The organism is Flavobacterium nackdongense, assembly GCF_004355225.1.
Classification (GTDB): Bacteria; Bacteroidota; Bacteroidia; order Flavobacteriales; family Flavobacteriaceae; genus Flavobacterium; species Flavobacterium nackdongense.
The window spans coordinates 4,034,731-4,150,073 of sequence record NZ_CP037933.1 but is presented as its reverse complement, the minus strand read 5'-3'; the positions used below and the strand labels follow the sequence as shown (position 1 = coordinate 4,150,073).

Sequence of the window (115,343 nt, the reverse complement as noted above, 5' to 3'; positions counted from 1 at the left end):
GGGAACTGGTTTACCAGATAAAATATTATCTGAACTTGAAGTGATTACAAGCGGAATCACATAAGTCGTTACAGTAGCTAAAGGATCAGCAAAAAAAGCGTCTGTTAACTGCACTTTTACTGTACCCGAAAAGCTTCCTGCTGGAATAATAATTTCGTTGGAAGCTAATGTATAGTAATTACTAGGCATTAACACGACTGCTTTTGCAGTTGTACCTGAGCCTATAAAAGCATTTTTAACTAAATCAGGAGCTACAGCAATACTAACTTTTCTGTTGGCTCTGTTTTCTCGAAGACCACCGATAGCAACACCGATGTTAAATGATTTTTGTAAATCTATTGAATTATCAACCCTGCTGTCTTCCAATAAAGAAATGGTTCGCACCGGATACTGAATTGGAAAGTAAACTGCCTGTGTATCGAAATCTTCAAAAACATTTTCACCGCTTTCGCAACTGAAAGCTAAAAATGCGAGAGTCAACATATAAATGAATTTAATTTTCATAATTTATTGTTTTAATTTATTTTTAATACTACCACCCTTTATTTTGAATTATACTATATTTTTGAGTTTCAGCTAAAGGGATAGGACCATATAATTGGAAATCTTGATAGTTACGCACACTCGCAGAAAAAGGAGTATATGTAGTTTGGTCGTTAGAAATTCTCATTCCTTTAAGGTCTTCTTTGATCGTATTTGTAAGTCCCCAACGACGTAAATCCCAAAATCTAAAACCTTCAAAACATAATTCAATTCTTCTTTCATTTCTGATTAAAGTACGCATAGCATCGGTAGAGGTTATAGTCGTTACATAAGCTGTTGAAATACCTGAACGCGTTCTAATGGCGTTGATAACGGCCCTTGGAGTAAATCCGTTTACATTATAATCAGGTCCACCCACCTCATTTGCTGCTTCAGCAAAATTCAACAATGCTTCTGTGTATCTAGAATAGGTATAAAAACGGTCTGAGCCTGATACAACTCCTGCAGGATTTAATTTTGCAAGTGGGTTCAAGAATTTTTTCAAATAATACCCAGTCACGGTAGATGAAACTGTATTATTCAATCCATCAATTCCAGAATTCTCATAGGTTTTAATAGTTGCTCCAGAGAAACTTTGATTATTGAAAATAATATATTTTGTCAATCTAGGATCTCTATTGGCATAAGGATTCGTAGGGATAAAACTTGGATTACCCTGAATTGGTTTTCCATCGGCCATACCAAAAGCTTCAACAAGATTCTGAGAAGGATTTGTTTTTCCTCTACCGAATAATGAAGGTGGAAAATTATCGGCCTCCCAAGTAGATTTATTTAAAACTCGGGATGAGGACCAAAAAATTTCTTTAGAAGCAAAATTATTATAAAATTCACCATCAGTTGCTGCTAAAACTAAACCACCATTAGACACTATAACTTTTGATGCATAATCTGCAGCAGCAGCCCAAGTGGACGCGCCAGATGCACTATAAGAAGGGCTTGCCGCATAAAGTGCCACCGTCGATTTGATTGTCATAGCAGCCAAACCACTAATTCTATTTAAATTTCTAGACCCAATAACTGGATCAGTGCCTTCCCAACGAAGTGGCAAACCTGCAATAGCTGCGTCGCAATCTGCTAAAATGAAATCTACACACTCCTTGAAAGTATTTCTAGGCAAAAATTGAAAATCTGTTGGTTTTATCACGCGATCCACAATTGGGAAACCTAATAAAACACCATCAGTTCCTACACCGGCGTGATTTTGCAATAATTGAAAACACCACCAAGCTCTTAATCCGCGGGCTTCAGCAATAATTCTCTTTTTATAATTTTCATTTTTTACTGCATCAGATGGAAACCAAACTACTTTATCTGCATTTTCTAACAATGTATTTAAGTATAAGTTCATTTCATACCCTTTTGTCCAAGCACTAATTGGATTCTGAGCCGCAGTCCATCCTCCTTTGTTCATTAAATTTATGCTTGAATTTGGGTCATTTACCTGAGCATCATCTGATACAACATCCAAATTAAAGGTGTAATTTGTTGGCAAATTTGTATACGCCTTTAATACCCAACCTTCGGCAAAAACTGGATTACCTACAACATCCTCTTGCGTTAGCCTGTTTTCGGATTCAGGCTCTAAAAAATTGTCGCAAGAAATTACAAACAAACTCAGAATTGTAACTGCTGTAATAAATATTTTATTAATATTTTTCATAGTTATACTTTTTTAAAAAGATGAGATTAAACCGATTGACATTCCTTTTGTAATAGGACTTGAGCCTACTCCAAAACGTAAATCATCATTCTCATTATTGATTACAATTAAATTATTTCCTTTTACAAAAAATTTAATATTGTTAAAGAATGCTTTCTCTTTTCCAACTAGGTTATAAGAGATTTGCATAGTAGGAATTGTAAAATAATCACTGCTATACAACCAAAAAGTTGAACTTCTATAGTTATTATTATTATTGGTAGAAGACAAACGTGGCATTGAGGCATTTACATTTTTATTATCCGGACCATAAGCATCTAATACTTTTTCTGAATATTTTGCATCACCTGAAATCCAAAAATAAGAACTGTTTCTATATCTATCTTGTCCGTCCTGTCCAAGACCAAGAACATAAAAGTCGAATTTTTTGTAGGAAACATTGAAATCAAAACTATACTGTACACTAGGTCTACTATTTCCAATTATTTTTTGATCGTTTACGTCAATTACTCCATCTTTATTGATATCGACATACTTGATATCACCAGGTTGCACTGATCCAAAAGTAACTGAAGGTAATCCCGTCACTAAAGTTCCATCAGTATTGAAATCAGATTCTCCGTACAATCCATCTGCTTGCAATCCAAATAGTGCTCCACTATTTCTTCCTGTACGCAATCTAGTTTGAGCATTTGGACCATAATTAGGTTCATCAACCTTATCAACTGTACCAACAGCAAAAACAGAATATAAACCAGCAGCTATTTTAACATCTTTGCTTAGTGCTTTTGTATATTTTACAGTATACTCAATTCCACTATCTATAAATGAATTGTTGTTGGCGGAATATTTATACCCTAATACATCTGGAGTTGCATTAGTCAAAACAGTAACGATATCATAGCCTTTTGAATAAAAATAACTAGCATCGGCATACAAAGATTTATTAAAAAATGAACCTTCAAAACCAAAATTAAATTCCAATCTTTTTTGCCAATCAATAGGAGCAGCAATGTTATTGATGTTCAGCTCTCTGTTGCTAACAGTTCCGTTATTGTAATTAAAATTATTACCTGTGCTATAAGAAGACTCATACAAGAACACATTATCCCAATTATCGTTTTGAAGTAAACCCACAGAACCTCTTAATTTAAGGAAATCGGTTTTGTTTTTCTTAAAAAAACTTTCGTTACTAATAATCCAACCTAAACCTCCCGTAGGAGCAAAAGCAAAATTATCCCCTTGATTTAGTTTTTTTGAACCTATATAGACTCCGGAGAAATCTACTACGTATTTGTTTTTAAACATATAGTTGGCACGCAATCCATAGTTCAAACTTCGAAGTGTTTGAAAAGCATTAGGTATTTGTTCTTCAGTAAGATAGGTCAATGCTGTTGCTTTAATAGAATGTTCTCCAAAAGTTCTATCGTAATCTAAGGTACCATAAAACCCAAGTCGACGGCTAAAGTAAGCCTCATCGGTACTTACACTCTTTTCGTTTGAAGGTACGTCGGCACCAATTTTTGTTACCGAAACGATACCAGTTACAGGGTCTGTAAAAGGCTGATAGACTGCATAAGATTTATTTTGAGTCTCAACAGAAGTGTTCAAAAAGTCAAAAGTTACATTTCCTTTTACTGACAAACCTTTGGTTATAGCACTCAAATCCCAATCTAGACCAGAATTAACTTGAAAATATCTATCGGTTGCTGTTTTATTTCCTCTATTGGTTAAATCTCCATAAATATTTCTAGTAAACTCTTTTGTACCTCCCAGAAGATATTTTCCGTCCACTAAATAGGCTCCTTGATAGGAAGCAGGATTTGTAATATCAGCTATTGGGATTAAAAGTGGGAATGAGTTTGGTAAATTGGTTTGCGCTTTCGTCCAAAAATCACTAGAAATACTGTAATTATTATCGTCTGTTGCCCCTAAATTATTAATATCAAACACATTTGGTGATTTATATTGATTTACAACACCAACAACATCTAAGTTCATCTTTAATTTAGACGACAATTTATAATTCGAATTAGCTCGAATGTTGTACCGATTTGTTTCTTCTGTGGTTCCTTTGTTCAACCAACCTTCATTGTTCGAGAAACCTCCTGTTAAAAAGTACTGCGCTTGTTTATTGCCTCCTGAAGCTTCAATATTAACATCTAAATAACTCACATCATCTTTTACAAATTCATCACTATAGTAATCTACATCTGGATTAAAAATAGGATTAATTCCGCTTCTTGTATCGGATATCTGTTGATCAGTGTATTTGACAGGTCGTTTATCATTTAACAAAGCTTGATTGTAATAGGTCATATAGTCAGCCGCTCCTAAATAATTAGGTTTTGCCACTGCTTTTTGAACTCCATAATCGGCTCTCACTGTTAAATTCTTTTTGCCAATGGCGCCACGTTTAGTTGTTATCAAAATTACACCTTTATCAGCAGCTGACCCATATAAAACTCTTGAGACCGGATCTTTCAAAATTGTTACATCTTCGATTTCAGTTAAGTTGATGTAATCGGCTGATCTTGGCACTCCGTCGATAATATAAACGGCATTACCTAATCCTAAGACATTAGATCCTCCAAAGACTCCTCCTACTTTTCCACTAACCGCACTATTTAGTCCAATTCTTTGGTCTTTGCTGAAATGCTCTTCGATATTCAAATTACTAACAGAGCCCACTATTCTACCTTTTTCTAATTGTCCAAAAGGTAAATTTATTTTATCTTTTTCTTCGAAAAACACTTCAGAGAGTTTCATTTTAACATCTATTCCAGTTTCTGCATCAGTAATAGCAATTTGTTGAGAATTGTATTTATCTAAAGCCACTGTGATGCTTTTGGAATCCTTTACAGAAATTTCAAATTCACCTTTTTGATTGGAATAGGTCTTTTCATCATTACCAGCTGAAACCAATGCACCCGCTAAAGGCGCATTTTTTTCATCCGTAATCTTACCCTTTAATACGGTACTGTTTCCTTCTTGAGCATTCGTTGAAAGTATTACAAAAAATACAAAGAATAAAAACAGTTTATAATTTAACTTTTTTATCATCATTTTAGTTTATTCGGTTACTATTTATATTTATATTTATAATTACCATCCTGGATTTTGTGGGAAAGCACTGTATGATTGAGTCAAGTCATTTGGAAATGGCATCCAATAATTTCTGTCTAGAAAAATAAATGGTTGTATGGCTACTCTACTAAAATTAGTATAGTTTTTGTCAAAACTCATTCTGTACAATGTGGCATCTGGCTTGATTTTCCATCTTCTCATATCGTACCATCTGTGACCTTCAAAACAAAGCTCCACATCTCTTTCGTATCTTACCAAAGCATTGAAGTCGTTATTATAAACTCCTAAATTAGTAACTTGAATATGTCCTGCTCTAGCTCTAACTTTATTTATGGCAGCCAAAGCGGTCATAGAATAGTTGGAAGAGGTAGCATTGAAATCTTTAGAAGTATTATAAACAGCTTCTGCATACATTAAATAGACATCAGCTAATCTCAATAATGGAGTTGCCAATCGTAAAGTACCCCAGCCGTTATCTTTTCTGTTAGCTCCCAAAGGCCAAAATTTATGTACCACATAAGGGCTTGCTTGATTTCCATCAGCTTGTGTTCTTCCTATAGGACTGCCTTGATCCCAAAGTTGCAATCTGGTATCAGGGTGAATTCCAGCCATATCACCATCCACATATATATTTTTTCTAAATCGTGGGTCTCTTCCATTCCATCGCTTAGTGTTGTCATAGTCATACCCTCCTTCGGCAATAGTCCCTGGTTTGTATTTTGTCCCATCGGCCATTTCAAAAATATCAACAAAGTTTTGAGTAGGCGCTTCACAATTAGCATTACCTCCAAAAAGAGCATTGTCTGGCAAATACAATCTTCCAAGAAAAGTGTTTATCTCTCCTGAGCCACTATCTCTTCTGATTTTTTGAAAAATTGTTTCAGAGCTATAAGGAATCAGACCGTCCGTTTTGGCAAACATATCTTTGTATTTATCAAAAGGAACTAAGCTGTAAACTCCTTTATCGGCAATTTTCAATACTTCAGCGGCTGCTTCAGCGGCACGTTTCATATATTCTGGATCAATTGTAGCCGATTTTCTAGAAAACTCATTCATTAATGGACTTCCCGCAAATAGTAAAGCTTTTGCCATTATTGCATAAGCAGTACCTTTTGTAATTCTACCATTATTAACATTATCCCATTTTTCAGGAAGTAAATCGGCAGCAATTTTCAGATCTTCTACAATATACTCTGTACAAGCTTGATAATCGAATTTGCCTTTGTATTCGTAAAAACGTGGCAATCTTAGATCATCACCAGATGGATCCAAAACTGTATTGATGTAAGGAAACGATCCATAAGCACTTAATATCTCAAAATGAAAATAAGCTCTAAAAAAATGCGCCTGACCTTTGATTACGTCCTTTTCGGCTTGGGTTGCGTTTTGCAACAAATCGAAGTTTTCAATAGCGATATTAGCGGTTCTAATTCCTTTTAATGAGGAACCCCAAATTCCTTCGTTAGATCCGAAAAACTTAAAGTTAGACCGTTGGTATGAAGTTAAACCAACATAATCGCCCTGAGCCGCAACAACAGCTGTACTAAAACTTATCTTTGATATCGTTTCGCCTGTTAAATTATGGCCTACCACAATAGAGGATAAATTTCTATCTACCAGATTTAAATACAACTGATCCTCAAAACCTTGAAATTTAAGATAGGTGTCAAATACATCCTTCTCAGTTAAATTAGCTTCTGGTGGAACATCTAAATAATCCTCACAACTTGATCCTAGCAAAGTGATGAATAATACGGATAAAAATAATTTAAATTTATTTTTCATTGTTTCAATTTTTAAATTAAAATGTAGCTGAAAGTCCAACATTGACTTGTTTAGTTACGGGATAGTTTCTGATGTCATAATCTTGTCCTTCAATATCCACTGGTAAATCTGACCATAAAATAAGGTTGTTACCATTTACAAAAAATCGTAGTGCTGATAATCCCATTTTTTTAATAAACGCGCTCGGCAAGGTATAGCCAAATTCAGCCGTTTTCAAACGGAAATTAGCACCATCTCTTTCATTGTAACTGGCATTCGTAGAAGTTCTACCGCCATAATTCAAAGCTCTGAATGTTGGATTTTCATTTCCATATTCAGGCAACCAAGTGTTATCTAATTGGTCTTGATAGATCACTGGCGCATTAAAAGAAAATTCATCTAAACCTACGGTTTGCGTCACATTATATTGCCCGAAGAAATTCAGACTTAAACTAAAGCCTTTGTAGTCTCCTCCTAAGGCAAAACCATAAGTACTTTGTGGTCTGCTTGGATATCCATACGCAACCGCATCCTTAAAATCAATAAATCCATCAGCATTATAGTCGATAATTCTGTAATCACCTGGTAATAATTGCGTATTGTTTAAACCTACGACACCGGTATAAATCTGATCCCAACTGTTTATAATTCCAGAGGCTAAACTACTTCTGGTTTGGTCAATTTGAAAACCAGCTGCTTTTTGGTATTCCGGCTTCAACTCTGGGTCTTCTTTTTGAACAATTTCATCTTTCACGAAAGTGAAATTAAAAGAAGCCCAATAATTGAATTTGTTAATGTTATTGCGATAATTGGCCACAAACTCATACCCATTACTTTTGGTAATCCCAATATTTGCCGCAGGCGCTGAAGCTCCAAAATACACAGGAACTTGCCTTTGATTAGCTGTTATCAGAATATCGTCACGATCTTCTTTAAATAAATCCAAACTCATTGAAAATTTATCATCAAAAAAAGCAAATTCAAATCCAAGGTTTTGTTTACGAGCTGTTTCCCAATGTAAATCTGGATTTCCAATCAAACCTTGTTGATAAATTTGTGGTCCATTGTATAGAGCACCATCTCCAAATGCGGCGTTTTGCGTCGCTCCTCCATTTGTATTTAGAACTCCCCCAACTGAATAAGAGGTGAAATAAGGCCATTGACCAATACCATTTGCATTATCATTCCCTACGATACCATCAGAATATCGTATTTTGAAATTGTTAATGAATTTTTTTGCATCGGCAAAAAACGGTTCATTTGAGATAGTCCATCCCAAACCTATAGAAGGAAAGAAATCAAATTTGTATCCTTCACCAAATTTTTCACTACCGTTGTAAGCACCATTGATCTCAATATTATAACGTTTATCATAGGCATAAGTAACCCTACCAGCCCAATCCTCGCGTTTTGATGGCCAACCGTTTACTGCATAATTTCTTACTTCATCTCTACTAAATAAGGCTAAACCTGAAACATCATGTTTACCAAATTTTCGAGCATAATTCAAATTGATTCTATACAACAAGTGATTTCTAACTGATCTTGCAGCACTTCCATCGGTTCTTTCTTTTTCATAAACCAAAGGAGACTCGATATACTCAAATCCGTGTGTAGAGCTAGTAAAATCACCTGGATAAAAATAGGTAGTGAAATTTTTGATATCTTTATTAGGATCTGTAGAAGTATAATAATCTGGTCTCACGTATTTCATAATGGTACCATTGTCAAAAATTCCAGCCCCTTGGGTACTGTAATAATTGTCATAAGCTAATTCACCTGTAATTTTCAACCCTTTTGTCAGAGCATCAAGATTTTGCTCTAATTTAAAACTTGAATTAATTTCACCACGATTTTGAATATCTATACCAGCAGTATTTAGTGCCACAAGCTCGTTTTGTCCAAATCTTTCGTATTCTATTCCCTGACCATAGATACCGTCTTCATATTGTAATACTGGCGTGGTCCATGGTTTTGCATAGATACCATACCAAAAATTAAATACAGGAGCCCCTGACCTTTGTTGTGATCCGTAATACCCATTTAAATTAACTTCTAATTTTGTAGTTTTTGTCAGTGTAAAATCTAAGTTGGTTCTAAAATTAAAACGATCATATTTAAAATCTGGATCATAACCTTGTCCAATATCATCCGTTTTCAAAATATCGCCATCAGTTACATATCCCAAAGATCCAAAGTATTTTACAAAATCATTACCTCCCGAAACACTTGCGGTAATCTTTGAAGTAATAGCATAATCCTCTAACATGGTTTCAGTCCAATCTCTGTTTGGATAGGCATCAGGATACTGACCATTGATGTAGTACTCTAATTCTTGATCTGATTTAAAACCTGCCCAAGCTGTAGGTACAACAGATAATCCGTTGATAATAGCATAATTTTTAGCTTTAGAAGCTGCATAGGCTTCTAAAGTCCGAGGAACTCTTGAAATTGACTTAAAGGAAACATTCGCATCGACCTTAAATTGAGCATCACTCTTTGTTCCTCTTTTTGTTGTAATCAAGATAACCCCATTACCCCCTTTAACCCCGAAAATAGAGGTAGCCGATGCATCTTTCAAAACCGTTATGGTTTTTACATCATTTGGCTCTAAATCATTGAAGGTTCTTTCGACACCATCTACTAAAATTAATGGAGCAGCATTATTCCAAGTTCCTTTTCCTCGAATTAATATCTGAGAATCTTGGTAATTCCCATCAATAGCTCCTCCTGGGATACCTGTACTACTTAAAACGGTAACACCAGCAATGGATCCGCTTAAGGCATCCGTCATATTGGTTAAATTTCCTCTTTTAGTTAATTCACTTCCGCTTAATTGCCCAATTGCACCTACTACTGTTTCTTTCTTTTGAACTCCATACCCCACAACAACCACTTCGCTTAGCGAAGCTACATTGTTCTTCATAGATATATTTAAAGTTTTGCCATTTACTTTAACTTTTTGAGTCATATAGCCCACATAACTAAATATTAATACATCATTTACATTGGCTTTAATTTTATAACCTCCGTCAAAATCGGTAATGGCACCATTTTTTGTTCCTTCAACCAATAAAGACACTCCCGGCAAAGGCATTCCTAATTCATCTACTATTTTTCCGCTAACCGTATTGGTTTGTCCATAAAAAATAGAATACATAAATAACAACATCAGTGTTGCAATAAACTTTTTATATTTAAGGAAAATAAAATATTCTTTTTGTTTACTCATCTTTAATTAAATTTATTTTGTTTATACAAAATTTGATTAATAGTTTTTGTTTTGTTTGGTAGTTTTTTAATTTCATTTTTTCTTCATAAAATTTTGGTTGGTTAATATTAATAAATTAGTTAGTTTAATGTTATAAGATTTTAAAAAATATTGTTTTTAATTTTTTTTAATAGATGCAAGATTGGCTTCCTTAATTACTATTTGATTCACTCATTATCAAAGACACCTATCGATTCAACAATACAATTCAAAATTCATAATTATATCTTAAAACCCTTTTCCTTTTCATACATTCTTTTAGCGAAATCGTTTTATATAAATGAAAGTGCTAAATCGACAAAAAAAAGAAAACCTTCAATTATTTAATTATCAAATAATTACAATAAAATACGATAGTACGGGGACTCAAATGAAACTGTTAAATTGACAATAAAAAAATTAACAAATGTTCATTTGAAAACTTAAATTTTTATAAACTTCAAAACCTCTTTTACCCCCTTCACCTTTATAAGATAAGTGCCCGATTCTAAACTTGAAATATTCAAATGAACAGTATTGTTTAGCATTCTATTTTGGGTTTTCTGAACCAACGCCCCATTTAGATTGTAGACCTCAATAGTTTCGCTTTCAGAAAATGGATTTATATTCTCGCTAAATTTCAAACTTAATACCTCAGTAGCTGGATTTGGATAGAGCACAACTTTTGGATTCACTAAATTTTCAACAGTAGATAAAGAGGTTGCTTTCAAAAGTAATTTACTCTCTCTCGAATTTAATTGAACTGCAGTCACGACTTGATTGCTGTTTTCTGGATCGAGATAAACTTCTGTCGTGCTTCCAGTGATATCTGAAATTAAAACAGTTTGAGTCATATTGGAACTAAAAGGATTAACAAGTACCAATCCTTTGCTAAACTTTCTTGCGTACAAATTTTGAGAACCTACTCGATAATTTGTGAAGTTGGTATAAGTATTGGTTTGTGTTGGAACACCAATATCATAGGTGAAAAATGGTTCAACAGTAACATCTATATTCCCAGAGACATCAACAGTCATAGGCGAAATTCCCATTCTGGACGAAATCTTATTTTGACTATTAACATGTACGCTCAATAAGTAAGAGGCGTATGAGTATTTATTAAAATCATAACGTTGCTGATTTGTTAAATCATAAGCAAACCATTGGTTTTTGAAACCTGCATTAATAGTCATCGGCTGATTAGGCAACTCTCGTTGTGCTAACAAAGCAATTGCTTTACAGTTATTAATCCAAGTGTTTCCCATATACCACTCCAAGAAGCGACCATTATTGTATTTACTAAGAACTCTAAATATATCTGTTGTAGATACGGGATTACCATCATTATCAATTGCTCCCGAATCATCACTCATGTGGCCCCAACTATTTTCATGGCAAAAACCATCTAAACCTCGAGGATGTTCCGTTGTTTTTTCCATTATATACCCTCTGCTGCTTGTGGTGTAACTTTGATCATAAAGCACATTGTTGCCATATATTACGGGATAATAACCCAAACGGGCATAGAAACCGTTATAGATATCCTTCATAGCGTCTTTAGTTTTCAAATTAATATCTATTGAACTAAAAACCTGCTCTTTATCATGATTCCAAAGGGTGTAAGTCCCACCAACCATGCTTTTGGCATCTAATAACCCCACAAGAATATCAATCCAAATACCGTCTTGATTATACAAAAGCGCATTATCAATTGCACTTTTTTTCATTCTATTTAAACGAGGACCGAAAACGGGGTCGAAATAAGATAAATTACTATTATTCCCTCCTTCAACTGGAATTGTAGTATATAATGGTGCAGTTACTGTTGCGTTAACTGCGTGATCTACTGCTGTAGTTCCTGCTAAACCTCTCTCAACAGTTACCGTTATAGGATAAATAGTTTTGCTAGATACAAAAGTAAGTTTCATTAATTCACCGCCAATACGTATCCAAGTTGTGAAATTATTGGCTTCGCTTGCCACTAACCCCTTTCCTTTATTATCAGAAGGGGCATTGATTACTATAGAAGTTGTTGCTGCTGATATTGCAGTATTCAATGTACCAACTCTGTAGTACAAAAGATTCATTTCTTGATTGGTTAGACTTGAAGCCTTTTGGCTCCAGCCACCTTGATAATTGATCACCTGAAATTTATCATCAATCGCTTTCAGCGTATTTACATTTAAACTTGAATTTTTAATACCCGAAACATCACCCCCGCCAATGATATAATCAAAATTGTTGACAATTTTTTGATTCATTGTTGGAGTAAAATTCAATCCACTATTCCAAAAGTGCCCATATATAGGATAAGGTGTTACATTATCTCCATATTGAGATATTCGAGTTTGAACATCTTTTACTTCGACCAAATCAGACAATGTTACTGGCACGGTAGCAGTACTTGCTATTACTGCTAGTATTGCAGTCTTTATTTGATAATAATCTTTCTGAACCGTATAAGTGTAATTAGTACCTACCGAAAGTACCGCTTTAACTTGTCCTGTGGCATCAGTATAAAGAGGAGCTGGGAAACCCTCAATTGCAACTGTAGCTCCTGTAATAGGATTCCCTGAAGTATTCTGAATCAAAAAAGTCACTTCTTTGGTATTGGAATCTTGCTGAAAGGAAACAGTATTGAGTTCTAATTTTGCAGTTGCGCCTTTGGTACCAATACAAATATAAATCGCAGTGGCACCGGCAGGAATAGTGACACTATATTTATAGCTAATACTACCATTGGATTCTGTAGTGCCTGTAGCAGTATCCAATTGAGTCCATAAACCACTATTGTTATTACAAAAATCACGTAAATTCGTTGCTCCAATTGTAAACATTGGTATACTCAGTGGAGTCCCTTTTTCGATAGCAAAACCAAAACCTGTAGTTTGTTTTAAGACTAAACTTTTGAAATTCATTGTACATTGGTAAGGTAAGCCTGGAGTGATATTCGTGATCTTTTGATAAAGCACTCCATTTTCACCTGCTATAGTAGCATAGCTATCACCACCGCTAGCAGTTAAAGTTGTGCCTGAAGTGTATTGCCAATTGTCTAAACTGCCCCCATTAGTTTCAAAATCATTATTTAGAACAAGATTCTGAGCTGAGATAGTACAGTAAATAAAAAAAATAATAACTTTTAATAAGAGGAGTGTTTTTTTCATAATTTACAAGAATTTATCATTCAAATATCCAATTCTTGCAAAGAAATCGTTTTCTTTTTTAGTCCTTTTTTTAGCGCAATTGTTTTATATTTTCGCTTTTTGAAGAAAAACAGACTAAAAAAAGTAAATATTTACATTAAATAAAAAAATAAAAAAAAGGCCCTATAATAGAGCCTTTTAATCATATTATAGATTAATATTATTTTGAAACTGCTGCATTTGATCGTCTCAACAACTCATTATGAATATTTGTTGAATACAACTTAAATTGATTTTCATTTTTTTGTTCCATCTCCAATAAATTGGTTCCATTACTAGTTATATCTTTCAAACCAACTCCCCAATCTCCTAATAAAACCCAATACGTTGCAGCATCTGAATGATCTACTGAATTATGGGCAAATTTTCCTTCGGCAAATATTTTTCCTAGATTACTTTTTTTAAATTGATCAAAATATTCCACCCCTTTTGGACTTCCAGAAACAATGCCGTGTTGACCAATCGCTCCACATTCATAATAGGTAATAAAACCGTTTAATGCTTTTTCTTTTAAATACTCACAGGCAGCTCGATCTTCATTACAATTAGCAACTTTCCAAGGCTGTTCGATTGATCCTTGATGTAAAGGTGAGTTGGTCCAGTGGGCTATAAATCGAATTTTATTTAAAATATCCTTTTTATTATTTGCCAAACAATAATTGACTAATATCGCAGGTTCAGTTAGCGATCCCCAGCACAACACATTAATAATTTCGTTACTTTTTTCAGCTTCTTTCAACAATAATTCAACTGTATTGTAATTTTTAAGACTATTATAATTTTTGGTTGGATCGTACTTTTCAGCAGATACTTTTATACAAGATTGTACAAAATCAATCGTACTTGGAAAACCGCCAATATTCTTATTCAAATGAATAACATCTTTCTTATACGCTTCTCCAAAAAAAGCATTCGCCCAATCAGCTTGATTTCCTGAAGTTTTGTGTTCGCTCCTGTGAGTACTCGCAATTACTATCCCTTTCGTATCAAACATATTGGCCATAAGTAAATAACCCGCCATTGCAGATACATCATCAGGATCATTTACGGTTCCGTGATCTTTTCCCTTCAAAGTGTTATCAGACATGTCAGAGTAGATCCAAACTTTTGGCTTTTGGGCTTGCATAAGAGAAGTCATAAAAACCAACACTAATACTATTTTTTTCATCATTAATTACTTAAATATTTTTTATCTTTTTGAGCGCAATCATCACTTGTTAAAATAATCAAGAAAATTATACATTTCTTTATTCCCTTTTTGTAATGACTAGTTTTTTACTGTTATAAGAACCTCAAAGTTTTTCTGAGCCTCAGGCAAATAGAGCTTCCATAAACCGTTACCTAGGTAATCGATTTTTTGGGCCACGGAGCAGCTTATCGGAGATGGGTTATAAACCACCAGTTCACCTGATTCTATCATCACAATTTTCAATTTTTTATTAGAGTATTCTATCGATTTAATAGCATTTGCTGATAAATATTTATTTGAGTTTCCAATAACTGACCAACCCTTTTTTATAGGTGATAATTGAATCAGTTTATCTGAAAAACCGATTAAGTCAAACTTGTATTCGTTTTCTAATTTTCCTCCTTTTTGCTCGTACCAATCGTAGTAGACTAATCCTTCTTTAGGTGCTTTCCAAGATTCAGCTTTAGGTTGAATAAATTCGCCAGCTGCTTCGTAATCTTTTGTCGTAAAAGCGCTTGTTACATTTCCTGTTGGTGAGGGATGCATCAGATTGTAAGCTACGAATGCAGCAGCGCCATGCTGTAAGGGTGCTACTACACGATATGCCTGCGGACTTGTTAAAGCCGACAACATCACTGATTCAGGTAATGGAATGGCTGGAGCTAAGGGGCGTAACAATTCTCCATCGGAATAACATAATGGCAATACTAACTTGTCTTGAAAATCGACTGGGGCATCAGACAGATAAATTGGTGCACCAGACATGGCTTTACTTACCGCCATCATTCGTCCGCAAAACTTGTCGCTTGAGTGGAACATATCGTGATCAGGCCAAACGGCTTGTCCCATCCAAAGTGTGTTTTGATAAGACTGTAAAAGGTGTGATTTTGCTTTTGCTTCATTATTCAATAAATAGTCAACACTAACTCTCGAAGTAGCACTGTATTTGGTATTCATCAGACTTAATAAATCAAGGCAAAAACAATTCATTAGCCCATCTGAAAGTTCTAATGCAGCACATTCAAGCGATTGTGCATGTTGCGATACGATTTCTACTGGATTAGACATGCCTTGGTAAAAGGCCAATTGTCGGTTCTGGTTATCAATTTTCACAAAATCGAAGCCCTCCTTTTTAGCCGAACCAATTAATGTATTATAAAACATTTTAGAGGAAACCGAATCTCCTTTAGGCATCAGAACATCTAAGCCCCCATTTTTACTAATTTTCACCATATAAGGATCTAATTCCCGTACTTCATGTTCTGGGTGAAATCCTTGCCAGTGAGCATTCATAGTGTGCCATATTCCTGTCCATTTAATTTTAGATGTTTTTGCCTCCATCATAGGTTTAAAGCCTTGTGGAAAAGTCTCTGGATTGGCTTTAAACGAGAGCAAGCGGCTACTATTCATACCTTCTGCAGATTTATAAGTATGTTCGTGCCCATTATCAATCAACACCCAACGAATGGGCAATGGGCTTTTTTCAATTTTTTGCATGGCATCTACCATCAGGTCGCTTGTAACTTTAGTGCGGTATTGTTCCCAACTACACCATCCAAGGTATTTGAATATTTCGGGATATTCTTTTTCGTGACGCATAGCTGTACGACCCTTAAGCGCTTTGGTGTTGATAGCGTTTTTCCACGCCTGTTGAAATACTTCGTACACATTTGCGCCACGAGCATATGTAATCAGGGGGATATCACCTGAAACAGTGTCTACACCAAACGTCGCCAAATCGATACTTAATTTTCCGTCGTCAGCAATCACAAGGTACGACATAGCCTTAGGACTGGCAACGCCTTGTAACAACAAGTATTCGTTGTTTTTAAGCTTAAACAATGCAAGTAAACCATTACGAGACGGGTCTCCACCCGCTTTAGAATCTGGTTTGAAATCTTGACTCACAATGGTTTTTAAATCCTTGGCTGCCCAAGAGAAAACACGGTTCATTCCGTCCAATATTTTATCGCGTCCGATAGTACTAATATACACAACCGATTCGTACTCCGGTAGAATTACAGTATACGTGTTTAGCACACCCTTGTTCGGTGTTGCCGAAAATCCGTTTAAAATTTCAATACTGTTTTGTGATATTGAACTGGCGTCAAAAATGTTGTTTTTTATTTTAGTTTGATTTGTTTGGCTGTGACAGTCAATACTACAAGCCATCAATAGCAATATGAGTATTGTTTTAAAGGTAATTTGCATATTTATAAGTTAATTTTTTTTATTAAATAAATACTTCATTAACCCGTTGGGTGTAATTAGTTTTTGGTGATAATTTTTCGTCACTTCGAGTGATTTTCGACAGAAAATTGTATCGAGACCAGAAAAATTATCATTAAAAACGGTTCTCGATACATTTTTTGTTCCGTTTCTCTACACAAAAAATCGAACTGACGTACTGAAATAATTACACCCAACGGGTTTCATTAATAAAATAAAGTCTAGTTTTCAGCAGCTTTAGATCGACGTAATAATTCATCGTGAATTTTTTTTGAGAATTGCGAGAACCGCTCTTCATTTTTCTTTTCTACTTCAGGAGAATTGTTGCTATTACTAACTATTTCCTTCAAACTAACGCCATAATTCCCTAATAAAACCCAATAAGTTGCAGCATCAGAATGATCTACAGCATCTTGAACAAACTTGCCTTCTGCAAATATTTTTCCGAGGTTACTTTTTTTAAATTGATTATAATAATCCACCCCTTTCGGACTACCTGATACGATGCCATGCTGCCCAATAGCTCCACACTCAAAATAGGTTATGTCACCTTTTAACGCCTGTGCTTTTAAAAATTCGCAGGCCGCCCTATCTTCATTACAATTAGCCACTTTTGCTGGATCTTCTGGAGTTCCTTGATGCAAAGAAGAGTTAGTCCAATGTGCTATAAAACGTAATTTTTTCAGTAAATCGAATCTTTTGTTCTCTATACAGTAATTTACCAAAATGGCTGGCTCTGTTAAAGACCCCCAACACAACACATTGATAATTTCATTACTCTTTTCAACTTCATCCTTCAACAAGGCAACAGTTTTGTAATTTTCAAGCGATTTGTACGCTGTGTTTGAATTGTATTTTTCGGCAGACTCCTTGATACAGGATTGTATAAACTCAATATTCTTAGGATAACCTCCTATATTTATATTCAAATTAAGAACATCCTTTTTGTATGCTTTGCCAAAAAAATCATTGGCCCAATCCGCTTGATTTCCGGAGTTTTTATGTTCCGATCTATGAGTACTTGTTACAACAATCCCTTTAGTATCAAACATATTAGCCATTAGTAAATATCCTGCCATTGCGGATATATCATCAGGATCGTTTACTGTTTTCATGTGATTTTTCCCTGGAATGGTATTATCAGACATATCAGTATAAATCCAAACTTTTGGTTTTTGCGCTACAACACTTGCATTTATGAATAAAAGTCCTAAAAAAAATGCTTTTATTGTGTTATTCATTTTCTTTGTCTACATTTTTATATTCAAACCAATCAAAACTAGCAATACTCTTTGTCTTTTCTCCATTACTTGTGGCATACATCCCTACATAAGGACCGCTAAAACCTCCAGCAACCTCATCCGAAACAATACTTAAATCCTGAATACCCCCAATTGTTTTATAGTTGCTTTCAGATGTTCCGTAACTAAAAGTGGAACGAATATTATCTCCCTCGATTTTTAGAAATACTTCTTTCCCTTTGAAAGGTACTCTAGCCATTTCTTGCCTTTTTCCTTTTTTAGTTGCAAACAAGACCAAATCATTTTTCTCCTTTACTAGCTGAATATGGTTGGTGCTATTGCGATACACAGCTATTCCTGCTTGCTCTTTTGCATTTTTAGCTTCAAATTCAAGATGTGTCGAAGCTTCAAATTTGTGATGTTGGATTCGGCGGACAATCAAAGAAGGATTGACCAAACTATCCATTATTTCAGGTCTCAAATTCATCTTTAAAGCACCTTTTTCGATAGCATACCATTTTGTGTACGGAGTTCTCAAAAAATTCCATTCTAAAGCTAAATCTTTGGAGTCAAACTCATCTCTAGCAGCCACTTTTTTGAATGGAGTCCAAGGTAAATTAGGTCTTTTTTGTTCCATTAATAAATGGCCAACTCCAGGATTGAAAACCGGAATAGGATAACCTTCTTCATTTTCAAATTTTACAGGTGTCAAAAAAGTTTCTCTTGCCAATAACGAAAAGTTTTCTTTCTTTCTTTTTCCTAACATCACCGACCACCATTCATTATTTTGTGTTTGTATTAAATCAGCATGTCCAACAGAATGAACCGGGAAATCTTGTCCTAATTGTCGGTGAGACATTACAGGATTAGAGTGATACGGAATATAAGGTCCCCAAACAGAATCACTGTGATGTAGGGTTACTGAATGATGAAATCCCGTACCTCCTTCAGCTACTAATAACAAATATTTACCATCTTTTTTATAAAGATGTGGTCCTTCAGTCCAACGCGCATTTTTAGCGTAACCGTGTGTTAATTGTTTTTTGGGGCCAATTAATTTCCCTTGTTTTGTGTCTAACTCTTGGATCCAAGCCCCATTTTTATCTGGCCAATCATTTACACCTGAAATATTGCCATGACCTGTGTAATAGCATTTTCCGTCCTCGTCCCAAAAAAGAGAGGGATCAATACCGTTTGAATTCAACCAAACTGGATTTGACCAAGGTCCTGCAGGATTTGTAGCAGTAACATAAAAATTCCCCTCGCAATTGACACAAGTGGTAATCAAATAAAACACTCCATCATGATGGCGAATAGTAACAGCATAAATTCCCCTTGAATCCTTTAAGCCTTTGGGTAACGGAACCTGTTCTGGTCTTGTAATTCCATAGCCAATTAACTCCCAATTCACCAAATCCTTGCTGTGGTGAATTGGCATACCTGGAAACCATTCAAAACTTGAATTGACCATATAATAATCATCTCCTACCCTGCATATTGAGGGATCGGGATAAAACCCGCTAAGCACAGGGTTTTTATAAGTTTCTGGACTACTGTTTTGACCAAAAGTAACTGCTACAATCAAGCAAAATAAATAAGTACACGTCTTTTTCATTATTTTTATTTTAATTTAATTTTTATTTTTTTAATTCTCGTATTTCAATATCCTTATACCATATTTTGTTTTGTGAATTCATATGCCCTTGTAAAGCAATAAATCCTTTTTCACCAACACAGTGGCTTTTGTGTGCTTTATCGTTCAATATGCCTGTACCGTCATAATCTGAAATAATGACATTATTTACAATGGTAATAATTCTCATTCCTTTACAAATAATCGTTAAATCATTCCATCCAAGCCCCTCGTCTTCAAAATAATTAATTACTTTTTTGGGTTCAACATCTGTTACTGCTATTTTCCAATCTTTTGAAACTGGATTGATCCAATGCTTGTATTCTCGGGTTTCATTGTATATCCAGCCCGTTTTCCAAGGATCATTAGGGTTGATATCCACTTGTGGCCCATCCATCCAACCCTCAATCGTAATTCCATTAATATCAACTTTTGCATTTTCATCAAAACGGCTACGAATTTGAACACCGCTATTTCCTTTATTTTCTCTTGAAGTTTTAAATTTTAAACGCAATTCAAAATCATCGTATTCGACTTTATTTTGCAACCAAAAATGATTGTGTTCGCTACTCGACAAAGAGTTAAATAAAATGGCTCCATTATCAACCGACCAAAATGACTTTTCTTTATCTTTCTCTGATTTTTTAACCTCCCAACCGTCTAAATTTTCACCATTAAAAAGTGAAATCCAATTGGTATTTACAGAAAAAGTTTCCATCGAATTTAAGTTTGCGCCCCCTTTGGTAGGGCTTCCAGCAGCAGTGTATATTTTACCATTATATACTACTGCACCTCCACTGTGTCTGCCTATATTTAATGGGGCTAATTGCGACCATTTATAAGTAACTAAATCAAGACATTGAGTGGTATTATAAGCCTGTTTTAATGCGCCTTCACCACCAAAATAGAGAATCTTATCCTGAAAATAAACCAATCCCCCTGCAGCGGTAGGATAAGGTAATTCTTCTTTCATTGTATGCCATTGCTTCTCTTTAAAATTATAAACATCGACAAAAGGCATGGTCTGCTCAAAGAAAGCCCCAAAGTTTTCAGGGTAATGGAAACTAGTATTCCTACCTCCTATGCAATACAATTTATCTGCAACTACAATTGTGGAAAAATGATCACGAATATGAGGTGCTTTCGTAAGTATTTCCCACTGTCCGGTAATTAAATTATAACTATCAAAATTATTATTGGTTCCACTGGTATGACCATAATCAATACCACAAACAAGATACAATTTATCTTCATAAATCACTGCTCCCGAACCACCCCTTCTTCTGTTTTCGGGGATTTCTGGACCTTTTTCCCATTGGTCTTTTTCTGGATAATACAGCCAAATATTCTCTAAAGGTACTTCTTTTGGATATTTCCCAGTCATAGCTATAACATAAATAGCATCTTTATAAACTACTGCCTGAAAATGATGCATTTCCAATGGTGGCTTTGCATTTTCTTTCCAAGTATTTGCTTTTGGATCAAAAACATTTATGGAATTCATCCCTCTACCTCCAATTAAATAGAACTTGCCTTTATATTCAACCATAGAACTTTCGTGTCGAGCTATTACATCGCCTTTGGTATCGACTGTTGTCCACCTAAAATCTTTTAAATCTGCAGTTTGCGCACTACAAAAAAACAAAGCTTCGAAAAGGAAACACAATACAAAAAATATTATTTTATTCATTTTTAATTATTTTATTCTAAAAATTATTTCTTAGCATTTTTCATTTCATTTTCCTTTACAAAATCCCAAATAACAATGCCATGTCCTACTCCAGTTGTTTCGCCAATGACCGAATATTGAAAGGCCATAAACCTACCATCGTCACTTACAACAGGATTAGTTGCTTTGTAAACAAGGCCTTCATTGAAATAAGTAATTCGTTCCATTTTTGCAGAACCATCCAATGCTAATTTGTAAATATCAATATAATCCCAAGTGGTTCGACCCTTGTCCCTTTTCGGGTGATGACGGGTACTTTCAACCAAAATATGTTTTCCATCGGGAAAAATACCTTCTGGTTCATCGTAGCGATCGGGTCGTTGCGAGTAATTGATAATCTTCTTTGTTTTCAAATTAATCCCCATCACTTCGGCTTCATATTCAATAGCTGGGAAATGAGCATTAAAAATCAATTCATCGTCATAAGGTGGTCTGAAATTCTGGGTTTCTAAGCGCCAATTTGCAATCTCTTTTGGTAAGTCCTTAGAACGCACCAAAGTATCTATTTGTTTCAGCTTAGGGATCCCATTGTCATACACAATATCCGACATATAAATATCATCGACAGTCCAAGCAATTTTCAATTGTTCTCTAGATACTGCTGGTCCTTCTTTGCAAAACACCCCCAATGGAGTTGGCGGTCCAGACAAATCACGTTTTAACACCCATAATTCTGCCTGTTCAGGACTACGGCTTTTGCCTGGATTTGCAGCATCGAAAGTTTTAGAACCCGACAACAATATATCTCCATTCGATAAATACAAAGCGCGAACAAATCCTTCGTGAAAAAAGTGATGTGTCAACGGGGTGAGTATGCCCGTGGCAACTTCAACTTCAAACACGTCACCATACATTTTCTCTAAAAAAATGATTTTTTTTCCATCTAAAGACCAATCACATCGTTCGCCAAAAGTTGTAATTTTCTTCACAAATGAGGGCATCGTATCCAAAGGTGATTTAGCAAGTATTGTATTCTGAGCACTGCCAGTTACAAAGCTTAATAGCAGAAAAATAGATGTTAAAACTTTTATCGATGCTTTCACTTGTTTATTTTAAATGGTAGTAGCTCAACACTTATATCAGTAAATCAATACTAATAAAAGAAAAATCAATTGTCTCACCGAAAATAAGTTATTTGTAGATTTTTGATTAGCTCAAACAAACATAAAAATTGTTATTTCATTTTTAAAAATAAAAAAAAGCAAATATTAAATGACTACAAATCCAGACAACAAGAACAATCTATTGATTATCAAGTCAATTACACATATTCTTTAGATAATAAATAAATTAGAACTACGCACTGGCCTAAAAGTAATAATTAGCCCCGAAGTTAACCGTATAAATCGATGATCTTGATTATAACAAACTCTCAGTTGCGTTTTGTCATCATCTTAAGCTTATGCCATAAAAAAAAAGCTACAATTTATGTTTATCCATTTCGTCTGTTAATTCTTTAACTATATTTGGATATTTATCATAAACATTCTTTGTTTCGGCTATGTCTTCCTTTAAATTGAAAAGCTCTGGAGTAGCTTTTTCATCAGCATTTCGACTTCCTCCATGTGGCAAATATTTCCAGTCTCCCTTTCGAATGCCATATATTTCAGTACCTTTTGTATAAAACATATAATTCCTGTTTAAGCTCCCTTTAGCTTCTATAAGATTAGAAATATTCATTCCATCTAATAGAACATTAGGAAGTTTTGCTCCTGTATAATGGGCAATAGTGGGTAAAAAATCTAAAGTGGAAACAATAGTATTACTCAGTTGACCAGATTTAATTTTACCAGGCCAATACATAATACAAGGAACTCTTACACCACCTTCATAATTGGTAAACTTACCATCTCGGAATGGTAAAGCGCTTCCTGCCAAATCTTTGTATCCTAACCAAGGACCATTGTCTGAGGCAAAAATGATTAAGGTGTTTTTTTCTAATCCTTTTGATTTTAAATGTTGTATTAAATTCCCAACATAATAATCTATTTCTTCAACAACATCACCATACAACCCTCGCTCGCTAGTCCCTTTGAATTTTTCGGATGCAAATAAAGGCACATGAGGAATTGCAGGAGTAATGTACATAAAAAATGGGTTCCCGTTGGCTTGATCTATAAAATCAATTGCTTTGGCAAAATAACGTTCCGTAAGGCTGGATTGATTGGCTGGGTACTCAATAATTTTATCGTTTTCAAATAGAGGACATAGCTCTTTTATGCCAAGTTCTTTCAGTTTTTCCCGACTACTATTTTTAACTAATTGTTGATCTTGTTTTGCTTTCTCTAAAGTATAACCTTCAGTAAAAACTACATTATTGGCGAATTCTTGCTTCGCCCCAATATTCATATCATTACTATAAGGAATGCCGTAATAAGTGTCAAATCCTTGACTTGTAGGCAAATTTTCTTTAAAATCACCCAAATGCCATTTGCCAAAACAAGCCGTTTTATAGCCTGCGGACTTTACGACCTCTGCAATGGTGATTTCTGAACTCTCCATACCTTTAGCATCCGGCAAAAACACACCTCCAACTCCATTATGAAAAGAATATCTTCCAGTCAACAAGGAAGCTCTGGAGGCGCTACAAACAGAATTTGTCACATAAAAATTAGTAAAACGAATTCCTTCCTTTGCCATTTTATCAAGATTAGGCGTCTTAATTTTTGGAGCACCATAACAACCTAGGTCTTGGTACCCTTGATCATCGGTAAAAATTACAATGACATTGGGTTTCTTTTCACTTTTGGCAATTTGTCCAAAGGCTTTTACAAAAGACCCGGTCATTATCAACAAAAGAACTAAAAATGTATTTTTCATTACTTATTTTTATATTTTTAAATAGTTTTAACTCATTGGGTGAAATTATTAAATTTTTAGAAATAGTAAAATTGAAACGCATAGAATCATAGAAAAAAGAGTTGGATAGCCCAGTTCTTGGGTTCACATAGCTATGATTTACTAAAATCAAGCGAAGCGTCTTAATAAAATTAATAAAAAACTATGATTCTATGTGTTTAAAAAAATTAAATTGAATTACACCCAACGGGTAGTTTTATTTTTTTGAGTTCTTTTATTATAGTTTTATTTTCTTACTCATTAATCACTTTTTTACATTCTTTATCATCTAGCGAGTGATGGTATAATTCATTAGACCCTACTTTAATTTAGGTCTAAAACAATAAACAGACATTACAACAATAAAGATTAGTGACTAATTGAAACTAGAATATAGATCAAATACGATATATATTTTTATTTACAAACTTCATCAAACCATTGAAATCCTCGTTCTTCATCATTTCTAAAACCCGCTGATGATTTAAGGTTTTGGCCAAATTATAAGCACCAATAGTCACTTCGGAATGACGATTAAAGAAATCGAGGATATTGAAAATTCTAGGTGAGGCATCGGTTGTAAAATACTTATCGTACTTGCATTGTTGTGCCCAAAACATTAACTCTACATAATGTAGAAAATGACGGCTGGCACCAATCAAATCCCAATCGTATTTGGTATCATTGTCATTAGTATGAATATAGGCATCAAATCCACTTTCGTAAATTGTGATTAAGGATTGCGCTGGATTTTCTGCACTTTGCAAAGAGTGTCCAAAATCGAGAGTAATTCCTGTGTTTGGATTACCCACTTCTTTCAATAACAGTAATGCTTTTGCAGTTGAATCCAATTGACAATGCACACGTGTTTCGGAATATTTTGGCTCGATAAATAAGGGAACTTCTGGAAGATAATCGGCAGCTTCGCCAACAGTTTCGATGATATATTTCCACGAATCTCTATAGTTCACCTGAAATAAAAGATCATAACCATCAGATAAAGGACAGCAGGTCACGTGTGGCGCACCTACTGCTTTAGCGAAATCTTTTGCCTTTTTAATCATCGCTACAGCACGATCACGTATACCTTTGTCTGGTCGAGTTAAGGCACCCGCTACCCACTCTGCTTCTTTCTTGATATTGACATTGATTGCTGCAAAATTCAAATCGAATTCTTTCATCAATGCCATTGTTTCTTCTGGTGTAGAATTTTCATATGGATAAACCATCTCTACCCCATCAAAACCATCAATTTTTGAAACTATTTCCAATTTTTCTCTTGTGGTTGCGGGCTGTTGGTATTCTGAAAATCGATCTTGAGTTTTACCCAGAAATCCTATTATTACTCCTTGTTTCATTTTTATATATTTTTATATTTTAACAAACTTATTTTCTAATAAAATTTGCGCTTGATTTCCCAAAACTTCTAGAATCAAGCAACACGAAGTTGCTCCAGCATCAAGTACGCCTCTTGAGCGTTCGCCTAATCGGCTCGCACGACCTAATTTTGCCACCATATCTTTGGTAGAATCACGACCTTCTATAGCGGCACATTTCATTGCTTCGAAAGCTTCTGAAAATGATTTACCTTCCGCATGTGCATTGACATAAGCCATAACAGCAGGAATTAAAGTATCGATAAGTGTTTTGTCTCCCACTTTTGCAGGTGAAATTGAAGCAATAGCGTCAACTGCGTCTTTCAAGGCTTCTCCCATCTCCTCAATCCCGATTACTTCTTTGCCTTCCAGAGCTATTCCCATGGCTTTGAAAAATTTGCCATACAGTGGTCCCATCGAACCTCCGATTTTCATCATTAAAATCTTAGCCAATACTTTCAATCCGTAGGCCATATCGCCGGGATTCTTGTCTAATTCTTCACGGCAGATCGTAAACCCTTTGTTCATATTGATACCGTGGTCACCATCACCAATTAATCCATCAATATCACTCAAATATTGTTTGTTCTCTTGAATAGCTATAATCAGTTGATCTATGATCACTGCCCCCTCTTTGTTCGTAAATGTTTGCATTTTTATATTCTTTGAAATTGTCGCATGCCAACTGAATCACATTCATAATCCATACAGGCTTTTAGTTCCTCATCAAGTTTCATCAGGGTAAGTGTAGCACCTCCCATTTCGAGCGAGGTAAAATAATTACCTACATAACTAATGTAAATATTGATCCCTTTTTCTTTTAATATGCGTTGTACATCATTGTACAAAATATAGAGTTCCATTGCAGGTGTTGAACCCAGTCCTGATATTAAGACAACAACCTCATCACCAGATTCAAACGGAAGATCAGGAATGATAATATCACACATTCTCTGAGCCACCTGAGCTGCAGTTTCTAGATCTACTACTTCAATCCCTGGTTCACCGTGGTGTCCTATTCCAATTTCCATTTTTCCATCAGGAATTAGGAAATTAGGATGACCCACTTCGGGAATAGTACAAGGACTCAAACCAACACCCATACTTCGGGTATTATTGATGGCTTTTTGAGCCGCGCTAATCACTTCGTCAAGATTTGCTCCCATAGCAGCCTTAGCACCACCCACTTTCCACATCAGAATTTCACCAGCAACACCACGTCGGCGCGCTTCTTCCCCTTTTGGAGCAGAAGGAACGTCATCGTTGGCAACCACTTTTTTTACTAGAATACCTTCATCTTCCAACTCTTCGATAGCCATAGCTACGTTCATATTATCTCCAGCATAGTTTCCGTAAAGAATAGCAATTCCTTTTCCTCCATCGGCAGCTTTGGCGGCATCATAAAACATTTGGGCTGGAGGCGAAGAAAATAACTCCCCACAGGCCACAGCATCGACGATATTACGTCCCACATAACCAATAAATGCCGGCTTATGTCCTGAACCTCCTCCGGTCACAATGCCTACTTTACCCTCGATAGGCGCATTTATGTATTTAATTACACGTTCATTTTCAGTTTCTGAAACCAAATCCGCATGAGCCAAAAGGTAGGCACTAAGCATCTCGTCTACTACTTTGGACGGATCATTAATAAATTTTTGCATAGTTTGTTATTTTTTGGATTTTGGATTTTCCATAATTTTTTGTCCCATTTCTGGTTCCGTTTTTTCGATACCCGTAAGTAAATAAACAATCATTCCAGCATCAGAAGGATCGAAATTCAACCCCTTGGATTTTATACATGTTTCTTGTCTACTATATAACCAATCCCATGCACCAGGTTTATAGGCTTTGTTATTTCGAGCAGTTGAGTTTTTTATCCAATCAAATTTTGTAATTGGAGCATTGAAACCATCGTAATCCTTACCTCCATTTTGGTCTGTAATTTGAATGCATTTTAAATTGCCCCCAACCTCAGTAGAAAAAGTGTCGATTATCTCTTGAAAGGTCCAACCGGTATGCATAGGTTCTTTGTCGCTTGGTTTTTTAGCGTGTTTATTATTCCATTCTGAGTGAGAAATAATTTGCACAAACTGTCGCTTTCCTTTATCGGCTCTATTTATTCCTTCCCCAACAACCTGCATTGGTCCGGCAGCAATAATGATTAAAGGATTCTTTTTGGATGATTTATTGATTTCGTCACGAACTGCATTGTAAGCAACTGCAGGATTATCAACAGCACAAATAAATTTTGTTTTATCGAACCCAAACCATTTTTGTCCACCTACAGCACTTTCTCGCATATGGTCATAAGCATTTAAACCTGATTTAGAAGTTGGATGATCTATATTACTTCCCCAAATATGATCTGAATAGGTATAAAGAGTAAGTCGGTCTTGTAAACCTGAAGCTGCCAAAAGTGCCAAGGTCAATGGTGTAGCTGCCCAATCATCATGGTCGTGTTCGTTGCCATCAGAACTAATAGCAATTCTGCCTTTTCCCTGCCATAAAGGTTGCTGAGCATTTGCGCTTTCAGCTAAAAGTAGAATTACACAAATAAATACAATTGAGATATTTTTCATAACATTAAATTTCAGAATGAAAAGATTTGTTTTCAAGTTCTCTCATCTGATCCACTTTTGGGGTTGAACCTCCTCCTTGAAAGTCTGAAATGAGCCAAGCATCGATAATGGTTTTGGCCAGTTCTGGACCAATCACTCGCTCACCCATAGTAATGACTTGAGCATCGTTGCTTTTTCGGAGACGTTCTGCCGAAAAGACATCATGACAAACACCAGCATAAACACCTTCAACTTTATTGGCAATCATCGCCATGCCTAAACCTGTACCACAAATACTAATCCCTCTGTCATATGTTCCATCTTGAATTTTTTTGGCAAGATGATATCCTATTTCAGGATACATCGCACCCTTTTTTGAGGCACTATAATCCAAATCGACAATGTCAATACCTTTGCTTTTGAGATGATCAAAAAGCACTTTTTTTAAATTTACTGCTGCATCATCGCAGTCGATACATATTTTCATATTTACTAAATTAAACCAGACAGAAACAAAAATGAATATTATTGCCTTCTGTCTGATGGATTTACTTTATTTCAAAGTCAACTCAGGTAAAATTTTGCCTAAATACAACAAGCTCTCTTTTACCCACAGATCCGGATTTTCGACAAATCCTCCACTAGCTTCGCTACCCATTTCAATGCCAGCAACACATGGTTCACCGTATTTACGGCAGTTTTCTTCGATTCCTAATTCTAACAATTTGTCAACATACGCTTTAAAATCGACTGCACCCGTTCCTAAAATACTGTTAGTATGATCAAACGATTCGGTTTCACTTAAATGAACGTGTAACAAACGACTTTTTAGTTTTTCAAGTTGTTCTGGTTCTTCTCTTGTAATCACTAAATGACCAACATCAACATTAGGGTAAAGATTTGGCAAATTGATGTCTTCAATTGCTTTGGCCAATTTATAGGTGTTATTACAAATAAAATAAACGTGAGGATCTAGCTCAATCCCTACTAACATATTCTCTTTTTGACAATATTCAGCAAAACGACCCACATTCTCACACATCAATCCCCATGATTTTTCTGGCGATGTTCCTAATTCGTACAATCCACCACCCCAACAAACCAATAATTGTCGGCCACCTAGGTCACGTTGAAATTCAGCACAGGCTTTCATATATTCGAAAGTATCGTCGAATAACTTGCGGTTGGAACTCGCTGTGTTTTTAGTAGCAACCAATAACATTTGTGTATTGATTAATCCTTCTCCTTTTGCAATTCGAATTACTTCTTGTTTTTGTGCTGCAGTCATTGTTAAAGGATTTCCTTTACGGATTCCTGCATATTCGATGTATTTGAACCCAAATTTTGCAGCGCTTCGTAATGATTCTTCGGGTCCTTTGTTTCCTACCTCATAAACGAGTGTATTTAATGCTAAATTCATATGTATATAATTTAATTAATTGGTTTTTGTGGATTCATAGTAGACCACATCACAATGGCTAATAGACTTAATCCCGAACAGATAAAAAAGAATGGCTCATAATGTCCCGTCCATTCAAACAAGTATGGAAAGGCTATAATAGTAACAAAAGCACCAAGGTTTCCAGCCATATTCATCGTACCTGAGACAGTTCCTGCATTTTCTTTACCAATGTCAATACAGAATGCCCAAGAGGGACTCAAAGTCATATCTGCTCCAAAAACTGCTAATGCCATAAATGCCACTGAAAGTAACGGTGAACTTACTTGCGTAACAGCGATCATACCAATTGCTGAAAGTGAAAACCCAATGATAGCAGGTAAGCTACGCGAAAGTTTCCATTTTCCATTTTTATAGATGCTATCTACTAGCAGGCCAGAAACCCAATTCCCTGCTGCTCCAGCCACAAGAGGAATCGAACTATAAAACCCAGCTTCGACAAGTCCAAGATGAAAGCGATCTTGTATATACGGATACATCCAAGTAAGAGAAAAGTAAAAAGTAAAATTACTGCAGATGTATTGAATAGCCGTTTTCCACATATCAGCGGATTTTAGAATTGTTACAAAAGGTAATGTCTTAATCTCACTAGATAATGATTGCTGACGATTTTCCTTGATATATTCGACCTCTTCAATTCCTATATAATTGGCATTTTCAGGTTTTTCCTTAAATAAGAAAAACCATAACACACCATATACAAATCCAATGACTCCAAAAACAAGGAAAGTATGGCGCCAACCTATTTCATTTAGCAACCAAGCTACTAATGGCATTGCAAAAGCAGCCCCTATACGTGAGCCCGAAAAGTTTATACCCTGTATTATTCCTCTTTCGCTGACTGGAAACCAATTGTAGACCACTTTAGATAAGGCTGGAAATGCTCCAGCTTCTCCTGCACCAAACAAAAAACGAATGGCAAGCATCGAGGCGTAACTCCAAGCAAAACCAGTAATGGCAGTCAAAAACGACCAAAAAATTACAATTCCAGCAATAACTTTGTGTGCGCCCCGCTTGTCAGCCAATTTTCCGGAAGGAGCTTGAAACAAGGCATATCCCAATGTAAAAACAGCCATAATCCAACCGAAATCGGTCATGCTAAATCCGAGATCGGAACTAATATCTTTTTTTGCTGCCGAAATACAGGCCCGGTCAACATATAACAGCACCGTTAATAAAAAAGTACTGAATACCAAGACATAGCGAATAGGAATTATAGTTTTTTCCATTTCAAATTCATTTCAAATTCTTTTTTCGAAATACTTCCATCGACTTTCTCGAGTGTTCTCTAGTCAGTTTTTCAGCTAAATCTCCATCGCCCTTTTCGAGGGCCTCAATTATGCCAAGATGTTCCGATAAAGTCTCTTGTGGCATTCTTATTAATCCACCTCTGAATGTTCGTATTGTATTGTTTCCTAACAATTCAAGGCGGTTTATAATTTGGTTTCCACTTATTTTCATAATCATATTATGGAACTCCTGATCCGATTCCAAGTATTCCGCTACATTGATATCGGTTACATTAATAAATTTAGCAAATAACGATTTCAAATATTTCAATTGCTCTTTACTTATAGTTTTCGCAGCTCTTCTGGCTGCAATACCCTCTAGTGCCTCACGACATTCAAAAGCGTCAATCAATAGATTGGGATCAATTTTTGTAACATAAAAACCTCGACGTGGAACACTCTCTATGAGCATCTCATTTTCTAGCATTTGAAAAGCTCTATGTAAAGGCATTCTGCTTACTCCAAATAACTTGGCTATGTGCTCTTGTTTTAATTTTGAACCGGCTTCAAATTCGTTGGCTAATATTTTAATTTTTAGCCTTTTGTAAATTTCGTAACTTAAGTCTTGATGTTGAATTTCCATAGTTAAATGATTTACAACAAATATAAAGTATTTTGTATACAAAATACAATTAAATAAAATTTGTATGCTTAAAAAGCAAATTGATCTGTTTTATAGCAACGAAATATTTTGGAACTTTTCTATGCTTACTACAGTTTCATTACTAATACCTCTTTTTTAATGAAATTATATCTTTGAACATTTCATTTTAGAAAATTATCCTTCTGAATACAACACTATTTTTAGAAATTTAAAACTGTAAAGCAATCTCTTTTTCAAATATTTACCTCTATTTGTTTTTTAATTTAGTGACATAGGCTCTCAATTCTTTTATTATAGCCTGATTTTCTTTTACCTTAATGACATTTTTAAACTCTTTTGGATCTGTGGCATGATTGTATAACTCTTCCGAGCCATCTTTGTATTGTATAAAGTTCCAATCATTTTTCTCAACACTGATGTTTCCTTTTTCATAAGTGGTGATCGCAGGTTCTTTTCTTTTATAATTTGCATCAGTTAATAAAGGCACTAAGGAAGTTCCTTCTAAAAAATCAGGTTTTTCAATTCCACTTAAATCAAGTACTGTAGGGAATAAATCCAATAATGAAACAGCTTGATTGGTAGATTCCCCTGGATTTTTCATGTTAGGATACTTAATAATCAAAGGAGAATTAGTGGACTGTTTCCATAAACTAAACTTTTCCCATCTTTCTTTTTGGGCTAATTGCCAACCATGATCGGTCCACAATACAATGATGGTATTGTCTTTGTTGGGGCCATTTTCGACACCTTCTAAAATCTTTCCGATACAAGCATCTGCAAAACTCATCGAGGCTAAATAGCCTTGGGTTGCCTTTTGTAATTGCCCTTTTTCCTTAACTAATTCCACAAATTTTGACGAAAAATTAGTTTTGGCAATTTCTGGTATATCATCCATATCGTTTTCGGGTAGTTCAGGAACTTGTATACTTTCTAAAGGATACATATCAAAAAACTCTTGAGGAGCAATTTGAGGTGAATGAGGTCTAAAAAGTCCTACCGCTAAAAAGAAAGGCTTATCGTGTTTTTCTCCTAAATAATTAGAAGCAAATTCCGCATTTTTCCAATCTGCCGTTTCTTCTTTTTTCTCAGGAGTTACTCCCCAAACTCCAAATTTACTCAAGTACTCTGGTTTCCTACTATCCATGCCCTCTATATACATCGCTCCTTCTAACCATTTGGCTTGGTTATTTTTATCTAAATACAATTGATGTCCTTTGGTTCCAACATCATTTGGAAATTGGTAATTCCAAGACTGAGGGTCAGATTGAGGATCAGGTTCAGTTCCTTTTCCTCTACCGTTATGAAATATTTTTCCAGCAGCAATAGCCTCATAACCATTTTGTTGCAAATAGAGCGGTAATGTTATTCTGTTAGCATTTCCCGGTAAGTCTCTAAAATTACCAGGATTAGTATATTGACCTGAAGTTTCTGGTCTAACCCCTGTCATAATAGCCACTCTTGATGGATTACAAGCTGGCACAACGCAATAGGCATTGGTAAATAACTTTCCTGCTTTTGCCAATTTCTCCATATTTGGCGTTTTAGCAACACCTCCCATAGCGCTTGCCCAATTATTCATATCATCAATGGCAATGAATAAAACATTTGGTTTTGTTGCTACTGTTTCTTTCTTAGATTGACTGTGTCCGTATTGAGAGACAATTAAAAATAAGAATCCTAGCGACTTTAACTGTATAGATTTCATAATTTACTACTAATTTATTTTTTAATCTTTTTAGGATATACAAAATGTGTATTGGCCCACTGTTGCCATTTTTCATCTAATTTTTTTGCTAATTCAGCATTACTTTCAATTAGATTTGTTGTTTCTGTGCGATCTGTAGCTAAATTAAACAAGGCTTTGGTTTTTTTAATATTATCATAAACCAACTTCCAATCACCATGTCGTACGGCACCAAAATCCGAATGCTCCCAAAATAAATAGTCTTGATTCGTTTGTTTTCCTTTGATGATAGTAGGCACTAAACTTTGCCCTTCTAATTTATATATGACTTCACCATTATGAAATGTCTCTGGATATTTTGCGCCTGTCAATTCTATAATGGTAGGCATTATGTCTCTAATAGTCCCGACTGTTTTAACAATTTTTCCATTATTTTTAGTAAACTTTGGGTAGCTTACAATAAGAGGGGTCGATATTCCTCCTTCATAACTTTTTACTTTATATTCATAAAAAGGGGTATTTGAAGCATTGGCCCAACCAATACCATATGAAACCGCTCCACTATAATTGGGGTCATTTATAAATCTATCTTCTCTACTGCCTAGCTCATCATATGCTTCTGCGCAGGCGCCATTATCAGATAGAAAAAAGATTATTGTATTTTGAAGTTTACCAGCACTTTTTAAATAAGAGGTTAATTTGCCAATATTTTCATCAACTGAATATACTTGAGCGGCATAAACTGCCATTCTATAGGCTACTTTTTCCTTTTCTTCTTGGGTTAATTTCTCCCAAATACGTACTCGATTGTCACGTGCTGAGAGACCCCAAGAAGCATCAATAAGCCCCATATCTAGTTGTTTTTTCAATCGTTCCTTTCTAATTTCATCCCACCCTTTTAGATAATAATTTTTAAATTTTTCGATATCTTTTTCTTTGGCTTGTAAAGGCCAATGTGGAGCATTATACGCTAGATATAAAAAGAACGGATTTTTAGAACTTTCTTTTATATAATCGATGGCTTTTTCTGTATATACATCAGTGGTATAATAATTAGGTTGATTGATAGTAATCACCTCATTATTATCTATTGTTATCCCTCGCTGACCTTGAGGTTTAAAATAACTTGAAGCGCCTTCTAAAGTTCCATAATATCTATCAAAACCGCGCTGTAATGGCCATTTTTCTTTTCCATACATCCCCAAATGCCATTTTCCAGCCATAAAGGTTTGATAACCTTGTTGTTTTAATACTTCTGCAATAGTAACATTGTTTTTGTTCAAATACCCTTGATATCCGGGAGTTCCCCAATTAAACTCCGAATTTGAAGTTTCAGTCATCATCCCAATTCCCGCTTGATGAGCATACAAGCCTGTAAGCAATGATGCTCGCGTTGGGCAACAGCGTGCATTGTTATAGAATTGATTGAATTTTATACCGTTGGTAGCCAAAGCATCAATGTTGGGGGTAGGTATTTCTCCACCATATGCACCGATATCCGACCATCCCATATCATCAACCATAATTAAGATTATATTGGGCTTTTTAGTATTGTCTTTTATATTTTGGCAAAATGTGTTTTGAATCATCATTACAAACAATAATAACCAAACAAATTTTATGGTACTCATACAACTTTTTCGTTTCATAATAATAATTTTAAAAATCTTTTGAAATTTCTTTCCCTTTCGTATCAAATATTTTAAGTTGGTCGTTCCCTTTTAATTGAGTTGAATATCTTTTAATATTTTTAATTTCTACATTTTTTAATGTACCCTTCAATGTCTTCTCAAAATTTCCATCGTTTTTATCGTCAAATAAATTAACCATTGAGGCTGTTGGATTATCAATACTAAGCCCATCAATATTAATGGTTACGGCATATTTACCTGTTCGACCATTTATTATGGCATTACTTCCGCCTGGATTGCCTCTACCACTATTTCCAATAATTGTCAAATTCTTGAAAGTTCCTACTGCTCCATCGGGATAATCGCCCCAACCTAACTGGATAGGCACTGCATTTTGCACCATATTAATCGTCGTATTGGTTACCGTAATATCGTTATACACTTTAATCACATCGTCTCCAGTTTCAAAATAACAATTATCAACCGTTGAACCATCACCTGCTGCAATACCATCACTATGATTCCCACTACCACCACGAGTATCTATAAAATCAGCATCTTTTAAATGAACAACAGCTCCCAATCCGCGCACATGAAAAGATCTAGGATTTAAGCTCGTCATATTTTGCAAAATTAAAACACCTCCATGAGCTTCGAATGAACTAATAGTTGCTGCTTTGATCTTATTCTTTTGTGGCCAACTTTGCAATTCAGTCCCATAAACTACTGACGTTTTTCTATTTTCACCAGAAATAGTACAATCTCCTTTAGTATGAAAACCTCCATTGACAATAGTATTAGCACTAATTATTATTTTTTTTACCTCCTCAGGAACATCCCAAAGAAAACCTTTTACTCCTTTTTCTGTAAAATTTATTGCACCTGAAGTTTCTAATTTAAATTCTCCTGAATCCGCTTTCCAAGTACATTTTCCACTGTAGTGTTTTTGAAATTCTACAACAGATTGAGAATAGGAATTACTCAAAAAAAGAATGGAGATTAGAAGACTATATTTTATCATTTTCATTTTTTCTTATTTTTTTAAAATAACATCCATCTTTTTAGACATCTCTGCTTTTATGGTTGCATATTCGGGTTTATTGGCTAAATTAACCCATTCTAAAGCATCATTTTCATGGTTGTATAGTTCCTCTGAATTATCATTGTATCTAATGTATCGCCATTTTTCTGTTCGTATCGTATTTCTCCCTTCACCCATTTGAGTTAATGAAGGATGATCCCATGCCACTTTTGGATTTTTTAATATTGGAACAATACTAATACCCTCATTCTTTTCATTTTTTGGCAAACCTGTCAATTCTATCAGTGTAGGATATAAGTCCAATAAATTAACTGTTCTACCACTTCTACTGCCTGGAGTGGTAACATTAGGAGCTTTAATAATTAAGGGCACTCGACACGCTTCTTCCCAAAGAGTAAATTTTTTGTAGCGCAATTTTTCTCCTAAATGCCAACCGTGATCACCCCATAATACAACAATAGTATTGTCTTTATACTTACTTTTCTCTAGAGCATCCAACATTTGACCAATACAATAGTCAGCATAATTGACACAGGCTAAATAAGCTTGAACAACTTCTTTTTGTTTTCCATATTTTTTTATAGTTAGATAATCTTTACTAGGTTTGGCTTTGTCTCCAACGTCATCCAAATCGGTTTCCAATACCGATGGAAGTACTATTTTATCTAATGGGAATTTGTCGTAAAATTCTTTTGGAACATTCCATTCTAGATGAGGTCTAAAGATTCCACAAGCTATGAAGAATGGTTTTTCGAAATCCCCGGCTAATTTTTCAGCAGCCCATTTCGCATTAAGATAATCTGGAGTATCTTCTGTTTTTTGTTCTGTAGCATACCAATCCATATTATCGTCCATCTCTCCTTTAGGAATGCCATTGGCCATCAAACCTTCTTTTTTGACTGCTTTTCCATAATTTCCACTAATATTTTCCCAATTTGCCCACGTTTCTTTTCCAGTTGCCGGAGTATGGTAAATTTTCCCTCTTGAAAAAGTCTCATACCCATTGGCAGCAAAGTATTGAGGCAACATTTGTGTGTCTTTAAAAATTGGTAAATCAAAAGCTTTATCCCCATTTCCATAAATCTTGGTTGTGGAAGGTTTCAATCCTGATAGTATTGCCGCTCTGGAAGGATTACATACAGAAGCTGTGCAATAGGCGCGATCAAACACCATACTCTGCTTAGCCAATCGATCCATATTTGGAGTCAGTGTTTGTGGATTACCATCCAAAAAACCGACCCAGTCATTCAAATCATCGACAGCAATGAACAAAACATTGTATTTTTTTTGAGGTAGTTTAGATTCTTTTTTAGTTTTTTGTGCAAAGGAACCTATAGCCAAAAAGAGTACTAGAAAGCTGTAAATTAATATTTTTTTATTTTTCATTAGATGGAGATAATTAATTGTGCAGTTTTACATTTTGCTCCGTATAAGTTGGTCCATTAGATTGTACTCTTCCTTGTTCATCAAACCAAATAGGGTCAATTACCAAAAAAGGTTTTTCATCATTATCCGATGGAATAATTCCATGACATGACAACCAAAATCGTCCATCAGGGCCTTTAAATATTGCGTTATGCCCAACCTGATTAAAAGGATTTTTAGCATCTCCTGTATATTCAAATCCGTTTTTTATACAAGTCTTTTTACTTTGTGCTCCATAAAAAGGGTTGCGCTCGTTTTTTTCCCAAGGTCCTTGAATTGATGTTGCAGTGGCATAACCAATTTCGTAACCCCGAGTCCAACTGGAATAAAATAAATAATAAGTACCGTTATTCTCAATTACATAAGCCCCTTCGATACCAATAGCATCCCAATCGTGATATTTTTTTACTTTAGGAATTAGTCTTCCATCATATCCTGGTACTTTTAGCACTTCGCCATTTTGATCGTAATCATAATCAACTGGGCTTGGTTTGATGGCGCTTTTGGGCTCTGTTAAAAAAATTCCCGCAGCCAAATCGATTTGCGCAAAACCGATTCCAAATTCTCTGCCTCTGTTCCAAAAAGCCCAAACTTTTCCATCCTTGTCTTCAAAAAAAGTTAAATCATTTCCATCACATAATGGTTTACTCTCTGTCACTATTTTGTAAGGTCCCTCTATATGATCTGCAACTGCATAACCTGGATGTTGTCCAGGAAATCCTAGCTCATCATTATTACAATTGAATAGTGCATAATACTTACCTTGAATTTTCTGAATCTCTGGAGCCCAAAATCTTCGATGGTACCATTTCGTTTGATCCCCTGCTTTAACAATATATTTTACAAATTCCCAGTTGGTTAAATCTTTCGATTTATACAAAACCACTCCTTTGTTCAACTGCCCGTTTTTTTCTTGCCGAGCCCAATGCGGATAGGAAGTCCCGGTCATGTACCAATAATCTCCATCACGAAAAACCTGACAATCTCTTAATCCATTCTCATCTATACCTTTGCTGATGGGATTCATATAGGTAAAACTTTTCTGCTGATCGATCAATTTCTGCGACTTAATTTCATTACAAGCCACGTTCAAATACACTACCAATAGACCTAAAAACAATACTTTATTTCTCATATTTACAATTTTTTTATTCGGTTTCCCAAGGCATTAGCTTAATATTATTCGGTCGGTAATTCTTTATTAACTGACCTGTTTCCTTAGCCTTTTTAACCTTTTGATTAAAAATATCTTGTGTGTCGCCAGGGTTCCAGTACCACTCAGCTGGTACTTGTTCTCTTTCGATTATGGTCTTCATTGCAGCACTAATTTGCGGATACTGACTTGCCAAATTGACATTGATCAACTGATCTTCTTCAATCAAATACAATTCTAAATCCTGTTTAGGATGCGAACGATACGCAAACCAAGGCCCTTGGCGAACCGCTTGCTCATCTTTTCTGGTAAAATACATGAATCGATCTTTTGGAATTGAATTTCTATCACCATTCATAAGTGGAATTAAATTATAGCCATCCAACCCATTGATAGGTTTTGAATTTGAAACAGAGGCAAAAGTGGGAAACAAATCGACAAGCCATACAGGTTCACTGATTACACTTGGAGTGTCTTGTTTGGGCATATGAATAAAGAATGGAATACGCATTCCTCCTTCTAAACCAGTGAATTTTCCACCAGTAAATGTCCCTTTGTTTTGTAAAAAAGGATCGTCTTCCCAAACAGGCCTTCCGTTATTCTGCTTATTTCCTTTTCCTTTGGTAGGATTGTGCATTGAATACCCATTATCCGAAGCAAAAATGATAATCGTATTATCATAAACGCCTTCTTCCTTTAGTTTATCGACCAGTTTACCAACTGAAATATCCAATCGCTGTACCATTGCTCCCCATTCTCGAGATTGAATGTCCATATCTTTTCGATCTTTCAACTGTCGAAAATCATCAACAATAGTTGGTCCATGAGGTAAGTTGGTTGCAAACCAAAGAAAGAAAGGATCTTTTTTATTTTTATGAATGAATTCAGCTGCTTTAATATCAAATAAATCTGGGGCATAAGCCGCCTTGGCTAAATTCATGTAAACCAATTTACCATTTTGATCGTAATATTTTTCAAAATCAATACGATCAGGATTACCACGGTCTTTCTCATACAAAGGTTTAATGTCCATTCCTTTATTTTCAGGATAATGGATTTCTTTATTATTTTCATATAAGACTAAAGGGAAATAGGAATGTGCTTCATAATGGGTCAAGAAGCCAAAATGATAGTCAAATCCTTGCTTTAAGGGGTTTCCGGCATCATCTTTATAACCTAGTCCCCATTTTCCAACCACTCCAGTTTTATAGCCAGTTTCCTGTAGCATTTTAGCAAGGGTATAGGTATTTTTCGGTAAGAATTCGAAACCACGAGCACTGCTATTCAATCGAATAGGTCCGTGTCCCACATGCTTACCAGAAAGGAAAGACCCTCTAGAAGGAGCACATTCAGGAGCTGCTGCATAAGCTTGTGTAAATCGCGCTGAAGTCAAACACAACTTATCGATATTAGGTGTCTTGTAATTTTTTTGACCATAGGCACTGACATCTCTAAAACTTAAATCATCTGATAAAATAAAAACAATGTTGGGTTTGTTTATATTTACTTTTTCACTGTTTTGAATAGCATTTTGACTAAAACAACCTATAGCAAAAAACAGTGTCAGCACTAGAAAATTTATTTTTTTCATTTTTTTAAAATTTTTGTACTTCTTCTTTTCCAGGAGTAGCATAATTATTATCCTTTACAATCACTTTAACATCTCCTTTGATCATTTTAAACTCAATAGGAACGAGAGTAAGTCCTTGTTTGTTTATCGTATAAGCGGTATCTGTTAAATCCATTTGCTGGGCTTCATTTCCTGAAAGAACAGGCTTACTCGCATTATAAAATGCAGTACACCACCAATTGCCGTTTTTATCCTTAAAAGGCGTACCATGACCTAAAAAACGACCAGCAAATTTTCTTTCATTATATGGGCCTGTAACTTTATCTGCTGTTGAATAATACAAATTATACGTTCCGTGCCGCATGATATCAGTACTCCAAGCGGTACCAAAAAGAACATATTTGTTCTCTATCTTTACGATATAACAACCTTCATGTCCCATTTTTCTATTTGAAGAACCAATTTTAATAGCCTCACCAGCAAATCCACTAAAATCATCTTTTAATTGGGTAATTTCAGCACATTTATCAATTAACCAAGGTGTTTTACCATCCATAAAAATAGCTGGGTCATGATGTCTTCCAAAATTAAGTCCAAAAGGTTCATCAAATGGTCCTTCCAATTGTTTTCCTTTTGAAATCATGAGATTTGATACTCCTTGATTTGAAGTTGAAACAACTACCCATTTCCCATTTACAAAATGAATTTCGGGAGCCCATATCATTCCTTCTTTATCATTTATCTTTCCTTTTTCAATAAGCATTTTCCCCCAGTCTGAATCTTTTGCTTTCCATTTAATCCCTAAATTCTCCCAGGAAACCAAATCCTGACTTCGATAAAACTGCATTCCGGGTTCGTTGTTTAGATTGCTATTCTGTCTGGTACACGATAAATAGTAATATCCATCAGGAGCAAGTTCTATAAATGGGTCACGCATCCAAATGTCCTGCATTAAATAAACAGCATTCTTGTGGTTTTTTATTTCTTTTAATTTCCCTAAATTTTCTTGTGCTTTAGCTTCACTAAAAAACAATATTATAATAAACAATAACAAGCTTTGATTTATTAATTTCTTCATGTATTCTTACTGATCTAATCGTTTTGTAAAGTGTTTTTCTTTCTAATTACTGTCTCTAAGTTTTCGCCATTATTGTCAATATACGTGGGTTCATAATCATTGGGATCCGCCCAATTTAAAGTTCCAATTTTGCTATTCATATAATTTTCATAATAATTTCTGTACTGTGTGAATGGAAATTGTTCGTATAAATAACCGTAACCTTGCATTCGTAAATCATCTTGAGCCATCAACTTTTGATTCATGAAATTTTCTAATTCATCAAGTTGTTTTTTGTAATCGCTATTGTAAGCGAGATTATTGAGGCAATAAGGGTCTTTTTTGATGTCGTAAAATTCTAAATCTAGGCGCTTACCAAAACTCAACTGCCAAAACTTTTTATCGACTCCTGAACGGCGCAAATTAATCAATAAAGATTTTGTTGGGCTTTTATCTACATTCAAATATCCTGTTTCTGGATTGCAAGCTGGCCATCGATCTGACTCATAATTATGTAAAAGCAACATATTGTCTTTATGTATTCCACGCACTGGATAGCCTTGGTCATTTGGTCTTCCAGGATCATGGCGTTCTTGACCAACTAAAACAAAATTTCGATCAGAATCAATCGTTCCCGATTTATTAGTTTCAAAAATATTTAGCAAACTTTTGCCTGGGCTTGGATACATTCCTGAACGTTTCCAATCTATACCTGCAACTTCCAATAAAGTAGGAGCAATATCTACAAAACTAATATAATCATCTGCACTTCTATTGGGTTTCAAAATTTTACCTTTCCACATAATAGCCATAGGAATGTGATTCGAATTTTCATATTGATTTCCCTTTACACGAGGAAAAGGCATTCCATGATCAGAGGTGTAAATTATGAGGGTGTTTTCTAATTGATTTGTAGCTTTAAGTTCATTTAAAACCCTAGTGACATGGCTATCAGCATATTCCAATTCCATTGCATAATCAAGTAAATCGTGTCGAACTGAAGTAGAATCAGGAAAATATTTAGGAACTTCCTTTATCATATCCAGTCGTTTACCACCTTTTTTTACACCCGATTGATATTCATAACCTCTGTGGGGTTCATTAATTCCTATCCAGAAATTCCAAGGATTTCCCTTTGGAACTTGATTTAAAAAATCTTTAAAATTAGCACTATAATCGTTTACTGAGATTTCAGTGGTTGGAGATTTCGTTTTTTTTGCATCGAAGCTTTTCCCAACTAAATCTCTAACTTCCCCAGTTGCTGTTAGTGCGATACCGGGAGACCATCCTTTACCTGTATGCCCTGTGACATATCCATTTTCCTTTAAAACCTCAGGAAAAGTTTTAAATTTTGATGGAAAATAAATATAATGATTAGCCACAGCATCCAATTGCCAAGAGTTTCTACCTGTTAAAATTGAAGCTCTTGATGGGGCACACTTCGCATTGGGTGTATAAGCTTTAGTAAATAATATACCTTCTCTTGCAATTTTATCAAATGCTGGGGTTTTTACATAAGAACTTCCATAAACACTCATATCTAAACCAGCATCGTCAAGCATAATTACTAAGATATTAGGTCTGGTTTGTTGCGTTTGTGCTAGAATAAAAATGGGAAACCAAGCAAATAAAACAACCAAAAAATGTTTCATACCTTTTCAAAATTAATTAGAATTACCTGCTTTCTATTTGAAATATATAGCATCGAATTTATATTCTACTAATTGTCTATCAAATTTGATAAAAACATTACTTTTTGAGTTGTTTTTTTGTTCACTATTCTTGCTCTTTGATTTTTTCCTTCCTAGAAAAACAACAAAAAACATAAATTTTTATGGTTTACAGTTATAATTCGATTTTTGGTCTGTAGTATTGCAAATTTTCAAATTATTTTGTCCCGCAGTTCTTCTTTTTGAATATTGCCCTACATTAATTTTTGCGTCTGTTATAGTACCGTTTAATGTCATCGTGCTCTCCCATAAACTTACCATTACGGCATTCGGATTATCCACTTCCAAACCATCAATATTAACAGTAACAGTAAATTTTCCTGCACGGCCATCGATAACTGCGTTGTCGGTTGCACCACGTCCAGAATCTCCAATAATTTTTATGTTTTTAAAATTACAGACAGCTCCATTGGAATAATTACCCCAACCCAATTGAATTGGAACTGCATTTTCGACCATTTTTATGGTACAATTTGAAACTGAATAATTAAAATAGGCTTTAAAAACATCATCACCTGCTTCAAAATAACAATCATCGACCGTAGAACCATTTCCGCCAACAAAGCCATCACTATGATTTTGATTGCCTCCACGATTATCAATAAAATCACAACTTTTGACATGAACAACATGACCAAAACCTTGAACAAAATAAGAAAACGGATTTAAAACCATCAAATTCCTAATCGACATAACTCCGCCCCTGTTTTCAAACTGTGCATAATGCCATTCTTTTAAATTCTGTTTTCCAGGATTATTAGCGTCTGCCCATTGCTTTAAATTAGTTCCAAAAACGACCGATGTTTTTCTATCTTCTCCTGCAATCAAAACATCCGAGCTGGTTTGAAACGCTCCTGTAACCATTACTTTTTTGCCTATGATGATATTTTTAACTTCCTTTGGAACAACCCAAAAATGATTTTTTTGATCGTTTTCTAAGTCCTTCCCTATACCTGTTTTTTGGGCAAAGAATATAACTCCAGTTTTAAGAAAATGTACTGTTTTAGTCTTTTCATCCCATTTAATTTTCCCAGAATAATTTTGTTTCAATTCGGAAATCGATTGAGAAAATACGGGAAATACCCCAATCAAAAGTACAATGAGTATGATATATTTTTTCATTTTATTTTTTTATCATTTTATATGCTTTAACTCCGTGAACTGGTATATTCTTGGCTGTAAACACATTCGAAAAATCCCCTAACTCCTCGTTAGTCCATAAATCGACAAATTTGTAATTACCATCCCAATATTCCCAATGAAAATAAAAACTTAGATCTCTTGATTTTTCCCCAAGGTTAAAAAATGCGATGTATTTTTCTTTCCCATCTTTAGATTCTGCAGTCCAAATACGATCTTCACGTTGCATCCCTTCATAAACAAAATTGGCCACTTGATGATTATTAATACTATTTTGATCAATATCCAATAATTTTGAATTACTAATCATCTCAAAATCTTCGGCTTTACTTGTCAAAGGATCTCCTCCCCAAATTAAGGGTGATTTAGCAAAACACCAAAGTGTCATTAATGTTTTTTGCTCGTCTTTGTTCAACCTAGAAAAATGCTCGGTTTTATCGCTACTCTCTTCTTGCAAAGGGTAATCACCAATACACAAGTTACCAATTGGAATCATATCTAAATCTGGCCAGGTACCTTGATTTATCAGTGGTTGCCATGCATAAGCCAAATCGAACATATGTGCTACACTTTTCCATTTGTCCCAAAAATCAATCGAAATACGGTACATATTTGCATTTTTTTCTAAATGGTTGGCATAACTCACCATTGTTTCACCACATGACAAACTCAAAACCATCGGACGACCGCAATTATCGATTGCTTTTCGTATTAATTCAATTTCTTTTGAATGATAAGTTGGTGCCGAAATATCGTCCACTTTAACAAAATCAACGCCCCATTTTGCATACAATTCAAAAAGAGAATTATAATATTCTTGAGCACCTGGTTTAAAAGGGTCTACGCCATACATATTATTATTCCATTTGCAAGTGTCTTGCAATTTAGCAATATCTTTTGCAAAATATTTTGAATTCTTTATGGGAGTGTTTTGAGCAACTGCTTGACGCGCAATTCCTCTCATAATATGAATTCCAAATTTCATTTTTTTATTATGAACATAATCGCCTATCGATTTAAATCCTGTATCATTTTTAGCAGATGGAAAACGATTGATTGCAGGCAACAAACGACCGTATTGATCCATCGTTAGTATAGGAGAAAAGTTCCCTTTGGCATCTTTTTCTTGTTTTAAAGGAAAAGTTTTCCAGTTTTTCTCATCCCATCCTTTGGGACCTGGATTAAACCAACAAAAATCTATTGTTGCGGTATTGTATCCCAAGGGCAATAATTTCTTTTCTAATATATCAACAGCCTGCAAAAATTGTTTTTCGGTTACCGCTCCTTGATAAGCGTCATAACTATTCCAACCCATCGGCGGTGTGGTCGCAAAAGATTTAAAATCAGCTGTTTTATCTCGGTTTTTGTCTTGACTGTAGGTGAAATTCACTGTGAAAAGTCCAATTACAGCACCTAAAACAAGAAGTTTATGATATGATTGCATAATGAATTGTATTAAAATGTAGTATAAAAATACCCCCAAGTTGTACTCGGGGGCATTGCTAAATTACTATTAACTTAAAAAAATAGTTTGTTAATAACGGCTATTGATACCATAAGAAGTGTCGTTCCAACGCAATTCTTGTTTGAATCGGTATAGATCTGTTTTCTCGTCGATTAATAAAAATTCGATATCCATCATTTCGGCAAAATCTTGCATTTGTTCGGCAGATAAATTTTGACTGTAGCCTGTATGGTGTGCTCCTCCAGCTAAAATCCAAGCTGAAGCAGCAGTTTGCAAATCTGGTTTTGCATCCCATAAAACGCGAGCTACTGGTAGTTTTGGCATCTCGTTGTCAATTTCTAAAGCCTCTACCTTATTTACCAATAATCTGAAACGATTACCCATATCAATAACCGAAGCATTTAAAGCACTTCCTGCTCCAGCATTGAATACCAAACGAGCTGGATCTTCTTTTCCTCCTATTCCCAATGGATGTACTTCAACTCGAACTTCCCCTTTGGCAATCGAAGGACAGATTTCTAACATATGTGAACCTAAAACAGCTGAATTTTTCGGGTCGAAATGGTAGGTGTAGTCTTCCATAAAGCTATTACCACCTTCTAATCCAGCAGCCATCACTTTCATAGAACGAACTAATGCAGCAGTTTTCCAATCTCCTTCTCCGCCATATCCAATACCACTTGCCATCAAACGTTGGGTTGCGATACCTGGAAGTTGTTTCATTCCGTTCAAATTTTCAAATGTATTTGTAAAAGCTGTAAAACCACCTTCTGTTAGAAAAGCTCTTAACCCTATTTCGATTTGAGCTGAATCTCTTAACGAAAAATGTTTTTCAGCACCTGCTACGATGTTTTTTGCTAAGGTGTAGTTATCTGCATATTCCTTAATCAATTCTGTTACTTCTTTATCGCTAACTTGATTGATATATTTTGTCAAATCTCCAATACCATACCCATTTACTTCATAACCAAATTTTATTTGAGCAGAAACTTTGTTCCCTTCCGTAACAGCAACTTGCCTCATATTGTCGCCAAAACGAGCCACTTTCATTGTCTTAGAATCCGCCGCTGCGACAGCAACTCGAGACCAGTTTGCAACTTGTTTTATCACATCTTCATTTTCCCAATGCCCAACCACTACTTTACGATTGATACGCATTCTTGATACAATGAATCCAAATTCACGATCACCATGAGCAGACTGGTTTAAATTCATAAAATCCATATCGATGGTTCCCCAAGGAATATCTCTATTGAATTGCGTGTGCAAATGCAAAAATGGCTTCTGTAAAGCTTGCAATCCCGCAATCCACATTTTAGCTGGTGAAAAAGTATGCATCCAAGTAATTAAACCAATACAATTATCAGTATTGTTGGCCTCCTTACAAACTTGATGTATTTCATCAGATGATTTCACGACTGGTTTAAATACAACACTTACTGGGATTGTAGAGCTGTTATTATATGCTTTAGCAATTTGCTGTGAATGTTCAGCTACTTGTCTTAATGTTTCTGGACCATATAAATGTTGACTCCCTGTCACAAACCAAACTTCATATTTTTTTAAATCTATCATTTTCTTGTATTTTAAATTATTTTATATTGCAACCTGTAGTATAATTATTTTTGACCGTAATAAGAATCTACACCGTGTTTACGTTCATAATGTTTTTTAATCAAGGAATCTTTCAATCTCGGCGCAGTGGGATTAATCTGTCTCGTAATGAAAGCCATTTGCGCAATTGTTTCTAATACTTTACTGTTATATACCGCCTTAGCAGCCGTTTTTCCCCAGGTAAATGGCCCGTGATTTCCAATCAAAACCATCTCTACTTCCTCGTGAGAAAGGTTTTTATCCTTGAAACAATCTAGAATCTGAATACCTGTATTGTGCTCATAATTACCTCTTATCAACTCATCACTCATTGGCGGAGCGCAAGGAATATCTGCCGTTAAATGATCCGCATGAGTTGTTCCAAAGATTGGAATATCTAATTGCGATTGAGCCCATGACACTGAATACATAGCATGAGTGTGCGCAATTCCGCCAATTTCTTTCCAATTCTTGTACAAATAAGCGTGTGTTTTTGTGTCTGAAGAGGGACGCATACTACCTTCAATAATATTATTATCAAAGTCGACAATCACCATATCCTCTGGTTTTAAATCTTCATAAGCGACTCCACTAGGTTTGATGGCAAATACGCCATCTTCCCTATGAACAGCACTGACATTACCAAAAGTATAAACTACCAAACCCAATGCATTTAATTGCATATTTGCCTCGTAACATTCTTGTTTTAATGAATTATACTTACTCATAATTATAGGTTTTTCATTATATGATCTTCTATTGTAACTCCTAGCGCGATGTATCGTTCGTAAACTTCACGATAGGCTGTTGCATTTTCTGCATTTGGTTCATAAACAATTTCAAATGGGCTAGCCATTGCATTCATTGCTGCAAATGTATCCTCGTGTACTGTTGCTGCAACGGAACCAAAAATGGCTGCACCCAAAGCACAAGCTTGTTCTGATTGTGCCACCTTGATTGGCATGTTTAAAACATCTGCCATCATTTGCATAATAAAAGGTGATTTTTTTGCAATTCCTCCTAAAGCAATAACTCCGTTAATTGGAATACCTTCAGAAACGAATCGATCCGCAATAGTTTTAGCACCAAAACAAGAGGCTTCAACAAGTGCTCTAAACACTTTTGGTGCCGCGCTGCCCAAGTTTATACCTGCTATTACTCCTTTTAAGTTCTGATTGGCATCTGGTGTTCTTCTTCCGTTCATCCAATCCAAAGCTAATTCTCCGGAAGCACCAATCGGTTCTTTCGCCGCAGCTTCACTCAACTTTGGAATAATTTTAGCAACTGTTTCTGCTATTAATGCTTTTTTTGTAGCTTCATCTAAAATGGAAGTAGCACCAATAATTTCCTTTATTGGCCAAGATAACAAACGCTCATACCAAGCATAAATATCTCCAAAAGCAGATTGACCTGCCTCTAATCCTAACATATTTGGAATTACAGAACCATCCACTTGTCCGCAAATTCCTTTCACTAAATGTTCTTTTTCTTGCAGTGGAGTAACCACAATATCACAAGTAGAAGTTCCCATTACTTTAGTTAAAAAATACGGCTCAATGTTTACTCCTACTGCACCCATATGACAATCAAAAGCTCCTACTGCCACAACAACAGAAGTTGACAATCCTAAACGATCTGCCCATTCTTGCGAAAGTGTTCCTGCAGCAACATCTGAAGTGTAGGTTGCAGTATATAATCTATTGGTTAAGCCATCTAAAATAGGATCTAGAGCAACAAAAAAATCATTTGGAGGTAAGCCTCCGTACGATTCGTGCCATAAAGCTTTATGTCCTGCTGAGCAACGGCTGCGTTTCATTTGAGTTACATCAGTTCCTCCTGTTAATAAAAACGGAATCCAATCACAATGTTCAACCCACGAATAAGCTGCCTCCAAAACAGAAGAATCTGCTCTTGAAACATGTAAAATTTTTGACCAAAACCACTCAGAAGAATAAATTCCTCCTTCATACTGAGAATAATCTATATCCCATTTTTTGCACAAAGCATTAATTTCATCTGCTTCCTTAATCCCGGTATGATCTTTCCAAAGCACAAACATTGCGTTGGGATTTTCTTCAAATCCTTTTAACAATGCCAATGGAGTACCAGTCTTATCTACTGCTACTGGAGTAGATCCTGTAGTATCCACACCAATACCAATAATATTATTAATAACTTCATCAGAAACTTGTGAAACAACTGATTTAATAGTTTTTTCTACTCCTTCAATATAATCCAAAGGATGTTGTCTAAATTTATTTTTAGAAGGATCACAATACTTTCCTTCCTCCCAACGGGAATAATAATGGACTGCAGTTGCCAATTCTTCGCCTGTTGACGTATTTACCACTAGAGCGCGAACCGAATCGGAGCCAAAATCCATTCCAATCGAATATTTCTGAGTACTCATAACCTATATTTTTTCTATTTATTCCCTTTTTGATAATCAGCTAAAAATTGAGCCAATCCGCTATCTGTCAAAGGGTGTTTCAACAAGCCAGTAATCGACGAAAGTGGGCCCGTCATTACATCTGAACCTATTTTAGCACAATTGATAACGTGCATCGTGTTACGAACCGAAGCTGATAATATTTGAGTTTTAAAATCATAATTATCATATACTTGTCTGATTTCAGCAATTAATCCCAAACCATCAGTAGAAATATCGTCTAGTCTTCCTAAGAAAGGAGACACATAAGTCGCACCTGCTTTGGCAGCTAGTAAAGCTTGTCCTACTGAAAAAACTAAAGTTACATTGGTTCTAATTCCTTTATCAGAAAAATATTTACAGGCTTTAACTCCAGCGGCTATCATTGGTAATTTTACCACTATCTGTGGGTGCAAAGCGGCTAATTCCTCTCCTTGTTGAACCATTCCTTCAAAATCAGTAGCAATAACTTCGGCAGAAACATCCCCATCAACAATATTGCAGATGTCTACATAATGTTTCAAAATATTTGCCGCACCGGTTATTCCTTCTTTCGCCATCAAAGAGGGATTTGTGGTAACACCATCTAAAACTCCCAATGCTTGCGCTTCTGCGATTTCATTCAAATTTGCTGTATCGATAAAAAACTTCATTTTTCTATTTTTTTAATTTTAATAATTCCATTACTTGTTTGAAAACATTCTCGCCTGTAAAACCAAATTTTTCATCCAATACCGTTGCTGGTGCTGAATAACCAAAATGATCTAGTCCAAAAACTTTTCCATTTTTTCCAATTAAACCTTGAAGATTAACTGGCAAACCTGCTGTCAATCCAAATACTGGCTTATTGGCAGGAATAATGCTTTCTTGATATTCTTCTAACTGCAATCTGAATAGTCCTTCAGAAGGAACAGAAACCACTTTTGCTTTAATATTTTCTCGACTTTCAAGTAAACTAGCTCCTTCGATTAGAGTAGCTACTTCCGATCCGTTAGCAATTAAAACTACATCTGGGTTTTCTACTTCTACAATAGTGTAGCCTCCTTTTTCTGCTTGAAGTGCCTCTTGGTATCTTGACGAAGATGTAGCGGGTAAATCCTTAATTCCTTGGCGAGACAAAATCAATCCTGTAGGCACTTTAGTATTCTCTAGTGCCATTTTCCAAGCTACATTTGTCTCGGCAGAATCTGCAGGCCGTAATGCAATAAAACACGGTTCTCCACTATGATTTTTTAATTTTTCCAACAATCTTATTTGCGCTTCTTGTTCAATTGGCTGATGCGTTGGTCCATCTTCTCCCACTCTAAAAGCATCGTGAGTCCAGACATACTTCACAGGTAACTCCTGAATAGCACTCATTCTAATTGCCGGTTTCATATAATCTGAAAAGACAAAGAACGTCGCTACTACCGGAATTACACCTCCATGCAAAGCGATACCGTTGGCAATGGCAGCCATAGTCAATTCGGCAACACCTGCTTGTAAAAAGGCACCTGAAAAATCATCCTTCCTTAATGCTTGTGTTTTTTTTAAGAAACCATCTGTTTTATCACTATTAGATAAATCCGCAGAAGAAACGATCATATTTTCAACATTCTCAGCCAAATAAGCCAAGACATTAGCCGATGCTGCTCTTGTTGCTAATCCTGTTTTATTAACAATGGATTCAAAATCCAAATCTGGTAATTTACCTGCTAAAAATCCATCCAGTTTATTTGACAATTCTGGATTTTCATTTCTCCAACTAGCGATTGCCGCTTTTTTGACACTAGATTCTTCAATTTTTCTTTTTAATAAAGAGTCATAATAGGCTTCAACATCTTGGTATATTGCAAATGGATCCTCAACATTGGCTCCTAAATTTTTCAAAGTTGCTTTAAAGTCGGCACCGGTATGACCTATCGGTTGACCGTGCAATTCACAATGACCTTCCCAATTTGCTCCAGTCGCAGTAACACAACCCTTACCCATAATGGTTTTACCAATAATCAGGGTCGGTCTCTCTTTTTCTTGATTTGCAGCAGTTAAAGCTTTTCTGATTTCATCGTGATTATGTCCATCGATGGTCATCACATTCCATCCCCAAGCTTCATATTTTTTTGCTGTATCTTCAGAAGTAACTTCGCCGGTCATTGTTGACAATTGCACATCATTAGAGTCATAAAACATTATAAAATTGTTCAATCCTAAATGTCCTGCAATTCTTCCCGCACCTTGAGAAATTTCTTCTTGAACACCACCATCAGAAATAAATCCATAGATCTTATGATCCATCCAATACCCGAAACGTTCGGCTAAGAATTTTGCTGCAATAGCGGCACCAACTCCCATCGTATGGCCCTGCCCTAATGGACCAGAAGTATTTTCAACACCACGCAAAACGTCTACTTCTGGGTGACCTGGAGTTACTGAGCCCCATTGTCTGAACTTTTTGATATCTTCTTTTTCATATTTCCCCAATAAGTAATATTGAGCATATAATAAGGTTGATAGATGCCCCGCATCCATAAAGAAACGATCTCTGAATGGCCAAGCCATATCGCTCGGGTCAAAATTTAAAAATTCTGAATACAAAATGTGCATATAATCTCCACCGCCCATTGGACCACCTGGATGTCCGGAATTGGCTTGTTCTACCATTGCAATGGCTAATGCTCTAATATTATCTGCTGCTCTTAAATCAATGTTACTCATTTTTTCTATTCTTACTTTGATATTAAATACATTTTAGCCCCATGAGGAGCTACTTTTGCTGAAAAACTTGTAGTGTAATTACCAAGATTTCCTTTTTTCCATAAATCCCTAACTGTCACTTCATCATTACAATTTACATCGGAAAAATTCATTGTGATTTCTCGTTCTTCATCCGAAATATTAAAAAGGGCAAAGTATATTCCTTTCTCATTTTCAGCTATCCAGATTTTCTCTTCTTCATTTCCTTTTAATAAGCGATTGTTCCAGCTATTCTGATTCACTTCCAAAACCTCTTCATTACTAATTAAACTGATAGTAAATTCCGATGTTTTAGGCAAATTACCGCCAAACATCAATGGAGAACGAAACATGGACCAAAGTGTCATAACTGTAGTTTGTTCATCATTGGTGAAGTTTGAAACTCGGTTAGTTCCTCCAGACTCACCTCTTGGCAAATCCCCTAAAGGCAACATATCGGCATCTGGCCAATGTCCAGCTGTTACAAAAGGAGCCCAGGTGGCGCAACGATTCATTTGCATCTTTAGCGAACCCCATTCATCCCAAAAATCTGCTGATATACGCCATAAATTTGCGTTGTTTCTTAAATGATTGATGATGGTTGTTTCCGGACCACCAGGAGAAATACTAAAAACTATATCTCTACCGGAATTGTCTATGGCTTTTGCCATTCCTTCGATATCATCAATTCTATATGGGGAACCCTCACCTGTTGGAGAACCACTACTTCTATGCACTTCAGACCAGGCATTTACATCGTCAGCTTTGATATAATCTACACCCCAACCTGCATACATTTCAAATATAGAATCATAGTATGCTTGTGTTTCAGGTTTTGAAAAATCTAATGTTCTCAAGCTATTGAACCACGGACATCTTTCTCTATCGTAAGATATTTGATCCGCTGTTAGATTGGTGCCTTTTACTTTTGACTTTTGCTGCACCGCTTGAACAGGAATTCCACGCATAATATGTATGCCTAATTTTAATCCTAAACCGTGAATATAATCGGCTAAAGGTTTAAATCCCGCACCATTTATTGAGGATGGAAAACGAATTGGATCGGGAATTAATCGACCATAATCATCTATCAATTGCGGGATATTTTCGGTTTTGTAGTTATGATTATCAATTTCGGTTCCATACCAACCCAAATCAACCACAACATATTCCCAACCAAATTGTTTTAAGTTATTTGCAATAAAATTAGCATTTTCTTTTACTTCATCTTCTGTTACATTGGTACCAAAACAATCCCAACTGTTCCAGCCCATAGGCGGTTTCAATGCCCTATTAGAAATTTTAGTATTCATTATTATTTGTTTATTTAAAGTACAATTGAAAAAGTGAGAATAATGCCTACCAACATTAAAATACATATTATCCACCAAAACAGGATACTATTGTACCATCTGTCGCCCAGACCTTCTTTTAAAGCAGATCCGTTGATATTGAAAACCAAATCATTCCCAATTTTGTTTTCACCGGCTTTTGCTGTAACTAAAGCCGAAACAGCACAGACAATCATAGAGAACACCCAAGTAATTAAGCCCTGATTGGCAAATGGTTTGATAATATTGGCCATTTCAGAAGTTGAATCCTGTAAGGGTCCAAACTCTAAATATTTAAGAAAACCTGCCATAGCAAAACCTGCAAAAATGGTGATTAATGCCGCTTTTCCGTTGACACGTTTCCATAACATACCCAACAGGAAAATTGCCGAAAAAGGTGGAGCAATGAAGGTGTAAAGGGCTTGAATTAATATAAATAAATTCACTTTTGTAGCTGTAGCTAAAATAACTGCAAATCCAACAGACAACAATAAAAACACAATGCCAGAAATTTTTCCAACTCCCACATAATGGTTTTCTGATTCATTTTTAACAAAACTATTTCTGTACAAATCCATTGTAAATAAAGTCGATGTGGAGATCAAAACCGAGCTCACGGTCGATTGGATAGCGCCAAAAAGTGCGCCTAATAAAATCCCTTTCATAAATGTTGGTACCAAAATATTGATCATAACAATATAGGTTTTGTTGGCCTCTTCACTTTGAAAACCCCAATCGGTTGTGGTTAAAAATTCTGGTTTCATTGCAAAAAAGATTAATCCTGGAATTACAACAATCACAGGTAAAAACAATTTTAAAAATGAAGCCAATAACATTCCAGCTCTTGCGTGATACATATCCTTTGCAGCAAGAATTTTCTGAACCATAGTTTGATTGATAACCGTGTACCATAATCCGATATAAAAAAAGCTAAATACCCAATGAGTCCAAGGATTTGAATAATGATTAAGAGGCTGAATTACAGACAATCTGTTATAACTATCTCCTTTTTGGGCACCTTTCAGAATATTAGGCACATTTTCACTTATCCATTCTTTTGACCAAGCCACTCCACCGGAATTTACTTCTACCATTTTAGTAAAACCAGGAATCATTCCATCGCCATGACCTAAATAAATCAACCCCAAAACGGTAACAATTAATCCGCCTGAGATTTTAATAATAATGGTCAACATATCCATAAAAGCAACGGATTTAAGTCCACCCCAAATGGCCCATCCACCAGTTGCAATACCTATAAGTAAACATGCGGCCAATGGACTAATCTTAAAAAATACAACTAAAATTAAACTACCTCCATAAATTACAGGTCCCATAAAAGCAAAAACATTAGCTAAAAGAGACACCACTGCAAAAATTATTCGAACCTTTTTATTATATCTTAATTCTAAATATTCAGGGGTTGTATATACTTTTGAAGACAACAAATACGGTATGAAAAGCCAAATCAAAAAAGTAAAAGCAATCACTGTACTCCACTCACCTGTGGCAACACTGATACCATAAATTACCGCTGCTCCAATCAATCCGATAAAATGTTCTGTACTAATATTGGCTGCTATATACGAACTACCTACAACATACCAAGGCAAAGTCCTACCAGCCAAAAAATAATCAGAAGAATTTTCATTTTTTTTGCGTCCATACCAATAACCAATAAAACTTAAGATTACTAAATAGCCAAAGAAGGCAACATAATCCCAAAAAGAAAGTAAAAAAACTGTATTTTCCATTATTATTTAACTGCTTTTAAATTAGAAACAAATTCGTTTGAGATTAATTTTATTTGATTGAGATCTGTCAAAACTCCATCATTTGTAATTATGTTCTTAAAAATAATTCCTTCGATATTACTTGCCTTGCTTTCTCCCTTCAATTGTTTTCCGATATCTTTAAAATTGGCATGTATGGTAAAATTCTCAAGTAATAAATTCCTCAATTTACCACCACCAGCTCCTTGATAATTAGATTCACCAATTTCAACATCAAATAAATTAGAATGATAAAGCGTAATATTTCTAAAAATCAAATCGTGAATATCAGCACTGCCTCCGTGACGAGCTGCAATAAAAGCTTTATTAGTACCTGTTAAACTCACCGCATTTTCAACCAAAATGTTTTTGGCATATCCGGCACCATTCCAAGTGAGCATTATATCCGCTCCATTATTGTCTAATCCCCAAAACACCATATTTCGTAATGTAATATTGGATACCGATACGCCTGTCAATTCATTACTACCATCCCATTGCAAGTTGTCCGTTCCATTTTCCTTATCAAACAATCCTGTAATACAAACACGATCGTCATTGCTGGCAATAAAAGAATCCTCAACTAAAATAGTGTTGCCATAAGTATGTATTCCATCGTTATTATGCTCGCCGAAACCACATAATTTTATATTATTGATTTTGACATTATTGCAGTTAGCAACTTCTAGTTGATAACTAGGACTATTCATTATGGTAATACCGTCTATTACTATGTTTTGCGAGTCTGTAAAAACAACCCCTAACCAGTCGGCATCCCATTCTTGCTCTCTAGCTTTTTCATTAGATGAGGATTCCTCTGCGTGAGTAACAAAAGACTGTGAGAGTATGCCCCTTCCGAGAATTTTTACGTTATTTTTTTTATTGGATTTAATTGTAGCTTCTAAAATTGCACCACCTGCTACATAAACGGTATGAATTCCGTTTACAAACGGGTCCCATGCTTGACCGTACTGATGTATTCCAGGTCCCAAATACAAAACTCCTTTATCCGTTTTGGATGGAATATTTGTTTCCGGCTTTTCGGCACTGATAATTATCGATTGTTCAAGTCCGTCAACAACAGCTGATATCACAAATTTTTCGGGCTTGTTCAAAGTAAAAATTATACTATTTGTAGTTTCATCAACCTTAACATCTGCTCGTTTTGGAAGAATTTTCCAACTGGATGCTTTTCCATTCAAACTATTGATTTGAAGCTTCACAGTACTCGACATAGAAAAATTCACATAAGAAACTCCTTGATAGGAGATACTCTTCAGTTGCTTTATATGCTCATATTGATCCATTATTTCGCGAGAATGGTAAACGAAGGCGTTTTGTCCGTTGACTGTAAGATCGAAAATGGTGGATTCTTTAAGCCCTTTTATTTTCTCTAAATTGATCACTGAAGGATGTAAGGTGACGTCGCCAATTGAATCTGTAATCTTAGCGTTTAGGGTATTGACTAGTAAACCAAAGAATAAAATGTATTGAAGTGTAGCAACTGCTTTTGATTTAAATTTTTTATTCCTAATCGAATTAAATTGTGTAGGCATTTTTATACTATTTAGCAATGAATACAACAAATTTATTAGTAGTAAGAACATTTTTCGTTGCTCAAATGAATTGATATTTTGTTTATATGTATTAATTTAAAATAATTTGAATAAGTGTACATAAATCTTTCCCTGCTATTGTCGTCCCTCCCCCTTTCAAGAATTAAATCCCAAAAAAAATCATTATTTCAATTCAAAAAAATGCACTATAAAAAAAAGAGTCTGACTTAAACATGTCAAACTCTTTATCTAATTCCTGCAAGTGTTTTAGATTTTTTTTTCTAAAAAATTAGTTTTTATTTAAATCTTTAACAAATTCAGAAGGTGTGACTCCGAACTGTTTCTTGAAACTTTTTGTAAAGTGCGATTGGCTTTGAATTCCAACCTTGTCCATAACTTGAATAATATTAAAATCTGTACTAGACAATAATTGGGCAGCTTTTTTCAGACGTATTTCTCTAATTAAACCTCCTATAGATTCCGAGGTTACTCCTTTGATCTTGGTATACAATTTCGTTTTACTTATTCCCAACAAACCACATAATTTAACAACATCAAAATCTACATCTTCGATATTATCATCGATACAATCGATAACTTTTCTTAAAAATTCATCTTCTACATTCCCCTTAACATTTTTTCTAGCTTCTTCAAAGGTATTTTCTAACGCAGTTTCTTTAACTTGTTTTCTCGTTCTTAACATATTTAAAATTGTCAAATGCAAGACCTCCATGCTAAATGGTTTGGCTATATACACATCAGCACCCGATTGCGCACTTTCTATTTGACTATCAACATTAAATTTAGCCGATAATAAAATAAATGGAATTCCGCGATATTTTTTGTCCTCTTTTACTTTTTTACAAAAAGTTACACCATCCATTTGTGGCATCATAATATCGCTGACAATAATCTCGATATTTTGCTTATTCAAAATTTCTAATCCTTCTACTCCATTTTCAGCTTCAAATACTTTAAAATCTTCTTCGAAATGATCCTTCATAAAGCTTCTCAACTCGATGTTATCCTCTACAATTAAAACTTCTGGTTTTGCAAAATTCTCATACATATTCACTTTCGAATCCGTAATTATATTGTGTTTTTCATCAAATGGACTTAATGCACTTTTAGAAAGCATAACTGAATTTTCGGCATTTTCCCTAGCAAACACTTCATCATAATTAATGTTAGGCAATTCAAGAATAAATTGAGTACCAATACCTTCTTTACTATGTACAGATAAATTAATATGATGAATAGTAACCAAACTTCGAACTAAAGTCAGTCCTATTCCTGATCCTTGTATTTCAGATTCATTATCAACTTGGAAAAACCGATCAAAAATATGTACCATTGCCTCTGAGCTAATTCCTTGTCCTGTATCTTCTATAGATAAATAGATATAGGATGGAGATTCATAATCACTTTTAATATTGCTAAAATTGGTAAGTTTACTATTGAATTCGAGTCTTTCTGAGGAGATTCTTAATGTTATTTTTCCACCATTTGGGGTAAATTTCAATGAATTTCCTAAAAGATTGAAAATTATTTTTTCCAATATTGCAGCATCAAATTGAAGTTCTTCAATAGCTAAATGATTTTCAAAATTTAGTTCAATTGCTTTGTTTTCGGCATTAACACTAAAAGCATCTTTGATATCCTCAAAAAAAGGAGCAATCAAATGTGGTTTAGTATTTAACTTATAGGAATTTGTGTTTAGTTTTCGGTAATCGACCAATTCATTAATTAATCTTAATAATCTTTTGGCATTTTTATACATCAATTGATAATATTTTTCCTTTTTATATTCGTTCACTTTATCACTACTAATCAATTTTTCTAAAGGACTTAGGATTAAGGTTAATGGTGTTTTAAATTCGTGGGAAATATTTATAAAAAACTGGGTAGATAATTGAAATAATTTTTCTTTCTCTTCTTCGTGTATAATCGAAATTTCAAGTTCCTTATTTAATTTGAACCAACGAATTATGAAATAATAAGCGAATAATAATGCAGAAATAAAAAGTAAAATGTACATAAAAACGGCAAAATTGGTAAACCAAAATGGAGCATTAACGCTAATTTTCAAGCGTTTTACTTTACTAGACCAAATTCCATCGTTATTAGTTGCCATCACTTCAAAAACATAATCACCATAGGGTAGATTTGAATAACTGGCTTTTCTATCTTTAGCATCGGCTTCGATCCAATCTTCATTATAATCAAGCAATCTGTACTTGAATAAAGTCCTTTTGGGATTGGCATAGTGCAAAGATGAAAATTGAATTTGAAAATTATTCTCCAAATGATTCAGAGATATTTCATCTATAAGATTAATAGATTCGCTTAAAATTATGTCATTCTTTGAATTTAATTCTCCAACTGTAACCAATTTATTATTTACATATAAATTAGATAATACTACATCAGCATTATGATTATTTACTTTGATACTCGATGGAAAAAAATAACTTACACCATCTATACCTCCAAAATAAAATCGACCACTTTTACCTTGATAAGCACTCCCAATCTTAAAACTATTACCTGCTAATCCATCTTCTTCTTCAAAATTTGTGAATTTTTCAGTAATAATATTAAATTTAGACAATCCTTTTCCACCTAACCATAATTCGTTATTTTTTTTATCAAATAGTATGGTCTCAATATCTTTAGAAGGAGCTCCTTCAGCGATAGAAAATTTCTTAGATCGGTAACCTTGTTTTAGTTTCCTGTCTAATGTAAGTTTATTAAGCCCTCCCCCTAATGTTCCAATCCATAAGGTTGTTGCGTTCTCTCGCACTATGGGCCAGACCCAATTGGAACTTATAGAATTAGCATACGATTTGTTACCTAAATAATGTAAAATCTCCCTAATCGTTCCATCCTCATTTAAAAAAATATGATTTAACCCATTGTCCGTTCCAACAAATACTTCAGGATAAAAATCATCAGCGTACACAAAGGTGACTACATCGGAGGAAAGACCATATTTACTCCCTGCTTTTTTATATATTTTTTCTACCTTATAATTGGTATTATCATTGTATTGAATTCTATTTAAACCATTTAGCCAGGAACCCGCCCACATGTTACCAAACTTATCTTTAGCAATACTAAAAATTATTTTATTCGTCAGCGTTTTATCGGTTGGACCAACCGATGAGATTTTAAAAAAGGAATTAGTCGCTTTCGAATAAATATTAATTCCTTCACTAGTACCAATCCATAACCTATTATTATCATCAGCACATAAAGTTCTAATCTTATTGCTTGAGATGCCACCATTTGAATTTTTAGAATAGCTATAAGTACTATTTTTTTTGGTTTTAAAATCATAATAATTCAATCCTGATTTTTCAGTACCTAACCAAACATTACCTGTTTCATCTTCTAAAATGGCTCTCACATAATTTTCAGAAATAGTATTAGAAGATTTGTACTGATGTGTAAGGTTGTTAAATTTCTTTTGTTTCAAATCAACAAAACTAACCCCCCCATCATAAGTAGAAACCCATAGGCACCCTGATTTATCTTTTAATAGTCCCAATACACTACTAGTAGATAAGTTCGAATTACTTTCGTTAAAAAAATTAAATTTATAGGAAGTTTTGACCAAAGAAGCTTTAATTAATCCATAAGCGCTTCCTATCCAATATTCATTATCCAAACCTTTTTCGAAACTGTTGACAACAAAACCAGTATCAAAGTTAGATTGATTTAAATTTGGAAGGTCGATTTTATAAAACGAGGCCGAAATATTTTTTTGTGCTTTAACATCAAAAATTGAAGTATTGGCCTTAATAAATCCGTTTTCGACTCCAAGCAATAAGTAATTAGTTTCTTTTGTATACAAACCGGTAAACGAAGTGTACGTATTGCTGGCAGTAGCAACAGCAATCCTTCTTAAATTGATTCTAGCATTTGAATTATCAATAACAAACAACCCTTTATCAGAAATAATCCATTCCACACCATTTTCATCGGATTTCATTTCAACAAAATGAGTGTTCTTTGGGGCATTTTTAATCAAAATTTCATTGAGTTCAATTTCATTTTCAGATGAAAAATCAATAGAAAAAACCTTTAAATAATTACTGGCAAGTACATAAATTGTGTTTCTATTGGTTAGATAAACAGAGCTTAATTTAGTTTTGGTAAGTGAGGCATTGTCATTAAACTTCCATTTCAATTTCACAAACCTCTCTTTTTTAGAATTAAAACATTCTATACCTCCCTGACAAACCAACCATAAATATTCGTTTTTTTGGACAATTTTTGCTATTCTGTTTTTGTAAACACTTTCAAATGGGTCATTCTGATTCACATAGGTTTTAATTTCATATCCATCATAACGATTTAAACCACCTAATGTACCAAACCATAAAAACCCTGAATTATCTTGTACAATTGAAGTAACATCAGAATGGGCTAATCCATTATTGATAGATAATTTATTAAATCTCAAATTAATTTCCTGCGAATAACAAAGTTGTGATAAGATCAGGAGTATTGCAAAAGAATAGAGTTTTTGAATTTTCATAATATGTGTAAAATAGTTCAAATGCGCTAAAAAAAATTTTTGAGTTGCTCATTTAACAACACAACAAAGCTAGTCCATTATCAATATTAAATTTAGTGATAACGGACTAAAAATTCGCTTTTTTGTTCTATTTTAATAAAAAACCATAGTACTGGCTACTGAATTTTACGTAAGTAAGTTCTTTTTTATGGATTTACAGTAAACTTATAAATACAAATAGATTGGTATGTTTCACCAGGATTCAATAAGGTGGTTGGGAAGTTAGGTTGATTAGGTGAGTTAGGAAAATGTTGTGTTTCTAAACAAAAAGCACCTCTATATACAAATGGCTTTCCACTTTTTCCTTTGGTTTTCCCGTCTAAAAAATTACCTCCATAAAATTGTAATCCTGGCTCGTTGGTAAAAATTTCCATCACTCTACCCGATTCTGGTTCTTCCACTTTGGCAGCAAAGACTAATCCTTCCGAATTTTTAGGATTAGCATTTAAGACAAAATTATGATCATACCCCAAACCATTTGCCAATTGCTCATTTTTATTTTTCAAATCCACTCCAATGGGTTTTCCTTTTCTAAAATCGAAAGGAGTGCTAGCCACTTTTTCAATTTTACCCGTTGGTATAAAGAATTTATTTATCGGGGTATAACTATCCGCGTTTACTGTTAAAATATGACTATTAATATCGCCTTCACCTTCACCCTTTAAATTAAAAAAAGAATGATGTGTTAGATTGATCACAGTAGCTTTATTAGTTGTCGCCTCATAATCCATCTTAAGTTCATTATCGTTTGTCAAGGTATAGGTCACTTTCACCTTTAAATCTCCCGGATAACCCTCTTCCATATCAGGCGATATTCGACTAAATTCTAATTTATTCTCAGCAAGCTGCTTAACATTCCAAATAACATCATTAAAGCCATCAATTCCACCGTGCAAATGGTTTGAAGCATTGTTGGTCGCTAAAGAATATTGTTGATTACCAATGCTAAATTTTCCGTTGGCTATCCGATTACCGTAGCGACCAATTGTACTTCCAAAATAATTCTCGGAAGCCTTTTTATATTCCTCCAAAGTATAAAAGCCTAAAACAACGTCTTTAAATTTTCCTGCTCTATCAGGCACCATCAAAGAAACTAATCGTTGACCATAATTGGTAAATGTGGCTGAAAGATTATGACTATTCTTTATGGTATAAATTTTAATAGTATTATCGTTTCCTTGAAAAGTTGCTTCATTTAATTTTGATTCTTCCTTTACAACTATTGGATTTTCTTTTTTACAGCTTACTAAGGCTAAAGCCATAACTAATGATACAACAAAATTGATACTATTTTTCATTTCAAAAAAAAGTTAAAGATTAGGATTGTAAATTTAAACAGTACTTCCAATAGAATTAATCTCAATTGTCCTAAAAACTAGCTTTTTTGTATCGGTTAAGTTAAAAAAACATCCTAGTATAATAAACAAGAAACTTACAATACCATATCCTCAAATAAAAAAAGCTATTATCAAGTTCATTTGAGCAAATTAAAATACCTAAACACTCTTTAATTTTACCTGAATAACTAAAACAATATCTACAATGAAATATCTAATTGCTTGCCTTGTATTTTCTTTTTCGATTGCTATCCATTCGCAAAGCAATCCAAATTTAGACCTTACAACTTTAAAATGGAGGCTCTGCCTTGACAAAAAAGCAACCTGGGCAAACGATGACTTATATTTAACTCCTGATATTACAAAAATACAGCCTAATCAGCCAACAGATGGTTGGGAAATGCTCCAAAAAACAGGAAAAGAAATTACCATTCCCGCGACTGTCGAAGAGCATTATTGGGGAGAAAACGGAAATGATTTTGGAATAGATGGCGATTACATTGGTGTTTCTTGGTTTTCGGCTCAATTTAAGGCAAATGAAAATTGGAAAGGCAAACGAGTGCTTCTCCATTTTGAAAGCACACGACTGCGAGCTGAAATTTATGTCAATAAAAAATTAGCGGGCTATGATCTATACAACGGAACACCTTTTTCAGTTGACATTTCAAAATATATTGATTATTCCAAAGAAAATGAACTTGCTGTAAGAATTACCGATCCAGATGGTAATTTTGAATGGATTGATTATCTAAATGATTCTTGGGGCTTAAAAAAAACATTAAGTGCTAGCCACGGTTTTGGAGGTATTACTGGAGGCGTAAGCATCAGTGTGAAGGACAACAGTTTTTTAGAAGATGTTTTCGTGAAAAACACTCCAGAAATGACCAAAATAGTTATTGAAAACACCTTAAATCAACCAGGTCAAGGCGAATTAATTGCAGAACTGTATGAAAATGAAAAAAATGTACTTTTATCAAAAAGCATTGCCGTAAGGAATACGAAAACCTCAACTATTGAAATAAATTTTCCAAAAGCAAAACTCTGGTCTATCGAACATCCAAACCTGTATTTTGTCAAACTAAAATGGAAAGGAGCCGATGGTAGCGAAGATACAGTCATAAAAAGATTTGGTTTCAGATGGTTTGATGTGGTAGAGGTTAATGGAGACAAACAGTTTCACTTAAATCACAAGAGAGTGATGCTAAGAACCTCTATTTCTTGGGGGTACTGGCCTGTAAATGGAATGATTCCTACCAAAGAATTGGCAAAAAAACAAATTCAGCTTGCTAAAGATTTGGGATTGAATATGCTGAATTTTCATAGAGGAATAGGCCAAGAAATGATTTTAGATCTAGCCGATGAAATGGGTTTACTCTATTACGCAGAGCCTGGTGGGTACAAAACAGGCACAACCTCAACTTTTTCACAAGAAATGAACAGAGAACGCCTAAGAAGAATGATCGTGCTTTTTAGAAGTCATCCCTCACTTGTTATCTACAATATGATCAATGAATCGACCAGAGATCCAGAACCTTTTGAAATCAAAGACATCCAATTGGCGCATAGTTGGGATGAAACACGGACTATTACATTTACGTCTACCAATTTTACTAAAAAAATGGGTTATAAAGATGTGCTAAACCCAGAAAAAATTGAAGCACCCATAAAATTACATATGTTACCTTATAATGACAAACCATTATATAAAGGATGGTGGGATATGCACTATGCGGATGGCCCAGGCGTCTATTTTGATAAATTTTACAAGAATCCAGAAAATTTTCATAAAAATTCTACCAACAAGGGCGAAATAATAATGTGGGGCGAAGATGGTGCTATTGGAACACCACACCGATTAGAATTGATAAACCAAGAACTAAAAGGAAAAAACTTAGGTTGGGACGGAAAAGCCTATATCAATCAATTCAATGCTTTTGATGCCTTTTTAACCAATAAAGGATATAGAAAAGCTTTTCCAACGGTAGATAGCTTAACGCAAAGTTTAGGAAGTGTTTCTATGTATTACCAAGGTCGAATGATTGAAAACGTGAGGCTAAGCAATACAGTAGACTGCTATGTTGTAAATGGATGGGAAGGAGAAAAAATTGAAAACCATTCAGGAATTGTAGATATTTACAGAAACCCAAAAGCCGATCCTAAAATAGTAGCGCACTATAACCAACCTTTGTATGTTGCTGTAAAAGCACGTGAACTAGTATTAACACAAGGAAAAAAGGCAACAGTAGATTTTCATATTATCAACGAAAAAGAAATCAAAGGAAAACATACGTTAGCAATAGCTGTTTCAGACAGTTCAGGAGAAATTTATAAAGAATCATTTGCGGTAAATATAACGGGAGGCACTACTTTTGGTGAACTTTTAAAGAAAGAAATCTCCTTTACTGTGCCCAATAAAGGATACGTCCAAATCGATGCTCAGTTAAAAAAAGGACAAAAAAATATCGCTTCGGGCAAAGAAAAACTGTTTGTAACCTCTTTAAATAAGGAACTCCCAACTGTTACCATTTCGGATACCACAAAAACCTTGACACCATTATTAAAAGATATTGCAATCATTTCAAATAATGTGACTACCGTAAATGTGCAAGAAATTAAATCTAATGTAATGGTAACCAATAATTTTAATGAATTATTTGGAAAACAAAAATTCCCTCTTAGACAAGATATTTTACGCTGGGTAAACCAAGGAAACAAACTAGTTATTATTGGTGATGTAGAAAAATTTGCTGGCTGGTTATCTTCTAAAGCTATTTTAGACTACAGAGGAAGTGCTCCAATCAAAAGAGATTGGTATGGCGGAAACTATTTTGTAAAAGAGGACAAAATTTTCATAGATTTACCTGTAAATACAGCTTTCAACTGGGAATATCAATGTTTAGCAGGATATGAAAATAATCGATTGGGCTTGCGTATCGAAAACGGCGAATCCATTGTAGGTGTTTATGCAGATCACAAGGAAGAGCTTTACTCTGCAGTAGTCAGAATACCTGTTGGACGAGGAGAAATTATCATTTCATCATTAGATTTAACCAAAGCTATAAATTCAAACACTTCAGCAAGTATTGTTGCTGAAAAAATACTGCAAAATATGTTACTTAACTAAAAAATATACAAATATGAAACTTAAAACTAGTCGTTTCTTTAGCTCTTTACTATGTTTGTTTATGGTAATTTCTGCTGCTTCCCAAGAAACTAATGATTCAAATAAATTAACTTCACTTCAAGATAAAAAAGTTTTATTAGTATATGGAGGTTGGGAAGGCCATCAGCCAAAAGTATTTGCGGAAAGAGTGAATAAATGGCTTGAAAAAGAAGGTGCCAAAGTTACTATGAGCGATTCATTGGGAGTTTATACTCAAAAAGAAATTATGGACAATACCGACCTTGTTATTCAATATTGGACGATGGGACAAATTTCAAAAGAACAAAGTAAAGCGTTATTGGATGCTGTTAAAAATGGAACTGGAATAGCGGGTTGTCACGGTGGATTGGGAGATTCCTTCAGAAACAATACAGACTATCAATATATGATTGGTGGCCAATTTGTAACACACCCTGGTGGTTTAATCGATTACGATATAACTATTAGTAAGGACAACAACCCAATTACTAAAGGAATTAAAAACTTTAGTGTTAAAAATACGGAACAATATTATATGCACATTGATCCCAAAGTAAAAATACTGGCAACAACCACTTTCTCAGACACTCATAATTATTGGATTAAAGGAACAGTAATGCCTGTTTGTTGGACAACTCAATATGCAAAAGGAAAGGTTTTTTATTTATCAATCGGACACGATCCAAAAGATTTTGACAATCCTGCTGCTTGGCAATTATTAACTAGAGGATTCAAATGGGTTTGTAAATAAAAATTGAAAAAAATGACACGAAAATTAAGAATGGGAATGATAGGTGGAGGAATTGGTTCATTCATCGGTGATGTTCATAGAAAAGCTGCTGCATTGGACGGTATGATAGAGTTAGTCTGCGGTGCTTTTAGTAGTAGTCCCGAAAAATCGATAGCCTCTGGCAAAGACTTTTATCTTCCCGAAGAAAGATGCTATAAAGATTATCAAGAAATGATCGCAAAAGAGAAAATGCTTCCCGAAGATCAGCGAATGAATTTTGTGGCAATAGTTACTCCCAATCACATGCACTTTGCTCCCGCAAAATTAGCTTTAGAAAATGGATTTCATGTGGTTTGTGATAAACCTATGACCCTAACTCTAGAAGAGGCTATTGAACTTGAAAAAATCGTAACTAAAAGTGGTCTATTATTTGCCTTAACCCATAATTATACCGGACATCCATTAGTTAAACAAGCTAAAGCTATGGTAGCTAATGGTGATTTGGGGAACATCCGAAAAATTCAAGTACATTATTTACAAGGTTGGTTATCGACCTCCGTAGAAAAAACTGGACACAAACAAGCTACTTGGAGAGTAGATCCTAGTAAATCAGGTATTGGTGGTGCTTTAGGTGATATTGGAACGCATGCCAAAAATTTGGTCGAATATATTACAAGTTTAAAAATAGAGGAATTAGCAGCCGATTTAGGACGTTTTGGCGAAGACAGAGTATTAGACGATGATGGAAATTTACTGCTCCGAATGGAAAATGGCGCCAAAGGAACAATGTCATTTTCTCAAATTGCTTTGGGTGAAGAAAACAATCTATCTATTAAAGTATATGGAGAAAAAGGAAGTTTAGAGTGGCGTCAAGAAAATCCGAATCAATTAATTACACATTGGCTTAAAGAACCCCAAAAAATCTTCACTCCAAACGGTAATGATTTGTATCCAGAAGCATTAAATAGTTCACGAATTCCAGCTGGTCACCCAGAAGGTTATTTAGAAGCTTTTGCAACTATTTACAAAAATTTCGCTATCCATTTAATGGCAGTATTAACCAATAAAACAATTGAAAAACCCGATTATCCCACTGTTTATGATGGAATAAGGGGAATGAAATTTATTTATGCAGCAGTGGAAAGTGATAAAAATAATGCTACTTGGACTAAGTTTTAAATTAAAAACTAAAATATCTTAAATTAATAACCGATTTATATGAAAACAATTAAGGGACCAGCTGTGTTTTTAGCTCAATTTGCGGGAAATCAACCACCATTCAACAATTTAGAAGGGATGTGTAAATGGGCTGCCGATTTAGGATATAAAGGAATACAGATACCAACTTGGGAAACTAATTTAATCGATATTGATATTGCTGCTGAAAGTCAGGATTACTGTGATCATTTAAAAGGAAAAGTTAATTCCTATGGATTAGAAATAACCGAGTTATCCACGCATCTTCAAGGACAATTAGTCGCTGTAAATCCTGCTTTTGACATTATGTTTGATAGCTTTGCTCCTGACGCAGTCAAAAACAACCCAAAAGCAAGAACAGAATGGGCCGTTCAAACCGTGAAAAATGCTGGAACTGCTAGCGGACGATTAGGATTAAAATCTCATGCCACATTTTCAGGAGCTTTATTATGGCATACTGTTTATCCGTGGCCACAACGACCTAATGGACTTGTGGAAATGGGATTTGAAGAATTGGCAAAGCGATGGCTACCCATTTTAAATCATTTTGATGAGCATGACGTCAATTTATGCTACGAAATTCATCCTGGAGAAGATTTACACGATGGAATCTCTTTTGAACGTTTTCTTGAAGCAACTGGAAACCATCAAAGGGTAAATATATTATACGATCCAAGTCATTTTGTATTGCAACAGCTAGATTATTTAAGTTTTATTGATTTTTATCACGACCGCATTAAAGCCTTTCACGTAAAAGATGCCGAATTTAATCCTACAGGAAAACAAGGCGTTTACGGCGGCTATTCCGATTGGAAAGATAGAGCAGGTCGTTTTAGATCTTTAGGGGATGGTCAAGTGGATTTTAAAAGTATTTTTTCAAAATTAACTAAATACGAATGTGATGTATGGGCAGTAATGGAATGGGAATGTTGCATAAAATCATCATTTCAAGGTGCTCGTGAAGGTGCTCCATTTATACAAAATCATATTATTGAAGCAGCTGAAAGAAGTTTTGATGATTTTGCAGGAACTGAAATTGACAAAGAACAACTAAAAAAGATATTAGGGCTGTAAAATTGCATAGTTGATGAAAAAATGATATTTTATTTAGCACGAATAAAAAATTTCAAAAATAAACGAACTATAAATTAATCATAATTCTATTTTATTTGACTAAACTCAGACATTATATGGAATGTTACCAAAAATCTCTTTAAGGATTGCCTTTAAATACTTCCACCATTTCATTAGATATTTTACTTTGCATAAGTATTCATATTATTTAGAAGAAAAGGAGCTTAAATTTTTAGTGAATTTTCCCAAGGATAAAGCATATTTTAGATAAATAAAAGCTAAAGGCTAACTAGAGCTTCTTAATTAATTTGCTCAAAAAATAAATCAAATAAGTGCATTTACGAAAAAAGCAAAAGCTTTACAAGTAGTAAAATCTATGATTGCAACGGTAAAAATACTTTTAAACACTTAGAAAAATCCGATACAAAAAACGCAATCAGCCCCCTCAGTGAAACAAATAACTCAACCCAGACTCGACATAATTATATTTATAAAAAACCCGTTGGGTGTAATTATTTGAAGTAAAATAAATTGAATAAATATTGGTCAAGATACTGAATTTCAGTATCTTGAAGTCGCCAAACAAACCAATATTTATGTCAAATATAGTAAAAAAATATTTAAGAGTTTTAGAAGTTATAAGTTCTTTAAATTGTGAATTAGAATTTAAGTCTGGCGTCGGAAGAAAACAAAAAATGTCTGATTTAGAGATAGTTGCATTGAGTTTAACTGCGGAATTTATGTCAATTGACAGTGAAAATTCTTTATTTAAAGAGATAAATAAACAACAAATTCCTAACTTAATTGACCGAAGTCAGTTCAATAAAAGAAGGAGAAAATTATTTTTCTTTTTAGAGGAAGTTAGAGTAAAACTTGCTTCTCATTTTTTAGAATTTGAAAATTATTTTATTGTTGATAGTATGCCATTGGAGATATGCAAATTTGCTCGTCATAACAGAATTAAAATCTGTAAAAAAGATTTTGAAACTGCTCCGTCTAAAGGATTTTGTGCCTCACAAAACAATTGGTTTTATGGTTATAAACTTCACGGTGTTTGTTCAATAAATGGTGTTTTTCATTCATTAGATATTACAAAAGCTGAAGTTCACGATGTCAATTTTTTAAAAAATATAAAAGAACAAATGTCTGATTGTGTGGTTCTTGGCGATAGAGGGTATTTATCTGAATCAATTCAGTTAGATTTATTTCAAACAGTAAATATTAAATTGGAAACGCCAAAAAGAACAAATCAAAAAGACTATACGCCTCAACCTTCTGTCTTTAGAAAATCAAGAAAAAGAATTGAAACATTATTTTCACAATTGTGTGACCAGTTCAAAATTAGAAACAATTATGCTAAATCTTTTGAAGGATTTAAAACACGGATTTTAGCAAAAATAACGGCATTAACATTGGTTCAATTCATCAATAAATTTATTTTTGATAGACCAATAAATAATATTAAGAATCAAACAATTTAATTACACCCAACGGGTTATTTATTACTTTATTTTATACTTTCGCTAAACATTAAAAACAATAAAATGGAGGAACAACTTTTAAGACAATTGATTTTACAAGGTGAAGGAAAGCATATTGAATTTAAAGGGGCTAAACGTTCTGTTCCCTCTGATTTATACGAAACCGTTGTGAGTTTTTCCAATACAGAAGGCGGAACTTTGATTTTAGGAATAGAAGATGACGGAACTATTTCTGGTGTTGAAGAAGCATTCAAAAATAATATTCTTAAAGATTTAGTGTCTTCAATTAATTCTACCGATTGTATAAATCCTCCACTATATTTACAACCAGTTCCAGTTAAAATGGATGGAGTGTGGATAATTGCAATGCAAGTGCCTGTAAGTTCTCAAGTTCACGACCATAAAAAAGCGATTTATATCAGAGAATATGAAAGTGATTTAGATATTACAAAACAAAGTCAACGAGTAAGCGACTTGCATCTAAACAAACGTAATTTCTTCACAGAAAGTCAAGTCATTCCTAATCTAACAATGGAAGACCTTGATGAAAAACTATTTGAAAAGGCGCGTAATCTGATTAAATCCAATCAAAGTGACCATCCTTGGCTTTTCGAAAAAAATCAAAAAATGTTGGAAGAAGCTTCACTTTACAGAAAGGACTTTTTTACTCAAAAGGAGGGATTAACTTCCGCAGCTGCTCTAATTTTTGGTAAGGACACAACAATTCAAAGCTTATTCCCTGCATATAAAGTGGAGGGAATGGTAAGAAAGATTAATAAAGACCGATGGGACGATAGAATTACACCTCCTTTGCGAACCAATTTAATAGATACTTACATACAGTTAAAAGCGTTTGTTAATAAGCATTTACCTGAAAAATTCTATATGGAAGGTGACCAAAGAGTTGATTTAAGAGATAAAGTATTCCGTGAAGTAATTGGAAATGTAATTGTGCATCGTGAGTACAGCAGCGCATTGGCAACAGAAATGATTATTGATCAATACCAACTGACAATCACAAATCCAAACAATCCTCACTTCAGTGGTCCAATTGATTTAAACAGTTTCAATCCATATCCTAAAAATCCAAACATCCGTAAATTTTTCACGGCTTTGGGTTGGACTGATGAAATTGGTTCTGGAATCAGAAACACAAAAAAGTACCTGCCATTATACATAGAAGGAGCGCAACCAATATTTATTGAAGGATCTATTTTCAAAACAATCATTCCACTACGTTTGGTAACGCTAAAATCTTTCTCTAATAAATGGTTAAAATGGATAGAATTAGATGAAAAATATACCTCTCATTTAGAAAAATCTTTGAGCAAAATTAATATTTCACCAGAACTCTTTGAAGCTTCTTGGGAGGAGTGTCTTTTACATTTGGTACCAAGCTGGACACAAAAAGGTACCAAGCTGCAAAATCTTGATTGGCCTAAAAATCAGCCTACTGATGAACTTCTAATAAAAAAAGTACCAAGCTGGTCTCAAAAAAGTACCAACCTCATCCATAAAAAAATTCGATATATAATTGCCATTTTATCCTTAACAGGAGAGCCATTAGCGCTAGATGATATTATGATGGCTGTTGGATATGCCAATAAGAAAACATTTCGTGACAACTATATAAAACCTTTGGAACAATTACAATGGATTGAGAAAACAAATCCACAAAATCCAACAGCACCAGATCAAAAATATAAGTTAACCCTAATTGGCAAAATATTCCTAGGTAATCAAGAGTAAAAAACCATTATCTCATTCGCATCTAATATATTCCATAAATCTAGCATTCTAATTCACTTGCAATTTATTTAAAAACAGACTATTTGAATAATCTAAATTATGCCATCAAGTCAAATAAATAAAATCCAACTGTTTAAATCTGTTTTTGCAGGAAGAGAAGATGTGTTTGCGGTTCGTTGGGAAAAAGGGAGTAAAAGCGGTTATATGCCAGCCTATTTCTATGACCCTTATCGGTATCGAGCTCATAAAATGAATGGTGGAACTTTTCAAAATTTCGCAGATAAAAAATATTTGCCATTCACAGAAAAAGAAATTGAAAAACACCTTAACGGCGAACAACATATTGGCGTTTATCCTTTGCTCAAAGACAATACTTCTTGGTTTATTGTGGCAGATTTTGACAAAGTAGAGTGGGTTGAGGACTGCAAAAAGTTTATAAATGCTTGTAATGAAAAGGGGATTTCTGCCTATTTGGAACGCTCTCGTTCAGGTAAAGGTGGACACGTTTGGATATTTTTCGAACAACCCTATCCAGCGATAAAAAGCAGAAAGATTTTCATTTCAATTTTAGAGCAAACAGGAGTTTTCTCTTTGTTTGATAAGAGTTCCAGTTTTGACAGAATGTTTCCCAATCAAGATTTTCTTTCTGGAAAAGGATTTGGAAATTTGATAGCACTTCCGCTGTATAAGAAAACTTTTGAACAAGGAAACAGCTGTTTTATTGATGTTGAAAGCCTAGAACCTATTCCAAATCAATGGGATTTTATAAAGAATATTCAAAGAATTTCGCCAATAAAATTGGATGAATTATACCAAATTCATAATACACAACAAAATATTTCTGCTTCAATTGCACCGCAATTATACAATGAAAAATTAACCATAAGATTGGCAAATGTTGTTAAAATTAATCGTAATGCCATTTCAACGCCGCTAATCAATTTTCTAAAAGAAGAATTGAATTTTCTGAATACCCAATTTTTAAAAAAAAAGAAGATGGGTAAAAGTCCTTTTGGAACAGAGCGTTATTTCAAGTTGGTCGAAGAAATAGAAAATGAAGTCATAATTCCTAGAGGTTTTATCGGGAAAATAATTCGATTTTGTAGAGAAAATAATATTGAATATAATTTTAGTGATGAAAGAAAAAAACTAAAGGAAGTTTCTTTCTTATTCAATGCGCAACTCCAAGAACATCAGCAAATAGTCATTGATACAATTGCAAAGAAAGATTTAGGAGTGGTTGTTGCACCGCCGGGTTCTGGAAAAACTATCATTGGTCTAAAAATTATTGCAGACAAAAAACAACCCGCATTAATAGTCACACATCGAAAACAAATTGCCGACCAATGGATGGAAAGAATTGAAACTTTTCTTGGAATTCCAAAAAATGAGATTGGAAAAATTGGTCAAGGAAAAACCAAAATTGGAAAGCAGATAACGGTTGCAATGATTCAAAGTCTATCAAAAGAATTAGATAAACACGATGGCGAAAAACTTTTGAATGCTTTTGGGACTATTATTTTAGATGAATGCCATCATATTCCAGCGGAAACATTCAGAAATACAATTTCAAAATTGCAAACCTTCTATTTGTATGGATTGACAGCAACTCCATTCCGAAAATATAATGACAGCAAATTGATTTTTATACATTTAGGAGAAGTGATTTCTGAAATAAAATCTAACGAAATAAGCACGGCTAAAAAACCTAAAATCATTATTAGAAATACAGAACTAGATGTTCCTTTTAACTCAAAGACGGATAAATTTGAGACATTATCAAAAATCCTAGTTCACGATTCTACTCGAAACAAAGCCATACTCCAAGATGTTATCAATGAATTAAAATCGGACAAAAAAGTTATTATTATTACCGAGCGCAAAGAACATATTGACTCGCTTTATCAGTATTTAAAACAATTTTACGAAGTGATTACGTTGAGTGGCGAAGATTCGGATAACAGTAAAAACTCTAAATGGAAATTGCTGAAAGAAGGAAACTATCAAGTAGTCATAACCACTGGACAATTCTTTGGAGAAGGAACAGATTTGCAAAATGCTAATTGTCTTTTTCTGGTTTATCCGTTTTCTTTTGAAGGAAAATTGATTCAATACATCGGTAGAGTGCAACGTTCAGAAATAACACCCACAATTTATGATTATCGCGATATCAAGATAGATTATTTGAATAAAATGTTTCTGAAAAGAAATGTCTATTACAGGAAAATTGACAAACAAGCGACTTTATTTGATGAGCCTAAAGAAGAGATTATTGTTTCAAAAAACACTTTCATAATTGATAAAAAAGTAAAGATTCCATTTGAAAAACTAAATTTTCGTTACGGAAGTATAGCTTTTAAATATGAAGTTTCAGAAATGAAAACCGAGCTTGAATTTGATATTGAAAATTTTGAAATAAGGCCCGAATTTGAAGTTTTGAAAGGGTATTTCTCTAAAACACTCAAAATAAAAAACATAACGGTTACTATTCATGCTGAATTTGAAGAAGGCCAACTAATTTCACAATTAGCATTATCAAACGATCTAAAAAAGATAACTAGAGAATTGATTGAAACTGTAAAATTCACCTTTATAACTAAGACTTTCTTAGGAAAACCAAATATAATTGGTCAAGAAAATTTGGTTGACATTAATCAATTGCAAAATGAAAACAATGCCAAATTTTATAATTCGGGAGATGAATTATTAAACGATTTTTTACAGAATCAAAAATATAAACATCGAGCTCATTTACAATATTTAGCCGAACATCACCAAAGGACTATACTTAAAATTCGATTTGTTTTGAATCCATTTTCATTTGTTTTTCTCCTAGCAGGAAAAACGGGATTTCATATCGTTTTAGAAACCTTAAATACAGAAGAAGCAACTTATATTTGGCATTTTGACAACGACAAACAATCGCTTCCCGATAAATTAAAACAAATAGACAGCTATCTAAATACCATTAGAACTAATGGAAGACAAGCATTTATAGAAAATCCACCCAATAATTTCAGTAGAATACTCCACGATTATTAAGCTGACAGAAAAGGTTTTGTAATTTGGAAAGATTTGATTGAAGAGAGGATTACTTGATTAAGAATGAAGCAAATGTCAAAATAATAACAGATAATATAGATATCTTCACAATCCATTATCTCATTCAACTGCACAAAATACTCGTTTAGTCCAAGTATTCCTAAACTTACTGTCAACCTGAGCGCAGATGAAGGGTTTGTTTGCTTCATTTCGTTAGGTGCGCTTCCAATAACGAGAACATTCTTTTTCATTCGGTTTAAAAAGGACGTTTAACTTTTCAGTTGCCACTCCTTGCCACCACTCCTAAAAAAATTGCTGTCACGGTTTTTGAAATAGCTTTGCAAAAGCTATTCTTCCTTCCAACGGTAAATAATAACTTCGAGAAAAACAAAAACACGTACACTGCGTGACTCGCGCCAGCAATTTTTCCTCTCAAGCTCCTGTGGTTTACTCCAGGACAGCTTCTTAAGCAGCCCATAAAATTAATCATACTTATCAAGAATCCGTTCTGAGCTGCGCAACAAAAAATACTATTCGGCAGTAAATGCCTTTATAAAAAACCCCGCCAATCTAGAAAATTGGTGGGGTTGCTGTTTAGGAACACTTTAAAATTCCCAATTAGTGAACCTAAGTTTTACTAAAACAATAATTGTGATGAATATTTAAAGTTATCTATTTAATGGATTTTTTACATCCTATTTGGTGATTACCAACTTTTTGTCTTCAATAGAATTATCGGCATTTTTAAGTCTTACGATATAAATTCCTGATTGTAAATCAGAAACATTGATTTGGTCGTTACTTTTGTTGTCGCTTTTCAAAACCAGTCTTCCAGTGCTATCATAAACATCTACCGAAATTACTTTAGATGCACTACTGATGTTCAATACATCTTTCGCGGGATTAGGATATAGTGCTATCGAGTTATTATTTTTGCTAATAGCATCTAAACCAAGAGATCCATCATAAGTAAATCGAATATTATCCAAAATAATCGAGCCAGAATCGGAAGGTTTTCCTGCATTTGCAGTATTGTTTGAATCGGCAAATCGAAGTTTGAAACTTGTAACATCTCCTGTCCAGGCTGTGTTTTTCGTAAGGTCTATTTCATAAGTTTGATATGCAGCATCGTTTGTAGTGATGGGGGTTATTCCAGATACTATTGTTCCAACAACTACAGCTAATTCGTTTGTAGTAGCCGAACCGTTTTTTATAACTACGGTTACTTTATTGCATTTCTTTGCTGCCATAGGATCTGTAGGAATAGGAAAACCTAACAAATTTAATCTCGCAAATTGGTTGGCTGTTGGCGCTAAAGTAACAAGACCACCTGTATGAGTTGACACAGTAATTTGTGGATCTAATGTCCATCCTTCTAAATTTCCATCAGTTAAAAAGTCAAAGCTATAATCAAAAGAAGGGTCGGAAACAAAATTAGCAGTTACTGTTTTATTGGAATTCATTGTAATATTAGCCGAAGGAGAGGTTCCTGATAAATCACCAGACCAATTAGAAAAAATCCAATGCGTGTTATTGATTGCGCTTACAGTTACCATATCAGTTGGTAAATAACTGCCTTGATTGGGCGTTTTTGTAACGGTTCCGCTCCCAACAACATTAGTGGTCAATGTGGTATTTCCAGCAGGAATTTGATAAGTAAAATACACATCGTCTATATAAAATGTACCTGCACTTCCGGCAACAATTCGAACCCCAGCAGTGGCACTAGTAACCATTCCGGTTTTGGTAAACTCAATGGCATCCCATCCACCAGTCATTGTAAAAGCAGAACTTCCAGTAGTTGAACCTGGTGCTCCTTGAAATACTTGAATAGTAACCGTTGTACCTGCAGTTCCCTTTACTTTGGCCGTAATTTTATAATCTCCAGCAAAAGTAGGAGCAACATTTGGGCTAGTCTGCACTCTGTTCGGGGAACCTCCAGCTACAAGTACCATTGCTCCGGGAGCTGTAAAACCTTCGGTAGCGGAATAACCTATCGAACCTCCAGCGGGACCAGCTGTTCCTGCATTATAAGCCCAACCAGTTGTGGCGGTATCAAAAGTTGAATTTGTCACCAATTGTGCAAACCCGACTGATGAACTAAGCATCAATAGAAATAAAGTAATTTTTTTCATAGTAGTAGTATTTTAATGGTTATAATAATAGTAAGGTAAAATTATTTTAAAAATAAAAGGTAGAGGTTTGATTATCATCAAATAGGGTTTGAAAATCGTTAGCAATGACTTTTTTGTTGTCGTTCTAAAGCTTTGAAACTAGCCAGTTATATTTTTAGGTTAAAACGGAATTTATCTATTTTCAGCCGGTTTGAGCGCTTTTTTTTGATCATCGGTAAGCACTTCATTATAAATTTTCATCCCTTGTTTTTTGTAAACCTCCTGATTTTTTGCTTTTCTGGCTTCTTCATCAGCTACCTCTTTTTTGATAGCCTCAATTTCTGATATCTGCTCCAGATAAATTGCTGTAATTTTTGTCTTTTGATCCTCGCTCAATGCAAGATCTTTGTTTTTTGATACAATTTTTTCATTGTATTTTTCAGTATTTGCTTTAGCTCTTTCCTCTTTACTTTGCCCCATTGCGATTTGAGAAAAAGCCATTGTGGCCACCAACAATAACAGTAGTTTAATTGATTTCATAATTTATAATTTACTTTGTTTATAGAAGTATAAAATTAGAAATCAATTGAATCCAATGGGTTTGCTTATCAGCAAATAAGGTCTATTTAAAATCAATTTTAAGCTATTAATAAAAAAAAAGAGGTACTACTGAGTTTTTAGTGGAAACAAAAAAAGTACAACCATTAAGTTCATTTAGATTTTTACTGCCCTTATCTTTCTTTAAATCGTTTAAAATCTTAAAAAATAGACCGTAATTTCAGCCTCATAAATACTTGTATATTAGGAAAATTAAGATTTGTATCGCTCTTAATTTTCTTAATAGCCTAAATGGTTTAAAAAAAATAATGTTCACACAAAACCCAGAAGTACCAAAAAAGACTCAGCCATTGATTTTAATGAAATTGAAAGTAAGTAACGTACATTTATTTTGATGTTTCTGTGCCAAGAATATTTCGTTCATATTCAGTATGCAAGGTTTTCTGCAATTGTTTAACAATTTCGCGGTATTCGGGTTCATTCACCACATTGTTATTTTCGTCTTTATCTATTTGATGGTCATAAAGCATATTGGCAATAGTTGAATTGTCTTTCGGATTGATATATTCTGTGTAACTGTAATTTGTGGATTTTAATGTAAATCCGTTGGCTCTTTTTATCAGAATATGTTCTTTGCCATTCAATTTGGGGTCGTTGAGAATGGGCACTAAACTTTTGCCTTCTAACTGATTTTTGGGCAATGGCAAACCACAAAGTTCAGCCAAAGTTGGATAGATATCAACGAGTTCAGTCAATGCATTGGTGGTTGAACTCTTGCTCTTCGATTTTGGATTATAAATAATTAAAGGAACTTGAGTAGAAGTGTTATAATTGGTAAATTTTGCCCATTGTGTATGTTCTTGTAAATTATACCCGTGGTCTGAAACCAATACAACAATTGTATTTTTATCCAGGTCAAGACTTCTTAGATTGTCCAATATTTTTCCTAGAAGTGCGTCGGCATAACTCACGGTGGCATAATACGTATGAATCAAATCGATGGCAGTAGCATCAGTCACTTGACCTGATTTTGGAATATTGGTATATTCTCTCATTTCTGGCCAATTGCTAATAGAAATGGCTGGCGCGTTCTTCGGAATATAATTATTATAGGGTTGCTTTATGGTCTTTCTATCATACCAATCATAATATTTTTTTGGAGAATTGAAAGGCAAATGGGTACTGATAAATCCGGCTGCCAAGAAAAATGGTTTCCCTGACTTTTGTAGCATTTTAAGGTTTTTGATGACTTTATTCGCTGTTAAACCATCGATATATATTGAATCGTTGCCTTCTGCATTTTCAAAGGCTGGCCCTTTTCCCGTTTTTAAATATTCTGCTTTATTTTGTGGCAACTGATAATCTTTCCAGATGGTTTGCCAATAATCTGTTGGTGCTAAGCCTTTATCATTTTTGTCGAAAGCATAAGGCCGCCACAATTCGTCCCAATCTCCGATATGATCGTCAAGATGATGAAAAACTTTTCCGTTGGAAATGGTCGTATATCCATTTTGATGAAAAAGTTGTGGCAGTGTTATGGCATTGGGAGTTTCTTTTTGCACAAAGGTATCGAAATCTACAAAAATGTTCTTTGTGGGTAAAATACCAGTTAACATACTAGCTCGTGAGGCACCGCAAACAGGAACATTACAGTACGCATTGTTGAATTGAATGGCCTTAGCCGCAAAAGCATCAATATTAGGTGATTTAATCATTGATTTTCCATAACAACCCAATTCGGGTCTCAAATCATCCATATACAACAATAAAACATTGGGTTTTCTTTCGTGAGGACTAGGAATTGTTTTGCATCCAAACATCGAAAACACGGAAACCAAAATCGAAAGTGCGATAGAAAAATGATGCTTCATAAATCTTGTATTTAAAAAAAATGATTGATGGTCTGATTAACTTTTAAGTTTATCTAATTTTTACACTATTTCTATTTATTGGTTCTACCGGGTTTTGTGTGAGAATAAATTTGAAATTAATTTAAACCACATAGGAGAAAAGTAGTCGAACTTGTTAAAAAAGATTGACATAGAAAATTCTTTTTCCACGTAATGCTATGAAAACTATGCAAAAGCGAAGCATTCTAAAAATAATATATATATTTTGATAGCTATAAGAATCATAATAAAAACTATGTGGTTAAAAAAAACTTTACAACATTGCCAGTAAAACCATTTATTGTAATTCGATTAGCTTAATTTCACTATCCATAAATCCAATTCGGTTGGCTATCACATAAATATACTTACTTGATGCAATTTGTATCGGTTGGGTATAGAGATTCCAATTACTATTTAAATCATATTTTTCGTCTTTTGAATCGGAAATAATATAAGACAAGGAAGATCCTTTTGTTGGGCAAGAAAGAGCAATCGTCTTATCTTTAATTTTGTAAATGGGCATCTCAGTTTTAGGTTGCTGGTTATTGGGCCACATTTTGGATACCATTTCACTTTCAGGAAGTCCGGCATAATCAAACTTATCGTCAAACTGTTGACTGCAGGCTAATCGCAATTCTTCTAAAACAGCTTTGTATTCAGGTTTTGCCGCTAGATTATTCGTGCTAAAAGGGTCTTTTCGTACATCGTATAACTCCTCTTTTTCCTTGGTTTGAAACCAAGCCATTTGTACGTCATTGAGTTGATTCTTTGCTTTCAATTCGAGCATATTGACCATCAAAGGCACTTTTTTTCGATACTGTACATCTTTGTATTTGGTGAAATCGGGATGATAATTTTTGATGTAAACATAGTGTTCCGTTCGAACTGATCGAATTCTGTCTGTAAATTCATCAAAACGGTCGGAAGTTCCGTAAACGTATTTCCTTGGCTTTACTTCATATTGGCCTAAAAACGATTTTCCGTCTAGGTCTTGTGGAGGTTTGACATTGGCTAGACTTAAGACTGTCGGCCCTAAATCGGTGAACGAAATCAGTCGATTCGAACTCTGACTGTTTTTTTGATTGATCCCTTTGATCATTAAAGGCGCTTGCAATCCGTAATCATATATTTCACGTTTTTGATGCGGTAAAGGACCGCCATGGTCGCTGTAAAAAAAGATTATCGTATTGTCATACAGTCCGTCTTTTTTTAATTCGTCGATAATAAACCCTACATTTTTGTCCATAATTTCGATATTGCTGTAGTGACGAGCAATGTCTTTTCTGGCAATTTCATTGTCGGGAAAGTACGGTGGAACAGGAACCGTAGCTGGATTTACCGTTAATGGCAAATCATTGTTTAACCAAAGTTTGCTTTCGTGGGTATCTCCAATATTAAAAACAGCAAAAAACGGTTTTCCCTTTGGACTGTTTCGCCAGTGTGCTTTGGGATCATTTTCGTCCCAGGCTGAAAGAGGTGCTGCGAATTGGTAATCTGTCTTTTGATTGTTGGTGCAATAATAACCGTTCGCTCTTAGGTATTCCGTAAAACATTTGATATTCTCCGGAATTACAGCGGAATATTCTCGGACTGTATTTCCTTTTAAATCCAAAACAGCTTCCTTGCTCTCCCCTTCCCCTTTGGTGGCAACCTCTTTATACTTGCGTTTTCCCCAAGACATTACATCGTTACCGGTTCGCATATACATTGTTCCGATGGAGGTTGGCAGCATTCCAGTAATAATCGCAGAGCGACTTGGCGCACAAACTCCTGTTGTAGCAAAAGCATTTTGGTAGATTATACTTTGGGTTGCCAATTTATCTAAGTTGGGTGTTTTGGCGGTTTTGTCACCATACATAGAAAGTGTTGGACTAATATCTTCGCAAACAATCCATAGAATATTGGGTTTCTTTTCTTGGGCATTTATAAAACAGCCTAAACTTAAAAAGAAAAATACAAGAGTTCTTAATTTTATCATTTCAAATTGATTTTTATAGCAGTAAGGTCATTCGGCATAAGAGCGAAAGTTCCTTTATATTCCTTGCCTTCATATTGGACACTGTATTCGTAATCACCATAAAAACCTCTGTGGACCATTTCCCCTTTTTCATTGGTTTTACCTTCCCATTTTGTATTCCAAGTATCAAAAACTAAATCCCGATAAGCTTTCCCCATTTTGGTTAAAGAATAATTTTCATCAACTAAAGCCGCTTTTGGGTGTCTTGGAGCATAAAATCCCCAAAACAAATATTCTTTAACGGCGGGTATGCTAAAAGCCGTAATCATAAAGTCGCGCGTATATTGGGCACGCAAGTCATCATCGTCTAAAATATCTATAGAAAACTCCGAAATAGCAATCTCTTTATTCAATGTGCTAAATCGGTTTAAAACCTCAATAACCGTTGTGGGAGGAGTCAAATCGGTTCCGATATGGCTTTGCATTCCTAAACCATCAATAGCTCCGTTGGTTTTTGAATCAATCTCTTTGATAAAATTAAAATACCAATCTTGTTTGGTTATATTGATGCCGCCGCCACTCAAAATGCCGTATTCGTTGATGTACCTTTTGGCATTGGGGTCGAATGATTTTGCTTTTCTAAAAGCTTCAAACAAAATTTCATTGGAACCAAAAATAGTGGAAATATCTTTGTTGGTATACGCTTCGTTTACAACATCCCAATGGGAAATTTTACCTTTGGTCTGCGAAAGAATACTTTTGAAATGACTGTCTATCAATTGTTTTATTTTGTCTGGATTGTTTTTATTTTCAAAATAGACCTCAGGCAAATATTGAAATCCTGGCCATAACAAGGCGTGACCTTTTACCAGAATTTCATCTGATTTTAAAGTATTTATGGCGTCAATCGTTGCCGGTTGCTTGTTTACAATCGACCAAGCTTTTGCTTTTAAATCATTTTCGAAAACTACAGTATTGAATAGCTTTTCGACTGTTTCTAGGTATTTTGGATTGGTGTTGATATCTACTGTTGAAACGGCGGTACCAAACCGGAAATAATGTTTTTTTTGTTGAATAGAAATACTAGCATTTTTTATCGGTTTTCCTTTAAAGTTAACGGACAGCGAAAAATTACCTTTTCTAATTGCTTCAATGCGTTTTTCGGCTTCGATGCGCCATTTTGAATTTGAAGCCATTCCAGCGTAGGTAATTTTTGTTTTAGGAAGTTTAGCAAAATCAAAACCAACAGGATACAAGAGTAATTGGATATTTTTGATTTCGAATTTTTGAGGTGTAAATCCGAAATGCATAGCGAGAATATCCGTTGCATTACTTGTTTTCAAGGCCTTAAAAGGCAAATAATAGGTTTGCCATTTCGAGGATAAACTCACTGCTTTTTCAATAACATCTTTTGGCGCGGAGGATTCAGCTTGTCTAAAAATCCAAGCGACTTTTGCCTCGGCAGTTTCTTTACTTGATTCCAATGTCCTGGCTTGGAATGTCAATAATAATGGTTGATCGGGCACAATATTTCTGGTTTGCAAAGGAAACCGTATGCTTAAATTATAAACAAATTTAGGTTGTTTGATGGTAGTTGCCGTGAGTGCCAAAGTATTTTCAGCATTTGCCATCTCAATTTTCCCAAATTCATTGTCCACTTTTGTGTTTTTTAATTTTTCACTGAGTATCAAGTTTTCACCACCCATCGGGAATTCCTGTGCAAATAGAAGCGAAAAACTACTACTTAAAAGAAAAATTAGAATTAGATATTTTGATTTCATTACGTTTATTTATTTATATCTATTGCTTCTTTGAGGACACTATACGCTGGAGTTGGATTGTATTTCGCATCATAGATCGACTGAAAGTATCCTGTTCCTTTTTTGAACCGCTCTCCAATATTCCAAAGGTTTAAAGTTACGACTCCATTTTTACTTTTTTCTGCTAGCACCTCAATTAATTTTTGATACACTCGTTTTTGGATTTGTCGTTCCGATTCTAAATCCTTTTTGTTTTTTACTAAATAATCTAATTCAGTGACGTGAAAAGTCAAATTGTTTTGATGTGCCCAATCGATAAGTTCTCCCAATTTGGCCATAGTCGCATCCGTATTATCAACAAAATCTTCTCGTTTGGCTCCTAGCAGCAAATGAGCTTGCCAGCCAATTCCATCCACACGATAGCCTTTGGAACGAAGGTATAAAACCGTTTTCTTGACCTGATTCCACATCGGGGATTCCATACCCACATTTTGATTGTACACTAACTTTATATTTGGCGCATTTTTGGTGGCAATTTCAAAGGCTTTCAAAATATACAAAGGATATCCATTTTCGTCTAAACCTATTTTCAACCAAGGATTTTCCCATTCATCCGTACCTGGTTTTGGTCCAAACCAACTACCGTCGGCAAGAATCGTTTCGTTGACCACGTCCATATATTTCACCACAGGTTCATTATTAAAATGCAATGCAAAGGCAGTGGCAAATTCCTCTAAATTGGAAGCTAATTCCTTGGGGGTTCTGAAATCTTCTTTTGCCCATTTGGAAGCTTGTGGACTAATTGGCCCGTGGAGTCGTACTACCAGATTGTTTTGGTTGGCAAATTGTATAAATTCATCGATTTGCTTCCAATTCCACACATTGGGTTGAGGGTGAATTCGGGTTTGTTTCGCTTCGTTGGCCGGCGTGAGGTATTTAAAATCTTTTAAATACAGTTTTTCTTTTACCGTATTCAGTTCCTCATAACCTAAAGTAGCACCAATAAGTAATTTATTGGGTACATTATAAAACTGTTTTTGCTTTGCTTCAGTAGGGTTTGAGGGTTCTTTTACTACTCCTTTTTTAGCATCACAAGAATAAAATAATAGGGAAACAGCTAGCAGAAAACAAATAGTACTATTTCTCATTTTGGGTATATTTATAAAAAACTTTTAATAAATGAAACTTGATTATTCTTTAATCATTTTAATCACATCAACCCCTTTATCTGCTTGAATAGAAACCAGATAAACGCCAGCTGACAAAAATCAGAATGAATGATTTTAAAAAAAAATTGCTTCCATTTTTGTTTTAATTCATCTTGGTATTAGTTCTTTTTATTTGCTTTGCGTTCTGCTTTTTTGGCTTCTTGTTCCGGAGTCAATTCTGCTTTTTCTTTATGGTTTGGTTTCATTGCAATTTTATGTTCCGATTTCCATTGGTTTAGCATTTTTAGCATTTCTTGTTTTTTATCGGGCATTGTAGCAGCTAAATCATTTTTTTCTCCAACATCTTTTTTGATATCGTACAATTGCACTTTGTCGGTTTCTATAAAATGAAGTAATTTATAATCACCCACCCGAATAGCCGATGTTTTATCATCCCCTGTCTGTGTAGGCCTGGCTTTATAGGAATTCCAATAGACTGTTCTTTGGTTCCAATTTTCTTTTTTCAAGAGCACATTCTTAAAACTTTTTCCATCGATACCCGAAATCTGTTTATTCAAAGCAATATCGGTCAAAGTTGGAAAAATATCCATTCCCATTACGATCGATTCTTTGTCAAGAGTAGGTTTTGTGGTTTTGGGCAAATGCACTATCAATGGAACTCGAACTCCGCCTTCATACAACCAACCTTTTCCAGCTCGGAGAGGAGCATTTGAAGTTGGAACAATACGATTGTTTTTCCCTCGTGTCGATAATCCCCCGTGGTCAGATGTAAGGACAATGATGGTGTTATCATATACTCCTTGATCCTTTAAAGTTTGAATTAATTTGCCAATATTTTCGTCAACATTCTCAACTAATCCCGCATAGATTGGATCATTTTGTCGCATATGGGTTTGACCGTTGCCTTCAGCAATATAATCAGGGTTTGTACCATAATCAAAAGCGTCTATTTCCTTCTTATTTCGGGCAATGTCTTCTGGTTTGGCTTCGATTGGGGTATGCACCGCATAATAAGCCAAAACGCCCACGAATGGTTGGCCGGATTTATTGGTTTTGATATATTCTATGGTTCTTTTTGTTAAAACATCAGTCAAGAAATCACCTGGTTTGGCATATTCCTCTACGTCTTCAACAGCGGCTTTTTCGCCTTTTTCCCCTTTTACACGGTCTTTATTGAAAGGATAGAATTGTTCGCCTGTCGCACCTGCTTCTCCCGCAGCAAAAGATTGATCAAACCCAAAACCTTTTGGACTGCTTTCCTCCGAACCTAAATGCCATTTACCTACGTAAAATGATGCGTAACCCGCGGATTTAAATTGTTTGATGAAGTTTTTATCGTCGGCAATTTGTCCTAAATTTCCATTATCCTCATTTACGGGGTATTTCCCAGACAGAATGCCAGATCTTGAAGGAACGCAGCGAGGGTAACAAGCATAGGAATTCACAAACGAAGCAGAAGTGCTTGCGAGTTTGTCAATATTGGGAGTTTGATAAATTTTAGAACCATTGGCGCTGATATCGTGATAACCGAAATCATCCACGATAACAAATAGAATATTGGGTTTGGTTTGGGCTTGCACATTATTTGCCATTAAAGCAATTGTAAAAGCCAGTGTAAATTTAAAAATTATGTTTTTCATTGGTATTGCTATTAATTATCTTATTCAATTTATAGTTTTTTTGAGTGTTGAATTGTTGCAAATCATAAAATAGAAACGAACTATTTTTGAACTTTGCATTTTCTTTAAATTATTTAAGTAAAGAATCTATTTCCTTTGTTAATGATGCAATGGTTTGGTCATTTAGCCCAACGGCATAAAACTTAACTTTAGACTCTTTGTCAATTATGATATGTGTAGGGTATGAATTTATAGCATAATCTTCGATTACTTTATTATTTCCCTCTTTGGGAATAATCGTATACTTAAAATCAGTTTTAGTGCGAAATTTTAGGATTTTAGATTTTTCGCTAGTTGAAATGGCTAAAAAAACGATATTCTCGTTTGTGTATTTTTTCACCAATGCATTAAGCTCTGGTATTTCTTTTCTGCAAGGCATACATTCTACAAACCAAAAATTTAATACTACAATCTTTCCTTTCAATTCATTCAATGAATATGATTTTCCATCCATATCCTGAACAGTAAAGGGCTTTGCAGTTTTAGAGTTGTCTTCTTGTTTGGATTTTAATTTTGCTTGCAATTTTATTTTCTCTTCTTCAGTTGTTGGCCTTAAAACATAAGCCATAACTTCTTTTTTATCATTTAAATAACGAACAGGAATGCCGCTTCCGCTTTGCATAGCTTTTATTACTTCCATTCCGCCAATTTTTGTACCATTTTGATCATATATTGGAACAGAACCATCTAGTTTCATCGACGGAGCAATACTATCTTGTTTAGTTTCGATCCTTAATCCTTTTAATATTTCTGACTTTTGGAGATCGACTGTTGTCGATTGCGAAAAACCAACAGCAGGTAAAAATGCAAGAATAATTAAAAGAAAGTTTGCAGTTTTTTTCATTTTTTTTAAATTAAATTGTTTCTAAAATTTACTGATAATTAGCTTAGAATATGGAAAACTCAATCTCTGTTTTTCAATAACTAAAACTAAATAAAACTGCAATTTTATAGTTTTTTTTATAAAGTGGACTTCGTAATAATGGTATTGAAATAGTTTATTATTTATTGAAACTACTCTTCAAAATTTTTCTTTGTAAAACCGTCCTCATTAGCGGCTTTATCTTTATTTCCCTGTTTCCCATTTTTAGGTTTTGCGCCTTTTGTACCTTCCCCTTCTTCCTCATTTTCTCCACCTTTTCGTGTAGAAGGATGGGCTTTATAGATATTTCTTTTGTTGATTTCATTTAGCTTTACCATCAACTTCGATTGCAATTCTGCAGCTGTAGCTTTATAATTGGCCTCTTTCGCGTGGTTTTTAGTTTCCAATGGATCGGATACAAAATCATACAATTCTACTCCAACAATATTGGCTGCATCATAAGGTTTTTCGGTGTTGTAGCTGTTTCCGTGCCATTCGGTATATCTGTATCGCTCGGTTCTTATCGAGTATCCCATTTTATTTCCTTGACGTGGATATTGGCTCAAAGCAATTTCTGTTTTGATATTATTTTTAGAATTGGTATCCAATAAGGTAATCAAGGATTTACCATCGGTTTGAGCGGATTGTTTTACGTTTACCAAGTCAAAAAGTGTCGGAAATACATCTATTAATTCAACCGGACTGGTAACTTTAACATTTTTGGCTACTCCCGGTCCTGAGAACATAAAAGGTATTCTAGTGGCTTGCTCAAAATTAGAATGTTTGTTCCAAAGCGTATGGTCGCCCAAATGGTATCCGTGATCTCCCCAAAGCACGATAATGGTGTTATTTGTTAATTTCAGTCGATCTAATTCATCTAATAATTTGCCCAATTGAGCATCGATATAGGAAATACTCGCCATATATCCGTGAATTAACTCTTTTTGTTTGTCTTCAGGAACACGATCTCCTACTTTGAGGTTGTCGTCAATATCCGTGAAAGCTCTTAGTTCACCAAAAGAATGGTAGGCAAAATCTGGAGTCCCATCGATTAAATTTTGATTGGCTGCCAATTTGATATTTTCTCTTTTGTATAAATCCCAGTATTTTTTAGGTGCAACAAAAGGCAAATGAGGTCTTTGATAGCCAACTCCCAAGAAAAAAGGTTTAGTGCCACTCGCCAACATTTGCAATTTTTTGAGGGCTTCCACAGTATAAATACCATCTTGATAGGCTTCATCCGACACATCGGCAGATTCTGTACTGGGTTTTAATCTTTTGAAAGCATAATTCCTTTGGGCATTTTCCTTTTTCATTCCTTTTTCTTCAGCCTCTTTCATTAAACTTACCATTTGAGCCTTGGTTTCCTTACTTTGATAATACCCAAAGGCTGGAGCTCCATATTTGGGATCAAAATTCTCCGGTTGGGTATGCGGAATACTCCAACTTTTTCCGTCGTGGCCAGCAGCAGCAGAACCTTTATGGAAAATTTTTCCAATAGCAGTGGTTTCATATCCTTGCGAAATCAAGTACTCTGGCATAGAAATTAATTCTGGAGCCGATTCTCTAAAATCGGTTTGGAGATCCCAAACTTTGGTTCTATCCGGATAGGTCCCTGTCATAACACAGGCTCTCGAAGGACCACAAACGGCTTGTTGCACTTCGGCGTTTTGAAAGATAACCCCGCTTTTGGCCAATCGATCAAAGTTAGGAGTAACCATTTGAGTTTGACCGTAGGCATTGATCAGCGGTTTTAAATCATCGACTGCAATGAACAGAATGTTCTTTTTAGTTGCACTTTGCGCATTAGAATATTGTATACTACAAGCTAGTAGCAATACGAAAACAATTGATTTTTTCATTTTTTATTTTTTTCCGTTTAAAATTGAATTAACATCTTCATCACTGGATCTTTCAATAATTGATCCAAAATTTTTATCTGATATTTCTTTGAATTGGGCAATAGTTTTATCATTACCGTATCCTTTCATTAAACCTTTTAATTCAGATTTCAATTTTACGATAACCTCTTTATATTCTGGATTATTGATTTCATTATGAATTTGCATCGGATCTTTTTCTAAATCATACAACTCCCAAACATCCATCGAATAGTAAAAGTGTGCCAATGTAAATCGTTGGGTTCTAATTCCATAATGCGGTTGAACGTGGTGCCAATAAGGGAATTCATAATAGTGATAATACATCGACTGTCTCCAATTGGACGGTGTATTACCCTCAAGAATTTTCTTGAAACTTCTTCCTTGCACTTTCTCAGTGGTTTTGATACCCGCTACATCCAATAAAGTGGATGCAAAGTCAATATTCGAAATGACATCATTATTTTCAGATCCAGCTTTTACGGCTTTCGGAAAACGCACCAAAAATGGCATTCTTAAAGATTCTTCGTAGATAAATCGTTTATCGAAAAAACCGTGGTCACCCAAATAGAAGCCTTGGTCTGAGGTGAGCACCACCATTGTATTTTCGGTTAAATTGTTATCGTCAAGATATTTTAGTAGCAAACCAATATTATCATCGACCGATTTTACGCAAGCCAAATAATCTTTGATATAGGTTTGATATCTCCATTTACGACCTTCCTCTGCAGACATTCCTTCGGGTTGCACAATTTCCCCATTTTTGGCGCCATAAAATTCCCACTTCAACTTATCTTTTCCCTTCAATTCTGGAGGCGTTGTCAATTTCATATCCCTTCGGCTGAAATGATTCATAGTCATTTCGGTATCACCCGCAGTTTTTTCGCGACCTTTATAATCGTCATTGAAAGTAGCCGGATAGGGCATTTCGATGTTTTCATATAAATCTTCATATTTTTTATCGGGTTCCCAAGGTCTGTGCGGGGCTTTGTATTGCAAAATCATCATAAAAGGTTTCTTTTTATCACGATCTTTATCCAACCAATTCAAAGCAAAACTGGTTTCGATGTTGGTCGAATAGCCTTTTTCCTTAACTTCTACTCCATTTTCATTATAAACAGGATTCCAATACAACCCTTGTTGTCCTGCGGAAGCGTGAATTTTGAAAACATCAAATCCTACGGGATCGGTGCCTAAATGCCATTTGCCAAACAAACTGGTTTGATAGCCATTTTTTTGAAATTCTTGAGGGAAAGTCCATTGATTGGAATTAAATTGGCCTCCATTCTCATTTTTGTAAAAACCATTGATATGACTGTATTTTCCAGTTAAAATTGCCGCTCTACTTGGGCCACAAATCGCATTGGTACACAATACATCCTGAAAAAGCATACCTTCTTTGGCTAATCTGTCGATGCCTGGAGTTGGTGCAATATCTTTGTAGATTCCGCCGTAAGCGCTAATGGCTTGAATGGTCAAATCATCGGCCATAATGTAAATAATATTGGGTTTACTAGCCTTCCCTTTTTTATTATCATTTTGACTGTTTACACCCAAAGTACAAGCTAAAAATAAAATCGCTGTACATACTAATGTTACTCTTTTTATCATTCCTTAGTTGATTTTTCTAATGTTATTGTATTGCTAACATTTAGTGTTGCTTTTTTTAAATTTTTATCTTCAGAAGAGTTCCCGACCATAATAGTAAACGAACCTTCTTCTACCACAAAGTTGTAATCGCGATCATACATAGCCAAACTTTCGGCTTTTATATCTAGGGTTACTGTTTTAGTTTCGCCTGCTTTTAGCGCTACTCTTTTGTATCCTTTCAATTCTTTTACAGGACGGGTAAACGAACTGATATCGTCTCTAACATACATTTGAACCACTTCTTCGCCATCCATTTTGCCAGTATTAGACACTTCAACTGATACCGAAATTACATCATCTTTGGCCGAAAAATCGTTTTTAGACAATTTAGGAGCCGACACACTAAAAGTAGTATAACTTAAACCAAATCCAAAAGGATGAAGCGGAAGTTTTGATTCGCTATTGTATTTATGAATGAAGGCTGTCGGCTTATAATTGTAAACCATCTGTAATTGACCGACACTTCTCGGAATGGTTAAAGGCAATTTCCCACTCGGATTAATTTTTCCAAATAAAATCTCCGCTGTGGCTTGGCCTGCAAAAGCACCCGTTTCCCATGTATTCAAAACAGCTGCAGCACGTTGTTGTAATTCGGGTTCAGCTATCGGGCTGCCGCTAACATACACTACAATAACAGGTTTCCCTAAATCCATTATTTTGTTTGCCAATTTCAATTGATTTCCGGAAAGTTTCAAGGTGGCTCGATCTATATTTTCGCCTGTAGTTTTGCGACTCCAATCGTGTCTGAAAGAGTTTTCTCCTAAAACCAAAACAGTAATATCGGCAGTGGCGGCTTTTTGTGCAGCCAAATCAATTTTGTCATCGGTAATTTCTTTAGAGCGATCACCTGAATCAAAATAATTCACTTGATATCCGGATTCAGTCCCAATTTTTGTAATTCCCTGCACCATGGTAACAATATTTTTGTCTGGTTGAGGAGAAACCCAATCGCCCAAAGTAGTTTGGTTATTGGCATTAGGCCCTGTAATAAATATAGTTTTCCCGTTACCATTGGTTGAAAGAGGTAGAATATTTTTAGGATTGGTTTGCAAAACAATGGCTCTTCTGGCTTGTTCCAAAGCATTTTTTTGATGCGCTTCAGCAAAATTTACTTTGCTAGCTGTTTTAATATCAACAAATGGATTTTCGAATAAACCCATACGGAATTTAGCCTCCAAGATTTTGCGACAAGCGTAGTTAACACGTTCTTCATTGACTTTTCCTTCTTTTACCAATTCAATAAGAAGCTTGTCGAATTTAGGACCGTGCATATTCATATCCATTCCTGCATTTACTGAAAATTCTATCGATTGCTTAAAGTCTTTGGCCACATGATGCCAAATGTCTATTCTAGAAACATCATTCCAATCACTTACATAAAAACCGTTAAAATTCCATCGGCTGCGCAGTAAATCGGTCATCATCGATTTGTCCATATGTCCAGGAACACCTCCCACTTCGTTGTGCGCGGCCATGATAGAAAACACATTTGCTTCCTTTACAGCTCTGCGATAAGGTGGTAAGAAAATCTCATATAAAGTTCTTAAAGATACATCTGTTGGAGCGGCATTTAGTCCATTGACAGAGGAACTTCCGGCAATAAGATGTTTAGCACAAGCTATAACATGGTCATTACCCGTGAAATTGTCGGACTGCATTCCTAAAATAGTAGCTATTCCCATATTGCCCACTAGATAAGGATCTTCGCCATAGGTTTCTCCTGTGCGTCCCCATCTTGGGTCACGAAGTACATCAATATTGGGCGTAAATGACCAATGCATACCATTGGCTCTCATTTCTAAAGCCGTTTGTTTACTCCCTTCCTTGATTAAATCATCAGCAAAAGTGGCTGCTTGGGAAATTGGTGACGGATAAATAGTTGAACCACTCACCAATCCATTGCCGTGTATGGCATCAATTCCGATTAACAAAGGAATTTTCAAAGGAGACTGTTGCGCTAATTTTTGCAATTGATTCGCTTCTTCTGCGGTAACCACATGAAGGAACGAACCTATCTTCCCTTCGGTAGCCAAACGGGCAATATCGCTAGGTCTTAAACCGGGGTAAAACCCTTTTGCATCATTTTTTTCTAATTCTTCAGGAGATAATTCAGATTCGGCCGATTTCATATGCTCCAGACCAACATATTGGCACATTTGATAGACTTTATCTTCCAAAGTCATTCTACTCATCAAATCCTTTACGCGCTCCTCTACAGGGAGTTTCGGATTCATGTACGGTGGCTTTTGCTCTTCTTGGTTCAGTTTCGTAAACGAATACAATGAGCATAGCACTACCACTAAGGTTAGTGCGTAACCTTTATTTTTATTTCGTATCATACAACTATTTGCTATATATTAATATCCTGGATTTTGGTCTGCGGCTGTCAATTTTTGATTTCCTGCCAGCTCAGTAGCTGGAATGGGCAGCAGCATATTCTTTTCGCTAATTGGATAAATCCAATCTACACCGGAGGTTTTATTAGGCGCGTAATTATTATGGTTGTCTAGTATTTCAGATTTAAAATAAGCATATCCTCTTCTGCGTGTATCAAACCAATCATGTCCTTCGCTCAATAATTCGTATTGTCTTTCCTTCATTATTCGCGTTCTGAACTGCGCCTGATCCATTCCGGCCCAGTTTGCTGGTTGCACAGCGGCTGGGGTAACGCTATTTCTAGCTCTAGTCAATACTAGATTTACATATTGGTATGCACCTGCTGGACCTCGCAATTCATTTTCGATTTCAGCCAACATCAAAAGCACATCGGCATACCGAAAAACAATAGTATTTCTGCTGGTGGTAGTTCCGTTGTAGCCTGGATCTAAAAATTTTCTAATACAAGCAAAAGACTGGTTACCGGTTAATTGTTTTGGGTAGATATTTTGATTTCCAGACGGATATCTTGGATAACTATCAAAAATAAAGGTAGCTGCTATTCTTGGATCGCCAGGATATTGGTTTTTATGCGCATCATACACTTCTTTGTTAGGTCTAATTCTACCAAAAGTGGGCGAAGTTGGTGGCGCAAGAGTACTATTCGATGGGGTAAACATACGAACTACATCGGAAGTTCTAGTAGCGCCAATTTGAGAAAATTGCAACTCAAAAATCGATTCTTTAGTATTTTCAATTCCAACAGTGAATAATTCGCCGTAAGTAGTGGTCAAAGAATATTTTCCAACCATTTGGATGGCTTCATTATTTGCCAATTGCCATTTTGATGGATCGCCGCCATCTTCACCAGCCAATGTCATATATACTTTTGCCAAGTATCCATAAGCAGCCCATTTTAAAGGCCTGTCAGACAAGTATTTTCCTGCTTCTGGAAGTTTAAGTTTAGCAAATTGAAAATCGGATATGATTTGTTCATAAACTACACTTTTTGGGCTTTTAGCTAAATGCAGATTAGCGATAGTTGTTGGAGCAGTACGCAATGGAACAGCGCCGAATAATCGAACCAACTCAAAATAGGTTAATCCGCGTATAAAACGAGCTTGCGCAAGTGCAAAATCTTCATTATCCAATACAACTCCATTATTTTCGATATTGTAAATAATATTATTAGCCACATTGATGGTAGCATACATTTGGCCCCACATTTTGGGAAGCCAAATATTCTCCGGAGTACAATTCAAAGAAGTCGCATCGGCACTTGCCGTTTGATTGGAATAAAAACGCCCAGAAATGGGATACACTAATCCTATTAACCCGGAACCGTAATAGTCATATCCTGACATCGTTGTATAAAGTCCGTTGACAGCCGTTTCAATTCCTTCTTTGGTTGAGAAGACTTGTTCTGCACTATAGAAAGTCTCTACTTCCTCTTTTAAAGTATCGCTACAACCTAAAATTCCACTTAGTAGAATAGTAACACAGAATGATTTTATTATAGTTATATTTTTCATGTTATTGAATTTAAAATGAAACATTTAGGGCTAAGGAAAAAGATTTTTGATTTGGGAATGACTGCCAATCTAGTCCCGTACGCAATGGGTCAAAGGCAAAACTGTTGACCTCTGGATCGTATCCACTGTAATCTGTGAATAACAATAAATTATAGGCTGAAAAGGATAAATCCATAGAATTAATCGCTTTAATTTCGATAGGAATTCTATATCCTAATGTTACATTCGTTAATCGCAAGAAGCTACCATCTTCCACAATTCTATCCGTAAAACCAGTTCCTTCAACTAAAGTATTACTGTATCCGGTTCTTGGATAGGTTCCTTCTGTATTGGTCGCTGTCCAAGCATTGTTATACGCTCTTGGTCGGATGTTATCAGGATTTCCTGTAGCATAATCCTCTCTCAAAAGATTTCCATTGGCGACATCATTTCCGGTAACACCATTGAAGAAAATATTCAAACTCAATCCTTTGTACTCTACATTGGACCCAAAACCGTAGGTGAAATCTGGATTTGGATTTCCTATAATTGTTTTGTCTTTGGCATCAATAATTTTATCTCCATTTTGATCGACTAAATTCACATCGCCTAATCGTGGTGCGATGCCTCCAAAAGTGGAAGCCAATGCTAATTCCTCTGAGTTGTTTATGATACCGTCTGTTTGATATCCCCAAAACAAACCAGACTCTTTACCTTCGATAAAAATATTCGCTGGAGTTTTGAACGTATTTCCTGCTGATACTTGATTTCCTAGGAATGCTGAATAGGTATTCGAACCAAACTCTGCTGGTGGCAAACCAAGATTTGCAATTTCATTTTTGTATTTGGAGATGTTTCCATAAACGTTCCAAAGAAAGTTTTTGCTTTTGATGATATCGGCAGAGATCGTAAACTCGGCACCTTTGTTGATCAAATCTCCTTGATTTGCGGTAATATTTTTATAACCTGAGGAAGGACCAATATTCAAATATTGTAGTAAATCTGATGTTTCTTTGTAATACACGTCGATGGTAGTGGTCAATCGTTTATTGAAGAAAGACAAGTCTATCCCGGTGTTGAATTGGCTAGTTGTTTCCCAAATTAAATTAGGATTAGCCAAAGTGGTTGGCACCAAAGCGGTTATTCCAGCTCCAGTCGAATTAAAGTACGGGTTAGCGGTTGGTCCGTATGGTGTAATGGTTTGGTAAGGTCTGATTCCTTGATTTCCGGTTAAACCCCAACTGAGACGTAATTTTGCCTCATTCAGTTTGGTGAAGCCATCCATAAATTTTTCTCTATGTATTTGCCAAGCAAAAGCAAATGCTGGGAAAGTAGAAAATTGGTTGCCCGAAGCGAATTTACTTGAACCATCCGAACGAACGGTTGCAGTAAAATTGAATTTTTCTTTAAAAGTATAATTGAAACGACCTAAAAAGGACAATAATGATTCTGGGATTACATTATAGTTCAAAGCTTGAAAAACTTGCCCTGTTGTTATGCCATCTGCTCTTAAATCTTTCAAAGGGAAATTCGAAGCTTGATACGAAATTTGTTTCATATTGGATTCGTCCACAATAACCCCAACAGTTCCATCAATTTTATGATTGCTATTGAATCTTTTGTTAAACATCAAGGTGTTATCGACATTATATCTAAAGCGATCCATCACGGTTAAACCCGCTTCACCATTAGCTTGAGCCCCTCTTTGAATACTAGTTCCATACCAAATTTGTCGGTTTACTTTTCTGTAATCAAGACCTACCAACAGTCGGTATTTGAAAACTTTACTAATCGTATATTCTAAATTTAGCGATCCTAAACCTCTTAACTCTTCTGAATTATCATCATAATCTTTGATCCAAGCATTGGGTCCATCGACGATATCATCAATATCATCTGTTGGCGCACCGTAATAATTGAGTGTATAGCCTGCAAAAGGTGCAGCAGAAATGATTTGTCTTACCATACTATTGTTGGTACCACCCAAATTTTCTGTTCCTTTAGAAGAGGAATTTTTGCCACTGGTTATCGCGATTTTTGTAGCTAATTTTAAATTATTGGTTAATTTATTGTTTAAATTCAATGAAAAATCAGTTTGTTTTGAATATGCATTTGGAACAACCCCTTCGGCAGAAACATAGCCTGCAGCCATATAGTAATTATTGGCTTCGGATCCTCCACCTGAAATTGTCAAACGATGGTTGTAGCTCAATGAAGTTTTGTAAACATCATCACTCCAATTGATTCCTTTGAGTTCCGCACCCGTTAAGTCGCTTACTTTACCGTTGGGATCTACAATAAAATTAGGTGGCAGCCCATTCAATTGTCTGGTTTCATTTTGATAAGTAGCATAATCGGTATGCCCTAAAACATCAATATTGCGGGCAACATTTCCTGCTTTTGTAGTAACATTATAACTGAATTTTGTTACCCCTGCTTTTCCTTTTTTGGTAGTAATAAGAATTACACCATTCGAACCGCGAGAACCATATATAGCCGTGGAGGATGCATCTTTGAGAATTTGAATACTTTCGATATCTCTCGGATTGATACCTCCCATGGCATTTTGAGGCGCTAAATAACTACTTCCTCCGCTTAATGGATCTGCGGCACCTTCAGTAGCCGACCCCATTACGATTCCGTCGACAACATATAATGGTTGGGTATTACTAGTCAAACTATTCACGCCGCGAATTTGTACACTAATAGGCGACGTGGGATCAAATCCTTGCGAGGTTACTACGACACCGGCAGCTCTACCCTGAATTAAGTTTTCGACCCCTTGTGCTTGGTTGACATTGGAGTCGGAAAGTTTTAAAGAAATAACAGATCCGGTTACATCCTTTTTCTTTACCTCGCCGTAGCCCACTAGAACAACTTCGCCGAGTTGCTCCACTTCGGAAACCAAAATAATTTTTATTTTTTCTTTATTTCTATTGGATACATCGACCGTTTTGGTTTTGTACCCCATAAAAGAGACGATAATGGTATTTTGCTCACTTTTTAGATTGAGTGAAAAATTCCCATCGATATCGGTCATTACTCCATTGGTAGTTCCTTTTATCATTACGCTGGCGCCGGGAAGCAATACACCTGATTCATCGGAAACAGTTCCTTTTATACTGTTTTGCGAGAAAGCAACAAAAGGCAGCAAAATGAAAAATAAAAATTTAAATTTCGATTTCATAATTATTATATTTTTTGGTTTGTTATGATACTACAAATTTAGAAATGACATAGAATTAGGGGTCTTTCTATAATCAGAATGGGTTTGATTATTGTCAATATTCGCTAATTTCCCCAGAAAAATTGCGGTTTACAGAAAAACATCCTGTTTTTTTAATCGTATTGACAAATTCCGAAAATATGAAATCGATGTAGAATAAATAACACAGTATGGTTCCTCGTTTTACTGAGCATTTGCTTTTATACTTATGGTCATTAAGAAGAATTTTAAAGTTGTAAATAATGGCACACAAATAATCAGGGCATTGGCTTTTAAAAAAATTTGACACAGATTTGCTTCGCCTGTTGGCTATGCTCGGGTCACAAATTTACACAGATTTCGATCTGTTATGATTACACGAATTTTTAAAAACAACTAAAATTCGTAGAATTAAATTTAAAATAGTAATACAATTTGTGCTAATTCGTGCAATTCATGTCTAAAAATTTTGAACGCGAATGCGCTGCGGCAATACAATATAAGACAACCTTATCATAGACCATAACCAACGGTTTCAACCGTTTGAATTGGAGTAAAAGTTTATAAAAGTCTAATTTGTGATGCCCTTAAATCACTCTCTTCCAAGACTGCTTACAAATTCAGTAGGGGTCATTCCGAATTGCTTTTTAAAGGAGGTACTAAAATACTTTGGATTGGCAAAACCCGCAGAGTAGGCAACTTCTTTGATATTGATATCACCTTCGACAAGCAATCGCTTAGCATATTTTAATTTGGTATGAATGATAAAATCTTGAGGCGATAAATCGATTAAGCTCTTCAATTTCATATACAAGGAAGTCCTACTCATCCCTATTTTATTACAAATATCTTGAAGTGTAAATTCTTCATCTCTAATTTTATCTAAAACAATCAACTCTAATTTTTCAATAAAATCAGCGTCTTTTTTGGTTTTGAATTTTTCGGCATTGTCAACATCACCTTGATGCATATATTTGCCTTTTAGTTTTTCCTGCCAACTAAATAAATTATTTATTTTGGCCAAAAGAATATTGATATTGATGGGTTTTTCAAAATATTCTGTAATTCCACTTTCTATACTTTTTTGTTCATGCGAGCTGCTATGCAAAACAGTCATCATAAATACAGGAATATGATTTAAATTGATATCATCTTTTATGGCATTACACATTTCGACTCCATCCATCAAGGGCATTATATAATCGGTTAGTATCAAATCAGGGAAGATTTGTAGCGCCATATCTAGTCCTTCTTTACCATTGGTAGCTTCGTAAATCAAAAAGTAATTTTCTAAAAATTGAACCATATTCCGTCTTATGGTATCATTGTCTTCAACTATCAATATTTTACAATTATTGAATCGTTCTAGCTCTGAAACATCAAATGACACTGCAGTTGCATCATCCTTTTTTATAGCCGATAACAAATAGGAACTTTCTTGATTGGGCAATTCTACCCTAAAAGTGGTCCCCATATCTTCCTTGCTCTCGAAAGAGATTTTTCCCTTGCTTTTTTCCACCAGATTTTTTACGATCATCAATCCCAGACCGGTACCTGAATATTTGCTATTGGCAACATTTCGTGCTCTGTAATAATTATTCAAAATATATTTTTGTTCGTCTTTGGGTATTCCTATTCCATTATCCGATATTTCTATAATTAAATTCTCTTTTTTATTATAGGAAATAGCAACTGTTATTTTGCCATTTTCTTTAGAGTATTTTATAGCATTGGAAATGAGATTAAACATAATTTTGTCTAAGTCTTCTTTTTCAAAGTAAAATATTTCTTTTTCAAAACTATTGTTGATCACGATATCCAATTTTTTTTCACTCAACAAAGGATTAAAGTGATTGGTAATATCCAAAAAATACTCGTCAATTCTAATTTTTGATATTTCAACCGGTATATCGTTATCCGAAGTAACAATGTGAAAATTGAGCATTTGACCTATTAAAGAATTCAATCGCTTTATATTGGACTTAATCTCTGATTTATTACTAACATCCGTTTCGTTTTCTAAGGATGCAATTAATATGCTTAAAGGTGTTTTGATTTCGTGAGTGATATTATTAAGCGTATTTATTTGTTCTTCTTTATTTCTTTTGGATTGCCAAAGCGTGGTTACATATACCACGGCATATAATAAGCCTCCAAAAATTAAAACATAAATTAAGTAAGCCAAATAAGAGGCCCACCAAGGTCTTGCGATACTTATTACAACAGATTTTTCTTGACCCCAAATACCGTCTTTATTCGAAGCTCTGACCTTGAAAGTGTAATCCCCATAACTTAAATTGGTATAATTTACGCGTATTTTACTACTTGGTTTGGACCAATTTTCATCGAATCCCTCTAATTTCCAGGTGTATTTAACCTTGGAAGAAAATCCGTGCAAGACCCCTATAAATTTAAAGGCTATGGAGTTTTGCGAATATTTCAAGTTGAGTAGTTCGGTTTCATTGATATGCGACTCAAGAATTTTGGTTCCGGGTTTAACGATTTCATTAAATAATGAAAACTCTTCTAAAACCACTTGCGGCAAATACGCTTGAGTACTAATTTTATTGGGGTGAAATAGGGTAACTCCATCAAGACCGCCAAAAATTAATTCGCCCGAATTTAATTTAGCATACGCATTATAATTGAACTCATTACTCGAAAGTCCATCACTTTTATCATATTTTACAATGGTGGTTAAGGATTCTGAAATCAGTATTTTCGCGATACCTTTGGTAGTACTGACCCAATATTCATCAGGACTATGCTCTATAATGCCTTGTACAATATCGGATGGTAAATCGGAATCACTTGTAATCGTACTAATTTTTTTGGTTTGAATATCATAAATAATAATTCCAGCCCCATTGGAACCTATTAGTAATTTTCCTTCCTTGGTTTCTAAAACACTATTTAAAGTAACATATTCTAAGCTCCCTTTTTTGGCGCGAAGATTGATAATTTCAGATAATACTCCAGCGGTACTAATTCGAAATACTCCGTTTTTACCAACCGTAATTATATCTCCATTCTTTGCCTGGATAATATCCCGAATTTGATTTATTCCGTACACTTTGATTTGCCCATTTGCCTTAATTTCGGTCAAATTACCATTTACCCCGCCGATCCATTTGTTGTTTTGCTTGTCGATATAAACTTTAAATACTTTTTTGATCGGAATATTACGTTGAATTGGCTCTGTGTCTCCATAGTGTTCTAATGCCAAAGTGTTTTTATTAATCTTGAATAGACCGCTGTAATAGGTTCCTGCCCAAACATAATCTCCATCCAGTGCCATCGTTAGAATAATTTCACCTGTGGATGAATTGCCAATATTTTTTAAGTGTTTCCACGAATTTATATTCCTATTCCAAATGTTAATACCGTTTTTCGTTCCAAACCAAACCGTATTATTACCCACATCAAGAAAGGAACGGCATAAATTATTGGATAAGCTATTTGTATTCCTCGTTTGATGTTTTATTACAGTAAAATTATTTTTTAGTGAATTGATGTAATTTAACTCCCCTCCGTAGGTAGCAATCCAGAGAATATTTTGCTTATCGACAAACAAATCGTGAACACCATCGCTAGAAATGGAATCTATATCATCTTCGTTATGCAAATATTGTTTGATGATTTTAAAATTTTTATCCAGGACAATGACACCGCCACCATCGGTAGCCACAAAATAGTTTTTATTGTAAACTACTATGTCTTTTATAGTGAAATCGTTTAATCTAGCGTCGGAAAGTACTACAGCAAAGCCAGAAAAATTCACATCAGTTCTATATAGTTTCCCGTTTGTTGTACCAATAAAGACATATTGTCCTATTTTTTTTATTGTAGTAATTGACGAAGTGCTTACTGGAAAACCTTCTATTTTTGTAGTAGTATTGTTCAGTGTGTTCAATAGAAACAAACTATTGGCATTACTAAAAAGAATTGAGGAGTTGATAGCACAAATACTAAAAAACGCTGGGTTAACAATTTCATTTAAAACGTATTGTTCACTATTCCAAGAGCATTTCCACAAACCATTATTGGCCGAAATCCAAATTACCCCCTTATTGTCTTCAACAATTTTGCTGACAATAAATGAACTCGTTTGACTTTTGGCAGAAACCAAACGAAATTTGTCTTCTTTAGCATTATAGACACAAAGTCCGTTTTCGGTACCAATCCAAATACGCTGTTTTGAGTCTATAAAAACAGTTAATATCCGATTATTCACTCCTTCGGGTAGTCCGTAATATTTATTATATACATAGGAATCTCTGGAGTCGTTTCTAACCACACCTTCTTCGGTAGCAAGCCAAATTGATCCATATTTATCCTGAGCTACAGCATAAATAATACTTTGAGTAATATCATTGTCGGATTTTAGTTTTTCAAATACGGCATAGGATTGGGCTTCCAAATTACATATTTGAAAGAGGAAAATGAGAAGTATAAATAAATGTTTATTTGTCAAAACGGTACTTTTGAAATTATTTTTTGTTCATTTTTCTAAGTTGTATCAAATATAGAATTTATTGTGGTCAAATTAGTAATAAAATAATGCCTAAAACCAAATTATTTCATAAATGATATCTGTTGCAAACGGTAAAGAAAAAAATTAGTTCAATTGGTAAATTTCAATTTATTGTCAATTCAAAGCCTAATTCACAACTTTCTTACTTACTACTTTACCTTCCGCTGTACTAATTTTAAAAATCAGTACCTGCGGTGAAATTCCTACCGCATTGAAGCTATACGATTTGCTTTTGATGTTTTTGTGTTGCCCTATTTTTCTTCCTTGAATATCAAAGATGGTAATTAAATCCAGTACTTCAGCACCTGAGTTGACATAAAATACGCCTTTGTCTTTATAAACCACAATCGAATTGGAATCGAAATTCGTCTGATCGATTCCCAATGTTTTAGCATACACTATCTTAAATCGATCCGAAGCCACCGAGGCAGGAACACCGGCATCAACGGTGAAATTATAATTCAAGTTGCCTTCTTGGGGTATTTCGGTAGTGGTGTTGGTGTAACTGTCCTGTAGGTACGGATTGGCTCCTGTCAATGCACTAGCATCGATTTTTAGCGTATAATAAGTTCCTTTGTAATTATTAATGCTCAATGGAATTTGATCCGCTTCAATTGGAATTGCTCTTCTTTCGATAGACAATAATTTACCGCTATTCGAAGTCGCCATATTTTCATCGAAGTTGGTTAACTTGACTGCATCATTTTGATTGACCCCATTGCTTTCGTTTGCACCAAAATCAACAATCAAACCATCTAAAGGATAGCCATTTTGTGCTAAAGTGGCGGTTTCATACAATGCTAAACGAAGGCTAGAAACGGTATTGGCCGTCTTGAAAACCGAGGTTTGTGGTGTACCATCATATTTGTTATTTTCAGCAAAAGAAAGCGTAGGTGTTGCCGTCGGTACAGCTACTGTTTTTACAAAAGCTCCTTGCCAAGGTTGCAAATATCGATTCGCAGTCGAACCGCCAGTATTGGTATTAGTTGCCACATTAACGGTAACATATTGTCCTTTTGTACCCATTTTGGGCTCTAAAACATAATAAAATGAGGTATTCAAATTGGTTGAAGTTGATAATACCGCTTGCATATCTACTTGTGCCTGATAAGGATTTCCAATCGCACTAAATCCATTCGCCGTAGCATTTAAATTGGGAACTGCAACTGTTCCAATTTTTAAAGCTCCCGTTGCTCTTAAAGTCGTAGCATCATTGCCCAAGGTCATAATATTAGTGGCTTGACGGCTTCCTCTGATATAAATTAAATATGGCAATCCTGCTGCAAGTGTACCAGCGGTAGTTGTCATAGCCGACCACGACGCGGGAGCTCCCGTATTGTTATGGGTAAACAAAGATGGGGCATTGGAAGTGGTAGCGTCAAAACCATTTACATTTCCTCCGCCTCCAGTTATATGCGTTCCGTACCCTGGATTTGGGTTTGCGTTCAGGCTATTTTCTTGCCAATTCGCTTGAATTGAAGTCGAAGTCGTAACTGGTGAACTCAATAAACGATAAGCTCTGAAACCTGCAGGAATATAGCGTTCTACAATTACATTTCCGTTTATCGTTCCCACAACTGGGGCAACAACAGCGGTTTGAGTTGCTGTGGATTTTAAAGTTAAAAAACCGTTTGTTACCAGCGAACTTCCCGCATTAATTAAATTTAAAGTTAATTTACCAGAAACGGTAACAGGAGCAGAAATTGTTTTAATATTGAATCCACCGCTGCCATCATTAATACTCAAATTAGCATAATCCGTTCTTGGTGATATCGTTTGTGCAGATAAATTACCACTTCTAAAATATTCGATAGTACTTCCCGCCAAAATTAGACTTGTTCCTGCAATTTCAGCTCCTTGAAATTGAACCGGTGGATTAGTAGTATTCGGACTAGCAATTCCAAAAGCTACAAAACCAGAAGCCCGGGCGGTTCTGAACGTGCCGGCAATTGCAGCTGTTGCCCCTGAATTCAAATAACAGTAGGATGTATTATTTATATTTAAAGTAGAACCAGAAGAAACATTTAAGGAAGTTTGTACCACGAAAGGGGTTGTAACAGTAAATGACGAATTATTTTCGAAAAATATTTTTCCAAAAGTAGCATTTATAACATAAGTAGAACTTGCCGCCTGAAAATGAACTTCTGATGTACTATCTAATGTTCCAAAAGTGGGCAAAGTGGTAGTTTGCAAAACAAGACTATTCACCGCTGAACTAGCCGCAGTAACATCGATAGTTCCTGTTATTGGAAAAGTATTCGCCACCGTTAGACTAAGTCCCGGTTGAGAGGAATCGCCAACCACTATTTTAGAATTGGTTCCTGAAACCGTCCAAGGCGCGGTAGTTGTCACCGCTGTGGTATTTCTAATGATGAATGTCTGTCCGTTCGCAGTAAAATTTGAAGGATTCGTTCCCGTTCCATCTGCATTAGATCCCCAGTTAGTTAGTGTGGTCAATGGACCTGAACCATCGTAATAAAAAGTTTGTATGTCGACCTCAACTACTGTAACCGAAAAATTTCTTATATCGATAAAGTTATTTACATTTCCAGTAGTAGAAACTATATTTGAGTTACCCTCAACAACTCCAGTAACATAAGGAGCGTCCGAATAATATTGAGTCATTTTGGGTTGGGACGAAGAAGTAAATAAATTACTGAATTGAACCTGAGTGAAATTAGTGTCACTTGTATTGATTAGTAAGAGCGTTTCCTTTTTGTTGTTTTTGAATTTATATCCGTACAATGATTTCACGCCATTGACAGAAATGGGATTGGTTCCGAAATTTATTTCTTGCATTTCAGTCATATCGGCCGAAGCTTTGGCAACTAATTTTGCGGCAATGCCAATAGGTGCTAGTTTCATAGGATTGCTGGGTTGTACTACATTGCTGTCGGAAATATAATGATAATCGAGTTGACCCACTTTATCTCCTCGAGTAATCCAACTTTGCACTAAAGCAGCGTATCGAACTCCAGAAGCCCAAGTGAGATCGGCATTGGTTTTTGTCACTCCATATTCTGTGAACCAAATTTTATAATTGGAAGGAACCAAATTATAGTCTGCTTGCGAGTCTATTGGATATTGTATACCTTCGGCAATAGCTACTTTTGCAGTAGCATTAGTGTTGATTATAGTTTGATCTCCGTAAGTATCATTAAGATAATGATGCTGTGTAACTGCATAAATACTATTTTTTAATGCCGTATAATTGGGGTTGGTGTTGAGCCCATCAAAAATGGTATTATTCCAGACTTCTCTTGCTTGCGCATTAGCCTCCAATTTAGTGGTGCATAATGCAAACTTCATATTAGGATATTGGGCTTTTATCGCAGCTACCACTCTATTGCATTGCTCTAAATAAAGATTTGCTATAAATACAGTGGCGTCCTTTTTACTATTCGCTTGAAAAGGTTTACTATTTGCAGCATCCCAACCACCATAGTAAATGCTTCCAACTTGTGTAATTTCATAAATGCCACTTTCTGTATTACCAAAGTAAAACTCATTACCCAATTCAATAGCAAAAGGCAATTTACCTTGCGCTCCAAATTCGGCTAAAGCGGCGAGCATATCCGTTATTTTCAGGTCTAAAGTTGAGGTACTTTTGAGTGTAGCTTCACTAGCATTGACATCGACTCCAGTTATTGGCGTAGGCCTAGCCATATTAACCACATAAATGATTTTGGTTCGATTGGGAAGCACACTCACAAATTGTGGAATTTTAAGCACCTCGGTATTTGCACCCCAAGTTTTATCGGTATTGTCGATAAACTTTCCTGTACGCCAATCCCAATAATTGGCTTGGGTTCCAGCGGGATAGCGCACCACATCGGGGTTCATCTCAGCAACTAGATTTTTAAAAGAAGCATCTGTCCACCAAATTCCACTATCAGATCTACGATTAAATCCTATGTCTAAATTTGCTTTATCTCTCACTGTTGGGTCTAAAGTCGTGTTGACTACCTGAGCGTTGGAGTAAAAGGAAAGGAAAGATAAAAATAAAATTACTTTAAGGTAATTTTTTGTTCTCATAATAAATTATTATTTTGTTACTATTACTAATGTTAATTTAATTTTTACTTTATCGGCTTTCATATTCATCTAAGAAGCCTTAATAATAAGTCCGGTGAATCAATTTGCTCTATTTAATTTTTTTAAGCTACTGACTTCTGAAGGCAAAATACTAAGCTGATACTTTTCATTTGAACCTGCATTTTTCTGAACTCCCGTTTTAACCGCGTTTATGAATTCTATATGTTTATACTTCTTTTTTACAGGAAAATTTTTCCTGTATTGCCTTCCATTTTTTAACTGAACTAGTACCGCAAATCTTCTAAAATAATTTATTTTTAGAAAAAATGGAAAAACGGGAAACAAGGCCATAAACATGGTTATGTCTAGTTGAGCATACTCAATAAAAAGGAAAGCAAGTAGCACTGGAAATAAGATCGAAATGTTTTTAAGTTTTGATTGGTATACTTTGATATAAATTTTATCAAGATCCGAAAACGGAATTTCATTCCACTCATTTTTCTTGTATTGTACAACTAAGCCATTCTCGGTCATAAGTTGCTTGTCGAATTGGATTTCATTGGAATTAGTGGAAATAATTTTCATCCTATCGTATTTTAAAGCTTAAATCAAATTGTTTAACTGTTCTTATGTTAATAGAGATCTATAATTTGGTTTAATTATTTACTGTATCATTATTTAATTCACAACTTTCTTACTGACCACTTTACCTTCCGCTGTACTAATTTTAAAAATCAGTACCTGCGGTGAAATTCCCGCTGCATTGAAGCGATACGATTTGCTATTGATGTTTTTGTGTTGCCCTATTTTTTTTCCTTGAATATCAAAGATGGTAATTGAATCCAGTACTTCAGCACCTGAATTGACATAAAATACGCCTTTGTCTTTATAAACGACGATTGAATTGGAATCGAAATTCGGCTGATCAATTCCCAATGTTTTAGCATATACTATCTTAAATCGATCCGAAGCTACTGAGGCAGGAATACCGGCATCAACGGTGAAATTATAATTCAAGTTGCCTTCTTGGGGTATTTCGGTAGTGGTGTTGGTGTAACTGTCCTGTAGGTACGGATTGGCTCCTGTCAATGCACTAGCATCGATTTTTAGCGTATAATTAGTTCCTTTGTAATTATTAATGCTCAATGGAATTTGATCCGCTTCAATTGGAATTGCTCTTCTTTCGATAGACAATAATTTACCGCTATTCGAAGTCGCCATATTTTCGTCGAAGTTGGTTAACTTGACCGCATCATTTTGATTGACCTCATTACTTTCGCTTGCACCAAAATCAACAATTAAACCATCTAAAGGATAGCCATTTTGTGCTAAACTAGCGGTTTCATACAAGGCTAAACGCAGGCTAGAACTGGTGTTGGCCGTCTTGAAAACCGAAGTTTGTGGTGTACCTTCATATTTGTTATTTTCAGTAAAAGAAAGCGTAGGAGTTGCCGTCGGTACAGCTACTGTTTTTACAAAAGCTCCTTGCCAAGGTTGCAAATATCGATTCGCAGTCGAACCTCCAGTATTGGTATTGGTCACCACATTAACGGTAACATATTGTCCTTTTGAACCCATTTTTGGTTCTAAAACATAATAGAATGAGGTATTCAAATTAGTTGAAGTTGATAATACCGCTTGCATATCCACTTGTGCCTGATAAGGATTTCCAATCGCACTAAATCCATTCGCGGTAGCATTTAAATTAGTAACTGCCACAGTTCCTGTTTTTAAAACTCCCGTTGCTCTCAAGGTCGTAGCATCATTGCCCAAGGTCGAAATATTAGTGGCTTGGCGGCTTCCTCTGATATAAATTAAATAGGGCAATCCTGCCGCAAGTGTACCAGTGGTAGTTGTCATAGCCGTCCAAGAAGCGGGAGCTCCTGTATTGTTATGGGTAAACAAAGATGGGGCATTAGAAGTGGTAGCGTCGAAACCATTTGTGTTTCCTCCGACGCCGGTTATATGCGTTCCGTACCCTGGATTTGGGTTTGCGTTCAGGCTATTTTCTTGCCAATTCGCTTGCACTGAAGTCGAAGTTGTAACTGGTGAACTCAGCAAACGATAGGCTCTAAAACCAGATGGAATATAGCGTTCGACAATTACGTTACCGGTAATCGTTCCCACAACTGGAGAGACAACAGCAGTTTGAGTTGCTGTGGATTTTAAGGTTAAAAAGCCTCCTGTGGTGAATGTACTTCCTGCATTTGTTGACTGACTTACGGTCAATTTATTTGTTACTACAATAGGTCCGTTTATTGTTTTTGTTGTGGAGCCTGCCGACGGTACCTCTGAAAACGTGAGATTTGCATAGCTAACAGTTGTGGGTAAAGTAGAAATTATTTGCGTTGAGGTTCCTGATGCTGTAGACCTTGAATACTCGATAGTACTTGCAGCACCAAGTATTAAATTTGGATTTGCATCGAAAAATTGAATGGACCCTTTTGCTAAATCTGCTGTACCCACACCAAAACTAAAAATCCCTGCCAATTTTGGGCTTTTCACAGTACCATTTATAACAGCTGTTGCTCCTGCAGTAAGGTAAACATAATTTGCTGTTGCAAATGCTAAATTCAATATGGAACCACTAGCAACGGTCAAGGAAGTTAGTACGACAACTGGAATGGTGGTACTCGAAAAACTAACAGAACCTGAACCATCTATAAACAATTTCCCAAAACTAGGGCTAGTTACAAAAGCATAATTAGTTCCTGAAGCGAGTTGAAAATGAACTTCTGAAGTACTATCTAATGTTCCAAAAGTTGGCAAAATGGTACTCTGCCAAACAAGACTATTCACTCCCGAACTGGCCGCAGCAATATCGATAGTTCCCGTAATTGGAAAAGTATTCGCCACCGTTAGACTAAGTCCCGGTTGAGAGGAATCGCCAACCACTATTTTAGATCCTGCACCCGAAACCGTCCAAGAAGCAGTAGTTGTAACCGCTGTGGTATTTCGGAGAATAAAAATTTGTGCATCGGCAGTGAAATTGCTTGGATTTACTCCTGTTCCATCGGTATTCGACCACCAATTGATTGTATCGGCTACCGAACCTGAACCATCATAATAATAATTGCCATTTAGAACAGTTGTAGCCGAAAAATTATCGAAATAATAATCTCCTGCATTCAAACCAGAAAGAAGCTGAAACTCCAATGAAGTCGTGTTCGGCTGAACCGTGTACGGAAAAGCAAATTCTTGATACGCATTGGTCAAAGTCAAATTCGGTGAAGTTTGGTATGCTTCAACTCCGTTGATGACTGCTTTTATGCGAATATTGAAAGTTTGGTTGTTATTTCCTTTGGCAAAACAGCGAAACGAATAATTAGCACCTATGGTAAAACCGGTGGTTGCCGTTTTATTATTGAGAATAACACTTTCGGGATTTGTCCCCGCTGTAGCAACATTAATTTTTATGGTTTTGCTATTGTTGTAGCTTTCCGCAGTCAAGGCATTGTTTCGGCTGGCTACTGCCCCATTTTGTGTGGTTAATCCCCAAACGAAATCATAATTACACTCCAAATCAGCATTGTCTATAATTCCTGAACTACTGCATTGGGCATTCAAAACGGCATTTCGTACATCGACAACCCAATCTTTATTGGTTACTTTATAAATGGTTTTTCCAGATTCATCGCCCGCATCCCAAACCGCAAAAGAAAAACCCAAATCAATGGCTTTCTGTGCCAAATACCTATGAAATTCCGCTCTGGAAGCAGGATCCGGTCCACCATTCGCGCCATATTGCCCCGTGCTGTAATTAAAACCGCCTTCATTGTCAGCACCAAATTCTCCTAAAAATACGGGAACGCCAACAGTCTGTGACCAATTTTTTACTAGGTTGAAATGAGCATCAACATCCAATTTGTCCTGTACAGTTCCCCAATCGTTATCGTTATTTGTAGCATCGGCCGAAGCTGTAAAGGCTCGAGGCAAATAGTAATGAAAAGTCGCGATGAGATACTTATCATTGTACAAATAATTGTTGTTATTAGGATAAGAAACTCCCATTTGCAAAGGAGATTCATAAGAATTTTTCTTGCCTCCGTTTACGATGACATTTCTAGTAGGATTGGTCGCCCTGATAATATTCAAAATATAAGTGTTGGTGTTATCTACCTCTGCCTCATTCATCGAAAAATAAGCCTCATTCATTATTTCGAACAATAAATTCTCCGATTTATTTTGAAAACGGGTCGAAATGGCGGTCCAGATGGCTCTGAAGCGATCTTCTGCAGCTAAGCGATCTGCCCCTGTTTTGTAATCCGGATTTGGTTGACCTCCAATAGTTGCTCGGTAACTCTCCCAAAACCAATGATCCCCGTGAACATCAATAATGGGGATAAGTCCTTTAGCCAAAGCCCAATCTACCACTTGTTCTATACGATTTAAATAAGCAGTACTCACCGTATAATCAGATACATTGCCTATATAATTTCCATTTGCATCTTTGTAAGTCACACTGGAAAACGGAGTGGTATAGCTGTCAAAACGTATTGGAATCCTAACGGTTTTAAATCCCACTAAAGCAATATTGTCAAAATAAGATTCTTGCACCGGTGGCGCCCAATTACCTTCGATAGGCGCACTGAGCACATTCCCAAGGTTGATTCCTCTTCCCATTTTGGCTACCATGGCATTGGGCGTGATTTGGGCTTGCAATGACAAAATGGAAAGATGGTGCAAGACTACCAGCAGAATGATTGATTTTGATTTCATATTGAATTTCTTTGGTTTTCTAAGACCTTGGTGCAATTTGATTACGATTCTAAAAATGCTATTGAAACTAACAAACAAACCTACTTGGATTAGCTCTCACTCTTCTCCTTTTTAAGCCGACATCAGTCTGTTGGCTTGGTAATGCAAATGTTCACAATATACTTTATCCATTATACTAACACTTTCTGACTTCAAATGAAGGGACACTCTTTTGCAATGCGTAGTTCCATCTTTGAGTCGCAGTTTTAGCACATACCATTTGTAATTGTGCACCGCTATGAAAACAGGAAAAATGGAAAAGAAGGATGCGATAATGAGCATTTCGAATGGAGCGTACTGTAGGACAATATAGATTAGCAAAAAGGGCAAGCTGATCAGCATTAGTTCAATAATGGGGTTCAAATTATTTCTTTTAATATAAATCTTATCCAATTCAGAATATAAAATTTCTTTCTCGCTTTTTTTTCCGCTATTCAAAATCACACCATTATTGACTAATGTCAGGGTGTTAAATTGATGTAGAGCGAAGGCTTTTCTAATAGTTGAAATAGTTATCATAATGTTGTTGTTTTTAAGCGCATTTAATTAGGACTAAAACCAAAACTATTTCTTTGGTTTTTGAACCTAGCAAGCCCTAGCCACCTTGGGTAGTGCCATGCGTTTTGAATTTAGTTTGTTGTCACTAGAATTTTTAATCCGTAGTTTTCAATTGATTTCGCTGTGCATCGAGGCAATAATTTATTGTATTATTTTTTAGACTTTACAACAATAAAATGTGCAGCCTTTGGGTTGTATTTCGGTTAGTTGAATGAACAATACTCTTTCGTTTTTCCTAAAAACGACTGTGTTTATAATTAGTTCTCCCCCCGAAGAGTATCGGGGGATTTTGAACTAATTTTGAACCTCAATTTTTATTCTTGAGTCCTGCTTTCTTGCTGAGTCATCGCTCTGAATCGCAAGAAAACGAATACTAGACCTATCAACCCCATCACCCAAACGTAGTCGTCAATGGGTGCTGCAGGTTCGTCAACTGGAGCGTCAGGTAAATCTGTTGGATCTTGAGCAAATGCTTCTGGAATAGAAACCATCATAAAAATAACCAACAATAGGGTTTTGTTTACTATCGTAGAAAATCTATTTGTATTTTTCATCTTTTCTGTTTTTTTAATTATTCTACAATCCATTTCGTTGTTGAGGTTTTACCTTCCGAAGTCAAGCTAACCAAATATACTCCTGCAGTTTTCACATTGGCTACCGTAATTCTTTCTGTAGCACCCGCCTGTAGATCATTTTGAGAATACAATTTTTGTCCCAACAAATTGCTTACGGTTAGCGAAGCTTTAGCATTGCCTTGAGGAATCACAATATTGAATGAATTTGCTTTGGATGGATTAGGATACAAACTAAATCCTGCTGTGGCATTGTCTATTACTTTCAATGTTTTGGCGTAAATCAATTTGAAACGGTTGGCAGCCGAAGTAGCCGTATTTCCCGCATCAACAGTAAAAGCATAATCTACGCTGCCGTCTAGTGGAATCTCCGTAGTTGTTCCTGAGAACGTATCCAACAAATAAGGAGTTGCTGTCAATCCTGTACCTTGTAGTTTCAATGAATAGGATGTTCCTCTGTATTTAGTGATATTCAACGGAATTTCATCAGTAGCAGTTGGCATCGCTCTTTTCTCGATAGCCAATAATTTACCGTTGTTAGAAGTAGCCATACTTTCATCAAAATTGGTCAATTTAGACGCATCATTTTGGTTTACAGCATTGGTTTCACTGGCATCAAAAGCAATTTTCAAAACATCCAATCTGTTTGAAGCTGCATCAAATAAAGTTAAATCAAGTCCTGATTGCACTGAATTTTTCACCTTGAATATGTTGGTTTGCGCCGAGGCCTCTGTTTTATTTGCCTCTGTAAAAGTTAGTGACGCTGGACCTGCAGCTAGAGTTTGAACAAAACAAGCCTGTCCTGGTTGTAAATTTTTGCTAATTTCTGCGGTTGCAGCAGCAGTAACATCTACAGTAAGATAGCCCCCTTTGGTTCCCAAAGCGGGATCGACTACATAATAGAATCCGTTGTTTAGATTTGTTGCACTAGCTAATACTGCTTGCATATCAACTTGTGCTTGATACGGATTTCCCACAGCACTAAATCCGTTCGCAGTTTCATTTAAACCATTAACAGTAACATTTCCTGTAGTTAAAACACCGGTTGCACTCAAAGTTGTGGCATCACTAGCTATTGTTACCGGTGGAACTTCTGCAACAACGGTTAGAGAGGCAGTTCTACTTCCTCGGATATAAATAAGATAAGGAACTCCCGCAGTAAGAACTGTTGCATTTGTATTGCCAACTGCTACCCAAGCAGGAGTCGTATTGTTATGTATAAACATCGACGAACCATTACTAGTTGTTACATCAAAACCATTGGTAGCTCCGCCAGTACCTGTAATATGAGTTCCTAACTGCCAGTTGGCATCGATAAAAGTACTAGTAGTCACAGCTGGACTCAATAAGCGATAGGCTCTTTGACTTGCAGGAATATTACGTTCTACAGTTACATTACCAGTAATAGAGCCTAAAACAGGAGCTACCACTGCAGTTTTTGTAGCGGTTGATTTTAGGATTAAACCATCACCAGTAGCTAAACTACTTCCTGAACCAATAGTTAAAGATGTTGTAACATTTTTTATTCCTGCTCCAAAAGTTACTGCACTAGAATTGTCAATAAATAATTTTCCAAAAGTAGGAACCAAACTAAATGTGAAAGTGGCTGATTTCTGAAAATGCACTTCTGAGTTTGTATTTAAAGAACCGAAAGAAGGAGTTGTTGCATCTTGCCATAAAACACTGTTCGATCCAGTACTTGCAGCAGTTACATCGATAGTTCCTATAATTGGAAAAGTATCTGCGACAGTTAATGTAACTGCTGCCGCTGTTGATTTTCCAAAAATAACTTTGGAGCCGACTCCTGAAACGGTCCAAGATGCATCTGTTGCAACAGATGTTGATATTCTATAGGTAATTCCATCCGCTGTGAAATTGATTGGGGCCGCACCTGAACCATCTTCTTTTGAAGACCAGCTAGCTAAACTCGCTAAAGAACCGACACCTTTATAATAATAAGTTGTTGGATAAGTATAGGAAAAAATAATACTGTCAATTTCTATAGTCCCTGCATCTGAAGGTTTTCCACTATTTGTTGAATTTGCAAATCTTATTTTAAAAGAGGTAACCGAACCTGTCCAACCTGCATTTGCTGTCAGATCGATAACATAAGTTTGATATCCAGCATCGCTAGTGGTTATTGTCGTAACATTTCCAGTTGTAGCTCCAGCGATTATTGCCAATTCGTTTGTGGTGGCAGAATTATTTTTTAAAACTAGCGTTACTTTATTATAATTTGCCGAAGGTATAGGAAAATTAAGTAAACTAAACCTAGCAAATTGATTTGCTGTAGGTGTCAAAGTAGCAATGCCTCCAGAAACGGAAGCTGTTAGTTGAGCAGCATCTGGTGCCCAACCTTCTAAATCAGTACCTAAGTTATAATTAAAGGCATAATTAAAGGCTGGATCAACAATAAAATTTGCAGTTACCGTCTTATTAGTAGTACCATCTAAAGGTACACTTTCTGGGTTTGTAGTTCCCGTAAGATCTCCAGACCAGGTACTAAACAACCAATGTGTTTTTTGTATAGCATTTACTGTAACAGAACCAGCAGTATAAGAAGGTTGGTCTGGGCTTTTAGTTACCGTACCTCCACCAATTACATTTGTAGTTAAAATAGATCCTGCAGGAGGGACATAAGTAAATGAAACATCATCTATATAGAGAGTTTTTGAACCAATTCTGTCTAGTATTCTTAGTGTCATATTTGTTCCTCCAACAACAGTAACTGTTCGCGTTACAAGTTCGAAGTTACTTGTAAGCAAAGTATAATCTGTACCAACAGAAGCAGATCCTTGAAAAATATCTAATCTTACTTTATCTCCCGCTGTACCTTTAATGTAAGCAGAAAAGATGTAATTTCCAGCTATTGTAGGTGTGAATGTTGGTGATTTTGCACCAGCTGTTATAGCTGTGGTTACAGTCTTTAATGAGCCAGAAGCATTATTAAAAACAGTCCCATCCCAGCTAACTGCAGAAGACCCTTGAACGACCC

68 protein-coding genes (2 of these 68 only partly in view) are annotated in these 115,343 nt (G+C 35.2%); 7 read left to right on the top strand and 61 right to left on the bottom strand.

All coding sequences use genetic code 11. From position 1 onward, the window contains the following. From E1750_RS17450 to E1750_RS17250, 41 genes are all read right to left on the bottom strand, one after another. Positions 1–504, bottom strand: partial view of a DUF5627 domain-containing protein gene (locus tag E1750_RS17450; RefSeq protein ID WP_133277999.1) — the start only. It extends 540 nt beyond the left edge of the window; only the first 504 of its 1,044 coding nucleotides appear in the window; its start codon is at positions 502–504; its stop codon lies beyond the left edge, outside the window. 28 nt (positions 505–532) lie between these two features. Continuing rightward, the gene (locus E1750_RS17445; RefSeq protein WP_133277998.1) at positions 533–2,203 is read right to left on the bottom strand and encodes a RagB/SusD family nutrient uptake outer membrane protein; all 1,671 of its coding nucleotides are present in this window, start codon (positions 2,201–2,203) and stop codon (positions 533–535) included. Positions 2,204–2,215: 12 nt separating this feature from the next. Continuing rightward, positions 2,216–5,269 (bottom strand): SusC/RagA family TonB-linked outer membrane protein, encoded by a 3,054-nt coding sequence (locus tag E1750_RS17440; RefSeq protein WP_133277997.1) that lies wholly within the window; start codon positions 5,267–5,269, stop codon positions 2,216–2,218. A 39-nt stretch (positions 5,270–5,308) separates the two neighbouring features. Continuing rightward, complete coding sequence (locus tag E1750_RS17435; RefSeq protein ID WP_165698074.1) at positions 5,309–7,075, bottom strand: RagB/SusD family nutrient uptake outer membrane protein; 1,767 nt, start codon at positions 7,073–7,075, stop codon at positions 5,309–5,311. Positions 7,076–7,091: 16 nt separating this feature from the next. Continuing rightward, positions 7,092–10,286, bottom strand: a complete 3,195-nt coding sequence (locus tag E1750_RS17430) for a SusC/RagA family TonB-linked outer membrane protein (RefSeq protein WP_133277995.1) — start codon at positions 10,284–10,286, stop codon at positions 7,092–7,094. Between the two features lie 461 nt (positions 10,287–10,747). Then, positions 10,748–13,468, bottom strand: a complete 2,721-nt coding sequence (locus tag E1750_RS17425; RefSeq protein ID WP_133277994.1) for a T9SS type A sorting domain-containing protein — start codon at positions 13,466–13,468, stop codon at positions 10,748–10,750. 199 nt (positions 13,469–13,667) lie between these two features. Then, the gene (locus E1750_RS17420) at positions 13,668–14,678 is read right to left on the bottom strand and encodes a nucleoside hydrolase-like domain-containing protein (protein WP_133277993.1); all 1,011 of its coding nucleotides are present in this window, start codon (positions 14,676–14,678) and stop codon (positions 13,668–13,670) included. Between the two features lie 96 nt (positions 14,679–14,774). Continuing rightward, positions 14,775–16,907, bottom strand: a complete 2,133-nt coding sequence (locus E1750_RS17415) for a Sip1-related alpha-galactosidase (protein WP_133277992.1) — start codon at positions 16,905–16,907, stop codon at positions 14,775–14,777. 239 nt (positions 16,908–17,146) lie between these two features. Beyond that, the gene (locus E1750_RS17410) at positions 17,147–18,166 is read right to left on the bottom strand and encodes a nucleoside hydrolase-like domain-containing protein (protein WP_133277991.1); all 1,020 of its coding nucleotides are present in this window, start codon (positions 18,164–18,166) and stop codon (positions 17,147–17,149) included. Continuing rightward, positions 18,159–19,781 carry a glycoside hydrolase family 43 protein gene (locus tag E1750_RS17405; RefSeq protein ID WP_133277990.1) on the bottom strand — a complete coding sequence of 541 codons (1,623 nt, stop codon included), beginning with the start codon at positions 19,779–19,781 and terminating at the stop codon, positions 18,159–18,161. Before E1750_RS17405 ends, E1750_RS17410 begins: the two co-directional genes overlap by 8 nt. A 22-nt stretch (positions 19,782–19,803) precedes the next feature. Beyond that, positions 19,804–21,489, bottom strand: a complete 1,686-nt coding sequence (locus tag E1750_RS17400; RefSeq protein WP_133277989.1) for a family 16 glycoside hydrolase — start codon at positions 21,487–21,489, stop codon at positions 19,804–19,806. A gap of 23 nt (positions 21,490–21,512) precedes the next feature. Continuing rightward, positions 21,513–22,571, bottom strand: coding sequence for a TolB-like translocation protein (locus E1750_RS17395; RefSeq protein WP_133277988.1), 1,059 nt, complete (start codon positions 22,569–22,571; stop codon positions 21,513–21,515). Positions 22,572–22,947: 376 nt separating this feature from the next. Next, positions 22,948–24,348, bottom strand: a complete 1,401-nt coding sequence (locus tag E1750_RS17390; protein WP_133277987.1) for a sulfatase family protein — start codon at positions 24,346–24,348, stop codon at positions 22,948–22,950. Between the two features lie 416 nt (positions 24,349–24,764). Further along, a complete protein-coding gene (locus tag E1750_RS17385; protein ID WP_133277986.1) occupies positions 24,765–25,724 on the bottom strand; it encodes a sugar phosphate isomerase/epimerase family protein in 960 nt (319 codons plus the stop codon). A 12-nt stretch (positions 25,725–25,736) separates the two neighbouring features. Further along, entirely contained in the window at positions 25,737–26,396 is a 660-nt protein-coding gene (gene dhaL, locus E1750_RS17380) for a dihydroxyacetone kinase subunit DhaL (RefSeq protein ID WP_133277985.1), read from the bottom strand. A 2-nt stretch (positions 26,397–26,398) separates the two neighbouring features. Then, complete coding sequence (locus E1750_RS17375; protein WP_133277984.1) at positions 26,399–27,406, bottom strand: dihydroxyacetone kinase subunit DhaK; 1,008 nt, start codon at positions 27,404–27,406, stop codon at positions 26,399–26,401. 6 nt (positions 27,407–27,412) lie between these two features. Next, positions 27,413–28,324 carry a hypothetical protein gene (locus tag E1750_RS17370; RefSeq protein WP_133277983.1) on the bottom strand — a complete coding sequence of 304 codons (912 nt, stop codon included), beginning with the start codon at positions 28,322–28,324 and terminating at the stop codon, positions 27,413–27,415. A 4-nt stretch (positions 28,325–28,328) separates the two neighbouring features. Then, entirely contained in the window at positions 28,329–28,790 is a 462-nt protein-coding gene (locus E1750_RS17365; RefSeq protein ID WP_133277982.1) for an RpiB/LacA/LacB family sugar-phosphate isomerase, read from the bottom strand. A gap of 66 nt (positions 28,791–28,856) precedes the next feature. After that, entirely contained in the window at positions 28,857–29,723 is an 867-nt protein-coding gene (locus tag E1750_RS17360; protein ID WP_133277981.1) for a sugar phosphate isomerase/epimerase family protein, read from the bottom strand. An 11-nt stretch (positions 29,724–29,734) separates the two neighbouring features. Then, entirely contained in the window at positions 29,735–30,991 is a 1,257-nt protein-coding gene (locus tag E1750_RS17355) for an MFS transporter (protein WP_133277980.1), read from the bottom strand. A 7-nt stretch (positions 30,992–30,998) separates the two neighbouring features. Further along, positions 30,999–31,634 (bottom strand): GntR family transcriptional regulator, encoded by a 636-nt coding sequence (locus E1750_RS17350; protein ID WP_133277979.1) that lies wholly within the window; start codon positions 31,632–31,634, stop codon positions 30,999–31,001. Positions 31,635–31,902: 268 nt separating this feature from the next. Beyond that, on the bottom strand, positions 31,903–33,360 hold the full coding sequence (locus E1750_RS17345; protein WP_133277978.1) for a sulfatase: 1,458 nt from the start codon (positions 33,358–33,360) through the stop codon (positions 31,903–31,905). Between the two features lie 14 nt (positions 33,361–33,374). Then, entirely contained in the window at positions 33,375–34,988 is a 1,614-nt protein-coding gene (locus tag E1750_RS17340) for an arylsulfatase (protein WP_227873923.1), read from the bottom strand. A 10-nt stretch (positions 34,989–34,998) separates the two neighbouring features. Further along, positions 34,999–35,997, bottom strand: coding sequence for a hypothetical protein (locus E1750_RS17335; RefSeq protein WP_133277977.1), 999 nt, complete (start codon positions 35,995–35,997; stop codon positions 34,999–35,001). A 6-nt stretch (positions 35,998–36,003) separates the two neighbouring features. Further along, a complete protein-coding gene (locus E1750_RS17330) occupies positions 36,004–37,398 on the bottom strand; it encodes a sulfatase (protein ID WP_133277976.1) in 1,395 nt (464 codons plus the stop codon). Positions 37,399–37,411: 13 nt separating this feature from the next. Then, positions 37,412–38,572: a glycoside hydrolase family 43 protein gene (locus E1750_RS17325; protein WP_133277975.1), complete on the bottom strand. Its 1,161-nt coding sequence runs from the start codon at positions 38,570–38,572 to the stop codon at positions 37,412–37,414. Between the two features lie 13 nt (positions 38,573–38,585). Beyond that, positions 38,586–40,181: a sulfatase-like hydrolase/transferase gene (locus E1750_RS17320; protein ID WP_165698073.1), complete on the bottom strand. Its 1,596-nt coding sequence runs from the start codon at positions 40,179–40,181 to the stop codon at positions 38,586–38,588. A gap of 4 nt (positions 40,182–40,185) precedes the next feature. After that, entirely contained in the window at positions 40,186–41,238 is a 1,053-nt protein-coding gene (locus tag E1750_RS17315; protein WP_133277973.1) for a family 43 glycosylhydrolase, read from the bottom strand. 14 nt (positions 41,239–41,252) lie between these two features. Further along, a complete protein-coding gene (locus E1750_RS17310; RefSeq protein ID WP_133277972.1) occupies positions 41,253–42,869 on the bottom strand; it encodes a sulfatase family protein in 1,617 nt (538 codons plus the stop codon). Between the two features lie 180 nt (positions 42,870–43,049). Next, positions 43,050–44,069, bottom strand: a complete 1,020-nt coding sequence (locus E1750_RS17305; RefSeq protein ID WP_133277971.1) for a glycoside hydrolase family protein — start codon at positions 44,067–44,069, stop codon at positions 43,050–43,052. Position 44,070: 1 nt separating this feature from the next. Next, positions 44,071–45,531, bottom strand: a complete 1,461-nt coding sequence (locus E1750_RS17300; RefSeq protein WP_133277970.1) for a glycoside hydrolase family 27 protein — start codon at positions 45,529–45,531, stop codon at positions 44,071–44,073. A gap of 90 nt (positions 45,532–45,621) precedes the next feature. Beyond that, a complete protein-coding gene (araA, locus tag E1750_RS17295; RefSeq protein ID WP_133277969.1) occupies positions 45,622–47,127 on the bottom strand; it encodes an L-arabinose isomerase in 1,506 nt (501 codons plus the stop codon). 44 nt (positions 47,128–47,171) lie between these two features. After that, on the bottom strand, positions 47,172–47,873 hold the full coding sequence (locus E1750_RS17290; protein ID WP_176582360.1) for an L-ribulose-5-phosphate 4-epimerase: 702 nt from the start codon (positions 47,871–47,873) through the stop codon (positions 47,172–47,174). Positions 47,874–47,875: 2 nt separating this feature from the next. Beyond that, positions 47,876–49,555 carry a ribulokinase gene (locus E1750_RS17285; RefSeq protein WP_133277967.1) on the bottom strand — a complete coding sequence of 560 codons (1,680 nt, stop codon included), beginning with the start codon at positions 49,553–49,555 and terminating at the stop codon, positions 47,876–47,878. Positions 49,556–49,569: 14 nt separating this feature from the next. Beyond that, positions 49,570–50,226 (bottom strand): fructose-6-phosphate aldolase, encoded by a 657-nt coding sequence (gene fsa, locus E1750_RS17280; protein WP_133277966.1) that lies wholly within the window; start codon positions 50,224–50,226, stop codon positions 49,570–49,572. Between the two features lie 4 nt (positions 50,227–50,230). Continuing rightward, on the bottom strand, positions 50,231–52,267 hold the full coding sequence (locus E1750_RS17275; protein WP_133277965.1) for a transketolase family protein: 2,037 nt from the start codon (positions 52,265–52,267) through the stop codon (positions 50,231–50,233). A gap of 11 nt (positions 52,268–52,278) precedes the next feature. Further along, complete coding sequence (locus tag E1750_RS17270; protein WP_165698072.1) at positions 52,279–53,598, bottom strand: glycoside hydrolase family 27 protein; 1,320 nt, start codon at positions 53,596–53,598, stop codon at positions 52,279–52,281. 14 nt (positions 53,599–53,612) lie between these two features. Then, positions 53,613–55,370: an SLC5 family protein gene (locus tag E1750_RS17265; RefSeq protein WP_133277963.1), complete on the bottom strand. Its 1,758-nt coding sequence runs from the start codon at positions 55,368–55,370 to the stop codon at positions 53,613–53,615. Positions 55,371–55,372: 2 nt separating this feature from the next. Further along, the gene (locus E1750_RS17260) at positions 55,373–56,944 is read right to left on the bottom strand and encodes a glycosyl hydrolase family 28 protein (protein ID WP_165698071.1); all 1,572 of its coding nucleotides are present in this window, start codon (positions 56,942–56,944) and stop codon (positions 55,373–55,375) included. Between the two features lie 289 nt (positions 56,945–57,233). Next, entirely contained in the window at positions 57,234–61,487 is a 4,254-nt protein-coding gene (locus E1750_RS17255; RefSeq protein WP_133277961.1) for a hybrid sensor histidine kinase/response regulator transcription factor, read from the bottom strand. A 185-nt stretch (positions 61,488–61,672) separates the two neighbouring features. Then, positions 61,673–62,824, bottom strand: a complete 1,152-nt coding sequence (locus tag E1750_RS17250) for an aldose epimerase family protein (RefSeq protein ID WP_133277960.1) — start codon at positions 62,822–62,824, stop codon at positions 61,673–61,675. Between the two features lie 244 nt (positions 62,825–63,068). Here E1750_RS17250 and E1750_RS17245 point away from each other — a divergent pair, with 244 nt between their 5' ends. The 7 genes from E1750_RS17245 to E1750_RS17215 all read left to right on the top strand — a co-directional run bounded on the left by E1750_RS17245 (position 63,069) and on the right by E1750_RS17215 (position 75,278). Continuing rightward, a complete protein-coding gene (locus E1750_RS17245) occupies positions 63,069–65,987 on the top strand; it encodes a glycoside hydrolase family 2 protein (RefSeq protein WP_133277959.1) in 2,919 nt (972 codons plus the stop codon). A 13-nt stretch (positions 65,988–66,000) separates the two neighbouring features. After that, entirely contained in the window at positions 66,001–66,756 is a 756-nt protein-coding gene (locus E1750_RS17240) for a ThuA domain-containing protein (protein ID WP_227873922.1), read from the top strand. Positions 66,757–66,768: 12 nt separating this feature from the next. Continuing rightward, positions 66,769–67,914, top strand: a complete 1,146-nt coding sequence (locus tag E1750_RS17235; protein WP_227873921.1) for a Gfo/Idh/MocA family protein — start codon at positions 66,769–66,771, stop codon at positions 67,912–67,914. A gap of 39 nt (positions 67,915–67,953) precedes the next feature. Then, positions 67,954–69,006 (top strand): sugar phosphate isomerase/epimerase family protein, encoded by a 1,053-nt coding sequence (locus E1750_RS17230; RefSeq protein ID WP_133277958.1) that lies wholly within the window; start codon positions 67,954–67,956, stop codon positions 69,004–69,006. Between the two features lie 596 nt (positions 69,007–69,602). Continuing rightward, on the top strand, positions 69,603–70,487 hold the full coding sequence (locus E1750_RS17225) for an IS982 family transposase (protein WP_133277923.1): 885 nt from the start codon (positions 69,603–69,605) through the stop codon (positions 70,485–70,487). 63 nt (positions 70,488–70,550) lie between these two features. Beyond that, complete coding sequence (locus tag E1750_RS17220; protein ID WP_133277957.1) at positions 70,551–72,236, top strand: AlbA family DNA-binding domain-containing protein; 1,686 nt, start codon at positions 70,551–70,553, stop codon at positions 72,234–72,236. 99 nt (positions 72,237–72,335) lie between these two features. Beyond that, positions 72,336–75,278 carry a DEAD/DEAH box helicase gene (locus E1750_RS17215; RefSeq protein WP_165698070.1) on the top strand — a complete coding sequence of 981 codons (2,943 nt, stop codon included), beginning with the start codon at positions 72,336–72,338 and terminating at the stop codon, positions 75,276–75,278. Positions 75,279–75,973: 695 nt separating this feature from the next. Here the strand turns inward: E1750_RS17215 and E1750_RS17210 are convergent. The 20 genes from E1750_RS17210 to E1750_RS17115 all read right to left on the bottom strand — a co-directional run. After that, positions 75,974–77,413 carry a T9SS type A sorting domain-containing protein gene (locus tag E1750_RS17210; RefSeq protein WP_133277956.1) on the bottom strand — a complete coding sequence of 480 codons (1,440 nt, stop codon included), beginning with the start codon at positions 77,411–77,413 and terminating at the stop codon, positions 75,974–75,976. A 171-nt stretch (positions 77,414–77,584) separates the two neighbouring features. Continuing rightward, positions 77,585–77,932, bottom strand: a complete 348-nt coding sequence (locus E1750_RS17205; RefSeq protein WP_133277955.1) for a hypothetical protein — start codon at positions 77,930–77,932, stop codon at positions 77,585–77,587. A 404-nt stretch (positions 77,933–78,336) separates the two neighbouring features. Next, a complete protein-coding gene (locus E1750_RS17200; RefSeq protein WP_133277954.1) occupies positions 78,337–79,821 on the bottom strand; it encodes a sulfatase in 1,485 nt (494 codons plus the stop codon). A 316-nt stretch (positions 79,822–80,137) separates the two neighbouring features. Continuing rightward, positions 80,138–81,820, bottom strand: a complete 1,683-nt coding sequence (locus E1750_RS17195; protein ID WP_133277953.1) for a sulfatase family protein — start codon at positions 81,818–81,820, stop codon at positions 80,138–80,140. Beyond that, positions 81,817–83,580 (bottom strand): endo-1,4-beta-xylanase, encoded by a 1,764-nt coding sequence (locus tag E1750_RS17190; RefSeq protein WP_133277952.1) that lies wholly within the window; start codon positions 83,578–83,580, stop codon positions 81,817–81,819. Before E1750_RS17190 ends, E1750_RS17195 begins: the two co-directional genes overlap by 4 nt. Before the next feature lie 5 nt (positions 83,581–83,585). Continuing rightward, positions 83,586–84,707, bottom strand: a complete 1,122-nt coding sequence (locus tag E1750_RS17185) for an endo-1,4-beta-xylanase (RefSeq protein WP_133277951.1) — start codon at positions 84,705–84,707, stop codon at positions 83,586–83,588. A gap of 179 nt (positions 84,708–84,886) precedes the next feature. After that, positions 84,887–86,368, bottom strand: coding sequence for a sulfatase (locus E1750_RS17180; RefSeq protein WP_133277950.1), 1,482 nt, complete (start codon positions 86,366–86,368; stop codon positions 84,887–84,889). Positions 86,369–86,477: 109 nt separating this feature from the next. Continuing rightward, positions 86,478–87,251 (bottom strand): TlpA family protein disulfide reductase, encoded by a 774-nt coding sequence (locus E1750_RS17175; RefSeq protein WP_133277949.1) that lies wholly within the window; start codon positions 87,249–87,251, stop codon positions 86,478–86,480. A gap of 170 nt (positions 87,252–87,421) precedes the next feature. Next, positions 87,422–89,131: a sulfatase gene (locus tag E1750_RS17170; protein WP_133277948.1), complete on the bottom strand. Its 1,710-nt coding sequence runs from the start codon at positions 89,129–89,131 to the stop codon at positions 87,422–87,424. A 3-nt stretch (positions 89,132–89,134) separates the two neighbouring features. Continuing rightward, positions 89,135–90,760, bottom strand: coding sequence for a sulfatase family protein (locus E1750_RS17165; RefSeq protein WP_133277947.1), 1,626 nt, complete (start codon positions 90,758–90,760; stop codon positions 89,135–89,137). Then, positions 90,757–93,138, bottom strand: a complete 2,382-nt coding sequence (locus tag E1750_RS17160; RefSeq protein ID WP_133277946.1) for a glycoside hydrolase family 3 N-terminal domain-containing protein — start codon at positions 93,136–93,138, stop codon at positions 90,757–90,759. The genes E1750_RS17165 and E1750_RS17160 overlap by 4 nt, the downstream gene beginning before the upstream one ends. An 18-nt stretch (positions 93,139–93,156) precedes the next feature. Next, on the bottom strand, positions 93,157–94,707 hold the full coding sequence (locus E1750_RS17155; RefSeq protein ID WP_165698069.1) for a RagB/SusD family nutrient uptake outer membrane protein: 1,551 nt from the start codon (positions 94,705–94,707) through the stop codon (positions 93,157–93,159). Positions 94,708–94,717: 10 nt separating this feature from the next. Further along, the gene (locus E1750_RS17150) at positions 94,718–97,873 is read right to left on the bottom strand and encodes a SusC/RagA family TonB-linked outer membrane protein (protein ID WP_133277944.1); all 3,156 of its coding nucleotides are present in this window, start codon (positions 97,871–97,873) and stop codon (positions 94,718–94,720) included. Positions 97,874–98,483: 610 nt separating this feature from the next. Beyond that, positions 98,484–102,311, bottom strand: coding sequence for an ATP-binding protein (locus tag E1750_RS17145; RefSeq protein WP_133277943.1), 3,828 nt, complete (start codon positions 102,309–102,311; stop codon positions 98,484–98,486). A gap of 240 nt (positions 102,312–102,551) precedes the next feature. Continuing rightward, the gene (locus E1750_RS17140; protein WP_133277942.1) at positions 102,552–106,460 is read right to left on the bottom strand and encodes a hypothetical protein; all 3,909 of its coding nucleotides are present in this window, start codon (positions 106,458–106,460) and stop codon (positions 102,552–102,554) included. Positions 106,461–106,559: 99 nt separating this feature from the next. After that, positions 106,560–107,045 (bottom strand): hypothetical protein, encoded by a 486-nt coding sequence (locus E1750_RS17135; RefSeq protein ID WP_133277941.1) that lies wholly within the window; start codon positions 107,043–107,045, stop codon positions 106,560–106,562. Positions 107,046–107,138: 93 nt separating this feature from the next. Continuing rightward, positions 107,139–111,179 (bottom strand): cellulase family glycosylhydrolase, encoded by a 4,041-nt coding sequence (locus E1750_RS17130; RefSeq protein WP_133277940.1) that lies wholly within the window; start codon positions 111,177–111,179, stop codon positions 107,139–107,141. A gap of 111 nt (positions 111,180–111,290) precedes the next feature. Beyond that, positions 111,291–111,737, bottom strand: a complete 447-nt coding sequence (locus E1750_RS17125) for a hypothetical protein (RefSeq protein ID WP_133277939.1) — start codon at positions 111,735–111,737, stop codon at positions 111,291–111,293. Between the two features lie 353 nt (positions 111,738–112,090). Beyond that, positions 112,091–112,330, bottom strand: coding sequence for a hypothetical protein (locus E1750_RS17120; protein ID WP_133277938.1), 240 nt, complete (start codon positions 112,328–112,330; stop codon positions 112,091–112,093). Positions 112,331–112,347: 17 nt separating this feature from the next. Continuing rightward, positions 112,348–115,343, bottom strand: partial view of a T9SS type A sorting domain-containing protein gene (locus tag E1750_RS17115; protein ID WP_133277937.1) — the 3' portion only. 127 nt of this gene lie beyond the right edge of the window; only the last 2,996 of its 3,123 coding nucleotides appear in the window; its start codon lies beyond the right edge, outside the window; it ends in the stop codon at positions 112,348–112,350.

Bases quoted from the DNA above. Each gene is read 5' to 3' on its own strand.
- E1750_RS17350 (WP_133277979.1), bottom strand. From the start codon at position 31,634: ATGGAAATTCAACATCAAGACTTAAGTTACGAAATTTACAAAAGGCTA.
- E1750_RS17275 (WP_133277965.1), bottom strand. From the start codon at position 52,267: ATGAGTAACATTGATTTAAGAGCAGCAGATAATATTAGAGCATTAGCC.
- E1750_RS17210 (WP_133277956.1), bottom strand. From the start codon at position 77,413: ATGAAAAAAATTACTTTATTTCTATTGATGCTTAGTTCATCAGTCGGG.
- E1750_RS17310 (WP_133277972.1), bottom strand. From the start codon at position 42,869: ATGAAACATTTTTTGGTTGTTTTATTTGCTTGGTTTCCCATTTTTATT.
- E1750_RS17445 (WP_133277998.1), bottom strand. From the start codon at position 2,203: ATGAAAAATATTAATAAAATATTTATTACAGCAGTTACAATTCTGAGT.
- E1750_RS17370 (WP_133277983.1), bottom strand. From the start codon at position 28,324: ATGAAAAATATCTCAATTGTATTTATTTGTGTAATTCTACTTTTAGCT.
- E1750_RS17375 (WP_133277984.1), bottom strand. From the start codon at position 27,406: ATGCAAAAATTTATTAATGATCCGTCCAAAGTAGTAGACGAGATGCTT.
- E1750_RS17225 (WP_133277923.1), top strand. From the start codon at position 69,603: ATGTCAAATATAGTAAAAAAATATTTAAGAGTTTTAGAAGTTATAAGT.
- E1750_RS17415 (WP_133277992.1), bottom strand. From the start codon at position 16,907: ATGCAAATTACCTTTAAAACAATACTCATATTGCTATTGATGGCTTGT.
- E1750_RS17435 (WP_165698074.1), bottom strand. From the start codon at position 7,075: ATGAAAAATAAATTTAAATTATTTTTATCCGTATTATTCATCACTTTG.
- E1750_RS17260 (WP_165698071.1), bottom strand. From the start codon at position 56,944: ATGCCTACACAATTTAATTCGATTAGGAATAAAAAATTTAAATCAAAA.
- E1750_RS17190 (WP_133277952.1), bottom strand. From the start codon at position 83,580: ATGAAATCAAAATATCTAATTCTAATTTTTCTTTTAAGTAGTAGTTTT.
- E1750_RS17160 (WP_133277946.1), bottom strand. From the start codon at position 93,138: ATGATACGAAATAAAAATAAAGGTTACGCACTAACCTTAGTGGTAGTG.
- E1750_RS17325 (WP_133277975.1), bottom strand. From the start codon at position 38,572: ATGAGAAATAAAGTATTGTTTTTAGGTCTATTGGTAGTGTATTTGAAC.
- E1750_RS17255 (WP_133277961.1), bottom strand. From the start codon at position 61,487: ATGAAAATTCAAAAACTCTATTCTTTTGCAATACTCCTGATCTTATCA.
- E1750_RS17120 (WP_133277938.1), bottom strand. From the start codon at position 112,330: ATGAAAAATACAAATAGATTTTCTACGATAGTAAACAAAACCCTATTG.
- E1750_RS17405 (WP_133277990.1), bottom strand. From the start codon at position 19,781: ATGAAAAAGACGTGTACTTATTTATTTTGCTTGATTGTAGCAGTTACT.
- E1750_RS17410 (WP_133277991.1), bottom strand. From the start codon at position 18,166: ATGAATAACACAATAAAAGCATTTTTTTTAGGACTTTTATTCATAAAT.
- E1750_RS17390 (WP_133277987.1), bottom strand. From the start codon at position 24,348: ATGAAAAATACATTTTTAGTTCTTTTGTTGATAATGACCGGGTCTTTT.
- E1750_RS17345 (WP_133277978.1), bottom strand. From the start codon at position 33,360: ATGAAATCTATACAGTTAAAGTCGCTAGGATTCTTATTTTTAATTGTC.
- E1750_RS17130 (WP_133277940.1), bottom strand. From the start codon at position 111,179: ATGAAATCAAAATCAATCATTCTGCTGGTAGTCTTGCACCATCTTTCC.
- araA (WP_133277969.1), bottom strand. From the start codon at position 47,127: ATGATAGATTTAAAAAAATATGAAGTTTGGTTTGTGACAGGGAGTCAA.
- E1750_RS17185 (WP_133277951.1), bottom strand. From the start codon at position 84,707: ATGAGAAATAGTACTATTTGTTTTCTGCTAGCTGTTTCCCTATTATTT.
- E1750_RS17220 (WP_133277957.1), top strand. From the start codon at position 70,551: ATGGAGGAACAACTTTTAAGACAATTGATTTTACAAGGTGAAGGAAAG.
- E1750_RS17155 (WP_165698069.1), bottom strand. From the start codon at position 94,707: ATGAAAAATATAACTATAATAAAATCATTCTGTGTTACTATTCTACTA.
- E1750_RS17320 (WP_165698073.1), bottom strand. From the start codon at position 40,181: ATGAAAAAAATAAATTTTCTAGTGCTGACACTGTTTTTTGCTATAGGT.
- E1750_RS17265 (WP_133277963.1), bottom strand. From the start codon at position 55,370: ATGGAAAATACAGTTTTTTTACTTTCTTTTTGGGATTATGTTGCCTTC.
- E1750_RS17300 (WP_133277970.1), bottom strand. From the start codon at position 45,531: ATGCAATCATATCATAAACTTCTTGTTTTAGGTGCTGTAATTGGACTT.
- E1750_RS17125 (WP_133277939.1), bottom strand. From the start codon at position 111,737: ATGATAACTATTTCAACTATTAGAAAAGCCTTCGCTCTACATCAATTT.
- E1750_RS17140 (WP_133277942.1), bottom strand. From the start codon at position 106,460: ATGAGAACAAAAAATTACCTTAAAGTAATTTTATTTTTATCTTTCCTT.
- E1750_RS17440 (WP_133277997.1), bottom strand. From the start codon at position 5,269: ATGATGATAAAAAAGTTAAATTATAAACTGTTTTTATTCTTTGTATTT.
- E1750_RS17315 (WP_133277973.1), bottom strand. From the start codon at position 41,238: ATGAAGAAATTAATAAATCAAAGCTTGTTATTGTTTATTATAATATTG.
- E1750_RS17195 (WP_133277953.1), bottom strand. From the start codon at position 81,820: ATGATAAAATTAAGAACTCTTGTATTTTTCTTTTTAAGTTTAGGCTGT.
- E1750_RS17175 (WP_133277949.1), bottom strand. From the start codon at position 87,251: ATGAAAAAAACTGCAAACTTTCTTTTAATTATTCTTGCATTTTTACCT.
- E1750_RS17355 (WP_133277980.1), bottom strand. From the start codon at position 30,991: ATGGAAAAAACTATAATTCCTATTCGCTATGTCTTGGTATTCAGTACT.
- E1750_RS17290 (WP_176582360.1), bottom strand. From the start codon at position 47,873: ATGAGTAAGTATAATTCATTAAAACAAGAATGTTACGAGGCAAATATG.
- E1750_RS17270 (WP_165698072.1), bottom strand. From the start codon at position 53,598: ATGAATACTAAAATTTCTAATAGGGCATTGAAACCGCCTATGGGCTGG.
- E1750_RS17385 (WP_133277986.1), bottom strand. From the start codon at position 25,724: ATGAAACAAGGAGTAATAATAGGATTTCTGGGTAAAACTCAAGATCGA.
- E1750_RS17425 (WP_133277994.1), bottom strand. From the start codon at position 13,468: ATGAAAAAAACACTCCTCTTATTAAAAGTTATTATTTTTTTTATTTAC.
- E1750_RS17245 (WP_133277959.1), top strand. From the start codon at position 63,069: ATGAAATATCTAATTGCTTGCCTTGTATTTTCTTTTTCGATTGCTATC.
- E1750_RS17430 (WP_133277995.1), bottom strand. From the start codon at position 10,286: ATGAGTAAACAAAAAGAATATTTTATTTTCCTTAAATATAAAAAGTTT.
- E1750_RS17200 (WP_133277954.1), bottom strand. From the start codon at position 79,821: ATGAAGCATCATTTTTCTATCGCACTTTCGATTTTGGTTTCCGTGTTT.
- E1750_RS17400 (WP_133277989.1), bottom strand. From the start codon at position 21,489: ATGAATAAAATAATATTTTTTGTATTGTGTTTCCTTTTCGAAGCTTTG.
- E1750_RS17205 (WP_133277955.1), bottom strand. From the start codon at position 77,932: ATGAAATCAATTAAACTACTGTTATTGTTGGTGGCCACAATGGCTTTT.
- E1750_RS17330 (WP_133277976.1), bottom strand. From the start codon at position 37,398: ATGAAAAATAAAAAAATATTAATTTACAGCTTTCTAGTACTCTTTTTG.
- E1750_RS17135 (WP_133277941.1), bottom strand. From the start codon at position 107,045: ATGAAAATTATTTCCACTAATTCCAATGAAATCCAATTCGACAAGCAA.
- E1750_RS17340 (WP_227873923.1), bottom strand. From the start codon at position 34,988: ATGAAACGAAAAAGTTGTATGAGTACCATAAAATTTGTTTGGTTATTA.
- E1750_RS17230 (WP_133277958.1), top strand. From the start codon at position 67,954: ATGAAAACAATTAAGGGACCAGCTGTGTTTTTAGCTCAATTTGCGGGA.
- E1750_RS17365 (WP_133277982.1), bottom strand. From the start codon at position 28,790: ATGAAAATATGTATCGACTGCGATGATGCAGCAGTAAATTTAAAAAAA.
- E1750_RS17305 (WP_133277971.1), bottom strand. From the start codon at position 44,069: ATGAAAAAATATATCATACTCATTGTACTTTTGATTGGGGTATTTCCC.
- E1750_RS17250 (WP_133277960.1), bottom strand. From the start codon at position 62,824: ATGAAAAATAGTATCAATTTTGTTGTATCATTAGTTATGGCTTTAGCC.
- E1750_RS17420 (WP_133277993.1), bottom strand. From the start codon at position 14,678: ATGATGAAAAAAATAGTATTAGTGTTGGTTTTTATGACTTCTCTTATG.
- E1750_RS17165 (WP_133277947.1), bottom strand. From the start codon at position 90,760: ATGATAAAAAGAGTAACATTAGTATGTACAGCGATTTTATTTTTAGCT.
- E1750_RS17170 (WP_133277948.1), bottom strand. From the start codon at position 89,131: ATGAAAAAATCAATTGTTTTCGTATTGCTACTAGCTTGTAGTATACAA.
- dhaL (WP_133277985.1), bottom strand. From the start codon at position 26,396: ATGCAAACATTTACGAACAAAGAGGGGGCAGTGATCATAGATCAACTG.
- E1750_RS17360 (WP_133277981.1), bottom strand. From the start codon at position 29,723: ATGAATTTAGCATTAAATACACTCGTTTATGAGGTAGGAAACAAAGGA.
- E1750_RS17150 (WP_133277944.1), bottom strand. From the start codon at position 97,873: ATGAAATCGAAATTTAAATTTTTATTTTTCATTTTGCTGCCTTTTGTT.
- E1750_RS17215 (WP_165698070.1), top strand. From the start codon at position 72,336: ATGCCATCAAGTCAAATAAATAAAATCCAACTGTTTAAATCTGTTTTT.
- E1750_RS17235 (WP_227873921.1), top strand. From the start codon at position 66,769: ATGACACGAAAATTAAGAATGGGAATGATAGGTGGAGGAATTGGTTCA.
- E1750_RS17180 (WP_133277950.1), bottom strand. From the start codon at position 86,368: ATGAAAAACATAATTTTTAAATTTACACTGGCTTTTACAATTGCTTTA.
- E1750_RS17240 (WP_227873922.1), top strand. From the start codon at position 66,001: ATGAAACTTAAAACTAGTCGTTTCTTTAGCTCTTTACTATGTTTGTTT.
- fsa (WP_133277966.1), bottom strand. From the start codon at position 50,226: ATGAAGTTTTTTATCGATACAGCAAATTTGAATGAAATCGCAGAAGCG.
- E1750_RS17285 (WP_133277967.1), bottom strand. From the start codon at position 49,555: ATGAGTACTCAGAAATATTCGATTGGAATGGATTTTGGCTCCGATTCG.
- E1750_RS17335 (WP_133277977.1), bottom strand. From the start codon at position 35,997: ATGAAAATGATAAAATATAGTCTTCTAATCTCCATTCTTTTTTTGAGT.